Raw genomic sequence first — 112079 nt, 5'->3', positions numbered from 1 at the left:
ATGGCAGCGGCGCGTTCGAGGTCGAGGCCATCACGCGTGCCGAGCGCGGCACCAGCGTGACCCTGCACCTGCGCGAGGACGCGCTGGAGTACGCCGACGGCTGGCGCATCAAGGAGCTCATCAACAAATACTCCGACCACATCGCCCTGCCGATCCAGATGGAAGGCGAGCAGTGGGAAGAAGGCAAGGAAGAAGGCCAGCCCGGCCAGATGGTGAAGACCGGCGAGTGGGAAACCGTCAACCAGGCCACCGCGCTGTGGACGCGGCCCAAGAAGGACATCAGCGACGAGCAGTACACCCAGTTCTACGAGCAGATCGCGCACGACTGGCAGCCGCCGCTGGCCTGGACGCACAATCGCGTGGAAGGCGCCACCGAATACACGCAGCTGCTGTACCTGCCCAGCCACGCGCCGTTCGACCTGTGGGACCGCGAGAAGAAGGCGGGCGTCAAGCTGTACGTCCGGCGCGTGTTCATCATGGACGAGGCCGAGCAGCTGCTGCCGCGCTACCTGCGCTTCGTCAAGGGCGTGATCGACTCGGCCGACCTGCCGCTGAACGTCAGCCGCGAGCTGCTGCAGGAAAGCCGCGACGTGCGCGCCATCCGCGAGGGCAACACGCGCCGCGTGCTGGGCCTGCTGGAAGACCTGGCCAAGGCCCCGGCTGCCGCCACGCCCGCACCCACCGCCGACGATGCCGCGGTCACCGACGTGCAGGACAAGAACGAGGCCCAGGCCGGGGACAAGTACGCCACCTTCTGGCGCGAGTTCGGCGCCGTGCTGAAGGAGGGCCTGGGCGAGGACGCCGGCAACCGCGAGCGCATCGCCAGGCTGCTGCGCTATGCGTCAACCACCAGCGACCGCGCCAGCGTGACGCTGGACGACTACAAGGCGCGCATGAAGGAGGGCCAGAAGGCCATCTACTACATCACCGCCGACTCGCTGGCGGCGGCCAAGGGCAGCCCGCAGCTGGAGCTGTTCAAGAAAAAGGGCATCGAGGTGCTCTTGATGACCGACCGCGTGGACGAGTGGTCGCTGTCTTTCCTGCGCGAGTTCGACGGCACGCCGCTGCAATCGGTGGCCAAGGGCGCGGTCGACCTGGGTGATTTGCAGGACGCGGCCGAGAAGAAGGCCGCCGAAGAGGCCGCCGAAGCCGTCAAGCCGCTGATCGAGCACCTGAAGGAAGCGCTGAAGGACAGCGTGGAGGACGTGCGCGTCACCACGCGTCTGGTCGATTCGCCCGCCTGCCTGGTGGTCAAGGACGCCGGCATGAGCCTGCAGCTGGAGCGCCTGATGCGCCAGGCCGGCCAGGCCGTGCCCGCCACCAAGCCGGTGCTGGAGATCAACCCCGAGCACCCGCTGGTGAAAAAGCTCGAGGGCAACCCGCACTTCGACGACCTGGCGCACATCCTGTTCGACCAGGCCCTGCTGGCCGAAGGCGGCCTGCCGCAGGACCCGGCCGCCTATGTGCGGCGCGTGAACGCGCTGCTGGCATGAACCCGCTGAAGCGCACCGCCCCGAGAAGCTGGCGCGCCGTCACCCTGGGCCTGTGCGCCGCCGGCGCGCTGCTGGCCGGCTGCGCGGCGGGCGTCGGCATCGGCGTGCCCATCCTGCCCGGCGTGTCGCTGGGCGTCGGCGTGGGCTCGGGCGGCAACGTCAACCTGGGGGTCGGCACGGGCGTCGGGCCGGTCGGCGTCGGCGTGGGCGTCAACCAGAACGGCCAGGTGTCGGCCGGTGCCGGCGTCGGCGCCAGCGTGCCCGTGGGAGGCGCCCGCGTCGGTGCGGGCGTCGGCACGGGCACCGTGATCTACGACCCCAAGACCTCGGGCCGTCCGGCATCGGGCAACGCGCCTTGACGCGCAAGCATTCAGACGATTTCGGCCCTTGGCGCCCGCCCATAAAGCGCAGACAGCTATTAATTAAATAGCGTCCGCCGACGGCCACGGCCCCGCGGCCCAGGTCAATCCGTTGCGTAGATGTTCACGTCCTTGGTTTCGCGGAAGAACAGCAGGCCGATCACCAGCGTGACCGCCGCGATCACGATCGGATACCACAGGCCGTGGTACATGTTGCCGTTGGCGGCCACCATGGCAAAGGAGATGGTGGGCAGCATGCCGCCGAACCAGCCGTTGCCGGCGTGGTAGGGCAGGCTCATGGACGTGTAGCGGATGCGGGTCGGGAACAGCTCCACCAGCGCGGCGGCGATCGGCCCGTAGACCATCGTGACGTAGATCATCAGCACCACCAGGATGCCCACGATCAGCGGCTTGTTCATCTTGTCCGGGTCGGCCTGGTCGGGGTAGCCGGCGGCCTTCAGCGCGGCGCCGACCTCCTTCTTGAAGGCCGCGATGGCGGCCTTGCTCTCGTCGTCGAAGCTGTGGCCGACCACCCGGCCCGAGGGCGCGGCAATGACGGTGTCGCCGATTCGCACCGTGGCGCGCCCGCCCAGGGCCGACGCGTTGGTGTAGCTGACCGATTTTTCCGCCAGATAGCGCTTGGCGATGTCGCACGAGGTGCGGAAGTCGATCTCGCGCGCCACCGGCTTGCCGCCGAACGAGCAGTCGCGCCGCGCGGCCGTGACCACCACCTCGGCCTGGGACTGGGCCTGGGCCAGGTCGGGGTTGGCCGCCTGCGTCAGGGCGTGGAACAGCGGGAAATAGGTCAGCACCGCCAGCAGCAGGCCGGCCATGATGATGGGCTTGCGGCCCACGCGGTCGGACAGCGCGCCGAAGACGATGAAAAACGGCGTGCCGATGAGCAGCGCGATGGCCAGCAGGATGTTGGCCGTCGTCAGGTCCACCCGCAGCACGTTGGTCAGGAAAAACAGGGTATAGAACTGCCCCGTGTACCAGACCACGGCCTGGCCCGCCACCAGGCCGAACAGGGCCAGCAGCACCAGGCGCAGGTTCTTCCAGTGGGTGAACGATTCGGTCAGCGGCGCCCGGGACACCTTGCCCTGCGCCTTGATGCGCTGGAAGGCCGGCGACTCGCTGAGCGACAGCCGGATCCACACCGACACCGCCAGCAGGCCGATGGACACCAGGAAGGGAATGCGCCAGCCCCACTCGACGAACGCTTCGTCGCTCATCAGGTTGCGCACGCCCAGGATCACCAGCAGCGACAGCAGCAGGCCCACCGTGGCCGTGGTCTGGATCCAGGAGGTGTAGAAGCCGCGCTTGCCCGGCGGCGCGTGCTCGGCCACGTAGGTGGCCGCGCCACCGTACTCGCCGCCCAGCGCCAGCCCCTGCAGCATGCGCAGGGCGATCAGCACGATGGGCGCGAACACGCCCAGCGTGGCGTAGGTGGGCAGAATGCCGACGAGAAAAGTCGTCAGCCCCATGATGACGATGGTCACCAGGAAGGTGTACTTGCGCCCGATCATGTCGCCCAGGCGGCCGAACACCAGCGCGCCGAACGGCCGCACGATGAAGCCGGCGGCAAAGCTCAGCAGCGCGAAGATGAAGGCCGAGGTGGGGTCGAGCCCGGTGAAGAACTGCTTGGCGATGATCCCCGCCAGCGAGCCGTACAGGTAGAAGTCGTACCACTCGAACATCGTGCCCAGCGACGAGGCGAAGATGACCTTGCGGTCCGTGTGGTGGCCCGGCTGCGCCACCTGCGCCGATCGGCGCGCAGCCGCGGGGCCGGCGATGCGACCATCGGCCGTCAAGACCGAATCGGGTGCCTGTGCTGCCATGTTGGATGTCTCCTCGGTCGGTGCCGGGCACCGATGTGCGTCATGATGGATTGATACAGCAATACTTGCCTATTACATGATTTCACGATTGAGGCCGGCTGCGCAAGTCCATTCTGGTTCGGATCAGAGCGTCGCCCAAGGGGCTATTTTTTCGTTGTGACAAGCACTTAGCGCTCACGACGGCCTGCGTCCCACGGGCTTCAAAAAAGGGTAAACACCTAATGTCGAGCGCCACGAGGAAGCAAAAACGTTGCATCCGAGGCGACACGGGATGCGCCGGATGCGGGCATCGACACCGCGTCGTCGAGCGACAGCGGCCCAGGCGTGACACCTGGATTCACGCGAAGACACCTCCCCCGAAGACGCGATGCCCGGGCCTGTTGCAATCGCTCACGAGGCCGCTTTGCTTGTTAGGTTTGCGTCAGCCTCGGTCTCCACAATCCGCCCCGGCCGCACGGCCACCCGACCCCACCGAGGGCCCGAGGCCCACAGGAGACACAAGCATGCAAGACCCCATGGTCGAGCGGATTCAACGCAACCCCAAGTACCAGCAACTCAAGGCCACGCGCTCGCGCTTTGGCTGGTGGCTCACGATCCTGATGCTGATCGTGTATTACGGCTACATCGGCCTGATCGCCTTCGACAAGGAACTGCTGGCCACCCCCATCGGCGCCGGCGTCACCACGCTGGGCATTCCGCTGGGCCTGGCGGTGATCGTGTTCACCATCGTCATCACCGGCATTTACGTGCGTCGCGCCAACCGCGAGTTCGACGCCCTCACCCGCGACATCCTGAAGGACGCCACGAAATGACGCGCGCACGCACCTTCCTGGCGCCCGCCGCCCTGCTGGCCTGCACCGGCGCCGCCTGGGCCGCCGGCGGCGACCTGGGCGAGACCGCCAAGCAAGCCACCAACTGGATCGCCATCATCATGTTCACCGCCTTCGTGGCGCTGACGCTGTGGATCACCAAGTGGGCCGCGGGCCGCACCAAGTCGGCGGCCGACTTCTACACCGCCGGCGGCGGCATCACGGGCTTTCAGAACGGCCTGGCCATCGCGGGCGACTACATGTCGGCGGCGTCCTTCCTGGGCATCTCGGCCTCGGTCATGGCCACCGGCTACGACGGCCTGATCTATTCCATCGGCTTTCTGGTGGGCTGGCCCATCCTGACCTTCCTGCTGGCCGAGCGCCTGCGCAACCTGGGCAAGTTCACCTTTGCCGACGTCGCCGGCTACCGCTTCGCGCAGACGCCGTTTCGCGTCTTCGCGGCCTGCGGCACGCTGGTGGTGGTCGCCTTCTACCTGATCGCGCAGATGGTCGGCGCCGGCCAGCTCATCAAGCTGCTGTTCGGGCTGGACTACTGGATCGCGGTGGTGCTGGTGGGCGTGCTGATGATGATCTACGTGCTGTTCGGCGGCATGACGGCCACCACCTGGGTGCAGATCATCAAGGCCTGTCTGCTGCTGGCGGGCGTGAGCTTCATGGGCTTCATGGTGCTGGCCAAGTACGGCTTCAGCCCCGAGGCGCTGTTTGCCGACGGCGTGCGCGTGAAGACGCGGATCGCCGAAAGCGGCGGCGCGGCCAGCGACGTGGCGGCCAAGCTGGGCCTGTCCATCATGGGCCCGGGCGGCTTCATCAAGGACCCGATCTCGGCCATCAGCTTCGGCATGGCGCTGATGTTCGGCACGCTGGGGCTGCCGCACATCCTGATGCGCTTCTTCACCGTGCCCGACGCCAAGGAGGCGCGCAAGAGCGTGTTCTGGGCCACCACCTGGATCGGCTATTTCTACGTCATCATCTTCATCATCGGCTTCGGCGCCATCACCCTGGTGCTGTCCAACCCCGAGATGGCCGACACCACCAAGGGCGTGATCAAGGGCGGCGCCGGCACGGCCAACATGGCGGCGGTGCTGGTGGCCAAGAGCGTGGGCGGCGACGTGTTCTACGGCTTCATCTCGGCCGTGGCCTTCGCCACCATCCTGGCCGTGGTCGCCGGCCTGACGCTGTCGGGCGCCTCGGCCGTGTCGCACGACCTGTACGCCACCGTGTTCAAGAACGGCAAGGCCGACAGCGCCGCCGAGCTGCGCGTGTCGCGCCTGACCACGCTCACGCTGGGCGTGATCGCCGTGCTGCTGGGCATCGTGTTCGAAAAGCAGAACATCGCCTTCATGGTGTCGCTGGCCTTTGCCGTGGCCGCCTCGGCCAACCTGCCGCCGCTGATGTTGTCGGTGCTGTGGAAGGACTGCACCACCAAGGGCGCGGTGATCGGCGGCTTTCTGGGCCTGATTTCCTCGGTGGCGCTCACCGTGGTCTCGCCCGCGGTGTGGGAAGCCACGCTGGGCAACCCCAAGGGCAGCGCCTGGTTCCCCTACACCTCGCCGGCCCTGTTCTCGATGACCATCGGCTTCGTCGGCGTGTGGCTGTTCTCGGTGTTGGACCGCAGCGCGCAGGCCACCAAGGAGCGCGCGGCGTTCCCGGCGCAGCAGGTGCGCTCCGAAACGGGTCTGGGCGCGTCCAAGGCCTCGGCGCACTGAGCCATCGCGTCGACCAGAAAGAGAGGGCCTGCGGGCCCTCTTTTTTGTCACTCGCCACGCAACTCGCGCAGGCGGATGAAGGCCAGCGCCGCCATCACCGCGTCGTTCAGCGCGTCGTGCGCCTCGCGCGTCGGCAGGCCCAGCTCGGCCATGATGGTGGCGAAGCGCAGGTCGATGTCGGCCTGGTCGTGCTGCTGGTAGGGCGGCAGCTGGCGGAACTTGTAGTCGTAATACAGGCGCGAAACCTCGATCTGCGGCTGCGGCAGGCCGGTGCCCAGCAGCGGGCGCACCAGGCGATTGAGCATCGCCACGTCGAACTCCAGGTAGTAGCCCACCAGCGGGCGCGCGCCGATGAAGTGCAGCAGGCGGCGCGCCGCCTCGGGCGCGGGCAGGCCGCCGGCCACGTCCTGCGCGCGCAGGCGGTGCACGCGGATGCTGTCGGGCGAGACGCCCTTCTCGGGGCGGATCAGCAGCTCCAGCCGCTGGCTGGTGAGGATGCGCCGGCCCTGGATGCGCACCGCGCCGATGGCGATGATCTCGTCGCTGCGCGTGTTCAGGCCGGTGGTCTCGCAGTCCAGCGCCACCCATTCGTCGCGCGGCGGGGCGTCGAGCAGAAAGGCCCATTCGCCGCCCTGCAGGCGCTGGCGCGCACGGCGGGTCCTGAGCGCGTCGATCCAGCTCACAGCGCGTTCAGCCGAAAGCGCTGGCGCAGCACGGCCTTGAAGCGCTTGACCACGCCCAGGGCGTCCTTCAGCAGGTCGCGCTCCAGCGTGGACAGCGCCGCCGGATCGACCGCGCCCGTCACCGCATCGCCCCGTTCGAGCTCGTCCAGCCCGGCCTTGAGCTTGAGCGCCATCAGCAGCTGCAGCGCATCGCTCAGATCGCGCGCCAGGCCGGCGTCGAGCCCCCGCGCTTCGACCAGTCGGGCCAGGCGCTCGGTGGTGGCGGTCTCGGCCACGCGGTGCGCCAGCGCCAGGCTGCGCACGCCGTGCACGATGGGGAAGATGCCCTCCTTCTTCAAGTCCAGCCGGTCGGCGCCCTCGCCCAGCAGGCGGTGCCACCAGCGCCCGCTGCCGGCAAACAGGTCGATGGCGGCGGCAAAGCGCGCCAGCATCATGTCGTTGTCGGTGGCCAGCGACCACAGCGCGTCGCGCACGCCGGCCAGCAGCGCGGCATCGCCGGCCACGGCGTGGGCGTCCAGAAAGATCGCCAGGTTCATCAGGCTGTCGGGGCTGGGCATGAGCAGCCACTCGCGCACGGTGCGCGCGAAGTCGGCCGCCGGCAGGCGCCAGGCCGGGTTGCTGAGCATGATGCGGCCCGGGCAGGGCGGGTAGCCGAAGCGCTCGAGCGCGCCGGAAAAGCGCTCGCAGATGGTGGCCAGATCGGCCGGCGGCTCATAGCCGTCGCGCAGGATCAGCGCGTTGTCCTGGTCGGTTTTCAGCAGCTGTTCGCCACGGCCCTCGCTGCCCATCACCAGCAGGCAGCTGGACTCGACCAGCTCGCGCGGGGCGATGAGCTGCCAGGCGCGCTCGAACAGGCGCGCGTTCAGGTCCTGCACCAGGCGCGCGATCAGCATCACCTGCGTGCCGCCGCGATACTGGCGGCCGATCATGTCGGTGATCTGGCGCGCCGCGCCGGCCAGCTCGTCGATGCCGGTGGCGGCGGTGATGCGCAGGCCGATCAGCATCGAGTGATTGGACAGGAAGCTGAACACGTCCAGCGCCTCCAGCACGCCCAGCACCTGTTCGCCCTCGCGCACCACCACGCGGTGGATGTGATGGCGCACCATGGTGGCCAGCGCGTCACCCACCTGGGCCGAGGGCCGCACGGCGATGAGCGCCCAGTTGGTCAGCTCGCCCACCGCGATCTGATCGAGCGGACGCCCCGACAGGATGGCGCGCTGCAGCGCGTTGGTGGTGAACATGCCCAGCGTGGGCGGGCTCTGGCGCGCATCGCGCACCAGCACGTTGGTGGTGTGCTCGCGCTGAAACAGCCGCACCACCGAGACCACGTCGGTGTCGTGCTCGACGATGTGGGCCGCGCGCACGAAGGCCTCGTCCACGCGCGCCAGGTTCAGCGCCTGCAGCTCGTTGCGGCTGCGCCGCTGGCCGGCCGCGCTCAGCTTGGCGCCCAGGTCCGAAAACAGCAGCGCGCCGAAGTCGGCGTTGGCGGCGATCAGCTCGTTGACGGCCTGGTGCGCCAGCTCGTAGGCCAGCACCTCCTCGTCGGCCACGAAGCGGCTGCTGGACTTGCCCGCCACCAGGCCGCGGCCGTCGAAACTGTCGTCCGGCCCGTAGCGCGCCACGCGCTCGTCACCGTCGTACTGGCTGACGCGCCCCTTGATGAGCACGAACAGCTGCGTCGGCACCGAGCCCACGTCCAGGATCACCTCGCCGGCGCGGAAATAGGCGATGTCCACGCTGTCGCGCACCAGGCGCTGCTGCGACGGCGTCAGGCGGTCGAAGGGCGAGGCGGCGAAGTTGAAGGCATTGGGCATGGCGGTGCGCGCGGCCGGTCTTGGGCTATGCTGGCTGGCCCCGGGCATTGTCACCTCCATCGCCCGGGGCCCCTCGATCCATCATGAGGCGGCGCACTGACGCGGGTCTGACGCGCGACGGGTGCCCGCAACTTCGCAAGCCCATGCCATGAATACCGCCGACCCGACCACCGACTACAGCCAGGGCGCCGCCTTCGTGCGCGGCCAATACCTGCCCATCGGCCAGGCCACGCTGCCGCTGACCGACTGGGGCTTTCTGCGCTCGGACGCCACCTACGACGTGGTGACGGCCTGGGACGGCGCCTTCTTTCGGCTCGACGCGCACCTGGAGCGCTTTGCCGCCAGCTGCGCGCGCTTTCGGCTCGACCCGGGCATGGCCATGCCGCAGGTGGCGCAGGTGCTGGCCGAATGCGTGCGCCGCTCGGGCCTGCGCCGCGCCTATGTGGAGATGATCGTCACCCGCGGACAGCCGCCCTGGGGCTCGCGCGACCCGCGCCAGGCCGTCAACCAGTTCTATGCCTTTGCCGTGCCCTACGTCTGGATCGCCAACGAGGCGCAGCGCGCCCAGGGCCTGCACCTGCACGTGAGCGACGTGCAGCGCATCCCCTCGGCCAGCGTGGACGCGCGCGCCAAGAACTACCACTGGAACGACCTCACCATGGGCCTGCTGGGCGCGCTGGACGCGGGCTTCGACACCGTGGTGCTGAGCGACGGCGCGGGCCACGTGGTGGAAGGGCCGGGCTTCAACGTGTTTTGCGTTGGCGCCGACGGCGTGATCGTGACGCCCGCCAGCGGCGTGCTGGAAGGCGTGACGCGCCGCACCGTGATCGAGATGGCGCAGGCGCTGGGCCTGCCGCTGCAGCAGCGCGCGCTGCCGGCCGCCGAGCTGCGCGGCGCGCGCGAGGCCTTCCTGTCCAGCTCGGGCGGCGGCGTGCTGCCCGTCACGCGGGTGGACGGTGCCACCATCGGCGACGGGCGGGTGGGCGCCGTGACGCAGCGGCTGATCGAAACCTACTGGGCCTGGCACCGCGACCCGCGCTACAGCACGCCGATCGCCTACTGAGCGCGGGCGCCGACCCTCACGCGCGCTCCAGCAGCCAGGGCGTGCGCGGCCAGTCGGCCACCTGCCAGAGGCGGTCGAGCGCGCGCTGCAGGTCGGCCGGCGCCACGGTGCCGCTGTAGGCGGCCAGGCGCAGGGCCTTGGCGGCGATCTCGTCGCGCGTCAGCGTGTTGCCGGGGTCGCCCTTGGGTTCGTCCACGCGGCCGTGCAGGCTGCGGCCATCGGTGGTGGTCACGGTCACCTTGCCGATCCAGCGCCGCGGGTAGGCGGCATCCACCTCGGGGTCGAGCACCATCGACACCCGCTCGCGCAGCGCCTGCGTCGGCGCGCTGCGGTACTCGCGCTCGAACTCCGTCAGCCCGGCGTGGCCGAACTGCGCCACCAGCGCCAGCACCGTGCCCATGCTGAACTTGCTCTGGTGCACCGTGCGCGGATCGACGACCGGACCGAGCACGTCGAGCGCGCCCTGGTGCACGTGCGCCACCACCTGCGCGATGTCGCCCGGCTGCAGGCCGTGCTGGCGCACCACGGCCAGCAGGGCATCGGCCGCCGGGTGCGTGTGGCGGCAGCTGGCATGCCACTTGAAAGAGGTCTCGGCCGTGGCCCAGCGCTCGCCCAGGCCGTCGGTCAGGCGCGCCGGATCGGCGTCGTGGCTCATGCCGGCGGCCATGCCCTGCGCGCCGGTGAAGATGTCGGCCGCGCCGGTAAAGCCGTCCTGCGCCAAATAGGCGGCCATCAGCCCGGCACCGGCGGCGTGCGCGGTGTGCAGCTGCTTGCTGTCGGCGGCGGTGCGCAGAAACTCCCACAGGCCGGCCGACTGCGTGCCGGCCGAGCCGAAGGCGTGCCGCATGCGCGCGCCGTCCAGCCCCAGCAGGCTGCCGGTGGCCGCCGCCGCCGCCAGCGTGCCGGCCGTGCCGGTGGTGTGGAACACCTTGTAGTGCGAGCGGCCGAGGAATTCGCCCACGCGGATGCCCACCTCGTAGCCCGCCACGCAGGCGGCGATCAGTTGCCGGCCGCTGGCGCCGACGGCCTGCGCCACCGCCAGCGCGGGTGGAAACACCACCGTCGCCGGGTGGAACACCGCGCCGTTGTGCACGTCGTCCTGCTCGGCCACGTGCGAGGCCGCGGCGTTGGCCATGGCCGCCCCCCAGGGCGAGCTGCCGCGCCCGCGGGCGACGATTTCGCTGGCGCCGTCCGCCGGGCCCATGGTCTGCACGAAGCGCGCGATGCTCTGCACCGGCCGCGCACCCTGCCCGCCCACGGTGGAGCCGAACCAGTCGACCAGCAGGTTCTCGGTGAAGCGGACCACCGGCGCGGGGATGGCGTCGAAGCGCAACTCGGCGGCGAATCGCGCCAATCGTTCAGCCTGCGTGCTCATGTCGATCCTTCAATAAAATCAGCTTGCAGCCGGCGTCCATCAAGCGCAAGCAGCTATGAATTTCATATGGCCTTGGCCGCTCGCAGCGCGGCGATATCGGCCGCGGAACGGCCCAGTTCGCGCAGGATGGCCTCGGTGTGCTGGCCCACGCCCGGCACGGCGGCCATGCGCGGCTCGAAGGCGCTGCTGCGCCCGGGCGGCAGCAGCGCGGGGATCTCGCCCGCCGGCGAGCCGACGCGGCGCCAGCGCCCGCGTGCCTGCAGCTGTGGGTGCGCCCACAGGCCGGCCATGTCGTTCATGCGCGCGTTGGCGATGCCGGCGGCGTCCAGCCGCGCCTCGACCTGGGCCGTCGTCCGGGCGGCGAAGGCCTGCACGATGAGGGCCTTCAGCTCGTCGCGATGCGCGTTGCGGCGGGCGTTGGCGTCGAAGCGCGGGTCGCTGGCCAGCGCCGCGTCATCCAGCACCTGCGCGCAGAACGCGACCCACTCGCGCTCGTTCTGCAGGCCCAGCATCACGGTGCCGCCGTCGCCCACCGGGAACGGGCCGTAGGGGTAGATGCTGGCGTGGCTGGCGCCGGTGCGCGGCGGTGGCGGCGCGCCCTCGTAGGCGTAGTACATCGGGTAGCCCATCCACTCGCCCAGCGCTTCGAGCATGGACACGTCGATCGCGCTGCCCTCACCCGTGCGGCCGCGCAGCAGCAGCGCCGACAGGATGCTGGTGTAGGCGTACATGCCGGCGGCGATGTCGGCGATGGAGCAGCCGGCCTTGCTGGGCGCCTCGGGCGTGCCGGTGATGGACAGGAAGCCCGCCTCGCTCTGGATCAGCAGGTCGTAGGCCTTCTTGTCGCGGTACGGCCCGTCGTCGCCGTAGCCCGAGATGTCGCACACGATCAGGCGCGGATGCGTGGCGTGCAGGGCGTCGAAGGACAGCCCCATGCGCGCGGCGGCGCCGGGCGCCAGGTTCTGCAGCAGCACGTCGGCGCCGGCCAGCAGCTCGCGCAGCACGGCCAGCGCCGCGGGCTGCTTGAGGTCGAGCGTGAGGCTTTCCTTGCCGCGGTTGGTCCAGATGAAGTGCGAGGCCTGGCCCGCCACGCGCGTGTCGTAGGCGCGCGCGAAGTCGCCCACGCCGGGGCGCTCGACCTTGATGACGCGCGCGCCCAGATCGGCCAGCTGGCGGCTGGCGAAGGGCGCGGCAATGGCGTGCTCCAGCGAGACGACGGTGATGCCGTCGAGGGGTCTGGGTTTGGTCATGTCTTGAATGGCTTTTGACTACCGAATACCGGGTACCGAACGCAGAGGACGCAGAGAATTCGCAGAGGGCGCAGAAGGAATACCAATTTTTTGGCTGTTTTTTGCGTCCTCTGCGAGTCCTTTGCGTCCTCTGCGTTCGGCTGTTCCGGCTGTTCGGCTGTTCCGGCTGTTCTGCAGTTTCAGAACGACCGCGGCAAGCCCAGCACATGCTCGGCCACGTAGCTGAAGATCATGTTGGTGGAAATCGGCGCCACCTGGTACAGGCGCGTCTCGCGGAACTTGCGCTCCACGTCGTATTCGCAGGCAAAGCCGAAGCCGCCGTGCGTCTGCAGGCAGACGTTGGCGGCCTCCCAGCTCGCCTTGGCGGCCAGGTACTTGGCCATGTTGGCGGCGGCGCCGGCGTTCTCGTGCGCGTCGATTTTGGCGCAGGCCTGCCAGCGCATCAGGTTGGCGGCCTCCAGCTCGATGAAGGCCTCGGCGATCGGAAACTGCACGCCCTGGTTCTGCCCGATCGGGCGGTTGAACACCACGCGCTCGTTGGCATACTTGCGTGCGCGGTCGATGAACCAGTAGCCGTCGCCGATGCACTCGGCCGCGATCAGCGTGCGCTCGGCGTTCAGGCCGTCCAGCAGCGTCTTGAAGCCGCCGCCCTCGGGGCCGAGCAGGCTCTCCTCGGGGATCTCCAGCTTGTCGAAAAACAGCTCGTTGGTCTCGTGGTTGACCATGTTCAGGATCGGCCGCACCGTCAGGCCCTGGCCGATGGCGCTCTTGAGGTCGATCAGAAAGCAGCTCAGCCCTTCGGAGCGCCTTTTGACCTCGGCCAGCGGCGTGGTGCGCGCCAGCAGGATCATCATGTCGCTGTGCTGGATGCGGCTGATCCACACCTTCTGGCCATTGATGACCCAGCGCCCGTCCTTCTTCTCCGCCGTGGTCTTCAGGCGCGTGGTGTCGCTGCCGGTGCTGGGTTCGGTCACGCCCATGGACTGGATGCGCAGCGCGCCGCTGGCGATTTGCGGCAGGTAGCGCTGCTTCTGCGCCTCGGAGCCGCTGCGCACGATGGCGTTCATCACGTACATCTGGCCGTGGCAGGCGCCCGAGTTGCCGCCGCTGCGGTTGATCTCCTCCATGATGACCGAGGCCTCGGCCATGGACAGGCCCGAGCCGCCGTATTGCTGCGGGATCAGCGCCGCCATCCAGCCGGCCGCCGTCAGCGCCTGCACGAATTCCTCCGGGTAGCCGCGCGCCAGATCCACCTTGCGGTGGTACTCGTCCGGGAACTGCGCGCACAGGCTGCGCACCGCTTCGCGGATCTCTTGACAAGAATCGGATGGGGTCATGTCAACTATTCAATCAATAGCAGCTGGCTCTTGTCCAGCAAGCGTTACAAGCCTTTTTCATTCAAATTCGAGCGCGCCCTGCACGGTCAGCCAGCCCTCGTGGTCGTGCGCCCACAGCCGCACGCCGCGCCCGTCCGCCAACGGCTGGCCGTTGACGAAGAAGGGATGCAAATCAAACGTCGGCCGCACGGCGCGAAACTCGAAGCGGCGCACGAAGCGCCCGGGCGCGTGGCGCCGCGCCAAGTCCACCAACAGCGTGGCGATCAGCGGGCCGTGCACCACCAGGCCGGGGTAGCCCTCCACCTCGGTCACGTAGCGGCGGTCGTAGTGGATGCGGTGGCCGTTGAAGGTGAGCGCGCTGTAGCGAAACAGCAGCACCGGGTCGGGCACGATCTCGCGCCGCCAGGGTGCCTGCTGCTCGGCCGCCTGCGGCGCGGGCGGCGTGGCGCCCGGCAGCGGCGCGCCGCGGTAGACGATGTCGTGCTCCTCGGTGAGCGCCAGGCCGCGCGCGTTGTGCACATCGTGCTTCACCAGCACGAACACCATCTCGCCGCTGCGCCCGCTCTTGTGCGAGACCGACTCGATGCGCGAGACGCGCCGCGCCGCATCGCCCACGCGCAAGGGCGTGTCCGCCTGCCACGCCAGGCGCCCGCCCGCCCACATGCGCCGCGGCAGCGGCACCGGCGGCAAGAAGCCGCCGCGCCGGGGGTGGCCATCCGCCCCCAGTTCGCCCTGCGGCGCCTGCGGCAAAAAGTACAGCCAGTGGCCCAGCGGCGGCACCGCGTCGCCCGGCCGCGGCGGCGCATCGGTGCGGTCGAGCGTGGCCGACCAGCCGCGCAGCGGCGCGGCGGTGATGTCGTCATGTACTTCTTCGCTGCGCCCGGTCCAGGCGCGCAGGCGCTGCAGCGCGGCTGCGTCGAGCGCGGCGGGCATGGCCTGCTGTTCCATGGGATGCTGAATCATCGCTTCGACCCTTCCGATGCGTCTCAACAGAATACTCCGCGGTGGGGCCGGGAAAGCCGCAGCAGCCACGCCGGATTCAAGGCGCCATGCGATAGCGCCCATCGCCATCCAGCCGCACCACGGCCTGCGCCTGCAGCTCGGTCAGGTGCTGGGCGATGCTGCGGCGCTCGGCGCTTTCGACATAGGGCAGCTCGAAGCCCGGCGGGTACAGCAGGCGGCGCCGGACCAACTCGTCCAGCGTGTGCGGACGCTCGCGCAGGTAGCCCAGCAGGCGCTCGCTGCGCTCGTCGATCTTGGCGGCAAAGCGCGCCAGATGGTGCAGAAAGTCGGCCCGCTCGGTCAGCACGCCGCGATGGTGCGAGGTGACCCAGACGCGGGCGTCGATGTCGCGCACGCGCCGCAGGCTGCGGCGAAACTGCGTCAGATCGGATGTCGCGTCGCCGTAGTAGGGGCCGAAGCCCGTCAGATCGATGTCGCCGATGAAGGCCAGGCCCTCGCTCTCGACCACCAGCGCGCAGTGGCCGGCCGTGTGGCCCGGCAGGTGGTGCGCGCGGATGCGCACGCCGCCACCCAAGTCCCACAGCGCGCCGTCGGCGTAGGCGCTGGCGCCGGGCCGGGGTGCGTAGTCGAAGTCGCGCTCGATGGCCGCGCGCATGGTCGCCAGCACGGCGTCGGGGTAGCCGTAGTGGCGCGCCAGGCCGGCCCAGGACTGCGCGGCGGCCAGGTCGGCCTCGTGCACCTGCACGCGCGCCAGCGGCAGGCGGCCCAGCGCCACCATGTGGTCTTCGTGCACGTGGCCGAGGATGACCGCGTCCACCCCGTCCAGGTCGGCGCCGATGTGGCGCGCGACCTGCGGCGTGTCGAAGGCCACGCGCACGTCGGCCCCCTGCACGATGACCTGGTTGCCGTCGGGGTACTTGCCGGACTTCTCGCCCAGGTACACGCGCGCGGCGCCGAAGTGCAGGGCCTGCATGGCCGCCCTAGCGCTTGATGCCCACGGCCACGCCGTCGGGCGCCGTCCAGGCGGCGTCGAGCGCCGCGCCCTCCGCGCCGCCCGCCAACTGGGCGCGCAGCATGGGCAGGGCGTCGAAGCCCCAGAACACGCGCCCGTCCAGCACGAAGCTGGGCACGCCGAACACGCCGGCCGCCAGCGCCTGCTCGGTGGCCGCGCGCAGCGCCTGCTTCACCTCGTCGCCGGCGGGGTCGAGCGCGGGCGCCAGGGTGGCCGTCAAGTCCGCCAGCCGCGCCGGGGCGTCGGCCGCCTGGCCGCCGCGCCACACGTGACGAAAAATCGTCTCCACCACGTAGCGGTTGGGCGCACCGTGGCGCGCGCAGGCCCAGGCCAGGCGCAGCAGGGCCAGGGGGTTGAAGGGGTGGGCGGCGGGCACGGCCAGCTCGATGCCGTTGCGGGCCGCCAGCCAGCTCACCTGCCGATAGGTCCAGTCGCGCTTGGTGGCGATCTCGGCCGGGCCCAGTTGGCCGTGGTGCTTGAGCAGGCCGGCGAACAGCACCGGGCGGTACGTCATCTCGTAGCTCAGACCTTGCAGCGCCTGCGGCAGCTGCTCGAACGCCAGGTAGGCGTAGGGCGAGATGAAGTCGAGGTAGCAATCAACGTGCTTCATGCGTGGCCTTCTTTAGTCCAGCGAAACGGAGAAATCGACGGTGCGCTGGTGTCGCAATGGGTGCAGGCCAAGGCGCGCGCCGCAGCCAAGGCTGGTGCCTTGGCAAGGTGCGCAACGCCGGCATGCGCCCGTTGCGGCACCAGCCCTTCGGGTGAACGCCTGGCAGGGCCGCACTCTTCGTTGCCGTGCTCGCCGGGTGTCCAACCCGGCTGCGCCCGACGCCTCGATTGCAGCCCTGTCAGGCATTCACGCACCGCCGATTTCTCCGTTTCGCTGGACTAGCGCGCGGCGAGCCTGGATGCGCCGCCACACGGCGCGCTTGTCGTCTTCGCTCATGCCGCCCCAGCCGCCGATTTCCTCCAGCCGGCGCTGGCAGCCTTCGCACCAGCCCGTCACGGCGCTGATGCGGCAGACCTGGATGCAGGGCGAGGGCACGGGGCCGGTATCGAAATCGGGGTCGAATTGGGCTGCAGCGCCCATGTCACAAGCGCCAAAAGCTATATTTTTTATAGTGTTCGACATCAGGCGTCCGCCTGCACCACATCCGCCACCGGGGCATTGCCGGTCAGCTTGGCGAGGTCCTGCGGGCGCAGCCTGAACACCGCGTGCGGGTGGCCGGCCGCCGCCCAGATCTCATCGAAGCGAAACAGCTCGCGGTCGATCAGCACCACCGGCGGCGTGGCGTGCGCCACGGGCGAGACGCCGCCGATGGAAAAGCCGGTGCGCGCCTTGACGAAATCGGCATCGGCGCGGCCGGTCTTGCCCACCAGCGCATCGACCTTTTTTTCGTCCACGCGCCGATCGCCCGAGGTGATGACCAGCACCGCCACATCGTCGCTCCGGCGCCGAAAGATGATGCTCTTGGCGATCTGCCCCACCTGCACGCCCAGCGCGTCGGCCGCCTGCTGCGCGGTGCGCGCGGCATCGTCCAGCAGTTGCGGCGCGTGCGGGTGGCCGGCAGCCTGCAGGGCCGCGGCCACGCGCTGCATGCCTTCGGGTTGAGCCTTGGGGTCTTGCATCGCCCTCATCCGGCGCGGGCCGCGCGGTCCGCCATCAGCAGGCCGGCGCCCATGGCCATCAGCACGCCGCCGAACACGCGGTTTTGCGCACGCCGCGCCCGCACCGAGCGCAGCCCCGCGCTCAGGCCGGCGGCCAGCGCGGCGTAGCCGTGCATCACCACCAGGTCGGTCGCCACCGTGGTGGCCAGCAGGATCAGCAACTGCAGGGCCAGCGGCCGGTGCGGGTCGATGAACTGCGGCAGCACCGCGACCATGAACACGATGCCCTTGGGGTTGGTGGCGTTGGTGAGCATGCCCTGCACCAGGCGCTGGCGCACGCTCAGTGGCGCCGCGCGCGCGGCGTCGGCCTGACCCGCCGGCCCCGTCACCGGCGCGCGCCACTGACGCCAGCCCAGCCACAGCAGATAGCCCGCGCCCAGCGCCTTGACCACCATGAAGGCCGCCGCCGAGGTGAGCAGCAGCGCGCCCACGCCGGCACCCGCCACCAGCAGGATGATGGCGAGGCCGATCTGCAGCCCGACAATGGTGGCCGTGGTCTGGCGCACGCCGTAGGTCAGGCCGTGGCTCATGCTCAGCACCGCGCCCGAGCCGGGCGACAGGGCGATCACCCAGGCGGCCACGAGGTAGGCCAGCCAGACATGCAGGTCCATGCCGCTCACCCTGCCCGCTTGTTCAGGATGGCCGTCGCCACGCGCGAGTTGGGCTTGCGTCCCAACTGGGCGCTGATGAAGGCGCCAGCGTCGACCAGTTGGTCGAGGTCGATGCCGGTGTCGATGCCCATGCCGTGCAGCAGGTAGACCAAGTCTTCGCTGGCGACATTGCCGGTGGCGCCCTTGGCGTAGGGGCAGCCGCCCAGGCCGGCCACGGAGGACTGGAAGTTCCACACCCCCAGTTCGAGCGCCGCCAGCGTGTTGGCCAGCGCCTGGCCGTAGGTGTCGTGAAAGTGGCCGCTCACGTGGGCTATGTCGTAGTGCGTGAGCGCCGCCTCGATCGCGCCCTGGATCTTGCGCGGCGTGCCGACGCCGATGGTGTCGGCCACGTCCACGCGATCGACGCCGATGCCCTTCATCAGGCCGGCCAGGTAGGCCACGCGCTCGGGCGCGATGTCGCCCTCGTAGGGGCAGCCCACCGAGCAGCTCATCGAGCCGCGCACGGCCACGCCCTGGGCGTGCGCGGCCTGCACCACCGGGGCAAAGCGCTCGATGCTCTCGGCAATGGAGCAGTTGATGTTCTTCTGGCTGAAGGCTTCGCTGGCGGCGCCGAAGACGCAGATTTCATCGGGCCGATCGCGCAGCGCCGCCTCCAGCCCCTTCATGTTGGGCGTCAGCACCGAGTAGCGCACGCGCGCATCGCGCCGGATGCCGCTCATCACCTCGTGGTTGTCGGCCATCTGCGGCACCCACTTGGGACTGACGTAGCTGGTGACCTCGATCTCGCGCAGGCCGGCGGCCTGCAGGCGCGCCACCAGCTCGATCTTGGCGGCAGCCGGCACGGGCTGTTTCTCGTTTTGCAGCCCGTCGCGCGGGCCGACGTCGATGATGCGGACTTGAGTGGGAAGGGACATGGCGCTCGGGGCAGAGGGACTTTGGCAGTTTAATGGGCACGCGGCTTGCCTGCTGGCTCGCTGGCTCAATAGCCGCGCGCGCGGTCGACCAGTCCCGGCAAAGCCTCGCCGCGCAGCCCCGTCTGCACGGCCTGCGCAATCTGGGCCACGGCCTCGCGGCGCAAGGTCATGGCCGAGATGTGCGGCGTGAGCGTGACCTTGGGGTGCGACCACAGCCAGTGGCCGGCGGGCAGCGGCTCCTCGGCCATGACGTCGAGCACCGCAGCCGCGAGATGGCCGTCGTCCAGCACGGCGCGCAGGTCGTCCTCGACCACCAAGTCGCCGCGCGCGATGTTGATCAGGCAGCCCCCGGGCTGCAGGCACCGCAGGCGCGCGCGGTCGACGAGGCCGCGCGTGGTCGCGGTCAGTGGCAGCAGGCACACCAGCACACGGCTGGCAGCCAGGAAGGCGTCCAGCTCGCCCGCGCCAGCGAAGCAGCGCACGCCCGCGACCGCGCGCGGCGTGCGGCTCCAGCCCAGCACCGGAAAGTCGAACGCCTGCACCGCCCGCGCAACGCGCGTGCCCAGCACGCCCAGGCCGAGGATGCCGACCGGATACGCGCGGCGCTCGCGCGCGGCGTGCGGCTGCCACAGGCCCTGCCGCTGCTGCGCGCGATAGACGCCGAGCTGACGAAAAAAATCGATCAGCGCGTGGCACACGTACTCGGCCATCTGCACCGCCATGCCCGCATCCTGCAGCCGCAGCACCTGCAGCGCGGGCGGCAGGCGCAAAGACAGCAGCTTGTCGACCCCGGCGCCCAGGTTGAACGCGACCTTCAGCTGCGGCTGTTCGTCGAACAACTGCTGCGGCGGGTTCCACACCAGCGCCCAGTCGTATTCGGCGGCCATGCCCGGCTGCCAGGGGTCGATGGGCACAGCGGGCAGCGCGGCCTGCAGCTCGCGCTGCCAGGCCGAGCCGGGCCGCTCGGCGCGGTTGCACAGCAAAATTTTCACGCACCGGACTCCAGGCGCAGCAGCTCGGCGCCCTCGGGCACCTGGTCGCCCGGCGCGTACAGCACCTCGCCCACCACGCCGTCCTGCGGCGCGGCAATGGTGTGCTCCATCTTCATGGCCTCCATCACCGCCAGTGGCTGGCCCTTGCGGACGGTGTCGCCGGCCTTGACGGCGATGCTGACCACCTTGCCCGGCATGGGCGCGGTCAGGCGTCCGCCCTCGCCCGCGCCTTCGCCGGCGCTGGCCAGCGGGTCGAGCTCGGCGATCTGCGTGGCGCCGGCATCGCCGAAGATGTGCAGCACCTCGCCCAGCCGGTACACGCGCAGCACCTGGCGGCGGCCGCCGTAGCGCAGGTCGATCGGTGCGTCGGCGCCCAGGCCCTGCGGCGTGAAGTCGAGCGCCGCCGCGGGCGCATCGCCCACCTGCAGGCTCAGGCCGTCGTCCAGATAGCGCAGCTTGGCCACCACGTCCTGGCCCTGATAGTCGTAGTCGATGCGGCGCGAGGCCACGCCGTGCGAGCGAAAACCGTCGCGGCGCGAGAAGGGGTCGTGGTCTGGCTGGCGCGCTCGCCCAGCACCGAGTGCGCGGCGGCGGCGGCCACGGCCAGCTCGGCGCCCAGCGGGTCCTGGTGGAACAGCCGCGCCTGCTCGCGCTGGATCAGCGCGGTGTCGAGCTGGGCCTGGCTGAAGGCCGGCGTGGCCAGCACCCGGCGCAGAAACTGCACATTGGTCTGCACGCCGACGATGTGCGTTTGCGCCAACGCGGCGTCCAGCAGGCCCAGCGCCTGCTCGCGCGTGTCGCCGTGCACGATCAGCTTGGCGATCATCGAGTCGTAGAACGGGCTGATGGCGTCGCCCTCGCGCACGCCGTCGTCCATGCGCGTGGCGCCGATGGCGAAGGCGCTGTGCGGCGGCTTGCGGTACACATGCAGGGTGCCGGTGGCGGGCAGGAAGTCCTTGTCGGGGTTCTCGGCGCAGATGCGCGCCTCGATGGCGTGGCCGTGGATGCGCAGCTCGTCCTGCGTCAAGGGCAGTGGCTGGCCGGCGGCCACGCGCAGCTGCCATTCGACCAGGTCTTGCCCGCTGATGGCCTCGGTGACTGGATGCTCGACCTGCAGCCGCGTGTTCATCTCCATGAAGTAGAACCTGATCTGCTCGGGGTGCGCGTAGCCGCCGGGCTGCTCGGCAATGAACTCGACCGTGCCGGCGCCGACGTAGCCGACGGCGCGCGCAGCGGCCACCGCGGCCTCGCCCATCTGCTGGCGCAGCGCCGGCGTCATGCCGGGCGCGGGTGCTTCTTCCAGCACCTTCTGGTGGCGGCGCTGCACCGAGCAGTCGCGCTCGAACAGGTAGACGTAGTTGCCGTGGCGGTCGCCGAAGATCTGGATCTCGATGTGGCGCGGGCGCTGCACGTATTTTTCGACCAGCACGGCGTCGTTGCCGAAGCTGTTGGCCGCCTCGCGCTGGCAGGACGCGAGCGCGGCGGCGAAGTCCTCGCTTTGGTTCACCTCGCGCATGCCCTTGCCGCCGCCGCCCGCGCTGGCCTTGATCAGCACCGGGTAGCCGATGCGGTCGGCCTCGCGCTGCAGCAGCGCCGGGTCCTGGTCCTCGCCCTGGTAGCCGGGCACCAGCGGCACGCCGGCCTTGGCCATCAGGCGCTTGGACTCGGCCTTCAGGCCCATGGCCAGGATGGCGCCGGCGGGCGGGCCGATGAACACCAGGCCGGCGTTGGCGCAGGCCTGGGCGAAGTGCTCGTTCTCGCTCAGAAAGCCGTAGCCCGGATGGATGGCCTGCGCGCCCGTCGTCTTGGCGGCGTCGATGATGCGCTGCCACTGCAGATAGCTGTCCTTGGGCGCGCTGCCGCCGATGTGCACGGCCTCGTCGCAGGCCATGACGTGCTTGGCGTGGGCGTCGGCGTCGGAATAGACGGCGACGGTGCGCACGCCCAGGCGCCGCGCCGTGGCGGCGACGCGGCAGGCGATTTCGCCGCGGTTGGCGATCAGTATTTTTTTAAACATGGCGCCCTCCGCGGCTCATCGCCTGCCGCACGCTGCGCGTGCCAGGCAATTTGGCTAGCCCGCGCTGCGCGCGAACGCCGCGATTGGCAATCAGGATCTTGGTGAACATGGTCTCGACCTCGTGAGCGTCAGGGCACGCCTTGCGGCGCGGGCGGCGAGCGGCCCAGGAAAGCCCCGAGCTTGCGCAGCACCAACTTGAAAAACTTGAACAGCAGCACCAGCAGCAGCGCCGACAGCACCAGCATCACCGCCAGCGCCACGCCGAACAGCAGCGGGTGCTGCGTGGCCAGCCACACCACGGCCACCGACAGGCCGTCCTCGAACAGCGACGCCCCCCAGTTGCTGAACGGCTCCGGGCTGGTGTTGATGGCCGCGCGCGTGGTGGCCTTGGTGGCGAAGGCCGTGGCCGCCAGCGAGCCGCCCAGCAGGCCCGCGACCAGCCCCATGGTGCCCGAGTCGGCGCCGAACACGCCGGCCGCCAGCAGCGCGCCGGCGGGAATGCGGATGACGCTGTGCACCGTGTCCCACAGGCTGTCGACCCAGGGGATCTTGTCGGCAAAAAACTCCACCAGCATCATGAAGCCGCTGGCGGTCAGCACCGCCGGGTGCGCCAGCACGTGCAGGCCCGGCGGCAGCGCGATCCAGCCGGCCGCGCCCAGGGCGCCGGTCAAAAAGACGACGGCGTACAGCCGGAAACCGCTGGCCCAGCCCAGCGCCGCGGCCAGTGCCACCAGGCTGGGCATGTCCATCCTGGCCGTCGCCTGGCTGACGGCATCGCCCACCTGGCCGGCGGCGCTGCCGACGGCCGCGGCGGTGCCGGCGTCGGGACCGAAGCCGATGCCGTGCAACCACTGGACGAAGGTCTGGACGAGTTCCTGCATGGACGTGCCTCGTGGGGTCAATCAGTCCCGACGTACCTTGGTTCGCTCGATTACTATCATATCGATAGCTGTTCGCGCTTGATTCACCTGGGCTTGAGCAATAAAACGCTTGAAATTCATGATGACTGCAACCATGCCGGCTTGCGCTTTTGCAGAAAGCTCTGCACGCCCTCCTTGCCTTCGTCGCTGGCGCGGATGTCGGCGATGCCCTCGACCGTGCGGTCGATCAGCAGGCGGGTGATGTCGCGCCCGGCCACGTCCTGCACCAGGCGCTTAGCAGAGCGCACCGCACCCGGGCTGGCCGCGGTGAGGGCGCGCACGATCTCGCCGACCTGGTCGTCGAGCTGCTCGGCCGGCACCACCTCGTGCACGAAACCCATGCGCAGCGCCTCGGCGGCGCCGAAGCGCTCGGCCGTCAGGAACCAGCGGTGCGCCGCGCGCGGCCCCATGGCGCGAATGACGTAGGGGCTGATGGTGGCCGGGATCAGGCCCAGCTTGACCTCGCTCAGACAGTAGTGCGCCGTGTCCACGCTGACGGCCACGTCGCAAGCCGCCACCAGGCCCATGCCGCCGGCGTACACGTCGCCCTGGATGCGCGCCACCGTGGGCTTGGGGCATTCATAAAGCGTGCGCAGCATGAAGGCCAGCTGGGCGGCATCCTGCAGGTTCTCCTCGCGGCTGTAGTCGGCCATGCGGCGCATCCAGTTCAGGTCGGCGCCGGCGCAAAAGGCCGGGCCCTCGGCGGCCAGCACGATGGCGCGCACGTCGGCGCGCTCGCCGAGCTGGACAAAGGTCTCGGACAGGCGAGCGATCACGGCGTCGTTGAAGGCGTTGCGCACTTCGGGGCGACTGAGCGTGACGGTGGCGACGTGGCTGTAGACGTCGATGCGGATGTCGGTGCTCATGGCTTGGCTTGTTCCTGTTGCAGCATGTGGACCAGATCGAGTTCGGGGCAGGGCTGGCCCAGCGCGGTCAGCGCGGCGGTGATCTGCCCGCGGTGGTGGGTGCCGTGGTTGAACACGTGGGCCAGGGTGGTGGCGAACGGCAGCGACACCGCAGTGCCGCGCATGGTGGTGTAGTCCAGCGTGCCATCCCAAGCGGTGGGCGCCAGGTCGGCGATCAGGGGCGCCCAGCGCTCGGCGCCTTCGCGCAGGCGCTGCGCCAGACGGTGACGGTCCGTCTCCAACTCCGCGTCGAGCGCCACGCGTGGTGACGTCCCCTCGGCAAAGCGCACGAACCAAAGTTGATGCTCGCCCACCAGCAAATGATTCAGCGTGCCGTGGATGCTCTTGAAGAACAGGCCCATGTCGCGTCGGTAGTCTTCGTCGCTGACCTGTGCCACCGCATCCAGCAACCGCGCGGTGGCCCACGCGTTGTAGCGCGCCAGGGTGCTGAAGTGATCGGTCCAGTTCACGTCAATGGCCCCAGACGCGCAGGCCCCGGTGCGCGGCCATGGCGTCGTAATCGCGGTCGCCGTGCAACAGCAGGTAGTCGCGGTCGATGCAGAAGGCGGCAATCATCACGTCGATGCTGCTGCGCACGGTGATGCCGCGCACGCGCAGGTGACGATAGTGCTCGGCCGCGGCCAGAGCGATGTCCTCGCCGCCGCAGGGCTCGACGCTCAGCGTCAGCAGCAGCAGGCGCGCCTGGCGCATGGCGCGCTCATGGCGAAATCCGCGCAGCACTTCGTAGAGCACCAGGTCGGGCACGACCAGGCGCGTCTGGCCGTCCTGCAGCAGGCGATCGAGCTCGTCGCAGGCGGCGGTGGGCCGGTCGGCGAAGAAGTCGATCCAGACGCTGGAGTCAACGACCAGCACGGCGGCGCTTCTCCTGTGTTGACTTCGCCGACGTTCTGGCTTGCGGCTTGGTACGTTCTACGCGGTAACCGGCCCGGCGTTCGTGCAGTTCCAGCGCGGCGGGCACGGCTGCGTCGTCGGATCCAGCCTCAGGATCCGGCTGCGTCCAGTCGATGGATTCGTCGCCTTCCCACTTCAGCTTGCCGCGCCACTTCAGGATTTCACGATAGGCGGCCTGCCGCGCCAACAGGCGCAAGCCGGCTTCCACTGTGTCCTTCTTGGTGGTGTACGGGCCCGCTTGCATGGCCTTGGCCAGCAAGTCGTCGTCGATGTCAATGTTGGTTCGCATGATGTGTATAAATTATCACATGAACACACATTATGCACATCACATGCGAAAAACGCCAAACCTGACATCCGGCACCGGCGCGTTCTGCGTCGCCGACAGGCCCAGCGCCAGCATGCGGCGCGTGTCGGCCGGGTCGATGATGCCGTCGTCCCACAGGCGCGCGGTGGCGTAGTAGGGGTGGCCCTGGTGTTCGTATTGCTGGCGGATCGGGGCCTTGAATGCTTCCTCTTCCTCGGCCGACCATTGGCCGCCCTTGGCCTCGATGCCGTCGCGCCGCACGGTGGCCAGCACGCTGGCGGCCTGCTCGCCGCCCATCACGCTGATGCGCGCGTTGGGCCACATCCACAAAAACCGCGGGCTGTACGCGCGCCCGCACATGCCGTAGTTGCCGGCGCCGAAGCTGCCGCCGATGATGACGGTGAACTTGGGCACGTTGGCCGTGGCCACGGCCGTGACCAGCTTGGCGCCGTGGCGCGCGATGCCTTCGTTCTCGTACTTGCGGCCCACCATGAAGCCGGTGATGTTCTGCAAAAAAATGAGCGGAATCTTGCGCTGGCAGCACAGCTCGATGAAGTGCGCGCCCTTTTGCGCCGATTCGCTGAACAGGATGCCGTTGTTGGCGACGATGCCCACCGGCATGCCTTCGATGTGGGCAAAGCCGCACACCAGCGTGGTGCCGAAGCGCGCCTTGAACTCCTGGAACTCGCTGCCGTCGACGATGCGGGCGATGATCTCGCGCACGTCGAAGGGTTTGCGCGAATCGGTGGGAATCACGCCGTGCAGTTCCTCGGCGGCGTACTTGGGCGCGATGGGAGTTTGCAGCGCGCCGGCGCGCATCTTGGTGCGGTTCAGGTGCGCCACCACCTCGCGCGCCAGCGCCAGCGCGTGGGTGTCGTTTTGCGCCAGGTGGTCGGCCACGCCCGACAGGCGCGTGTGCACGTCGCCGCCGCCCAGGTCTTCGCTGCTCACCACCTCGCCCGTGGCCGCCTTGACCAGGGGCGGGCCACCCAGAAAGATGGTGCCCTGGTTCTTGACGATGATGGCCTCGTCGCTCATGGCGGGCACGTAGGCGCCGCCGGCCGTGCAGCTGCCCATGACGACCGCGATCTGCGCGATGCCCTGCGCGCTCAGGTTGGCCTGGTTGTAGAAGATGCGGCCGAAGTGCTCGCGGTCGGGGAAGACCTCGTCCTGGTTGGGCAGGTTGGCGCCGCCCGAGTCGACCAGGTAGATGCAGGGCAGGCGGTTCTGCTCGGCGATCTCCTGCGCGCGCAGGTGCTTCTTCACCGTCATCGGGTAATAGGTGCCGCCCTTCACCGTGGCGTCGTTGCAGACGATCATGCAGTCCACGCCCGACACCCGGCCGATGCCGGCCACCAGCCCCGCCGCCGGCGCCGCGTCCGTGCCATCGCGGTCCGGGTACATGTGCAGCGCGGCCAGCGGCGCGATTTCCAGAAAGGGCGTGCCCGGGTCCAGCAGCATCTGCACGCGCACGCGCGGCAGCAGCTTGCCGCGGTCCATGTGCTTCTTGCGCGCGGCCTCGCCGCCGCCCTGCCCGACCTTGGCGACCGTGGCATGAAGGTCGGCCACCAGCGCGCGCATCGCGTCGGCGTTGGCCTGAAAGTCGGCCGAACGGGCATTAAGCTTGGATTGAATGACGGGCATGGATGACCTTTTACTATGAATCGAATAGCTGTTCGCGCTTGTCGGACGCCGGCTCAAGCCGTTTTTTGTTCGGATATTCCAAGTTCGCGCACCATCGCCTCGCGAATCTTGAACTTCTGGATCTTGCCCGTCACCGTCATCGGAAAGGCGTCGACGAAGCGGATGTAGCGCGGCACCTTGTAGTGTGCGATCTTGCCTTGGCAGAAGGCGCGCACCTCGTCTGCGGTCAAATCCTGTCCAGGCTTGGTGATGATCCAGGCGCACAGCTCCTCGCCGAATTTGGCGTCCGGCACGCCCACCACCTGCACGTCCTGCACCTGCGGATGGCGATAGAGGAATTCCTCGATCTCGCGCGGATAGACGTTCTCGCCGCCGCGGATCACCATGTCCTTGATGCGCCCGACGATGTTGACGTAGCCCTCACTGTCCATGGTGGCCAGGTCGCCCGTGTGCATCCAGCCCTCGGCATCGATCGCCTCGGCGGTGCGCGCCGGGTCTTCCCAATAGCCCTGCATCACCGAGTAGCCCTTGGTGCAGAACTCGCCGCGTTCGCCCACCGGCACGGTCTGGCCGCTTGCGGGGTCGATGATCTTGATCTGCAGGTGCGGCTGCACCCCGCCGACGGTGGACACGCGCTTGTCCAGCGGCGTGTCGGTGGAGCTCTGGCAGCTGACGGGCGAAGTCTCGGTCATGCCGTAGGCGATGGTCACCTCGCGCATGTGCATCTCGCTTTGCACGCGCTTCATCACCTCGACCGGGCAGGGGCTGCCGGCCATGATGCCGGTGCGCAGGGTGGACAGGTCGAACTCCGCAAAGCGCGGGTGATCCAGCTCGGCGATGAACATGGTGGGCACGCCGTGCAGGCCGGTGCACTTTTCGTCCTGCACCGTCTGCAGCACCGACAGCGGCTCGAACGCGTCGTTGGGGTAGACGATGCAGCCGCCGTGCGTCAGCACCGCCAGGTTGCCCAGCACCATGCCGAAGCAGTGGTACAGCGGCACGGGGATGCACAGGCGGTCCTGCTCGGTCAGCTTCATCGCCTCGCCGATGAAAAAGCCGTTGTTCAGGATGTTGCGGTGCGTCAGCGTGGCGCCCTTGGGAAAACCGGTGGTGCCGCTGGTGAACTGGATGTTGATGGCATCCTGGTTGTGCAGCAGCCGCGCCACCTGCGCCAGGCGCGCATCCTGCGGGTCGCCGGTCTTCAGCAGCGCCGAAAAGCGGCTGAAGCCCGCTTCGTCCGCTCCTTCGCCTTCGACGTCGATCCAGAACACGTGTTGCAGATGCGGCAGGGTCTTGGACTGCAGGGCCTCGCCTGCCTTGGCGTGCGCCCACTCGGGCGCCAGCTCGCGCAGCATGCCCAGGTAGTCGCTGGTCTTGAAGCGCGGCATGGTGACCAGCGCCTTGCACGCCACCTTGTTGAGCGCGTATTCCACCTCGGCCGTGCGGTAGGCCGGGTTGATGTTGACCAGCACCAGCCCCGCCATGGCGGTGGCCAGTTGCATCAACACCCATTCGGCGTTGTTGTGCGACCAGATGCCGATGCGATCGCCGGGCTTGAGGCCCAGCGCCAGCAAGGCGCTGGCCAGGCGGCGCGACTCGGTCTGCAACTGGCGATAGGTGTAGCGGCGCTTCTGGTGCGCCGACACCAGAGCTTCGCGCTCGGGAAAGCGCGCGACCATGTCGTCGAAGAAGGCGCCGATGGTCTGCTCGATCAGGGCCGGGCGGGGGGCGCCCTGGGCGTGGCTGTGGGTCAAGGTTTGCTGGCTGCTCATGGTGCTTGTCTCCGCCGGCGTCGGCAGGCGCGGCTCATCACACGCGCAAGTTCCGCCTGTCGGCGCAGCTTACGCCGCCAAGGCCGTGAGTGAAATGACAAAATGGTTGCAAATCCAGCCATCGTTCATGATCTCACCCGATCCAACCGGGGCCGCGCCCGGCGCAGCGGCGCACACCGGCACGCCGATGGCGTTCGTCCGCGCCATCGTACAAGCCTACGCGCAGCGCGGCCTGGATGCCGATGCCGCCCTGGCCAAGGCACAAATCACGACACCCACCGGGGCGGCAGAGGCGGGGTACGTCAGCGCCCTGCAGTTCGAGCGCCTGTGCTTTGCGGCCATGCAGGAACTGGACGACGAGGCGCCCGGCTGGTTTCACCGCCGCCTGCCCTGGGGCAGCTACGGCATGCTGACGCGCGCCTCGCAGGGAGCCCCCACGCTGGGCGTGGCGCTGGCGCGCTGGTGCCGCCACCATGGCCTGTTGACGTCGGACGTTCAATTGCGACTGGCGGTGGCGGGCGAGCGCGCCAGCGTGCAACTGAGCGACCAACTGCCCGCCACGGCACCGCGCGAGTTCGCCCTGCTCTCGCTGCTGCGCAACGTGGACGGCCTGGCCTGCTGGTGGATCGACTCGCGCATCCCCCTGCAGTCGGCCGAATTTCCCTTTGCCGCGCCGCCGCATGCCGAGGTCTATGCCCGGCTGTTTCCGGGCCCGGTGGTGTTCGACGCGCCCGCCGCCGCCCTGCGCTTCGACGCCCGCTACCTCGACTTGCCCTTGCGCCGCGACAACGCCGCGCTCGACCAGATGCTGCACCGCGCCCTGCCGCTGATGGTGCGGCCCTACCGGCGCGACCGCCTGCTGGCGCTGCGGGTGCGCCAACTGCTGCAGGCCGATCTGGCGCACACGGCGCAATCGCTGGCGGCCGCGCTGGCCTTGTCACCGCGCAGCCTGCACCGGCAGCTGGCGGCCGAGGGCATGGCCTTGCAAGCCCTCAAGGACGAGCAGCGCCAGGCGCGCGCGGTCGAACTGCTGCAGCGCAGCCAGCGGCCCGTCAAGCAGATCGCGCGCGAGGTGGGTTTTGGCAGCGACAAGAGCTTCGCCCGCGCCTTTCGCCTATGGACGGGGCAAACCCCCGAGGCCTGCCGCCACGGCGGCCGCGCCGACGCTCAGTTGGGCGCGCGACCCGCGAACGCGGCGTAGAGCGCACTGGCCGCCACTTGCGGATCGGCCGCGCTGCAAATTGCCGACACCACGCACACCCCGACCACGCCGCTGCCGCGCAGCAGGGTCGCGCGCGCCACGTCGATGCCGCCGATGGCGACACAGGGCAGGCCGGCCTGCGCGGCCAGGGCGCGCACGCCGTCCAGGCCCAGGCCCGCGCCGGCGTCCGGCTTGGTGGCGGTGTCGAAGGCCGGCGAAAGCCCGATCAGATCGACGCAGCCATTGGCCCGCGCGGCAGCGCATTGCGCCACGGTGGCGGCCGACAGCCCAAGCAACGGCCGCGGACCCAGGATGCGCCGCACCTCGGCCACCGGCACATCGCCCTGACCGACGTGGATGTGCACGTCCCGGCCTTCGTCCAGCAATTGCCGCGCCACGGCCACCCGGTCGTTGACGACCACCGGCACGCGTCGCGCGGTGGCACGCGTGACGGCCTGCACGGCATCCAGCACTTGACGCGTCAGCTGCGCGAAGGCAGCGTCGTCCAGATCCTTGTCGCGCACCTGCACGATGCCCGCGCCCCCGGCCACCGCCGCCGCCACCGTCTGCGCCACCGTGCGGCCGGCGCGCGCGCACAGGTCGGTGTCGGTGACGAAATACAGGCGGGGATCGACCCCGCTCCAGCGCGCGTCCATGGCGGGGTACGGCTTTCTGCTCAGAGCGCCCGCGTTCCGACCTGCACGTCGGCCCGTGCGAGATCGGCCGATGGCAGCGCATGCAGCGCGTCGACAAACGCCACCTGAAAACTGCCGGGCCCGAGCGCCCGTGCGCCGGCTTCCGCCCCGGCCAGCGCGAAGTGCGCGTGCGCCGCCACCGTGGCCGCCCAGTCGCCCGCCAGCCGCTCGCCGCCCAAGGCGCGGCCCGCCGCCAGGTAGGCGACGACCAGCGCGCCCAGCGCGCAGCCCATGCCGACCACCTTGGGCATCAGGGCGTGGCCGCCGCCGATGCGGGCGATGCGCGCTTGCGCGCCCTCCACGGCCACCACCGCATCGCGCGCCCCCGACACGGCCACCACGCCACCCGTGGTCTGCGCCAGCCGGATGGCCGCCGGCAGCACGGCGTCGACCTCGTCGGTCGAGTCCACGCCACGGCCGCCGGCGCCAGCGCCCGCCAGCGCGGCGATCTCCGACGCGTTGCCGCGCACCACGGTGGGCCGCGCCGCCGCCGCCTGGCGAATCTTGATGGTGCGAAAGGCCACGACACCCACGCTCACCGGGTCCAGCACCCAGGGCTTGCCCGTCTCGCTGGCCACGCTGATCGCGGCATCCGCCGCCAGCAGCTGGTGGTTGCTGGCCGTGCCCAGGTTGATCAGGATGCCGTCGGCCACGCCGGCAAACTGCGCGGCGTCGGCCTCGTGGTCGATCATGGCCGGCGCGGCGCCCGCGGCCAGCAGCACGTTGGCACTGAACTGCTGCACCACGGTGTTGGTGATGGCCTGCACCAGCGGCGCCGAAGCCTGCAGGCGGGCGTGCAGGGCCGGCAGATCGGGCGTGAAAGCGGTCGTGCTCATGTCAAAAGATGGGAAAGGCGCCGGTCAAGCGCGCGGCCACAGTTGCTGCACGAACAGCACGGCAAAAAAGCCGAAGGCCGCCAGCAAGGTCCACTTCAGGATCAGCCAGCCGCGCCGGCGATGCCGCTGCTGGCCGGTGTGAGCGAACATCCCGTAGCTGACGGCGGCTGCCAGCAAAGCCAGCAGGATCAAAAGGCGAAACAGCGTCACGGCAGTTCAGGCTGGCCGATGCGCCCGCGCCCTACCAGGCCCGCGCCAGCTCGGCAAAGCCCGCCGGCGCCTGGCGCGCGTGCTCGAAGCTGACCAGCTCCCAGGCATCGGCCTGCGCCAGCAGGGCGCGCAGCAACTGGTTGTTGAGCGCGTGGCCGGAGCGAAAGGCGCTGTAGGCGGCCAGCATGGGGTGACCGATGCAATACAGGTCGCCGATGGCGTCCAGGATCTTGTGCTTGGCGAATTCCTCCGCGTAGCGCAGGCCATCGGCGTTGAGCACCTTGGTGTCGTCCATCACGATGGCGTTGTCCAGGCCGCCGCCCAGCGCCAGGCCGTTGGCGCGCATGGTTTCGACGTCGCGCGAGAAGGCGAAGGTGCGCGCGCGCGCGATGTCGCGGCTGTAACGGCCCGAGCCCATATCGAACTCGACGCGCTGCCCGGTGGCGTCCACCGCCGGGTGATGAAACTCGATCTCGAAACTGAGCGTGAAGCCGTGATGCGGCGTGAGAAGCGCCCACTTGAGCTGCTCGCCCTCGCCTTCGCTCACCTCCACGGGCTTGAGCACCCGCAGAAACTTCTTGGGCGCCTTCTGCGGCTCGATGCCGGCGCTTTGCAGCAGGTAGACGAAAGAGGAGGCCGAGCCGTCGAGAATGGGTACCTCCTCGGCGGTGATGTCGATGTACAGGTTGTCCAGCCCCAGGCCGGCGCAGGCCGACATCAGGTGCTCGATGGTGCGCACCTTGACGTCGCCACGCGAGATGGTGGAGGCCAGGCGCGTGTCGGTGACCGACTGCGCGTTGACGGGGATGTCGACCGGCTGCGGCAGGTCGATGCGGCGAAACACGATGCCGGTGTCCGGCGGCGCCGGGCGCAGCGTGAGCTCGACCCGCTCGCCGCTGTGCAGGCCGACGCCCACCGCGCGGGTCAGCGTCTTGAGGGTGCGTTGCGCAAGCATAACCGTGGATTTTAATTTTTTTGGCGCACGTCATGCTGCACGTCATGCTGCCTGGCCGCCAAAGCGAAACGCCCCCGAGCGGGGCGTTTCGCCCGCCCGGGGCGCTCGGACGGGCAGGGGCCGATGGCCGATCAATCCGCCTGTTTGCGCAGGAAGGCCGGGATCTCCACGTCGTCCATGCCACCCGAGGACAGCGCATCGACGCGCGCGGCGGCGTGGCTGCGATCCATGGTGCGCGGCGAGGTCCACACGCGCGGCACGATGGCCGGGTCGTAGCCCGCCTGGCCGCCGGCCATGCGCGTGCCGGCCGGCGCGGTGGCCATGCCGCCCATCGTGAAGGGCACGTTGTCGGTGCCGGTGCGCAGGCCGCCCTGCACCACGGTGATCGGCTGGCGCCGACCGGCGCCCTGGCGCGACAGCCCCGTGGCAACCACGGTGACGCGCAGCTCGTCGCCCAGCGCGTCGTCGTAGGCGGCGCCGTAGACCACGTGGGCCTGGTCGGAGGCGTAGGCGCGGATGGTCTCCATCGCGGCCTTGGACTCGCTCAGCTTGAAGCTGCCCTTGGCGGCCGTGATCAGCACCAGCACGCCCTTGGCGCCCGACAGGTCGATGCCCTCCAGCAGCGGGCAGGCCACGGCCTGCTCGGCGGCGATGCGCGCGCGGTCCGGGCCGCTGGCCGTGGCCGTGCCCATCATGGCCTTGCCGGGCTCGCTCATCACGGTGCGCACGTCCTCGAAGTCGACGTTGATGTGACCGTAGTCGTTGATGATCTCGGCAATGCCGCCGACGGCGTTCTTGAGCACGTCGTTGGCCTGGGCAAAGGCCTCGTCCTGCGTGATGTCGTCACCCAGCACTTCGAGCAATTTCTCGTTCAGCACCACGATCAGCGAATCGACGTTGGCCTCCAGCTCGGCCAGGCCGGTCTCGGCGTTGGTCATGCGCCGGCCTCCCTCCCAGTCGAAGGGCTTGGTGACCACGCCCACGGTCAGGATGCCCATGTCCTTGGCGACGCGCGCGATCACCGGCGCCGCGCCGGTGCCGGTGCCGCCGCCCATGCCGGCGGTGATGAACAGCATGTGCGCGCCGCGGATGGCCTGGCGGATTTCGTCCGCCGCCGCCTCGGCCGCCTCGCGCCCCTTGTCGGGCTTGCTGCCCGCGCCCAGGCCGGTGGAGCCCAGCTGGATGACCGACTGCGCCAGCACGCGCGACAGCGCCTGAGCATCGGTGTTGGCGCAGATGAACTCCACGCCCTGCACATGGCGCTCGATCATGTGGTCGACGGCGTTGCCGCCGCCGCCGCCGACGCCGATGACCTTGATCTGGGTGCCCGAGTTGAAGCTCTCGGTTTCAATCATCTCGATGCTCATGGTGTACTCCTTAACGTGCCTGCAGTTGCCTTGAATGAACGACTTTTTTGAAATGAACTGACGAATTGCCTAGCAAACCTTCGCGGCGCCGCCCCTCACGAGGGCGGCCCCGTACTCGGCCAGGGCGGGGGAATGGGCGGCACCAGGGCGCCGTGCTTGGGGCGGTGCATGCTCAGAAGTTCCCCACGATGAATTCCTTGATGCGACCGAAGGCCGACTTCACGGAACCGGCCTTTTGCGCCACCTTGAAGCCGCGCAGGCGCGCCAGCCGCGCCTCTTCGAGCAGGCCCATGACGGTGGCCGAGCGCGGCTGGGCCACCATGTCGGACAGCGCGCGCGAATACTTGGGCGCGCCACGGCGCACCGGCTTCAGGAAGATGTCCTCGCCCAGCTCGACCATGCCGGGCATCACCGAACTGCCGCCGGTGATCACCACGCCGGAGGACAGCACTTCCTCGAAGCCCGAGTCGCGGATCACCTGCTGCACGAGCTGGAAAATCTCTTCCACGCGCGGCTCGATCACGCCGGCCAGCGCCTGCTTGGACAGCAGGCGCGGCGTGCGGTCGCCCAGGCCCGGCACCTCGACCTGGGTGTCGGCCTCGGCCAGCAGCTGCTTGGCGCAGCCGTGGGCCACCTTGATGTCCTCGGCGTCCATGGTGGGCGTGCGCAGCGCCATGGCGATGTCGCTGGTGATCAGGTCGCCGGCGATCGGCACCACCGCGGTGTGGCGGATGGAGCCGCCGGTGAAGATGGCCACGTCGGTGGTGCCGGCGCCGATGTCCACGCACACCACGCCCAGCTCACGCTCGTCGTCGGTCAGCACGGCGTGGCTGGAGGCCAGCGGGTTGAGCAGCAGCTGGTCGACTTCCAGGCCGCAGCGGCGCACGCACTTGACGATGTTCTCGGCCGCGCTTTGCGCGCCGGTGACGATGTGCACCTTGGCCTCCAGGCGCATGCCGCTCATGCCCACGGGCTCGCGCACGTCCTGGCCGTCGATGATGAATTCCTGCGGCTCGACCAGCAGCAGGCGCTGGTCGCTGGAGATGTTGATGGTCTTGGCGGCGTCGACCACGTGCATCACGTCCGAGGGCGAGACCTCCTTGCTGCGCACCGCCACCATGCCGCTGGAATTGAAGCCGCGGATGTGGCTGCCCGTGATGCCGGTGTAGACGCGGCCGATCTTGCAGTCGGCCATCAGCTCGGCTTCTTTCAGGGCCTGCTGGATGCTGGCCACCGTGGCGTCGATGTTGACCACCACGCCGCGCTTGAGCCCATGGCTGGGCGCGCTGCCCAGGCCCGCCAGGCGCAGGTCGCCGCCGGGCAGCACCTCGGCCACCACCACCATGATCTTGGCGGTGCCGATGTCCAGCCCGACGATCAAATCCTTGAACTCTTTTGCCATTGTTCTACCTGTCGTTGCCCGTGTGCCGACGCCTCAGCGTTTCGCGCGCCGGTCTGCCGCCTGCACCGTGGTGACGCCGCGCAAGCGCAGCGCGTACCCTCCCACGTGGCGCAGGTCGGCCGTCTCGATGTCCGCCACCGTGCGTTGGTGGCGCGCCGCCACCTCGGCGGCGGTGCTGGCGAACTGGCTCAGCCGCTCCGCCAGCACCGGCTCGGCGCCCTGGCCCAGCTCGATCGCCGCGCCGCTGGCCAGGTTGGCGTGCCAGTGGCCGCGCGGCTCCAGCTCCAGGCTGTCGATCGTGGTGTCCAGCGGCGCCAGCAGCGGCTCGAGCGCGCGGTACATGGCCAGCACCGCCGGCGCCTGGCCCTCGGGGCCCAGCAGCGTCGGCAGCTCCGAGTCGGCGCCATCGAAGTCGGACACCTCGAACACCTTGCCCTGCCCGTCGACCAGGTGCGTGTCGCCCTCGCCCCATTGCGCCACCGGCACGTATTCGTGCAACTGCACCGCCAGGCGGTTGGGAAACTCGCGCCGCACGGTGGCCTTGCGCACCCAGGGCACCTGCTGAAACGCCGCCTGGACCGCGCCCAGATCGAGCGTGAAGAAGTTGCCCGCCAGGCGCGGCTCCACGCTGGCGCGCAGGCCGGCGCGGCTGATGTGCTGGGTGTCGCCGGTCACGGTGATCTGGCCGATGGTGAACATGGGGTTGCGCAACACCCACCACAGGCCCGCGGCCACCCCGGCCAGCAGCAGCGCCGACACCAGCACCGCGGTGGTGAAGTTCATCAGCCGCACGTCGAAGGGCAGCGCCAGGGACGAACTCATTGGTCCCCTCCCGTCGCGTAGTCCAGCCCGGCATCGGCCAGCACCTGCAGGCACAGATCTTCATAGCTGATGCCCGCCGCCTTGGCCGCCATCGGCACCAGCGAATGGCCGGTCATGCCGGGCGAGGTGTTGAGCTCCAGCAGCCAGGGCCGGCGCGTGGCGGCGTCGATCATCACGTCCAGCCGGCCCCAGCCGCGGCAGCCCAGCAGGCGGTAGGCCTTGAGCACCAGCGCCTGGATGGCGGCCTCCTCGCCGGGTGGCAGGTCGCAGGGCACGCGGTATTCGGTGACGTCGGTGAAGTACTTGTTCTGGTAGTCGTAGTTGCCCTCGGGCGCCACGATGTGGATCACCGGCAGCGCGCGCGCGCCTTCGCCCGTGCCCAGGATGGAGCAGGTCACCTCGTCGCCGGCGATGAACTGCTCGCACAGGATGTCGGCGTCCAGCCGGGCGGCGGTGGCCACGGCCGCGTCCATCTGCTCGGCGCGCGTCACCTTGGTCAGCCCGATCGACGAGCCCTCGCGCGAGGGCTTGACGATCAGCGGCAGGCCCAGCTCGGCCACCACGGCCTGCAGGCGCGCGGCGTCGTGCGGGCCGCGGTGCAGCAGCACGTGGCGCGGCGTGGGCAGGCCCTCGGCCAGCCACGCGCGCTTGGTCATGATCTTGTCGATGGCCAGGCTGGAGGCCAGCACGCCGGCGCCGGTGTAGGGAATGCCCAGCAGCTCCAGCGCGCCCTGCACCGTGCCGTCTTCGCCGTAGCGCCCGTGCAGCGCGATGAAGCAGCGCGCAAAGCCCTGGCGCTTCAACTCGTCCAGTGGCTGCTCGGCCGGATCGAAGGCGTGGGCGTCGACGCCGCGCGCGCGCAGCGCCGTCAGCACACCCCGGCCGGACATCAGCGAAATCTCGCGTTCCGCCGAGCGTCCACCCATCAGCACGGCCACTTTTCCAAGTTGAAGGTCGGGTTGCTGCATGGTCATCACGATGCGCCCGAATTATGCTCAGGTTTTTGTAGCAAATCAACGACTTTCGCCGAAATGCCGCCAATCGATCCCGCGCCCATGCACATCACCACGTCGCCGCCGCGCACCTGCGCGATCAGCTGCGCGGGCAAGTCCGCCACGTCCGCCACGAAAACCGGTTCCACCTGGCTGGCCACGCGCAGCGCGCGCGCCAGCGCGCGGCCGTCGGCCGCCACGATGGGCTCCTCGCCGGCGGCGTAGACCTCGGTCAGCAGCACGGCGTCGGCACGGCCGATCACCTTGACGAAATCGTCGAAGCAGTCGCGCGTGCGGGTGTAGCGATGCGGCTGGAAGGCCAGCACCAGGCGGCGGCCCGGAAACGCGCCGCGCGCGGCGGCCAGCGTGGCCGCCATCTCGGCCGGGTGGTGGCCGTAGTCGTCGATCAGGGCAAAGCGCCCGCCGTCGCTGGCCGGCAGCTCGCCATAGCGCTGAAAGCGCCGGCCCACGCCCTTGAACTCGGCCAGCGCCTTTAGCACCACCGCGTCGTCGATGTTCAGCTCCACCGCCACCGCGATGGCCGACAGCGCGTTGAGCACGTTGTGCTCGCCCGCCAGGTTCAGCACCACCGGCAGGTCGGGCAGCCGCACGCCGTTGCGCCGCTGCACCGTGAAATGCATTTGCCCGGCCATCGCGCGCACGTCCACCGCACGCACCTGGGCGTCCTCGCCGAAGCCGTAGGTCGTCACCGGCGTGGTGAGCTGGCCGAGGATCTCGCGCACCGCCGGGCTTTCCAGGCACAGGATGGCGGTGCCGTAGAAGGGCAGGCGGCCGAGAAAATCGACGAAGGCCTTTTCCAGCCGGCCGAAGTCGTGGCCATAGGTCTCCATGTGGTCGGCGTCGATGTTGGTGACCACCGCCAGCACGGGCGAGAGGTTGAGGAACGAGGCGTCCGACTCGTCGGCCTCGACCACGATGTAGTCGCCCGCGCCCAGCCGCGCGTTGGTGCCGGCGCTGTTCAGCCGCCCGCCGATGACGAAGGTCGGGTCCAGCCCGGCCTCGGCCAGCACGCTGGCGACCAGGCTGGTGGTGGTCGTCTTGCCGTGGGTGCCGGCAATGGCGATGCCCTGCTTGAGGCGCATCAGCTCGGCCAGCATGATGGCGCGCGGCACCACCGGGATGTGGCGCGCGCGCGCGGCCAGCACCTCGGGGTTGTCGGCCTTGACCGCGGTGGAGGTCACCACCGCGTCGGCGCCGGCCACGTGCTCGGCCGCGTGGCCGACGAAGGTCCGGATGCCCAGGCCGGCTAGGCGGCGCAGCATCGCGCCATCGGCCAGGTCGGAGCCGGAAACGACATAGCCCAGGTTGTGCAGCACCTCGGCAATGCCGCTCATGCCCGAGCCGCCGATGCCGACGAAGTGGATGTGGCGGATGGCGTGCTTCATGCGGCCAGTTCCTCGCACGCGGCCACGATCTCACGCGTGGCCGTCAGTTTTTGCATGGTTTTGGCCTTCAGCGCCCGCTGCAACAGCGTGGGACGCTCCATTTTTTGTAGTATTTCCATCAGTCTCTCGGCCGTCAGGTCGGCCTGCTGAACCAGCCAGCCCGCGTCCTGATCGACCAGAAAGCGCGCGTTGCTCGTCTGGTGGTCGTCCACCGCGTGCGGAAAGGGCACGAACAGCGCGGCGGCGCCCACGGCTGCGATCTCGCTCACGGTGGTGGCGCCGGCGCGGCAAATCACCAGGTCGGCGTCGGCATAGGCCTGGGCCATGTCGTCGATGAAGGGGCGCAGCTCGGCCTCGACGCCCGCCGCGTGGTAGTTGGCGCGCAGTGCGTCGATCTGCTTGGCGCCGCTTTGATGCAGCACCGTCGGCCGGCTGGCGGCCGGCAGGCGCGCCAGCGCCTGCGGCACCACGCTGTTGAGCGCCTGCGCGCCCAGGCTGCCGCCCACCACCAGCAGGCGCAGCGGCCCGCTGCGGCCGGCAAAGCGCGTGGCCGGGTCGGGCACCCGCGTGAACTCGGCGCGCAGCGGGTTGCCCACCCACTGCACGCGCCGCGCCTTGGCCAGCACGCCCGGAAAGGCCGTGAACACGCGGTCGGCGATGCTGGCCAGCAGCTTGTTGGCCAGGCCCGCCACCGAGTTCTGCTCGTGCAGCACCAGCGGCTTGTTCAGCGCCACGCCCATCAGCGCGCCGGGGAAGGTGATGTAGCCGCCCAGGCCCACCAGCACGTCGGGACGCACGCGGCGCAGCACCTGGATGCTTTGCCAGAACGCCCGCAGCAGGCGCAGCGGCAGCAGGGCCAGCGTCAGCGGCCCCTTGCCGCGCACGCCGCCGAAGGCGATGGGCTCGAAGGCGAAACCGCGCGGCGGCACCAGTTGCTGCTCCATGCTGCCCGGCGCGCCCAGCCAGTGCACGCGCCAGCCACCTTCGCGCAGGGCCTCGGCCACGGCCAGGCCCGGGAAGATGTGCCCCCCCGTGCCGCCAGCCATGACAAGAACGCAGAAATGGCCCCCACGCTCCCCCGCTACGCTTGGGTAGCTGCCCCCCGAGGGGGCCCTCGCGCCTTCGGGCGGCCGTGCGGCGCTCATCGTCATGCGCGGCCTCCGCGCATCAGCTGGCGATTCTCAGCATCCACCCGCATCACGATGGCGATCGCCACCAGATTGGCCATGATGGCCGAGCCGCCGTAGCTCATGAAGGGCAGCGTCAGGCCCTTGGTGGGCAGCGCGCCCAGGTTGACGCCGATGTTGATAAAGGCCTGGAAACCCAGCCACAGGCCCACGCCCTGCGCCACCAAGCCCGAGAACACGCGGTCCAGCGCGATCGCCTGCCGCCCGATGCCCATGATGCGGCGCGTGAGCCAGAAGAACAGGAAGATCACGCAGGTCAGGCCCACCAGGCCGAACTCCTCGCCGATGACCGACAGCAGGAAGTCGGTGTGCGCCTCCGGCAGCCAGTGCAACTTCTCGATGCTGCCGCCCAGGCCCACGCCGAAGACCTCGCCACGGCCGATGGCGATCAGCGCGTGCGACAGCTGGTAGCCCTTGCCCAGCGCATGGTCCTCGCTGAACGGGTCGAGGTAGGCGAAGATGCGCGCGCGCCGCCACGGCGAGGTCCAGATCATGGCGGCGAAGGCCGCCACCAGGATGGTCGCGATGACGAAGAACATGCGCGCGTTGACGCCGCCGAGGAACAGGATGCCCATGGCGATCACCGCGATCACCATGAAGGCGCCCATGTCGGGCTGCGCCAGCAGCAGCGAACCCACCACCGCTACCGCGATGGCCATCGGCAGCACGGCGCGGAAAAAGCGCTCCTTGACCTCCATCTTGCGCACCATGTAGTCGGAGGCGTAGAGCAGGATGGCGATCTTGGCCAGCTCCGAGGGCTGGAAGTTGATCGGCCCGAAGCCGATCCAGCGGCGCGCGCCGTTGACCACGCTGCCGACGTGCGGGATGAGCACCGCGATCAGCAGCGCCAGCGAGACCAGGAACAGCGGCCGCGCCATCTTCTCCCACCAGTCCATGCGCACCTGGAAGGCCACCAGCGCCGCCAGCAGCGACAGCGCGATCCACATCGCATGCCGTCCCACGAAGTGATAAGGCGAGTAGCGGGCGAAGCGCGGGTTGTCGGGCAGCGCGATGCTGGCCGAATACACCATCACGATGCCGAAGGCCAGCAGCGCCACGCAGACCCAGATCAGCGCCTGGTCGAAACCGAGCACGCGCGAGGGCGTGCTGGTGGTGCGCGCGAACTCGCTGCCGCTGATGCGCACCGGCAGCTCGCCCTCGCGCGCGGCGTCGGCGAGGCGCCGCTTGCCGCCGGCCAGGCTGGTCAGCTTTCCAACGACTGCGCTCATGACATCGCCTCCAGCTCGACGCCGGCGTCGCGCGCCAGCGCCGTCACGGCGGCGCGAAACACCTCGGCGCGCTGGGCGTAGTCGCGGAACATGTCGAAGCTGGCGCAGGCCGGCGACAGCAGCACCGCATCGCCCGGCTGCGCCTGCGCCCGCGCCTGGGCCACGGCGTCTTCCAGCGTCGCGGCGGGCGCCAGCGGCACGCCGCTTTCCTGCAGCGCCTGGCCGATGGCCGGGCCGTCGCGTCCGATCAGGATCACCGCGCGGGCAAAGCGCGCCACCGGATCGGCCAGCGGACTGAAGTCCTGCCCCTTGCCGTCGCCACCCAAAATCACGACCACGCGGCGCTCGGCGCCCAGGCCCTGCAGCGCGGCCGCGGTGGCGCCCACGTTGGTGCCCTTGCTGTCGTCGAAATATTCCACGCCGTCCAGCACGCCGATCGACTCGACGCGGTGCGGCTCGCCGCGGTACTCGCGCAGGCCATACAGCATGGGGCCCAGCGCGCAGCCGCAGCCGACGGCCAGCGCCAGCGCGGCCAGCGCATTGACCGCGTTGTGCCGGCCGCGAATGCGCAGCGCGCCCTCGGGCATCAGGCGCTGCAGGTGCAGCTCGGGCTCGGCGTCCTTGCGGCGACGCTGGGTCTCGTCGGCCTCCAGCGCGCGCACCAGCCAGGCCATGCCGCCGACCAACTCGATGCCGAAGTCGCCCGGCGCCGTCGGCATGCCGGCGCCAAAGCTGATCACGTTGCGGGCCGGCGGGCGCGGGCCCTTCGCCGCCTTGGCAGCGGGCGCCGGCCGCATGGCGGCCACCCGCGGATCGTCGCGGTTGAGCACCATGGTGGCCGCGGCGCCGAACACCTTGGCCTTGGCCGCGGCATAGGCCGCCATGTCGCCATGCCAGTCCAAATGGTCTTGCGTGATGTTGAGCACCACCGCGGCCGTCGGCTCGAAGGCGTGCGCGGCGTCCAGCTGAAAGCTCGACAGCTCCAGCACCCAGACCTCGGGCAGGGCCTGGGCGTCCAGGCCCTGCGCCAGCGTGTCGAGCAGGCTGGGGCCGATGTTGCCGGCCACCGCCACGCTTTTGCCGGCGCGCTGCACCAGCTGCCCGGTGAGCGCGGTCACCGTGGTCTTGCCGTTGGTGCCGGTCACCGCCAGCACCGCCGGCGCGTAGTGCTGCTCGGTGCGCAGCTGGGCCAGCGCCTGGCTGAACAGGTCGAGCTCGCCGCCCACGGGCAGCGCGCGCTCCTGCGCCGCCGCCATCAGGTCCGCCAGGCCGGCCGGCGCCAGGCCCGGACTGCGGTAGATCGCGCGCAGCGAGGCGTCGTCCAGCAGCGCCGCCGTCAGCGGCCCGGCGACGAAGCGGGCCTCGGGCACCGACTCGCGCAGCAGGGCCAGTTGCGGCGGCTGCTCGCGCGTGTCGGCCACCGTCACCCGCGCGCCCTGGCGGGCGCACCAGCGCGCCATCGCCAGGCCGGACTGGCCCAGGCCCAGGATGAGCACGTGCAGATCGGTGAACAGGCCGGTCATCGCGTCACCTCAGCTTGAGCGATGACAGCCCCACCAGGCACAGCAGCATGGTGATGATCCAGAAGCGCACCACGACTTGGGTCTCGGCCCAGCCGCTTTTCTCGAAGTGGTGGTGCAGCGGCGCCATCTTGAGCAGGCGCCGGCCCTCGCCGTAGCGGCGCTTGGTGAACTTGAACCAGCTCACCTGGGCCATGACCGAAATGGCCTCGACCACGAAGATGCCGCCCATGATGGCCAGCACGATCTCCTGGCGCACGATGACCGCGATCGTTCCGAGAGCGCCGCCGAGCGCCAGCGCGCCCACGTCGCCCATGAAGACCTGGGCCGGGTGGGCGTTGAACCACAGGAAGGCCAGGCCCGCGCCGGCCATGGCGGCGCAGAAGATGAGCAGCTCGCCGGTGCCGGGAATGTGCGGAAACAGCAGGTACTTGGCGTAGAACGCGTTGCCCGTGACGTAGGCGAACACGCCCAGCGCCGAGCCGACCATGATCACCGGCATGATGGCCAGGCCGTCCAGCCCGTCGGTCAGGTTGACGGCGTTGCTGGAGCCGACGATGACCAGGTAGCTCAGGATCACGAAGCCCAGCACCCCAAGCGGATAGCTGACCTCCTTGAAGAAGGGCACCAGCAGGCCGGCCGCGTGCGGCAGGTCGACCGAAAAGCCCGAGCCGACCCATTGCGTGAACAGCTCCCAGGCGCGCACGTTGGTGCCCTCGGAGATGCTGAACACCAGCGAGAACGCGGCCAGGCCGCCGATCAGCGACTGCCAGAAATACTTTTCGCGCGAGCGCATGCCCTCCGGGTCCTTGCGCACCACCTTGCGCCAGTCGTCCACCCAGCCGATGGCACCGAAGCCCAGCGTCACCAGCATCACGATCCAGATGAAGCGGTTGGACAAATCGGCCCACAGCAGCACCGACACCACGATGGCGATCAGGATCAGCACGCCACCCATGGTGGGCGTGCCGCTCTTGACCAGGTGGCTCTGCATGGCGTAGCCCCGCACCGGCTGGCCGATCTTCAGCGCGGTCAGCTTGCGGATCACCCAGGGCCCCGCCACGATGCCGATCAGCAGCGCCGTCATGGCCGCCATCACGGCGCGAAAGGTGAGGTACTGGAAGACCCGGAAGTACCCCAGCTCGGGCGACATCCGTTGCAACCAGGCGGCCAGCTCAAGCAGCATGGGCGCCCTCCGTCGTCGATTCCCTGGCCTGCGTGAGGGCCTCGACCACGCGCTCCATGCGCATGAAGCGCGAGCCCTTGACGGCCACGCTGGCGCACTGGCCGAGGTGCGTGCGCACGGCCGCCGTCAGGCGCTCGACGTCGTCGAAATGGCTGCCGCCGAAGGCCATGGCGGCGTGGATGGCCAGGTTGCCGTGCGCCAGCAGATGATCGATGCCGCGCGCGCGGGCATAGGCGCCCACCTCGGCGTGAAAGGCCGGCCCCTGCGCGCCCACCTCGCCCATGTCGCCCAGCACCAGCAGGCGCGGGCCCGGCAGCTCGGCCAGCACGTCGATCAGCGCGCGCACCGAATCCGGGTTGGCGTTGTAGGTGTCGTCGATCAGCGTCAGCGCGCGGCCGTGCCAGCGTAGCAGCACGGTGCGCGAGCGACCACGCACCGGACGAAACGCGCTCAGGCCCTGGGCCAGCGCCGCCAGCGGCGCGCCCGCCGCCTGCGCGCAGGCCAGCGCGGCCAGGGCGTTGCGCAGGTTGTGGCGGCCGGCCACGTGCAGTTCGAAGGCGAGCGGGCCGGCCGGCGTGGCGGCCTCGGCCTGCCAATGGTCGAGCTGCCAGCGCGCCTGCGTCAGGGCAACCTGCGCGCCCGCGGCCGCGTCGCCGAACAGGCATTGCCGGCGCCCACCGGCCAGCGCCTGCCACACGCCGGTGTACGCCTCGCCGGCCGGGAACACCGCCACGCCATCGGCGCCGAGCTGCGACAGCACCGCACCGTTCTCGCGCGACACCGCTTCCACCGTGGCCATGAACTCCTGGTGCTCGCGCTGCGCGTTGTTGACCAGCGCCACGGTGGGCTGGGCGATGGCCGCGAGGTGGGCGATCTCGCCCGGATGGTTCATGCCCAGCTCGACCACCGCCACCTGGGTGGCCGGCCGCAGGCGCAGCAGGGTCAGTGGCAGGCCGATGTCGTTGTTGAAGTTGCCTTCGGTGGCCAGCGCCGCCTCGCCCTGCCAGGCGCGCAGCATGGCGGCGATCATCTGCGTCACCGTGGTCTTGCCATTGCTGCCGGTGACGGCGATCAGCGGCCCGGCAAAGCGCTGGCGCCAGGCCTGCGCCAGTTCGCCCAGCGCCGCCCGCGCATCCGGCACCAAGATGCCCGGCAGGCCGCTGGCGGCCAGTTCGGCCTGGGCCGTGGCGTCGCACAGCACGGCAGCGGCGCCCTTGGCCGCCGCCTCGCCCAGAAACTGCGTGGCGTCGAAGTGCTCGCCCTTGAGGGCCACGAACAAGTCGCCCGCCTGCAGGCTGCGCGTGTCGCTGTGCACGCGCGCGATGCACACCGCGCCGTCGCCCAGCACGCGCGCCTGCGACAGGCCGCGCGCGGCGTCCTGCAGTGGCCATTGCATCGATGCACTCATGCCGCGGCCCCCTCGGTCCGGCGCGCGGCCAAGGCCTGACGCGCCTGCACCTGATCGGAGAACGGCGTCTTCACGCCGCCCGCGTCCTGATAGTCCTCGTGGCCCTTGCCGGCGATCAGCACCACGTCGCGGGCGTCGGCCTGCGCCACGGCCAGGGCAATGGCGCGGGCGCGGTCCGGCTCGATCTGCACGGCGGCGCCGCGCTGCACGCCGCGCAGGATGTCGTCGATGATGGCCTGGGGCGACTCCAGGCGCGGGTTGTCGCTGGTCACCACCACGCGATCGGCGCCGGCCTGCACGGCCGCGCCCATCAGCGGGCGCTTGCGGGCGTCGCGGTTGCCGCCGCAGCCGAACACGCCCCACAGGCGGCCGCCGCGCTCGGCGGCCAACGGGCGCAGCGCGGCCAGGGCCTTGTCCAGCGCGTCGGGCGTGTGGGCGTAGTCGACCACCACCAGCGGCGCGGCGCGCTCGCCCGCCGGGGTCACGCGCTCCATGCGGCCGGGCACCGCCGGCAGGTCGGCGCACACGCGGGCCGCGTCGGCCAGCGGCACGCCCAGCGCGCGCAGCCCGGCCAGCACGCCCAGCAGGTTGGAGACGTTGTATTCGCCCACCAGGGCGGTATCCAGCAGCTGCGCTTGCGCGCCCTCGCGCAGCGTCCAGCGCAGGCCGTGCGCGCCGTAGCCCACGTCCTGCGCCTGCAGGCGGGCCGCCTGGTGCAGCGACACCGTCCACACATCCAGCCCGCGCGCGCGGCAGTGCTCGGCCAGCGGCGCGCCGCGCGGATCGTCGAGGTTGATCACCGCCGCCTGCAGGCCGGGCCAGTCGAACAGCGCCGCCTTGGCCGCCCAGTAGGCGTCCATGCTGCCGTGGTAGTCCAGGTGATCCTGCGTCAGGTTGGTGAACAGGGCCACGCGGATGGCGGTGCCATCCAGCCGGTGCTCGACGATGCCGATGGACGAGGCCTCCATCACGCAGGAGCGCACGCCCGCGTCCACGAACTCGCGCAGGCTGCACTGCAGCAGCACCGGGTCGGGCGTGGTCAGGCCGGTGGTCTGCAGGCGATCGGGCAGACCCACGCCCAAAGTGCCCACCAGCCCGCTCGGGGAAAGCGCGGGCAGCTTCAATTTCGATAGTGCCCAGGCCAACCACCAGGCCGACGAGGTCTTGCCGTTGGTGCCCGTGACGGCGACCACGTTGAGCGCCTGCGAGGGCTGTTCATAGTAGGCGGCGGCAATCGGCCCGCTGGCCGCCTTGAGGGCCGGATAGGCCGCCACCTGGGGCTGGTCGAAGCCAAAGGCCTCGGCGCCCGCGCGCTCCACCAGGCAGGCCGTGGCGCCCTGGGCCAGCGCCGCGCCGACGAAGCGCCGGCCGTCGGTGGCCGCGCCCGGCCAGGCGATGAAGCCGTCGCCCGGCCGGATCTGGCGGCTATCGGTCTGCAGGCGCCCGCGCACATGCTGGTGCAGCCAGCGCGCGGCGTCCTGGGGCGTGTGCAGCGGCGTCATGTCAGTTGCTCCACCGCGCTTCGCGCGACCCACGACGCATGAAACGGGCGTCAAATAGCGCTGCGGCGTCCGGCACAGAGGTCGGTTTGTACTTGGTGCCTCGAACCCGTATGTCAGTTGGACCCGCGGCCTCACGAGCACCCCGCACTGTCGCCTGGGGCTTCGCGCCCCTGAGCACGCATTTCAGAGTTCGATGACGTGGGCCGCACGCCGATGTCGCCGCGCATTGGAGGCGATCATGGAAGTCATCTATCCCCGCTGCGCGGGCCTGGACGTTCACAAGCAGACCGTGGTGGCATGCGTGCGCATCGCCGGCGACGGCCCGCCGTTGCAACAGGTTCGCACCTTCGAGACCACGACTGCGGGGCTGCTGGCCCTGGCTAATTGGCTCGACTGCTTCGGCGTCGAGCACGTCGGCATGGAAGCCACCGGCGTGTACTGGAAGCCCGTGTGGCACATCCTCGAAGGCCACTTCGAGCTGGTGCTGGCCAACGCCGCGCATGTGAAGAACGTGCCCGGTCGCAAGACCGACGTGGGCGACGCGATGTGGCTGGCCGACCTGCTGGCTCACGGGCTGATCCGCGCCAGCTTCGTGCCGCCCGTTGCCGTGCAGGAGTTGCGCTCGCTCACGCGCACGCGCAAGCAGTTCGTGCGCGAGAGGGGCTCGCATGCCCAGCGTGTCGAGAAAATCCTCGAGGACGCCAACCTCAAGCTCAGCGTCGTGCTCAGCGACATCCTGGGCAAGGGTGGTCGCGCGGTCTTGCAGGCCCTCATCGATGGCCACAGCGATCCCGAACGCCTGGCTTCGTGCATCACCACCCGCGTCAAGGCCAGCCGGGCCGAACTGCTCGAAGCCCTGCGCGGCAATGTCAGCGCGCATCACCGCTTCATGCTCAAGCTGCACCTGGGGCACATCGACGCGCTGGATCAGGCCATCGCCACCATCGAGAAGGAGGTGGGCCTGGGGCTCGAACCGTTTCGAGCAGCCGCCAAGCTGTTGAGCACGATGCCCGGCCTGAGCGCCGTCAGCGCCAACGTCGTCGTCGCCGAGATCGGCATCGACATGTCGCGCTTCGCCACGCCCGGGCATTTGCTGTCCTGGGCCTGCATGTGTCCGCGCAACGACGAGAGCGCCGGCAAGCGCCGCAGCACTCGGCTGCGCCGCGGCGGCAAGTGGCTCAAGACCACGCTGGTGCAAGCCGCCTGGGCGGCCGTCAGGGTCAAGGGCAGCTACCTGCAGGCCCAGTTCCATCGCATCCGCGCTCGCCGCGGCGCCAAGAAGGCCATCATCGCCGTGGCCGCATCCATGCTCACCGCCGCTTGGCACATGCTGCGCGATGGCACCGAATGGCACGACTTGGGCGCCGCCCACTTCGACCGCGCCGACGCGGCCAAAACCGCCAACCGCCTCATCCGCCGCCTTCAGCAGATCGGCTACACCGTACAGGCCACACCGGCTTGAGTGTTGACGTTTCATTTCAGAACGACTCCTCGACCTTCTGCGTCAGGATTTCGGGCTTGACCGCCATGTCCGGCGGCACGCCCTTGATGCGCAGGGTCTGCTGCACCACGTCGCTGAACACCGGCGCCGCCACCGTGCCGCCGTAGTAGGTGCCGTTGCTGGGCTCGTCGACCATCACGCCGACGATGATGCGCGGCTGCTCGATGGGCGCGATGCCGACGAACCAGGCGCGGTACTTGTGCGCGGCATAGCCCTTGCCCTGCTGCTTGCGCGCGGTGCCGGTCTTGCCGCCCACCGAGTAGCCCACCGTCTGCGCCAGCTGGCCGGTGCCGCCGGGGCCGGTCACCAGGTGCAGCATCTTGCGCACCTCGCTCGCGGTCTTGGCCGAGAACACCCGCAGGCCCGCGGCCGTTTGGCTCTCGGGACTGCGCAGCAGGGTGGCGGGAATGACGCTGCCGTCGTGCGCCAGCGCCGTGTACGAATGCACCATCTGGAACAGCGAGCCCGACAGGCCATAGCCATAGGCCATGGTGGCCTGCTCGACCGGCTTCCAGCTCTTCCAGGGACGCAGCCGGCCGGTGGCCGCGCCCGGAAAGTCCAGCTCGGGCTTGCGCCCGTAGCCCAGCGCCGTGTAGACGTTCCACATCTCCTTGGGGCTGAGCCGCTGCGCGATCTTCAGCGCGCCGATGTTGCTGGACTTCTGGATCACGCCCGACACCGTCAGCGTGCCGTAGTTGTGCGTGTCGCGCACCGTGTAGCGGTCCAGCTGGTAGCTGCCCGGCGAGGTGTTGATCAGGGTCTGCGGCGTGACGCGGCCCAGCTCCAGCGCGGTGGCCACGGTGATGGGCTTCATCACCGAGCCGGGCTCGAAGGTGTCCGTCAGCGCGACGTTGCGCAGCTGCGCGCCCGTCAGGTGGCGGCGGTCGTCCGGTGCATAGCTGGGGTAGTTGGCCAGCGCCAGCACCTCGCCCGTCACCGAGTCCAGCACCACCACGCTGCCGGACTTGGCCTTGTTGGCCACCACCGCGTCGCGCACCTTCTGGTAGGCGAAGAACTGGATCTTGGAGTCGATCGACAGCTGGATGTCCTGACCGTCGACCGGCGGCACCTCCTCGCCCACTTCCTCGACCACGCGGCCCAGCCGGTCCTTGATCACGCGGCGCGAGCCCTCGCGGCCCGCCAGGCGCTGGTCGAACGAGCGCTCGACACCTTCCAGGCCCTTGTTCTCGATGTCGGTGAAGCCGACCACGTGCGCCGCCGCCGCGCCCTCGGGGTACACGCGCTTGTATTCCTTGCGCTGGTGAATGCCGGCGATCTTCAGCTCGGCGATCTGCTGGGCCACCGACTGGTCGACCTGGCGCTTGATCCACACGAAGCTGCGGTCTTCCTCGCCCAGCTTGTGCTGCAAGTCCTTCAGCGGCATGTTCAGCAGCTTGGCCAGCTGGCGCAGCTCGCCCTCGTCGGCCTTGACGTCTTCCGGAATGGCCCAGATGCTGGGCGCCACCACGCTGGAGGCCAGCAGCAGGCCGTTGCGGTCGAAGATGCGGCCGCGGCTGGCGGGCAGCTCGAGCGTGCGCAGCACGCGCTGGTCGCCCTGCTTCTGGAAGAACGCGTTGTCGAACACCTGCACGTAGGCCGCGCGCCCCGTCAGGCCCAGGAAGGCCACGGCCAGCCCGGCAACGATGAACTTGCTGCGCCACACCGGCGTGCGCGAGGCCAGCAGCGGGCTGGAGGTGTAGCGGATGCTCTTCATGGCCGACTCCCCGCCGGCGCCGGCCGCGCGGCGCCGGGCGTGACGTACTCGGTGATGGCCGGCGTCACCGGGCGCATGGCCAGCTTGTCCTGCGCCAGCCGCTCCACCCGCAGCGAAGTCGCCTGGGCGCGCTTTTCGACCTCCAGCTGGCGCCGCTGCGTGGCCAGGGTGCGCCCCTCGGCGCGTGCGCGCTCGATCTGCGTGACGAGCTGGCGCGACTCGTACTGCACCTTGACCAGGTACATGGCCGAGAACATCAAGGCCGCGAGCAGCACGATCGACAACCGAGTCATGGCACTGGGCCCCCACGCTTCGCCGCTGCGCGTGCTGCGCTGCCCCCCGAGGGGGCGCTCGCCGCCTTGGGGCGGCCCGGCGTCGGCTCATCTTGGCCCCCACGCTTCGCCGCTGCGCGTGCTGCGCTGCCCCCCGAGGGGGCGCTCGCCGCCTTGGGGCGGCCCGGCGTCGGGTCGGGACTCGCCTCCGCCCGCGCATCGGTGCGCTCGGCCACCCGCATGATGGCGCTGCGCGCGCGCGGGTTGGCGGCCACTTCGGCGGCGCCGGGGCGCACGCGCGCCAGCGCGCGCAGCAACGTGGGCGCGGGCTCGGCAAAGGGCGCGCGGCGGTCCACCACCGCGTGCGCATGGCGCGCGATGAACTGCTTGGCAATGCGGTCTTCCAGCGAATGGAAGCTGATCACCACCAGGCGGCCGGCCGGTTGCAGCACGTGCAGACTCGCTTCTAGCGCCTGCCGGAGCTCTTCAAGCTCGGCGTTGATGAAAATCCGAACAGCCTGGAAGGTCCGCGTCGCAGGGTGTTGGCCCGGCTCGCGAGTGCGGACCGCGCCGGCGACGAGCTCGGCGAACTCCAGGGTGCGGGCCACGGGACGACCCTTTTCCCGACGCGCGACAATCGCCTTTGCAATGGCGACAGCAAACCGTTCTTCGCCGTAGTCACGAATCACCTCCGCGATCTGCTGCTGGGATGCCACCGCCAGCCAGTCGGCCGCGCTCTGGCCCCGCGAGGGGTCCATGCGCATGTCCAGCGGGCCGTCGGCACGAAAAGAAAAACCCCGCTCGGGGTTGTCGATCTGCGGCGAGCTGATGCCCAGGTCCAGCAAGACCCCGGCCACGCTCGCCGGGGGCAGCTCGCCCAGCGCCGCAAAACCCTGGTGGCGCATCTGCAGGCGCGCATCGGCGATGCGCGCGGCCTCGGCCACCGCCTCCGGGTCCTTGTCGAAAGCAATCAGGCGCCCCGTGGGCGCCAGCTGCCGCAGGATGCGCCGCGCATGCCCGCCGCGCCCGAAGGTGGCGTCCACGTAGCAGCCCTGCGGATTCGAAACCAGCGCCTCGACGGCTTCGTTCAGCAGGACGGTGGTGTGCGACCATGTGTTCACCGCCCTGCCTTCAAAACGCGAAGTCCTCGAACGCCGCCGGCATGGGCTCTTGCATGGCCTCGGCTTCCTTGGTTTCGTAGGCCGCCTTGTCCCACAGCTCGAAGTGGTCGCCCATGCCCAGCAGCATGGTCTCGCGCACCAGGCCGGCGGCGGCGCGCAGCTCGGGCGACACCAGCACGCGGCCGGTGCCGTCCATTTCGACGTCCATCGCGTTGCCCAGGAAGATGCGCTTCCACCACTGGGCCGACATCGGCAACTGGGCGATGCGCTCGCGGAATTTCTCCCATTCGGGGCGCGGAAACACCATCAGGCAGCCGTGCGGGTGCTTGGTGATCGTCAGCTGCCCGCTGGCCGTCGCCTGCAGGACGTCACGATGCCGGGTCGGCACGGACAGCCGCCCCTTGGCATCCAGACTCAGCGATGAAGCCCCTTGAAACACGCGATTTCCCTGCCGTGACGATCCAAACACGGTGGTGACGGCACTTCTCACCACTTAATTGCACTTTTTTGCACTGTAGCAGGAATACCCCGCACGGGACAAGGGGCCAACACTTTTTTTCAATGAAATCAAGACCTTATCTGGTTTTATCTCCAGAGTTTCAAGGTAAAATTTCTTTGAAATTAAAGACTTAGGTCAAGCTGTCGAAGTGATTTCGTCAAATGGGACGCGCGCCGCCGCTCTCACGCAGTCGGCCGGAGCGTGAATTCGCGCACGGCGGACGCGGGAGCGGCGGCGCCGGGCTGCCGCCCCGGAACCTGGCGACGGGAAAACGTCGAGACAGCCGCCGGCGGTGTCAGAGGATGTAGCGCGACAGGTCCTCGTCGCGGCTGACTTCGCCCAGCCGGGCGTCGACGTAGGCGGCGTCGATGTGCACCTGCTGGCCTTCCAGGCGCGTGGCGTCGAAGCTGACCTCGTCCAGCAGGCGCTCGAGCACGGTGGACAGGCGGCGCGCGCCGATGTTCTCGGTGCTTTCGTTGACGTCGCAGGCAATCTGCGCCAGCCGGGCGATGCCGTCGTCGCTGAACTGCAGCGTCACGCCCTCGGTGGCCAGCAGGGCCTGGTATTGGCGCACCAGGCTGGCATCGGTTTGCGTGAGGATGGCCTTGAAGTCCTCGACCGACAGCGAGTCGAGCTCGACCCGAATGGGCAGGCGTCCTTGCAGCTCGGGGATCAGGTCGCTGGGTTTGGCCAGATGAAAGGCGCCCGAAGCGATGAACAAGATGTGGTCGGTCTTGACCATGCCGTACTTGGTGTTGACCGTGGTGCCCTCGACCAGCGGCAGCAAATCGCGCTGCACGCCCTGGCGCGACACGTCGGCGCTGCCGCTGCCCTCGCCCCGCGAGGCCACCTTGTCGATCTCGTCGATGAAGACGATGCCGTTCTGCTCCAGGTTGTGCAGCGCCTGCAGGCGGATCTCGTCCTCGTTGACCAGCTTGCCGGCCTCTTCGTCGACCAGCAGCTTCATCGCTTCGCCGATCCGGACGCGCCGCATCTTGCGCCGGCCGGCGTTCAGGTTGCCCAGCATGCCCTTGAGCTGCTCGGCCATGTCCTCCATGCCGGGCGGGCCCATGATTTCCATGGCGGGCGCGGCCTGTTGCAGCTCCAGCTCGATTTCCTTGTCGTCCAGCTGGTGCTCGCGCAGCTTCTTGCGAAAGGCCTGGCGCGCGGCGCCGCCCTCGCTGGGCGCGTTGCTGCCGTCGGCGTTGCGCGCCGGCGGCAACAGCACGTCGAGGATGCGGTCCTCGGCCAGGTCCTCGGCGCGCGTGCGGTGCTGGCGCATGGCCTGCTCGCGCTGCTGCTTGACGGCCATTTCGGCCAGGTCGCGGATGATCGAATCGACGTCCTTGCCGACGTAGCCGACCTCGGTGAACTTGGTCGCCTCGACCTTGATGAAGGGCGCGCCCGCCAGCCGCGCCAGGCGGCGCGCGATCTCGGTCTTGCCGACCCCGGTGGGACCGATCATCAGGATGTTCTTGGGCGTGATCTCGGCGCGCAGCTTTTCGTCGACCCGCTGGCGGCGCCAGCGGTTGCGCAGCGCAATGGCGACGGCGCGCTTGGCCGCCTGCTGGCCGACGATGTGGCGGTCGAGTTCGGAGACGATCTCCTGGGGGGTCATGGACATGGCGGGGCTCAACCGGAAAATCTCAATCAAAAATGGCTTTGGCGCAGGCGTGGCAAGCGCAAGCAGCTATCAAACATGAAGCAAAATCACAAGACCTCGATGGTGTGCGTCATGTTGGTGTAGATGCACAGCTCGCCGGCGATCTCGAGCGACTTCTTGACGATCTGCTCGGCCGACAGCTCGGTGTGGTCCAGCAGCGCCTTGGCGGCCGACTGGGCGTAGGCGCCGCCCGAGCCGATCGCCACCAGGCCGTGCTCGGGCTCCAGCACGTCGCCGTTGCCGGTGATGATGAGCGAGGCCTCGCGGTCGGCCACCGCCAGCATGGCCTCCAGCCGGCGCAGCACGCGGTCGGTGCGCCAGTCCTTGGTCAACTCGATGGCGGCGCGCGTCAGGTGGCCCTGGTGCTTGTCCAGCTTGGCCTCGAAGCGCTCGAACAAGGTGAAGGCGTCGGCCGTGGCGCCGGCAAAACCGGCCAGCACCTTGCCGTGGTAGAGCTTGCGCACCTTGCGTGCCGAGCCCTTGACGACGATGTTGCCCAGGGTGACCTGGCCGTCGCCGCCGATGGCGACCTGCCAGCCCTCGGGGGTCTGGCGGCGCACGCTGATGATGGTGGTGCCGTGAAAGGGTTCCATCGCGCCCAGATGGGGGCCGCGGCCCGCTTTGCAAGGGCGCGCGGGCGGGACCCGGATTCAATCCACGCGCCGCAGCACGCGCGCCGAGTCGGAGATGCCGATCACGCCGAAAAACGCCGCCACCAGCCGGTTGACGTGCTTGAACACCACCTGCCGCCCCTGGCCCTGCTGCTGCACGGTCCAGTTGAGCAGGTCGCCGGCGGCGCCGAAATCCACCCGCTGCAGATGGCGGCAATTGAACTCGATGCCGCGCGTGCGCGCCGACACGCCGAGCGGCTGCAGCGCATGCGCCGCGTCGCCCAGGATTTCGCCTTCCAGCGGCAGCTGGGCAATGTCGAGCCCCGCCGTACCGGCCGCCCCGAGGCCCATGGCGCCGGACAGCGGGTGATCGCCGAAGGCGCTGGCGGCCGACGCGGCGTCGTCGTCATCGGGTGGTGGCAGGGTGTGGCCGCTTTCGGACATCGGCGCGTACTCGCAGCGCGGGTCTTCCCACGCCGGCGGCGACATCTCGTAGGTGACGCAGTAGTTGAGCGCCACCAGCTCGAACTCGTCGGGCTCGTTCATCACGCGCAGCAGGGCCATGCGGGCCGTCCACCACTGCGGATCGGTGGCGCGCTGCTCGGGCGGAGTCTGCTGCGCCAGCACGTTCAGCAGCTGTTCGGCGTCGAGAAAGCGCAGGCGCACGGGCGTGCGGGCCCAGCGCTGCAGCACGTCCAGCAGCAGCGGCAGCGCCTGCGGGTCGATCGACTTGACGCGCCGCCAGTCGATGCGCCAGGGCTGCGCCTGGCGCGTCATGGAGGCGTTGAGCGCCGCGATGGACTGCGTGCCCAGCACCGAAGGCGCGCTCCAGTGCGCCGGCAGGCTCTCGCTGCGCGGCACCGGGGCGGCTCCGGCCAGCGGCGTCATCGGCATGGCGCCCGAGGCGGGGCCCGCCGCCAGCGTCCACTGGGGTGCCGAGCGGCCGAAGCGGCCGACAAAGGCGATGGCCGCGCCGTCGAACTTGTCGGGCTCGCCGGCGGCGCGGTACAGATCGAACAGGGTGAGCCAGGTTTCCAGGTCGTCGCTGTGGCTGCCGCCCTCGCCCAGCAGCTCCAGCAGGCTGACCTCGGCCCCGGCGGCGTCGCCGTTGGCAAAGCGGATGGCCACCTCCTCGACCTCGGGGCTGACGGCCACGGGCGGCGGTTCGTCGGCCAGAGGCGCGGGCGCGACCGCGTCGGCCCACGGGTCGGCGCCGGTGGGCGCGTCCAGCGGCTGGGACTGGGGTGGGGGCGCGGCCTCGCCCCGCGAAACCTCGGCCGCGGCGCCCGACAGCGGCACCTCGACCGCGGTGACGCCGAAGCCGGCGCCGGCCGCCATCTCGTCCAGCTTCACCGGGCGGGTCTTGTCGTAGGCGCGCGGGTTGTCGGGGGCGACGGCGGTCGGCTCGGCGCGGTCCAGCCAGGCGCGCGACATCTGCTCTTCGATCTGGTCGATCTTTTCGAGCGTGCGCTCGGGCTCGTGCGGGTGCGCGGACTCGACACTGGAGATGAACGAGGTGGGCGACGCCGAGCCGCCGTGGGCGCCGGCCAGCTGGCGGCGGCGCGCCTTGCGCAGCATGTCGAACTCGCGGTTGCGCACGAAGTCGTTGCGCCGCTTGCGCTCGATCATCTCCTTGAGCGCGGCGCTCGATTCGCTGGCGTCCAACGGGCCGTCGACCTTGTTCAGGTCGGCCCAGTCGGTGGTCGGGCTGGTGATGAACTTGACCACCTTGGACAAAAAACGCCCGCCCGGCTTGGGGTCTTGCTCCTCGTTCATCCTTCGATGGCCTCCCCGGACGGCGTGCGTCCGATCAATCGCCGAACATCTTCTGCTTGAGCTCGCGGCGCTGCTGCGCCTCCAGCGACAGCGTGGCGGTGGGCCGCGCCAGCAGGCGCGGCACGCCGATGGGCTCGCCGGTCTCGTCGCAATAGCCGTAGTCGCCGGCATCGATGCGGGCGATCGACTGCTCGATCTTCTTGAGCAGCTTGCGCTCGCGGTCGCGCGTGCGCAGCTCCAGCGCGTGCTCTTCCTCGATGGTGGCACGGTCGGCCGGGTCGGGCACCACCACGGTGTCCTTGCGCAGGTTGTCCGTGGTGACGTCGGCGTTGAGCAGGATGTCGTCCTTGAGCTGCGTCAATTTCAGGCGGAAGAACGCCAGCTGCTTGTCGTTCATGTACTCGTCATCGGGCATGGCGATGACTTCGGCGTCGGACAGCTCGTCGGGCTTCTTGGTCTTCCAGTTGTTGGCCAGTTTCGGATCCTTCTTGATCACGATCGGCACATGAGCTACGGCGGCAATGGGCATGGGCAATATCTTGGGCTTGACGGCCGCGGGTGCGGCCGACATGGGAGTCGGTTTGCGCGCCGCGGCCGTCCGCGGACGGGCGGGCGCGGCTTTTTTCGTGACGGCCTGGGTGGCGCGCGCACTCGCTTGGGGCGTCGCCTTGCCAGGCAGGGCCTGGGCCTGGGCGGGGGCTTTGGCCGGTGTCTTGGCAGCCGCAGGTTTCACGTTGTTCGTCTCCTGTAGAACAAGGTGCGGCACGCCGCCACCTTCAACCGCTAACACGACGGATGAATGGGGTCGTCTTCATCCGCAGAACCCTGTTATAGACCTTCTTGGGCACTTGAGCCAGCGCGGCGCCGGCCCGGCCGGCGGCGCACTCAAAGGCGGCGATTGTATCGGGCTTGTCGGCGCCGTGGCACCGATGTCCCTGCGCGCCGCTGGTGCTCACACCAGGCACTGCTCCAGCCCCTGCACCAGGATGTCGCGCGGCAGGTCGATGCCGATGAACACCATCTTGCTCACGCGCGGCTCGCCCTCGGCCCAGGCGGGCCCCAGGTCGCTGCCCATGAGCTGGTGCACGCCCTGGAACACCACCTTGCGCTCGGTGCCCTTCATCGACAGCACGCCCTTGTAGCGCAGCATGCGCGGGCCGTAGATGTTGACCATGGCGCCCAGAAAATCCTCCAGCCGCGCCGGGTCGAACGCGCGCTCGGAGCGGAACACGAAGCTCTTGACGTCGTCATCGTGGTGGTGGTGGTGCGCGTGGCCGTGCCCATGCTCATCGTGGTCGTGCTGGTGCGAGGGGTGGTCGCAGTGCTCGCCCGCGTGGTCGTGGTCGTGGTCGTGATGGTGGTGCTCGTGCTCGTCCTCCTTGAGAAATTCGGGATCGATGTCGAGCTTGGCGTTGAGGTTGAAGCCGCGCAGGTCCAGCACCTCGCCCAGCGCCACCTCGCCGAAGTGCACCACGCGCTGCGGCGCGCGCGGGTTCATGTGTTTCAGGCGGTGCTGCAGCGCCTCCAGCTCGTCTTTGCTGACCAAATCGGCCTTGCTGATGAAGATCTGGTCGGCAAAGCCCACCTGGCGCTGCGCCTCCAGCCGGTCGTCGAGCTGCTGGGCGGCGTGCTTGGCGTCCACCAGGGTGATGATGGAGTCGAGCAGGAAGCTCTCGGCGATCTCGTCGTCCATGAAAAAGGTCTGCGCCACCGGGCCGGGGTCGGCCAGGCCGGTGGTCTCGATGATGACGCGCTCGAAGTCCAGCAGGCCCTTGCGCTTCTTGGCCGCCAGCAGCTGCAGCGTGGCGCGCAGGTCTTCGCGGATGGTGCAGCACACGCAGCCGTTGCTCATCTGGATGATCTGCTCGCCGTCGTCGTGCACCAGGATTTCGTTGTCGATGTTCTCCTCGCCGAACTCGTTTTCGATCACGGCGATCTTCTGGCCGTGCGCCTCGCTCAGCACGCGCTGCAGCAGCGTCGTCTTGCCGGAGCCGAGAAAACCGGTGAGGATGGTGGCGGGAATGAGGGCCATGCTTGAATCCAGATAAGGCAGGTGCCCGACCGTCGGGCAACGGGCCAGTTTAGCCAAAGCGCGCCAACCCTGCGCGTCGTCATGCCGTTGCGGGCAATCGGGACTTGCCAGTCATGGCAGACTGTCGGGTTGACATGCCACGCGGCGGGCCGCGGCACCGCCTCTTTCCCCACCCCCTTCCCCGGAGATCTCCCCATGAAAGAGCACCTGCAGTTCTACATCGACGGCCAATGGGTCGCCCCGGCCAGCGCGCGCAGCCTGGACGTCGTCAATCCCTCCAACGAGGAGGTCGTCTCGCGCATCAGCCTGGGCTCGGCCGCCGACGTGGACAAGGCGGTGCAGGCCGCGCGTCGGGCCTTCGAGAGCTTCTCGCGCACCACGCGCGAGGAGCGCGTGGCGCTGCTGGAAAAGGTGCTGGAGGTCTACAAGCGCCGCGCCGACGAGGTGGCGCAGGCCATTTCGCTGGAGATGGGCGCGCCGCTGTGGCTGTCCAAGGCCGCGCAGGCCGCCATGGGCGTGGCGCACCTGAAGACCACGCTGGGCGTGCTCAAGGGCTTCGAGTTCGAGACCGTGCACGGCACCACCGCCACGCTGTACGAGCCGGTGGGCGTGGTGGGCATGATCACGCCCTGGAACTGGCCCATCAACCAGATCATGTGCAAGGTGGCGCCCGCGCTGGCGGCCGGTTGCACGGTGATCCTGAAACCCTCCGAGATCGCGCCGCTCAGCGGCATCCTGCTGGCCGAAATCATGCACGAGGCCGGCGTGCCGCACGGCGTGTTCAACCTGATCAACGGCGACGGCCCGGGCGTGGGCGAAGCCATGTCGGTGCACCCCGGCATCGACATGATGACCTTCACCGGCTCCACCCGCGCCGGCATCGCCGTGGCCAAGGCGGCGGCCGACACCGTCAAGCGCGTGGCGCAGGAGCTGGGCGGCAAGTCGGCCAACATCGTGCTGGACGACGCCGACATCGAAAAGGCCGTCAAGCAGGGCGTGCAGGCCTGCTTCACCAACTCGGGCCAGAGCTGCAACGCGCCCACGCGCATGTTCGTGCCGCGCGCCAAGCACGCGCAGGCCATGGGCGTGGCCAAGGCGGTGGCCGAGCGCACCCAGGTGGCCGACGCCATGAGCCCCGAGGGCATGGCCATGGGCCCGGTGGTCAGCCACGCGCAGTTCAGCAAGATCCAGGGCCTGATCCAGAAGGGCATCGACGAAGGCGCCACCCTGGTGGCCGGCGGCACCGGCCGACCCGAGGGCCTGAGCAAGGGCTATTTCGTCAAGCCCACCGTGTTTGCCGACGTCACGAACGACATGACCATCGCGCGCGAGGAGATCTTCGGCCCGGTGCTGGTGATGATCCCCTACGACACCGAGGAAGACGCCATCCGCATGGCCAACGACACGCCCTACGGCCTGTCGGGCTACGTGCAGTCGGGCAGCCTGGAGCACGCGCGCCAGGTCGCCGCGCGCCTGCGCACCGGCATGGTGCACCTGAACGGCGCCGGCCCCGACGTCGGCGCGCCCTTCGGCGGCTACAAGCAGTCGGGCAACGGCCGCGAGTGGGGCGAGCACGGCTTCCGCGAATTCCTGGAAGTCAAGGCCGTGATGGGCTACGAGCCCAAGCCGGCCAAGGCCTGACGCGGCTTCGCATTCGATTCGATAAAACTGCCGGGCGCGGGGCGGGACCCCGCCGTCGGGGTGCCCGGCTCCGTTCATGTCCCCCGCCGGCCTGCGGCCGGCTCCGCCTTGACTTCACTGCGCCGGGCGCCCCAACGGCCTGATCCGAGGCGTCGCTGACTCAGCAGGCCGCTGGGTGGATGACCATCGCTTCGCGCCAGGGGGCATGGGTGGGCAGCGCAGCGAGGTCAAGGAAGAGATGGCCGTCGCAGACGGACAGCGGGGGACACGAGCGGAGCTGCCCACCCATGCCCCTTGGCGCACCCCCGCCCATAGTCGCGCCGACCGTCGGCCATCGCGGTCAATCCTTCTTGCGATGCGCCCGCGGATGCGCCGCGTCGTAGGCCTTGGCCAGGTGCTGGAAGTCCAGCCGCGTGTAGACCTGCGTGGTGCCGATGCTGGCGTGGCCCAGCAGCTCCTGCACGGCGCGCAGGTCGCCGCTGGACTGCAGCAGGTGGCTGGCGAACGAGTGGCGCAGCATGTGCGGATGCACCGGGGTGGCCAGGCCGGCCTGCAGGCTGCGCCGGCGCAGGCGCTGCCAGATGGATTGCGCGCTCAATCGCGTGCCGTGGCGGCCGATGAACAGCGCGCCCTGCGCCCGCGCCGCCTGCGGGCACTGGCCGCGCACCGCCAGCCACTGCGCCAGCGCGGCCAGCGCGGCCTGGCCCAGCGGCACGCTGCGGCGCTTGCCGCCCTTGCCCTGCACCTGCACCTCGGCCGCGGGCAGGTCGACCCAGCCGCGGCCGGCGCGCAGGGCGGCGTCGCTGGCGACGGCGTCCAGGCCCACCACCTCGCCCACGCGCAGGCCGCTGCCGTACAGCAGCTCGACCAAGGCGGCGTCGCGCGCCTCCAGCCAGGGGTCGCTGGCCTCGCCGTCGGCGTGAAAGTCGGCCAGCCGCACCGCGTCGTCCACCCCCAGTGCCTTGGGCAGCGGGCGCGGCTGGCGGGGCGCGCGCACGTCCTGCACCGGGTTGGCGGCCACGCGGCCCTCGCGCCCCAGCCAGGCGTAAAAGCCGCGCCAGCCCGACAGCACCAGCGCGATGCCGCGCCCGCTGCGCCCGCCGGCATGCATCTGCGCCACCCAGCGGCGCACGTGGGCCGGCTGCACGGCCAGCAGGCCCATGCCCGCGGCGGCGGCAAACTCGGCCAGCTTGGCCAGGTCCAGGCTGTAGAGCGTGACGGTGCGCGCGGCCAGGCGCCGCTCGACGCGCACGTGCTCCAGGTAGCGCTCCACCAGCGCCGCGTCGGCGGGCGCGGCGCCCACAGTTGGAGCGGCGTCGTTGCTCATCGATCGATAGCTGCTCGCGCTTAATCCATGGGCGCTACAACCCGATTCGGCTTGAAAATCACAGACTGCGCAGGCGCGACAGCGAGGCGCTGGCCAGCTCGCCGATGCGCTCCAGGAAGTCGGTGGCCATGCCGGCCTCGTAGCGTGCGGCGTCGGGCGAGGCCAGCACCAGCAGGCCGAAGGCGGGCGCGCTGGCGTTGGGGCGCAGCGGCAGCAGCACCAGCGAGGCGGCGGCCTGCGGGTCTTCCAGCCACTGCACGGCCTCGAAGCCGGCGTTGACGCCGCAATACGGCGCGCTCAGCGACGAGGCCAGGCTCTTGACGTCGTCGCTGGCGCCGACGGCAAAGGACTCCTGCGCGTAGACCTCGGCCACGTCCCACAGGCGCAGCGCGGCCTGCGGCACGTTGAACTGGGCGCAGATCTCGCTCAGCAGCACCACCGGCAGATCGACCGCGCGGTGCACCAGGAACAGCTGGCGCGACCAGCGCTGCAGCTTGTCGCCGATCAGCATGTTCTCGTTGCCGTGGCGCATCAGCTCCATCAGGCGCTGCTCCAGCACCTTGATCTTCTCGCGCAGCATCTCGGCCTGGCGCTCCTGCAGGCTGACGGCGCGCCCGCCGTGCGGGCTGGTCAGCTGCACGGCCGTGAGCAGCTCGGCGTGGCGCTCGAAGAAGTCGGGCGTCTGGATCAGGAACTCGGCAATATCTTGTTCGGTGATGGGGTTCATGGCAATTCAGGCTGGGTCGCGGAGATCATCGGGCAAGTCGATGCTGCCCTCGAACACGGTCTCGGCCGGGCCGGTGAGCAAGACCGAATCGGTGGCGCCGCCGGCCCATTCGATGGTCAACCGGCCGCCGTGCGTGGCCACGTCGACGCGGCCATCCAGCAGGCCCAGGCGGATGCCCGCCACCACGGCGGCGCAGGCGCCGGTGCCGCAGGCCAGGGTTTCGCCGGCGCCGCGCTCGTACACGCGCAGGCGGATGTGGGCGCGATCGACGACCTGCATGAAGCCGGCGTTGACGCGGCGCGCAAAGGCCGGGTGGCGCTCGATCAGCGGGCCCTGGCTGAGCACCGGCGCGCGCTCCACGTCGTCGACCAGGGCGACGGCGTGCGGGTTGCCCATGGACACCAATGCTATATTTATAGTAGCTGCTTGCGCTTGATCGGCGGGGGCCAGCGCCTCATTCGGCGTCAAACGCAGCGGCCACATGCGCCACGGCCCGTCGGCCCGCGGCGCCGGCACCGGCGTCAGGCCCGTCGGGTCGAAGGGCAGCGCCGCCAGCTCGAACACGGGCGCGCCCATGTCCACCGTGACGCGGCCGTCCTCGGCCTCGGTCAGCTCGATCACGCCGCGCTGCACCTTGACGCGGATGCGGCGCTTGTCGGTCAGCCCGCGCCCGCGCACGTGGCGCACGAAGCAGCGCGCACCGTTGCCGCAATGCTCCACCTCGCCGCCGTCGGCGTTGTGGATCACGTACTCGAAGTCCACGTCGGCGCTGGGCGCCGGCCGCACGCTGAGGATCTGGTCGGCGCCGACGCCGAAGTGGCGGTCGGCCAGCCAGCGGTACTGCGCCGCGCTCAGGTTCAGCGGGCCATGCAGCTCGTCGAGCACCACGAAATCGTTGCCCGCGCCCTGCATCTTGGTAAAGCGAATGCGCATGGGGCGGAATTATCGCCTTATCCTCTGATGCTCACGCCTGCACGAGAGCCGCCATGCGCATCCCCGACTGGAGCCCCGAACGCAAACCTCAGCCCACCGAACTGGTCGACGCCATCCTGGCGCGCCGCGGCGGCCAGTTGCTCAACCTGGACCGCGCCCTGCTGTGGAGCGAGCCATTGGCGCGCGGCTGGAACGTCTACCTGAAGGCCGTGCGCACCGAACTGCCCACCAGCCGCAAGCTGCGCGAGCTGGGCATCTGCACCGTCGCGCTGCTGACCGGCGCGCACTACGAATACCAGCACCACGCGCCCGACTTTCTGGCCGCCGGCGGCACGCAGGCCGAGCTGGATGCCCTGCACCGCGTGCTCGCCGCCGATGCCCGCCGCGCCGCCGACCCGGCGCTGGGCGAAGTCGAGCAGCTGGTGCTGCGCTACGCCGCGCAGATGACGCTGGACGTGCGGGTCGAGGACGCGCTGTTCGACGCATTGAAGACGCACTTCGACACCACGCAGCTGGTCGAGCTGACCAGCGCCATCGCCACCTACAACATGGTGGCGCGCTTTCTGGTGGCGCTGGGCGTGACGCCGGAAGCATGAAGCGCACAGCACCTGCTTACTATCTGTTTAGTAGCGACTTGCGCTTGCTGCACAAGCGCCAGAGGTCGATTTGACCAAGATTCTTTGCGGCACGACCCCATGCACCGCTTTCAGGCCAGCGCCAAACTGATCGACAGCCAGCGGCACGGCGCCGGCTGCGAGCTGTTCCTGGTCGAGGGCGACTCGGCCGCCGGCGCGGTGGCCGCCGTGCGCGACGCGCGCACCCAGGCCGTGCTGCCGCTGCAAGGCAAGCCGCTGAACGCCTGGCGCGCCAGCCCGGCGCGTGTCGCGGCCTACCCGCTGTACCCGCAGCTGGCCGGCGCGCTGGGCCTGCCCTCGGCCACGCCGGGCGCGGACCTGGACCCGGCGGCGCTGCGCTTCGAGCGCCTGCTGCTGCTGCTCGACCCGGACGCCGACGGGGTGCACATCGGCGCGCTGATGCTCCTGTATTTGCAGCGCTTTGCGCCCGCCCTGCTTGCGCAGCAGCGCGTCTGGATGGTCAGGGCCCCAGCCGCCGGCCTGCGCGTGGCCGCGCGCGACAGCGGCGAAATCGAGGACGTGTGGGCCGATACGCCCGAGCAGGCGCGCGCCCTGCGCGAGCACGCGGCGGCGCAGGCCGAGCGCTGGCTGGTGCTGCGCGACTGGGGCTTTCGCGGCCTGGCCAGCCTGCCGCCGGAGGTGCTGCGCGCCACCTGCGTCGATCCGGCCACGCGCCGCGCCGACGCCGTCACGCCGGCGCAGCTGCGGGCGGTGACCGACGTCTTCGGCGGCGCCGGTTGAACGCCGGCCGGCGCGGGCACCCGGGCCTTACGCGCCGAACAGGCCGCCCGCGCCCTGCGGCGCCGCCACGCCCAGGTGCCGGTACGCCGCCAGCGTGGCCACGCGTCCGCGCGGGGTGCGCTGCAGGTAGCCCTGCTGGATCAAGTAGGGCTCGATCACGTCCTCGATGGTGCCGGCCTCCTCGCCGATGCTGGCGGCGATGTTGTCCAGCCCGACCGGGCCGCCGTCGAAACGGTGGATCACCGCCTCGAGCAGCTTGCGGTCCATCAGGTCGAAGCCCTGCGGGTCCACATCCAGCATGGACAGGGCGTCGTGCGCTATCTTTTTCGATATGCGGCCGTCGCCCTTAACGTCCGCATAGTCGCGCACGCGGCGCAGCAGGCGGTTGGCGATGCGCGGCGTGCCGCGCGAGCGGCGCGCGATCTCGAACGCGCCCTCGGCATCGGCCTCGACCTTGAGCAGGCCGGCCGAGCGGGTGACGATGCGCGCCAGCTCGTCGGGGGTGTAGAACTCCAGCCGCGCCACGATGCCGAAGCGGTCGCGCAGCGGGTTGGTCAGCATGCCGGCGCGCGTGGTGGCGCCCACCAGGGTGAAGGGCTGCACGTCGAGCTTGATCGAGCGCGCCGCCGGGCCCTCGCCGATCAGGATGTCGATCTGGTAGTCCTCCAGCGCGGGGTACAAGATTTCCTCGACCACCGGCGACAGGCGGTGGATTTCGTCGATGAACAGGACGTCGTTTTTTTCCAGGCTGGTCAGGAGCGCCGCCAGATCCTTGGGCTTTTCCAGCACCGGGCCGCTGGTCTGGCGCAGCTGCACGCCCAGCTCGTGCGCGATGATGTGACTGAGCGTGGTCTTGCCCAGCCCGGGCGGGCCGAACAGCAGCACGTGGTCCAGCGCCTCGCCACGCTTTTTGGCGGCGCCGATGAAGATCTCCAGCTGCTCGCGCGCCTTGGCCTGGCCGACGTAGTCGCGCAGCAGCTTGGGGCGCAGCGCGCGCTCCAGCGCCTCCTCGCGCGCCGAGGCGGCCGCGCCCGACACCACGCGCGGCGCCGGCTGGCCGGCCGGCGGGGCGAAGTCGTCGACGGTGATGCTCATGCGTGGGCGGTCCTCACTGCGTCAGCCAGTTGCCCAGGCCGCGGTAGAAGGCGCGGTTGAAGCGGCCGAAGAAGTCGGCGCCGCCGGGGTTCTGGCAGCTGGCGCTGCCGCCGTGCAGCGCGCCCACCACGTAGCGCGTGTTGCCCAGCTGCGTCCAGATGGCGGCGCCGCTGCTGCCGGGCTCGGTGGTGCCCTGCGTCCAGCCGATCTGCAGCAGCGAGCCGGCGTCGGCGCTGGCGCTGCTGCAGGTGCCCGTGCCGCAGTTGGCGAAGCCGGTGACGGCGCCCACGCTGTCCTTCTGCAGGTCGCCCTCGGGATGGTGGATGGACACCACGCCGGCCCCCACGCCCACGCCGTCGCCGAAGTAGGAGCCGGCAAACACCACGTTGGCCGGCGGCGCGCTGTTGAGCTGCAGCAGCGTGCTGTCCACGCCCGAATCGGTGAACAGCAGCTTGGCGCCGCTGGTCAGGCGCGTGGACGCCGGGTCGACCTTGGGCGAGCCGTTGCAGGACGCGGCGCGGAAGAACCAGTAGGTGATGAGGCTGGCGGCGCTGGCGTCGTCGGCGATGCAGTGCGCCGCCGTCAGCAGGCGGGGCGTGCGGCTGCCGCGCGTGTCGTTCAGCAGGGTGCCGGTGCACAGGTAGCTGCCGTCGGGCTTGGTGAACAGCAGTTGCGCCACCGAGCGGCTTTCGGCGTCCAGCGCGGGCGTGCACATCACGTCCAGGTTGCAGCGGCCGGCGGTGCCGATGTCGTTTTCGGTCTTGACGGCGGCCAGCGCCTGCTCCACCGTCTGGCTCAGGTGCGACAGTTGCGGCACGGCCAGCCGCAGCTGGGCCGGGCTGGCGCCGGGCGACAGTTGCAGCTCCAGCGTGCCGACGGCGCCCGGCGTGTCGGGGCCCCACAGCAGGGCGGCCGCGCCTTGCGGGGCCTGGGCCGCCGCCTGCTCGACCACCGGCGATCCGGGCGCGCCGTAAAAGCGCAGCCGGGTGCCGGCCGGCGCCTCGTCCACGCGCACGCCCAGGCGCAGGGCCTGGGCGCCGGGCGAATCGAAGGCCAGCGCCGCCACCTGGCTGCCGTCGGGCAGGGGCTGCCACTGCAGGCGCGCGGCCAGCGCGGCGGCGTCGGCGGTGGCGGCGACGGCGCGGCCGACGCCGATTTGCAGCGGTGCGCTCTTGCCGTCACCGGCGCTCAGTTTGAGCGCCGCCAGCGGCCCCAGTTCGACCCGCGGCACCACGGTGCCGGCCGGCAGGCGGCTGACCGCGACGGCGGCCGGCGCGGACAGGGCAGCCTTGTTGGGCAGGGCGGCGGTGTCCAGCGGCTCGATGCGGTCGGCGGCCGCGGGCGGCGGTGCCGGCGGCGTGGGGGTGGGCGCGGGCGGCGGCGCGGGCGGCGGGCTGTCGGAGCCGCCGCCACAGGCGCCGAGACCAAGGGCGAGGACGCAGGACAGCGCCAGGGCGATGCGATGTGAAGGGGTCATGCGAAGAGTCTCAGGTCAACCACAGTTCACGCGGACGACGCGGCCGGCGGCATCCACCACCACGTTCAGGCGTCCGGCCATGTATTCCTTGGTCACCATGCTGTCGGGCCGCAGCATGCGGGCGCGGTCGGCGCCGGCGGCGGCCAGGGCCTGCGCCAGCGTGTCGGCGCCCCAGGCGCTGCCGACCAGGAACTGCGCCGCGTCGGCCCGGCACTGGTTGCGCGGCGGCTGGCCGCTGTCGATCTGCGTCACGCCGGGCGGCGGCGCGGCGGCGGCCGGGGCCGGCGCCGTGGCGCTCAGGCCGTTGCAGGCCGACAGGGTCAACAGCGAACCCAGGGTGAGCGGTGCGGTCAAGGCAGTCCAATGCATGCGGCAGTCCTCCAGTCGATGCACCGCACTTTATCGGCTCAGCACCTTCAGGGCCAGCTTGATGCCCTCGCTGACCCCGACGTCGGCGGGCAGGTTCTTCAACGCCAGTTGCGCGTCGCGCTCGGTGTAGCCCAGGGCCATCAAGGCCTGCGCGATGTCGTTCTGGGCATCGGACGCGGGCGTCGCCGCCGCGCCGCCCGGCCCCAGGTCGGCGCCCAGCTTGCCCTTCAATTCGAGCAGCAGGCGCTCGGCGGTCTTCTTGCCGATGCCGGGCACCTTGACCAGGCGCCCCGCCTCCTGCGCCGTCACGGCCCGCGCCAGCTCGGCCACGCCCAGGCCCGACAGCACGGCCAGCGCGGTGCGCGGCCCGACGCCGGAGATCTTGATCAGCTCGCGGAAGGCCTGGCGCTCGGCCGGCGTGGCAAAGCCGTAGAGCAGCTGCGCGTCCTCGCGCACGATGAACTGGGTGAGCAGGCGCACGGCCTGGCCAACGGCGGGCAGGTTGTAGAAGGTGCTCATGGGCACCTGCACCTCGTAGCCGACGCCGTGGCAGTCCACCAGCACCTCGGGCGGGTTCTTCTCCAGCAGGGTGCCGGTCAACTGGCCGATCATTCGTTCCTGTCCTTTGCCGCATCGCCCCGGGGCGCGGCGATTGCAGCGGGCATTATCGGCGTGATCGGGGCCTCACAAATCCTGCAGCGCCGCCTGCACCTGCCGCTCGAACAGCGCCGCGTCCGCCAGCGCGTTGGCGTTCAGCAAGGCCAGCTTGACCAGGAACAGGTCGGCCTTGTCGGCTCCTGCCTGATCGATCGCCAGGGCCAGCGTGTCGTAGACCGTCTCCAGCCCCTCGATGGGCAGTGCGCTATCTGGGTTCATGGTGTTCTTCCTTTCGAAGTCATTCATTGGGGCAACGCCGTCTGCAGGGCGGCGCGCAGACGGGTGGCGTCCAGCGTGAGCCAGCGCGCGCACACATGCTGGTCGGGGCGCAGCAGATAGGCCGCACCGCCGGCGGACACGCCATAGCGCCGGCGGCAGCGGCCGTCGGCATCGGCCAGCACCTGGTCGGCGCCGGCCACCGGGCCGGCCGCGCCCACCGCCGTCACGCGCAGCGGCACGCCGCGCGCGCGCCACTCGGCCAGCACCGCCTGCAAAGGCGCGGGAATGGCATCGGCCTCGGTGAAGTAGAGCAGCTCGAAGCCGCCGCCCAGGTGATCCAGCAGGAATTCGTCGGCGCCCAGGCGCACGTTCCGGGGCGGCGCGCCATGCGCGGGGCCGTCGGTGAACAGCCCGTTGTCGTCGCCGGGGCTATTCAGCGCCGAGTGCGTGTATTCGTGCGGACGCGAGGTGCGCCAGTGGTAGAGCGGGCGCACGAACTCCTGCGTCAGCGACAGCGACAGCACCGCGTCGCGCAGCAGCCTGAAGCCCCGGCTGGGGGGAGTCATGAAGCGGGTGCTCTTGCCGCCCTCGTCGATGATCTCGCGCGCCGCGCCCACGCGTTCGGCGCTGTGGTTGGCCAGCAGGGCCTTGCCGGCCAGGCCCTTGACCACGAAGGCCAGGTGCCAGGCCAGCGACTGCGCGTCCTGGAACGCCGTGTTGGCGCCGCGCACGCCGAAGATCGGCAGCAGATGGGCGGCGTCGCCGGTGAAGAGGACGCTGCCGTGCACGTAGTCGGGCAGCGTCAGGGTACGCGCCGAATACACCGAGCACCAATCCATCTCCCAGGGCTGGCCGGCATGGCCGATCATGGCCAGCTGGGCGTCGATGCGCGCCTTCAGCGACTCGGGCCGTAGCGCGTCCTCGGGCGTCTCGCCGGGCGGCAGCTGGTAGTCCACGCGCCAGATGCCGTGCGGCTCGCGGTGCATCAGGATGGTGTTGCCGGGGTTCCACTCGGGGTCGAAGAAGGCCAGGCGCTCGGTGGGCAGCGGCAGGTCGATCTGGATGTCGGCGATGACGAAGAAGCCCTCGTAGGAGGAGCCCTCCATCTGCAGGTTCATGGCCGTGCGTATGCCCGAGCGGCCGCCGTCGGCCGCCACCAGCCAGTCGGTCTGCAGCGGGTATTCGCCCTCGGGCGTGTCCACGGTGAGCAGGGCATGACCGTCCTTTTGCTCGACGGACTGCAGCTTGTTGCCCCAGCGGAAGTCGATCAGCGGGTGGGCCGCGCAGGCGTCGTACAGGTACTCCTCCATGTACTGCTGCTGCACGTTGAGCATGGGGAAGAAGCGATCGTCCTCGTCGTGCGGCGCCTCCATGCGGAACACGCGCCGGCCGCGGTAGTAGGAGTTGCCGTAACGCCAGGGCAGGCCGCCCTCGGTCATGCGCCCGGCCACGCCCACCTGCTGCAGGATTTCCATCGAGCGGCGCGTAAACACGATGGCGCGGCTGCCCTGGGAGAGCTGCAGCTCCGCGGTCAGCACCACGCTGGCCACGCCGTGGCGCGCCAGCTCCAGCGCCGTGACCATGCCGGCCGGGCCCGAGCCGGCGATGACCACCTTCTGGCGCGCCTGCGCCGCATGGGCCGAGGGCAACCAGGGCGCGTGGACCTGGTAGCGGTAGTAGATGGAAGGGCGGGGAGTAGAGGATGGCTGGTGCATGGACGGTTCTTCCTGGGATGCCGGATCGGCGGCGTGGGGGGCGGTGCGGCAAGCCGCCCCGCGCCGATGCGAGACAATGCCACGGTGATTCTCCGCCACGCCTTCACTCCCCTGTCCAACACGCGCCTGGCGCACCTGTGCGGCCCCATGGACGAACACCTGCGCACCATCGAGGCGGGGCTGCAGGTGGCCATCTCGCACCGGCAGGAGCAGTTCAAGATCGAGGGCGCCAAGAAGCACGCCGAACGCGCGCTGGTGGTGCTGCAGGCGCTGTACGAGATCGCCGCGCGCCCGATCCGCGCCGACACCGTGCAGCTGATGCTGGCCGGCGACGAGCGCGCCGGCGCCGAGGCGGCCGACGGCAGCCGCCTGCTGAGCACGCGCCGCACCGACCTGAAGGCGCGCACGCCCAACCAGAGCGTGTACCTGGACAACATCGCCGGCCACGACATCACCTTCGGCATCGGCCCGGCCGGCACCGGCAAGACCTTTCTGGCCGTGGCCTGCGCGGTCGACGCGCTGGAGCGCCAGGCGGTGCAGCGCATCCTGCTGACGCGCCCGGCGGTGGAGGCCGGCGAGCGCCTGGGCTTTCTGCCGGGCGATTTGACGCAGAAGGTCGACCCCTACCTGCGCCCGCTGTACGACGCGCTGTACGACCTGATGGGCTTCGACCGAGTGGCCAAGGCCTTCGAGCGCGCGCAACTCGAGATCGCGCCGCTGGCCTTCATGCGCGGGCGCACGCTCAACCACGCCTTCGTCATCCTGGACGAGGCGCAGAACACCACGCCCGAGCAGATGAAGATGTTCCTCACCCGCATCGGCTTCGGCAGCAAGTGCGTGGTGACCGGCGACATCAGCCAGATCGACCTGCCCAAGGGCACCACCAGCGGCCTGATCGACGCCGAGCGGGTGCTCAAGCGCGTCAAGGGCCTGGCCTTCACCCGCTTCACCAGCCGCGACGTGGTGCGCCACCCGCTGGTGGCGCGCATCGTCGATGCCTATGACGCGCAGCGCAAGGCGAGCGCTTGAGACGCCCAAACCGCCAAACAGCCGAACGCAGAGGACGCAAAGGATTCGCAAAGGGCGCAGAAGAAGAAATCCAGAAATTCTTGATGAAAACCAAGGCGCAATGCCCGTTGTTAGCTTTCATTTTGAAAGCAATCCAATTGAATTTTTTGCGTCCTCTGCGAGTCCTTTGCGCCCTCTGCGTTCGGCTGTTTTTGCTCGCATCCGCATGACCCTGCGCCCGTGATGCCGCCCCCGCCTCTCTAGAATCTTCGGGCTTCTCCTGACTGGACCCGACATGACGCACGGCCTGATCCGCATCCGCGGCGCCCGACAGCACAACCTGAAGAACCTGGCCCTGGACCTGCGCACCGGCGAGCTGACGGTGGTGACGGGCGTCAGCGGCTCGGGCAAGTCCAGCCTGGTGTTCGACACGCTGTACGCCGAGGGCCAGCGCCGCTACGTCGAAACCTTCAGCGCCTATGCGCGCCAGTTTCTCGACCGCATGGACAAGCCGGCGGTGGACCGGATCGAGGGCGTGCCGCCGGCCATCGCCATCGACCAGACCAACCCGGTGCGCAGCTCGCGCTCGACCGTCGGCACGATGACGGAGCTGAACGATCACCTGAAGCTGCTGTTCGCCCGCGCCAGCCAGCTGTTCGACCGCCAGACCGCGCTGCCGGTGCGGCACGACACGGCGGAGACGATTTATGCCGAGCTGGTGGCGCGCAGTGCGCGCTTCGCCGCCGGGCCGCCCCAAGGCGAAGCAGCCCCCTCGGGGGGCAGCGCAGACACGCCAGTGCGGAGCGTGGGGGCCAATACCAGCGATCCCCGATTGATCGTCACTTTCGCCGTGGAACTGCCCGGCAGCGCCACCGCCGACGACGTGGCGCAGTGGCTGTCGGCGGCCGGCTTCACGCGCGTGCAGGCCGAGCGCACCGAGGGTGATCGCAAAGTCCTCGATGTCGTTGCGGATCGTTTTCGCATGGGCAGCGTCGAAAAGGCGCGCGCCGTTGAAGCCATTGAGTTGGCGCTGCTGCGCGGGGCTGGGCGCATGAGCGTCTACGCGCTGCAAGAGGAAGGCGATGCGGACCTGTGGAGGTTTTCGACCGGCCTGCACTGCCCCGAAAGCGACCTGCGCTATGGCGACCCGCTGCCCTCGATGTTCAGCTTCAACTCGGCCGTGGGCGCGTGCGAGACCTGCCGCGGTTTCGGCCGCGTGATCGGGGTGGACTGGGGCCTGGTGATTCCGGACGAACGGTTGACCCTGCGCGCCGGCGCCGTCAAGCCGATCCAGACCCCCGCCTGGAGCGAATGCCAGGACGACCTGATGCGCCACGCCGAGGCCGCCGGCATCCCGCGCGACACGGCCTGGAACAAGCTGACGCCCGAGCAGAAGCACTGGGTCATCGAAGGCACGCCCAACTACAAGGAAGGCCACTGGAACAAGCAGTGGTACGGCATCCGGCGCTTCTTTGCCTACCTGGAGACCAAGGCCTACAAGATGCACATCCGCGTGCTCTTGTCCAAGTACCGCAGCTACACGCCCTGCCCGGCCTGCGGCGGCGCGCGCTTGAAGACCGATTCGCTGCTGTGGCGTGTTGGGTCGAAAGAAGATGCCGACACCGTGCTGGAGCCCGCGCAGCGCTTCATGCCGCAGGGCGTGGCGTGGACGCGCGAGCAGCTCGAGGCGCTGCCGGGGCTGTGCCTGCACGATCTGATGCTGCTGCCGATCGAGCGCTTGCGGCGCTTTTTCATGCGCCTGGACACGCCCTCCCCCACTGGGGGAGGGTCGGGGTGGGGGCTGGCAGCGCCCGCAGTCGACGCCGCCAGCCCCTCACCCCCACCTGCACCCCACGAAGCAGAGCTTCGCGGGGGCCCCGCGCCCTCTCCCCAGAGGGGCGAGGGAGCAACAGCCCTGGCCCGCAAGCTCATCCTGGACGAAATCCAGACCCGCCTGAAGTACCTGTGCGACGTCGGCATCGGCTACCTCACGCTGGACCGGCAAAGCCGCACCCTGAGCGGCGGCGAGGTGCAACGCATCAACCTGACGACCGCGCTGGGCACGTCTCTCGTCAACACCCTGTTCGTGCTGGACGAGCCCAGCATCGGCCTGCACCCGCGCGACATGGACCGCATCACCCAGGCCATGCAGCGCCTGAAGACGGCCGGCAACACCCTGGTGGTGGTCGAGCACGACCCGGCCGTCATGCTGGCAGCCGACCGCGTGCTCGACTTCGGCCCCGGCCCGGGCGCCGCCGGCGGGCGCATCGTGTTCGACGGCACACCGGCCGAGCTGCGCGGCGCCGACACGCTGACCGGCCAGTACCTGGGCGGGCGCAAGTCCATCGGCCTGGGCTTTTCGCGCCTCGTGCAAGACAACACGCCGCGCCTGATCCTGGAAGGCGTGCGCGAGCACAACCTCAAGGGCTTCGACGTCGCCTTTCCGCTGCAGCGTCTGGTCACCGTCACCGGCGTGTCGGGCTCGGGCAAGTCCACGCTGATCCAGGACGTGCTGGCGCCGGCGCTGATGCGCCACTTCGGCCAGGCCACCGAAGCGCCCGGCGCGCATGAGCGCCTGCTGGGCGCCGAACAGCTGGCGGGCGTGGTCTTCGTCGACCAGTCGCCCATCGGCAAGACGGCGCGCTCCAACCCCGCCAGCTACGTCGGCGCCTGGGACGCCATCCGCAAGCTGTTTGCCGACGCGCCGCAGGCCCGCCAGCGCGGTTACACCGCCGCCAAGTTCAGCTTCAACTCGGGCGACGGGCGCTGCCCCACCTGCGGCGGCTCGGGCTTCGAGCACGTGGAGATGCAGTTTCTCAGCGACGTCTATCTGCGCTGCCCCGACTGCAATGGCCAGCGCTACCGCCCCGAAATCCTCGAAGTGCGCATCGACCGTCCCCAAAAATCGGGGTCAGATCAACATTTTCAACAGGCGGCCGAGGCGTTGGCCGCTCTCGGCAGCAGCCAGAAATTGTCATCTGACCCCCATTTGAAGACGCGGCACCTGAACGTGGCCGACGTGCTGGAGCTGACCGTGGCCGAGGCGGTGCAGGTGTTCGCGCGCGACCGCGAGGTGGTGCGCGCGCTGCAGCCCATCGTGGACGTGGGGCTGGACTACGTGCGGCTGGGCCAGCCGGTGCCCACGCTGAGCGGCGGCGAAGCGCAGCGGCTGAAACTGGCGGGCCACTTGGCCGAGGCGGCGAAGAACACATCGGTCAGCCGCCAACCGATGGCGCGCAAGGGCCAGCTGTTCTTGTTCGACGAGCCGACCACCGGCCTGCACTTCGACGACATCGCCAAGCTGATGCGCGCGCTGCGCAAGCTGTTGGATGCCGGCCATTCGCTGATCGTGATCGAGCACAACCTGGACGTGATGCGGGCCAGCGACTGGCTGATCGACCTGGGCCCCGAGGGCGGCGACGCCGGCGGGCGCATCGTGGCGCAGGGCACGCCGGCGGACGTGGCGCGGCATCCCAGCTCGCACACCGGCGCGGCGCTGCGCGAGTACGAGGCGGCGCTCGGCCAGGGTGCACTGGCCGCGCACGAAGCCAGTTCGCTATACAAACAGAAGCTGCTCGCGCTTGCTGCACAAGGGCCAGCGGCCGAAAACATTCAAATCCTGCGCGCACGCGAGCACAACCTGAAGAACCTCAGCGTGCAGGTGCCGCGCGGCCGCTTCAGCGTGGTCACGGGCGTGTCGGGCTCGGGCAAGTCCACGCTGGCCTTCGACATCCTGTTCAACGAAGGGCAGCGCCGCTACCTCGAATCGCTCAACGCCTACGCGCGCTCCATCGTGCAGCCGGCGGGCCGGCCCGACGTGGACGCGGTCTACGGCATTCCGCCCACGGTGGCGATCGAGCAGCGCCTGTCGCGCGGCGGGCGCAAGAGCACGGTGGGCACCGTCACCGAGGTGTGGCACTTTCTGCGCCTGCTGTACGTCAAGCTGGGCGTGCAGCACTGCGTGCACGACTTTGCTGCCGTGCAGCCGCAGACGCCCGAGCGCATTGCCGCGCAGATCATGACGCGCCACCGCGGCCAGACCATCGGCCTGCTGGCGCCGCTGGTGGTGGCGCGCAAGGGCGTCTACACCGAGCTGGCCGACTGGGCGCGCCCGCGCGGCTTCACCCACCTGCGGGTGGACGGCGAGTTTTTGCCCACCACCGGCTTTCCGCGCCTGGACCGCTTCAAGGAGCACACCATCGAGCTGCCGGTGCTGAGCCTGCCCGTCACCCCCGGCAACGAGGCGCAGCTGCGCGAATCGCTGGCGCGCGCGCTGGAGCACGGCAAGGGCGTGGTGCACGTGCTGCACGACATCGCCGGCCTGCGCAACGCCATGGAGACCGGCACATCGACCGCGCACATCGGCCGCATCGAGGTGTTCTCGACCAAGCGCGCCTGCCCGGTCTGCGCCACCAGCTACGCCGAGCTGGACCCGCGCCTGTTCTCCTACAACAGCAAGCACGGCTGGTGCCCCGACTGCGTGGGCACCGGCGTCAAGCTGACGCGCGAGCAGCGCAAGGCGCTCGACGATTCGGTGCTGGCCGCCGACGAAAAGGGCCGCGAGCAGACCTTTGCCGAGCCCGAGGTGGACGACCTGACCGAGCAGCCCTGCCCCAGCTGCCAAGGCACGCGGCTGAACCCCGTGGCGCGCGCGGTCTTGCTGGATATTTCTCCTCCCCCCGCTGGGGGGAGGCAGGGAGGGGGGCAGACCATGGTGGATGGGGACGCGCCACTGGCCCCCACCCCAACCCTCCCCCAGGGGGGGAGGGAGCTCCCTCACCCCAACCCTCTCCCCGCGGGGGAGAGGGAGTCAACCCAAGGAGCCGCCTTGCCCCCTCTCCCGCTGGCGGGAGAGGGTGGGGGTGAGGGTCAGGGCATTTCCATCACCGCCCTCGCCCGCCTGTCCGTCGAAGACCTGCACGCCTGGTTCAACACCCTGCGGCTTGAAGGCCGCAGCGCCGACATCGCCCGCGACCTGCTGCCCGAAATCCAGGGCCGCCTGCGCTTTCTGGAGCAGGTCGGCCTGGGCTACCTCACGCTCGACCGCGGCGCGCCCACGCTCAGCGGCGGCGAGGCGCAGCGCATTCGCCTGGCGGCCCAGCTGGGCAGCAACCTGCAGGGCGTGTGCTACGTGCTGGACGAGCCCACCATCGGCCTGCACCCGCGCGACAACGGCATCCTGCTGGGCGCGCTGAAGGACTTGAGCGAGCAGGGCAACACCCTGGTGGTGGTCGAGCACGACGTCGACACCATCCGCGCCGCCCAGCACCTGATCGACATCGGCCCCGGCGCCGGCCTGCGCGGCGGCCGCCTGGTGGCCGAGGGCACGGCGGCCGACCTGCAGGCCGCGCCCGACTCGGCCACCGGGCGCTATCTGTTGCACGCCATGCGCCACCCGATGCAGGCGCGGCGGGTGGTCTTGCCCCCTCGCCCGCTGGCGGGAGAGGGTGGGGGTGAGGGCATGGGCGCAACAACCATCGCCGCCGCCCATTCCACCGCTGCCGGCCCTCACCCCAACCCTCTCCCAGAGGGAGAGGGAGCAATAGGCTGGCTGAGGGTGGCGGGCGCCAGCCTGCACAACCTGCAAGACGTCGATGCCGCCGTGCCGCTGGGCCGCCTGGTGGCCGTCACCGGCGTGTCGGGCTCGGGCAAATCCACCCTGGCGCGCGACGTGCTGCTGGCCAACGTGCAGCGCTTCGTGCGCCCCGACTCCAAAGCCAAATCGACCGTTCGCGCCGATGCATCAAGCGCCAACAGCTATCAAATCAATGGTCACGGCCTGATCGGCTGCAGCGCCATCGAGGGCTTCGGCGCCATCGACCGCGTGCTCGAAGTCGACCAGACGCCCATCGGCAAGACCCCTCGCTCCTGCCCCGCCACCTACATCGGTTTCTGGGACGCCATCCGCAAGCTCTACGCCGAAACGCTGGAAGCCAAGGCGCGCGGCTACCTGCCCGGGCGCTTTTCCTTCAACACCGGCGCCGGCCGCTGCCCCGCCTGCGAAGGCCAGGGCCTGCGCACCATCGCCATGAGTTTTCTGCCCGACGTCAAGGTGCCCTGCGAGGCCTGCCACGGCGCGCGCTTCAACCCCGAGACCCTGGCCGTCACCTGGCGCGGCCAAAGCATCGGCGACGTGCTGCGCATGGAGGTCGACCAGGCGGTGGACTTCTTCGCCAGCATGCCGGCCATCGCCCACCCGCTGCAGCTGCTGCAGGACGTGGGCCTGGGCTACCTGACGCTGGGCCAGCCCTCGCCCACGCTCAGCGGCGGCGAGGCGCAGCGCATCAAGCTGGTGACCGAACTGTCGAAGGTCCGCGACGACATCGGCCGGCGCGGCCAGAAGGCGCCGCACACCCTGTACGTGCTGGACGAGCCCACCGTCGGCCTGCACATGCAGGACGTCGAGAAGCTGATCCGCGTGCTGCACCGCCTGGTCGACGGCGGCCACAGCGTGCTGGTGATCGAGCACGACCTGGACCTGATCGCCGAGGCCGATTGGATCATCGACCTGGGCCCCGAAGGCGGCGCCGGGGGCGGGCGCATCGTCGCCGCCGGCACGCCCGAAGCCGTGGTGCGCGCCGGCACGCACACCGGCGTGGCGCTGGGGCCGGTGCTGGCGCGCGCCTGAGCCGGGTCGCCGCGCGCGCATCACGGCAATACCGATACCACCCACGTGGTTACCCGCGCGGCGCCGAGTTGACGCCGGTCAAGCGCCGTACGCTGGCCCCCGCAGTGCCTCGATGCGAGGCCTCTGCCAAGGAGCACGCACATGAAGTTCGAAGTCACTTCCGATCGTCGTCGTTTCTTCCAGGTCGCGGTCGCCGCGGCCGCCCTGCTGGGTTCGCTGCCGCGCCGCGCCTGGGCCGCGCTGCCGCACCTGAGCGTCGACAAGAGCGCCACCGCCAAGGCCCTGAACTACGTCGAGGACGACACCAAGGCCCCCGCGCCGCACAAGCCCGGGCAAGACTGCATGGCCTGCGTGCACTACCAGGGCAAGGCCGGCGACGCCTACGGCCCCTGCGCCCTGTTCCCCGGCTTCGACGTCGCCGCCAAGGGCTGGTGCAGCGGCTTCCAAGCCAAGAAATAAGGGCCTGACCCCGGCGGGGCAGGTCACCCCACACCGCCGATGCATGGCGCCGGCTGGCGCGTGCACGTGAGTGTGACGCCACGGCCAGTGCCGGCGACAAGCGCATGGCGCGCGGACGCGGCCCCGTCCACACAGCGGCTTGCCAGCGCACCCACGACCGCTATCATGCCGGCGTCACCACGCGCATCGCGGCCATGAACCTGCCATCCGCCACCGTTGGAACGCCGGCGCTGCATCGGGGCTTGGCCCTGCTGGCTGCGGGCCTGCTGGGTGCCAGCCCCGCCTGGGCGGCCCCGGCCGATGTGCAGCACGGCGCGGCCATCGCGGCCCAGGGCGTGCCGCCTGCAGTCGCGGCCTGCGTCACCTGCCATGGCGCCAAGGGCGAAGGCGGCCCCGGCTTTCCGCCGCTGGCGGGCCAAGGCGCCAGCTACCTGCGCGAGCAACTGGACGCCTTTGCCGACGGCACGCGCGCCAACGCCATCATGGCGCCCATTGCCAAAGGTCTGGATGCGTCCGCGCGCGCCGACGTGGCCGCCTGGTTTGCCAGCCTGCCCTCGGGCATCGCGCCGCAGGCGGCGGGCCCGGCCGACCCCAAGGACCAGGGCGCCTGGCTGGTGGAGCGCGGCCGCTGGGCCGACGGCATCCCGGCCTGCGCCAGTTGCCACGGCCCGGGCGGCGCAGGGGTGGGCGAGCACTTTCCGGCGCTGGCGCGCCTGGGCGCGGCCTATATGCAGGCGCAGATCGACGCTTGGAAAAGCGGCCAGCGCCCGCCCGGCCCGCTGGGCCTGATGCAGGGCATCGCCAAAAAGCTGAGTCACGACGACATCAGCGCCGTCGCGCAGTACTACGCCAGCCGGCCCCCGTCGGCCGGCCAGCCGTGATCGAGGGGCCGCCATGCCAGCCGAACCCAGCCCGCACCCAGACCCATCCGCGCCTCGGCCGGCCCATGACGAGACCCAAGCCCTGGTCTGGTTTGCCGGCCTGATGGTGCTGCTGCTGCTGATTGCGCTGGCGGTGTTCGGCGTCAGGATCGTGCGGGAGATGCGCGCGGCGCCCGCCGCGGTCGCTGCGCCGCCCCCCGCAGCCGCACCGACCTTCAGCGCACCCCAGGCCGCCGCGCCTTCCAGCCCTGCGCCCACGGCGTCCAGCGCGGCGCCCATCCAGCCGGTGGCCGCCCGCGGCGCCGGCTTTCTGCCCCCGGCGGACGACGCCATCCCGCACACGCCCATGGGCGACATGATCCGCAAGGGCGAACAGATTTTTTTGCACACCGGCGTCAACGCCAAGGCCTATGTCGGCAACAACCTCAACTGCGTCAACTGCCACCTGGACGCCGGGCGGCAGGCCCATGCGGCGCCGATGTGGGGCGCCTACCTGCTGTATCCGGCCTATCGCAGCAAGACCAAGCATGTCGACACCTTTGCCGAGCGCCTGCGCGGCTGCTTCATGTACAGCATGAACGGCAAGGCGCCGCCCTTCGGCGACGAGGTGCTGGTGGCGCTGGAGGCGTACTCCTACTGGATGGCCACCGGCGCGCCGGTGGGCGAGCGACTGCCCGGCGCGGGCTTTGCCAAACTGGCCAAGGCAGCGCAGCCACCCGACATCGCGCGCGGACAGAAGGTGTTCGAGTCCCACTGCGCGCTGTGCCATGGCGACGGCGGCCAGGGCCAGCGCGCCAGCGACACGCAGGTGTTTCCGCCGCTGTGGGGCGCGCAGTCCTTCAACTGGGGCGCGGGCATGGCCAACATCGACAGTGCCGCCGCCTTCATCAAGGCCAACATGCCGCTGGGCCAGGGCGGCACGCTGACCGACCAACAGGCCTGGGACGTGGCCACCTTCATGGACAGCCACGAGCGCCCGCAAGACCCGCGCTTCACGGGCGACGTGGTGCAAACGCGCGCGCAGTTTCACGACAGCGAATACTCGCTGTACGGCACCCCGGTGGGCGGCCAGTTGCTGGGACAAGGCACGCACTGACCCAAGGGCAGTGGTCAGGGGCAAGCCGAGACAGTCGCCCCATGACCTTCGCTCCGCATCAAAACGACAGAGCTTCCCATGCAGTGCGCCACTCCGTTCTGCACGTGTCCGGCATGGGCCGCAAGGGCGGCTTTCGCCCGTTTGACTCTGGCCGGGATGTCCGTGGCGCGCGCCATACAGATGAATGATTTGCGGTCGGCGTTGTGATGGGCGGCGCCTATGAACCTTGCGCCCGTTCTTCCGGCTTCGACGTCGCCGCCAAGGGCTGGTGCAGCGGCTTCCGGGCCAAGGAGCAGGCACCGGCCCGGCGCACGCGGTCACGCGCGATCCAGCAGGCGCCGCACCAGCGGCCCCAGCGCGGCCAGCGTCCACAGCAGCATGGCGCCGAGCGGATGAACCAGCGCCAGCGGGATCGACAGCAAAAACACGGCCGTCGGCCAGACCACCACGACCAGCGCCTGCCGGCGTTCGGCGACACCGGGCGCGGGCTCGGCCAGTGCCTGCCGCTGCGCCGTGACCACGGTGAGCAGCAGCATCAGGCCGGTGGTCGCCACCACGCCCGCGTACAGCAGCACGGCCCAGGGGTCGCCGTCGCCATAGTGCGCCAGCGCCGCCGTGGGAAAGTTCAGCGAGACCAGCGCCAGCATGAAGCCGATGTTGGCCAGGTTGTAGCCCCGGCTGGTGCGGCGCACGCGGCGCGTCAGGCGGTGGTGCGCCAGCCAGAAGCCGCTGATGACGACAAAGCTCAGCAGAAAGGCCAGCACGCTGGGCAGCATGGGGCCCAGCAGCGAGCGCATCGGCCCACGCTCGCCCTCGGGGAAGCGGATTTCCAGCGCCAGCACCGTCAGCGCGATCGCCACCATGCCGTCGCACAGCGCGTGCAGGCGCTCGGGGCCGGGCTCCGGATCGCTGTCGCTCGGGATGGGGGCGGACACGGCTTCGCCCTCAGGCCGGAACAAAGATGGCATGCAGGCCCAGCGGCATCACGCGGTCCATGCGCGCCTGCAGCAGCGGCCCGTCGGCCAGGTGCTGCGCGTCGAACACCGACAGCAGCATCTGCCGCCGCGCCAGATCGAGCGCGGTGCCCATCAGCCAGCCGTCGCCTTCGTGGCCACTGCCGCCGGGGCGCGGCACGAAAATGTGCTCTTCCACCATCACGCCTGGGCCGTAGCGGTAAAGCTGCTGCGCGCCGCTCGTCACGTCCAGCCGCATGACGGCGTCGAAGCCGGGCCGGTCGCCCGCATCGACGCGCGCGGCGGTGAACACCTGCCGATAGGCCCGGCCGACGATGCGCGGATCGACGCGCGGGAACTCGGCCACATGCGGCAGCAATTGCTGGCGCGCCGCGCCGCTCGCCAGGTCGAGCTCCAGCAGCGCCACCGAGGTGTGCTCCGGGGCCTCGTACTGGCCGCGCATCAGCTCCTTGAGTCCGGTGGTGGCGGCCCAGGCGCTGGGCGAGCGGATGCAGTCGAGCCGGATCACGCCGCGCTCCTCGCAGGCGTTGCCGATGTGGAACACGAAGCCGGCCGGCAGCGTGAACCAGCGCGGCGCATCGAGCCGATCCTTGGGCAGCAGCAGCACGCGCAGGCCCAACTCGGGCTTCCACACATGGCTGTCGAGAAAGGTTTCGCCGGCCTCGGCTCGGGCGCGATCGAACACCAGGGGTGGCAGCAGGAACACCAGATGGCGTTCGGTGACGGCGAAGTCGTGCACCATGGCGATGTCCGGCACGCGGATGGTGGTGGCGGTGGCCAGTTCGCCATCGGGCTTGACGCGGTAGATCGACAGCATGCCGGCCGAGCTGCTGACGCCGAAGTTCCACAGGCTGCCGTCGGGCTCGATCTTGGGGTGCGCCGAGAACGGCATGCCGGCGTAGTCGGGCGACCAGACCCTGGGGCCGCGGGTGTCCAGCGTGCGCGCGTCCAGCTCGGTGGCCGAGCCGCCCTCCCACAGCGCCATGAAGCGCCCACCGTGGTTCAGCACGCTGGTGTTGGCGACGTTGATGGCGTCCGGCGCGATCAAGGGGTTGGCGCCGGGCGGGTTGGTGCCGAAGGCGGCACGCACGGGGTGACCGGCGGCGCTGTCGGCCAGGAATTTTTCGGTGCGCACGAAGCGCCCGCGGTGCGTGATGCCGGCCGGCGTCAGCGCGTACTGCTGCACCATGCCGTCGCCGTCGAACAGGTGGTGATAGCGCTGGCCGCCCAGCATGTGGCGCGCCGGGCCGTTGCGGTAGAAGTTGCCGACCAGCCCGTCCGGCAGGCGTCCCTGCAGGCGCATCGGCAGCGGCTCGACGTCGCGCTGCAGGCCGACGTAGCCCAGGGTCCAGGGGTGCAGCGGCTCGGCCGCGGCAAAGGCGGCGGCGGTGGCGTCGACGCTGGCCCCGGTGGCGGCGCGGACACCCAGGGCGGCGCTGCCGGCCGTGGCCAGCAGGGACTGCAGAACGTGGCGGCGTTGCATGGTGGGCTCTCCCCTCTCAGCGCAGATGGATGGTGATGCTGGCGTCGCCCTGCAGATCGACCGCGGCGGCGTCGAAGTCGGGCGCGCTGAAGTGGCCGCGCGCATCGCGGCTGAAGCCATAGCGCTCGGTCGGGACGCCGGCCACGTTGCTGTCGAGCTTGCCGTTGCCGTTCTCGTCGTGAAACACCGACAACGCGTAGCGGCCGGCCGGCAGGCCGCGGTAGACCAGCAGCACGCGCTCGGCCGCGGGCTGGCGCTCACCCGCCCGCGGCGTCTTGAGCCAGGTGGCGGCGCCGTCATACAGCGCGCCATCGACCGTGCCCTGCGCCGAGCGGGCATTCAGCACTTCGACCGTGAGGTCGTGCGCGCCGGCCGTGGCGGCGAGAGCTGCGAGCGTGGCCAGGCCGGCGGCGCGCGCCCACAGTGAAAGGCACGGGAAGCATCGGGTCAGCGACATGAAAGGGCTCCTGGACAGTGACGGGGATCGTTGGAGGATCCGCACTGTAGGCAGCGCCGCGCCCTGCGGCCATCGGCTTGCGACGGAGGGCGCCAAACGATGCGCGAAGCGCGCCGGCAGGCGACCGAAGCGCAGGCGGGGGGCGCCCGCGTGACCGAGCTACATCGGCCGAAACAGGTGCGCGAACGCGCGGCTGACCTTGACCGGCCGGCGCAGGCCGCGCACCGTCAGGCTGCAGTGGCCCAGCTCGTCGCGCGTGGCGCTGACGATGTGCCGGCTGCTGACCAGCAGGCTGCGATGCACCTGCACGAAGTCGCCGCCTTCGATGCGCGTGGCCAGCTCGCGCAGGCTCATGCGCACCAGCGCCTCGCCCTCGGCGGTGACGACGTTGACGTATTTGTCGGTGGCCTCCAGGCAGATCACGTCGGCCACCGCGATCATGCGCACCGTGTTGCCGACGCCGGCGCGGATGACGCGAATCGGCTCGGGCGCCGGGGCACCGGCGGCCAGCGCCTGCACCTGCAGCACCTGCGCCGCGGCGTCGCCCGACCCCGCCGGCGCGCGGTCGGCCAGGCGCGCGCGCAGCCGGGCCGCCGTCACCGCCAGTCGCTCGGGCGTGACGGGCTTGAGCACGTAGTCGACAGCGGCGCGCTCGAACGCGGAGACGGCGAACTCATCGTGCGCGGTGATGAACACCAGCAGCGGCGCGGGCCGGTCCTCGGGCCACTCGTCGCTCACCACCTCGGCCACCTCCAGCCCGCTGCGGCCCGGCATGCGGATGTCGAGGAACAGCACGTCGGGCAGCAGCGCCAAGGCCTGCGTGGTGGCGGCCTCGCCGTCTTCCGCCACGTCGGCCAGGCGCAGCCCGGGCCAGGCCGCCGCCAGCAGGCGCGCCAGCGTGCGGGCCAGCAGCGGCTCGTCCTCGGCAATCAGGGCCAGCGGGGCATGGTTCATGCCGCGATCCTCACGATGGCGCGCGTGCCCGACGGCTGGCCGCGCAGCAAATGCAGGCTGGCGCGCTGGCCGTAGCGCGCGCGCAGGCGTTCGCGCACATAGACCAGGCCGTAGCTGGCATCCGCCTCCGACGGCGGCAGCGGCTCGGGCGGCAGGCCCAGGCCGCTGTCGCTGACCTCGATCTCCAGTCCCTGCTCGGTCCGGCGCGCGCTCACGCACACGCTGCCGCCGCCGATCTTGGGCTCGATGCCGTGCCGCAGCGCGTTCTCCACCAGCGGCTGCAGCAGCATCGCCGGCACCGGCCAGCCCTGCAGCGCCTCGGGCAGCTCCAGCGTGTAGCGCAGGCGCGCGCCCAGGCGCAGCGCCATGATGTCGAGGTAGGCCGCCAGCTGCGTGAACTCCGCCTGCAGCGTCGCGTGCTCGCTGCGCGAGGCCGCCAGGGCGGCGCGCAGATAGGTGATCAGGCGGTCGATCATCTGCCGCGCGCTGGCGGGGTCTTCGTCGACCAGGGCGCGCAGGTTGGCCAGGGTGTTGAACAGCATGTGCGGATCGAGCTGCGCGCGCAGCATGCGCAACTCGGACTCGGCGGCCAGCTGCTGCGCGCTGGCGCGCGCCGTGGCTTCGCTGCGCAGGCGACTGCGCAACCAGCTCAGGTAGCTGACAAAGCCCGCCGCCAGCAGCGTGGCGCCAATGGCCGCCAGCCGCGCGTCGGCCGCGCCGGCGATGTGCACCGGCTCGCCCAGCACGGCGTAGGCCGTGGTGTAGCCCAGCACATAGCCCAGCGGCGCGCCGACCGCCAGCGCGATCAGCACGGCGGCGCGCGGCCCGCGCCGGCGCACCCAGGGCAGCTGGTGCACCAGCGCGCCGCAGAACGCCGCCCACAGGCCGATGCATTCGGAAAACCACAGGTTGCGCCAAAAGCTGTCGCGCTGCGGCTGCGACAGCGTCAGCACCGCCGCCACCAGCACGCAAAACAGGGCCGTGAGCGCGAACAGGCGCAGGATGCGGTTGGCGCCCGCAGAAAGTGGAGGCAGGACGGCAGGGGCAGTCATGGTGAGGCGTGCAGTTGGTGCTCCACTCTAGAGCAAGGCCTGCCTTGGGGCGCGGCCATCGGTGCGAACGGCACGCCGGCAGCGCCAACGGGCGCCCGGAGCGACCGAGCGGCGCCCGTCGCCTGAGACAATCGCCCCATGACCTTCGCCCCGCTTCAAAACGACAGCTTCCTGCGCGCCTGCCTCGGCCAAGCCACGCCGCACACCCCCGTCTGGCTGATGCGCCAGGCCGGGCGCTATCTGCCCGAGTACTGCGCCACGCGCGCCAAGGCCGGCAGCTTCATGGGCCTGGCGACCAACGTCGACTACGCCACCGAGGTGACGCTGCAGCCGCTGGCGCGCTACCCGCTGGATGCCGCCATCCTGTTTTCCGACATCCTCACGGTGCCGGACGCAATGGGCCTGGGCCTGTCGTTCCAGCAGGGCGAGGGGCCGAAGTTCGAGCAGGTGGTGCGCGACGAGGCCGCCGTGGCCCGGCTGGCGGTGCCCGACATGGACAAGCTGCGCTACGTGTTCGACGCCGTCGCCAGCATCCGCAAGGCCCTGGCCGGCCGCGTGCCGCTGATCGGCTTTTCGGGCAGCCCCTGGACGCTGGCCTGCTACATGGTGGAGGGCGGCGGCAGCCAGGATTACCGCCACGTCAAGTCCCTGCTGTATGCGCGGCCCGACCTGATGCACCGCGTGCTGGCGGTCAACGCCGACAGCGTGGCCGCGTACCTGAACGCGCAGATCGACGCCGGCGCGCAGGCGGTGATGATTTTCGACAGCTGGGGCGGCGTGCTGGCCGACGGGGCGTTCCAGCCCTTCAGTCTGGCCTACACGGCGCGCGTGCTGGGGCAGCTCAAGCGCACGGGCGCCGACGGCGCCGTGGTGCCGCGCATCGTCTTCACCAAGGGCGGCGGGCTGTGGCTGGGCGACATGCAGGCGCTGGCCTGCGACGTGCTGGGCCTGGACTGGACGATGGACCTGGGCCGCGCACGACGCGTGCTGGAAGGCGCGCCGGATACCATCGATTCAATAGCTGCTGGCGCATATTCGACGGGCGACAGGGCCGGATTTGACCCCCAATCGCCGCGTCCGACCGCGCTGCAGGGCAACATCGACCCCAACGTGCTGTTCGCGCCGCCCGAGGCGATCCGCGCCGAGGTGCGGCGCGTGCTGGATGCGTTTGGCCAGCCACACGCCGATGCGGCCAGGCGCGGCATCGGCCATGTCTTCAACCTGGGGCACGGCATCAGCCAGTTCACGCCGCCCGAGCACGTGGCGCAGCTGGTGGACGAGGTGCACCAGCATTCGCGCCGCCTGCGCGCGCTGGTCTGAGACCTGCAAGTCAGTGCGCACTTTCGATGCTGTCAAGTCACAGATTCAACACTTGGCGGCAAAAAAAGCGCTTGACAAACGGCACTTATGCACAAATCGGCCGCGCCGGGCGCGAGGTACGACGTGTGGCCTCAGTCGTTGTTCAAGTTGTTGATTTATAACAAGTTCGATTGCTGCCGCCGGAATGGGCAAGCCGTTGAAAGCCTTGTGGCACAAGGGCTGGCCGGCGCTTTCCGGGGGTTTTCAACAAAATTATCCACAGCTTCTGGGTATGACTCGGGAAGTTTTTTTTCAATCAAGCACTTAGGGCCAGAACTGCATGTTGCTGAGCGCCCCGCCGCCGCGCCGATGACGCACTGGCTGGCCATTGCCGTGCCCACGCCGGCGCACAGCCGGGTGGGCGGCCTGCTGACCTACCGCAGCGAGCAGGCCCTGCCCGCCGGCAGCCTGGTGCGCGTGCCGCTGGGCCAGCGCGAATTGCTGGGCGTGGTGTGGGACGACGCCCTGCCGCCGCCCGACGAGCCGCTGGCCAACCAGGCGCGCGCCGTCATCGCTGCGCTGGACGGCGTGCCACCGCTGGGCGCGCCCTGGCGGCGCCTGATCGAGTTCACCGCGCGCTACTACCAGCGCGCGCTGGGCGAGGTGGCGCTGTCCGCGCTGCCGCCGCAGCTGCGCAGCCTGACGGCGACGCAGATGGCGCGGCGGCTCAAGCGCGCCGGGCGGGCGTCGGCCGACACCTCGCCAAATACTACTGAACTGAGAGCACTTACCGCAGACCAGACGGGCGCTCTGGCTCAAATCGACCACAAGCCCGGGCCCTTCCTGCTGTTCGGCACCACCGGCAGCGGCAAGACCGAGGTCTACCTGCGCGCGGCGCAGGCCGCGCTGGCGCGCGACGCCCAGGCCCAGGTGCTGGTGCTGGTGCCCGAGATCAACCTCACGCCGCAGCTGCTGGCGCGCTTTGCCGAGCGCTTCGGCGACGCGGCCATTGCCTGCCTGCACAGCGGCCTGACGCCGGCGCAGCGCCTGGCGGCCTGGCTGGCGGCGCACACCGGCGCGGCGCGCATCGTGCTGGGCACGCGGGTGGCGGTGCTGGCCTCCATCCCGCAGCTGGCGCTGGTGGTGGTCGACGAGGAGCACGACGCCAGCTACAAGCAGCAGGAGGGCGCGCGCTATTCGGCGCGCGACCTGGCGCTGGTGCGCGGGCGCCACAGCGCCGCCAAGGTCATCCTCGGCTCGGCCACGCCCTCGCTGGAAAGCTGGCACGCCGCCACGCCGGTGGCCGCGGGCGGCGCCGGGCGCTATCAGCTCATCACCATGGCGCACCGCGTGGGCGCCAGCGACGCCAGCCCGGGCCTGCCGCGCGTGCTGCGCGTGGACATGGGCCGCCAGCCCAAGGGCACGCTGATCGCCCCGCCGCTCTTGGCCGCCATCGGCGAGCGCATCGCACGCGGCGAGCAGGCGCTGCTGCTGCTCAACCGCCGCGGCTGGGCGCCGGTGCTGCACTGCGCCGACTGCGGCTGGAAGAGCGAGTGCCCGCACTGCAGCGCCTACCGGGTGTTTCACAAGGTCGACCGCACCCTGCGCTGCCACCACTGCGGCCTGGCCGAGCGCGTGCCGCGCGCCTGCCCGGCCTGCGGCAACCTGGACATCGGCACCCAGGGGCGCGGCACCGAGCAGCTGGAGGCCCAGGTGAGCGCCCTGCTGGCCGGCGTGCCGCGGCCCGACGGCACGCCGGCGCGCATCGCCCGCATCGACGCCGACTCCACGCGCGGCAAGGGCCGGCTGGAAAGCGCCCTGGCCCAGGTGCACGCCGGCGACGTCGACGTGCTGGTGGGCACGCAGATGATCGCCAAGGGACACGACTTTCGGCGCGTGACGCTGGTGGCCGCCATCAACCCCGACGCCGCGTTGTTCTCCAGTGACTTTCGCGCCCCCGAGCGCCTGTTTGCCCTGCTGATGCAGGCCGCGGGCCGGGCCGGGCGCGATGCCGCCAGCGGCGCCGACAGCCAGATGTGGGTGCAAACCCAGCACCCGCAGCACCCCCTGTTCGCGGCGCTCAAGGCGCACGACTACCCCGGCTTTGCCGCCCAGCAGCTGACCGAGCGCCAGCAGGCCGGCTTTCCGCCCTTCAGCCACCTGGCGCTGCTGCGCGCCGAGGCCCGCAGCCAGGAGGCCGCGCAGGCCCTGCTGGGCGCGCTGGCGGCGCAGGCGCAGGCGGCCGGCGCCCAGGACGCCACGCTGGCCGCCGCCCTGCCCCACGTCGCCTGGTACCCCGCGGTGCCGCTGGCGGTGCAGCGTGTGGCCGGCATCGAGCGCGCGCAGATGCTGCTGGAAAGCGCCCACCGTCCGGCCCTGCAGCGCGTGCTGGCCGCCTGCGCGCCCCTGCTGCAGGCGCTGCGCGCCACGCCCGAACACCGCGGCATCGTGCGCTGGGCGATCGACGTCGATCCGCAGGATTTGTGAGCTGCAAGAGCGGCAGAATCAGCGTAGAGTGATTTGTTCTGATGGCCGGCATCGTCTCGTCCGGCACCTGAAAGGAGCAGTTCACATGAACATCAAGTACACCCTGCTGACGCTGTGCGCCCTCGGCCTGCCGGCCTTTGCGCAGATGACGCCGGCGCAGACCAACCTCGATCCCGCCGCCGCCCGCATGGAGGCGCGCAACGCCCGCGCCGACCACCAGCTGACCGCCGTCAGCCCGCAGCAGGCGCTGACCAACGAGCTGAAGCGCTGCGCGGCGCTGCCGCCCTTCTACAAGAGCGACTGCGAGGCGCGCGTGCGCGGCCAGGCCGGCACCGTCTCGGGCAGCGTGGTGGGTGGCGGCATGATCCGCGAAACCGTCACCACCATGCCCGAAGCCCAGTTGAAGGCGCTGGAAAGCAACCCGCAGGAGATGGACTTTCCCAAGCCCCTGCGGCAGCGCCGCTGAGGCGACGCTGAATCGCTCAGCGCAGCAGCGCCACCGCGGCTGAAAAGCTGAAGAAGGCCAGCGCCGTCGAATACAGGATGACGCGCGCCACGCGTCCGTTGTCGGCGCCGAAGCGCTCGGCCAGCAGCGACACGTTGCTGGCCGCCGGCAGGGCCGCCGTCAGCACCAGCGGCGCCAGCAGCGCGGCCGGCCAGGCGCCGGCGCGCACGGCCGCAAAGCCCAGCGCCCACACCAGGGCCGGGTGCACCGCCAGCTTGAGCAGCACGATCAGCCCAACGTCGTTCGGCGCGCGCACCACGTCGGCACGGGGCGCGCCGGTCTGCATCTGCGAGCGCGCCAGCACCGCGCCGATGGTGAACAGCGCCACCGGCGAGGCCGAATCGGCCAGCAGCTGGACCGTGCGCCCCAGCGGCGCCCACAGCGCGAAGCCGGTGGCGCCAGCCAGCGCGCCCAGCAAGATCGACCACGGCATGGGGTTGCGCAGCACGCCCTGCAGCGCGCGGCCCAGGGCCTTGGCCGGGCCGTGCTCGCCGGCCGCGCCCCATTGCGACAGGCCGATGCACACCGAGGTGGTCACCACCAGGTCGACCAGCAGGGTGGCCATCACCGGCCCCAGCGCGCCCTCGCTCAGCAGCGCCAGGATCAGCGGCACGCCCATGAAGCCCGAATTGGGAAACACGGCCACCAGCGCGCCCATGGCGGCGTCGGGCCAGCTGGCGCCGCGCCGGCGCGCCCAGCCGGCCGACACCGCCACCAGCAGGGCGGCCGCCCCCATCCAGATCAGCGCCACCACCGGGCTGAACAGCTGCGCCGCCGGCGTGCTGGCGCCAAAGCGGTACAGCATGCAGGGCAGCGCGAAGTACAGCACGAACATGTTCAGCCCCGCCACCGCGTCCAGCGGCAGCAGGCGCACGCGCGCGGCCAGGTAGCCGCACAGCACCAGGGCGAAGAAGGGAAAGGTAACGGCAAAGATGCCGGACAGAGCATGCATGAGGACGCAAGCGTAACAAGACTGCGGCCACCGTCCGGCGCACGGGCCGCCCGCTATGATCGACGCCCGCATGTCCGACCGCCTGAATCTCGCCCAGCAAGACGCCGTCAACCACCTGCGCGGTCCTTGCCTGGTGCTGGCCGGCGCGGGCTCGGGCAAGACGCGCGTGATCACGCACAAGATCGCGCGCCTGATCCAGACCGGGGTCGAGCCCGCGCGCATCGCCGCCATCACCTTCACCAACAAGGCCGCCGCCGAGATGCGCGAGCGCGCGCGCGGCCTGGTGGGCAAGGCCGCGGGCGAGGTGCTGATCTGCACCTTTCACGCCCTGGGCGTGCGCCTGCTGCGCGAGGACGGCGCCGCGCTGGGCCTCAAGCCGCAGTTCAGCATCCTCGACAGCGACGACGTGCTGAGCCTGCTGAAGGACTGCGGCGCGACGACGGACGCCGCCACCGCGCGCCAGTGGCAATGGGCCATCAGCGGCTGGAAGAACGCAGGCCTGGATGCCGCCGCCGCGCTGGCCCAGGCCACCGGCGAGGGCGAGCGCCAGACCGCGCTGCTCATGGCGCGCTACGAGGAGCGCCTGACGGCCTACCAAAGCGTGGACTTCGACGACCTGATCGGCCTGCCGCTGCGTTTGCTTCAAAAACATGAGCAGGTGGCGCAGAAATGGCAAGCGCGCCTGGCCCATGTGCTGGTGGACGAGTACCAGGACACCAACGCCACGCAGTACGAGTTGATGAAGCGGCTGGTGGGCACGGCCGGCCACTTCACCGCCGTGGGCGACGACGACCAGAGCATCTACGGCTGGCGCGGCGCCACGCTGGACAACCTGCGCCGCCTGCCGCAGGACTACCCGCAGCTGAAGGTCATCAAGCTGGAGCAGAACTACCGCTCCACCTCGGCCATCCTGCGTGCGGCCAACAACGTCATCGGCCCCAACCCCAAGCTGTTTCCCAAGCGGCTGTTTTCCGAGCTGGGCGAGGGCGAGCCGGTGCGCGTGGTCGACTGCGACCACGAGGCGCACGAGGCCGAGCGTGCGGTGGCGCGCATCCAGGGCCTGCGGCAGACGTCTACCGCCAAGGAGTGGCGCGACTTCGCCATCCTGTACCGCGCCAACCACCAGGCGCGGGTGTTCGAGCAGGCGCTGCGGCGGGCGCAGATTCCATACAAGGTCTCGGGCGGGCAAAGCTTTTTCGACCGTGCCGAGATCAAGGACCTGTGCGCCTGGCTGCGCCTGTGGATCAACGAGGACGACGACCCGGCCTTCTTGCGCGCCGTCACCACGCCCAAGCGCGGCATCGGCCACCAGACCCTGGCCGCGCTGGGCGAATTCGCTGGCAAGGCGCACCTGTCGCTGTTCGGCGCGCTGTTTGCGCACAGCCTGCCCGCGGCGCTGCCGGCGCGCGCCATTGCCGGCCTGCACGAATTCGGCCGCCAGTTGAACGAACTGCGCCACCGCGCCGGCCACACGCAGGGGCACGAGGCGGCACGCGCCTTTCTGGCCGACTGGCTGAAGGACATCGCCTACGAGCAGCACCTGATGGATGCCGCCGACAGCCCCGCGCAGGCCGCCGCGCGCTGGGCCAACGTGCTGGACTTTTGCGACTGGATGGCCGGGCGCTGCGGCGGCCAGGTCGAAGACGCGGCGGGCGTCAGCCTGCGGCAAGAGCCCAAGACCCTGCTGGAGGTGGCGCAGACCATCTCGCTCATCTCCACCCTGAACGAGCGCGAGCAGGACCCGAACGTGCTCACCCTCTCGACCCTGCACGCCGCCAAGGGCCTGGAGTGGCCGCATGTGATCCTGGCCGGGGTGAACGAAGGCCTGCTGCCCTTTCGCCCCGACGAGGACGCCGGCGCCGCCGCCCAGGCCGCGCGCATCGAGGAGGAGCGCCGCCTCATGTACGTGGGCATCACCCGCGCACGCCAGACCCTGGCCGTCAGCTGGACGCGCCGGCGCAAGCGCGGCCGCGAGGTGGTGGCCGCGCAGCCCAGCCGCTTTATCGCGGAGATGGCGCTGGACCAAGCCACCGTGCGCGAAGACCCGCGCGAAAAACTCAAGGCCCTGCGCGCCGAATTCGCCCGCCGCGCGGCGGCGGCGCCCACCGCCGCGGGATGAACCGATGACCCGATCGACTCTTGTTTTGATAGCTGCTTGCGCTTTGTCCGCCTGCGCTACAGGCCAATTCAACTCAAAACCCGGCGCCCCGGCCACGGCACCCGCCAGCACGGTCAACCCGGCCTGCCCCGACCTGGCCCGCTGGGGCGCGCCGCAGTTGTACGGCAGCTGGAGCTTCGAGCTGAGCGCGCTGGGTCAGCGCGGCCGCATGCAGCTGCGCCAGCACCCCGACTTTGCCGCCAGCCTGCGCGGCGAGCTGGACTACGGCGGCGGCCAGCGCTCCATCGCCTCGGGCGACCTGGAAGCCGGCGAATTCAACCTGGACGAATCGCGCGACGGCAAGAGCCTGTACGCCTTCTGGACCGGGAACCTGGTGCTGGCCAGTTGCGGCCGCGAAATCACCGGCACCTGGGAGCAGGTGCCCCATGCCGGCCAGCCGGCGCTGAAGAGTCCCTTCGTGCTGCGCCGCGTGGGCGGCGAGGGCAGCCGCTGGTAGGCCGGATCAGACGCGCCCGTACACCGGCACCAGCGCGCCATGAATGGCGCGCGCCGCATCCGAGGCCAGAAACGCGATCACCTCGGCCAGGGCGGCCGGCGCGACCCAGCGCGCAGGGTCGGCGTCGGGCATGGCCGCGCGGTTGGCCGGCGTGTCGAGGGTGGACGGCAGCACGCAGTTGACGTTGATGCCCGTATCGCGCAGCTCGGCCGACATGGCTTCGACCAGGCGCATCAGCGCGCTCTTGGATGCGCTGTAGGCGCCCATCTGCGCGCCGCCCTTCAGGCCGGCGCCGGCGCCCACGGCGACGATGCGGCCGGCGCGCTGCGCCTGCATGCGCGGCACCACGGCGGCCGCCACGTTGATGAAACTCGCGGCGTTGAGGTTCATCATGAAGTCCCAGGCGCTGGCCGGCGTGGCGTGCACCGGCTCGCCCATGTGAAAGCCGCCCGCCAGGTGGCACAGCACGTCGACGCGACCGGCCGGGCCCAGCACCGCGTGCACGCGCTGGCCCAGCGCCTCGCGCGCCAGCAGGTCCGCTTCCAGCAGCTCGGTACGCGCCAGGCCGCCGAAGTGCTTTTTCAGCTGCTCGGCGTCGCGGTCGAGCAGCACCAGTTGCGCGCCCTGGTCGTGAAAGCGCTGCACCACGGCGGCGCCCAGTTGGCCGGCGGCGCCGGTGATCATGACGACGGGGGCGCTCATGTTTTCTCCTGCGCGCGCTTGGCCGCGTGGTAGCGCCCGCTGCCGCGCGTGAGCACGCGGTCCGTCGGCAGCACGTCGCCGGGGACCAGCGTGGGCTCGCGCTGGACGCGCGCATACACCGGGTCGAAGTCGGTGTGCGCCAGCGCCAGCAGCTGCTCCAGGTTGTCGAGCACGAAGTAGCTTTCCTGAAAATCGTCGATGCGATAGCGCGTGCGCATCACGCGCTCCAGCACGAAGCCGATGCGGTTGGGCGAGGCGTCTTCCAGCGAGAACACCGACTCGGTGGCCGAGGACACGATGCCCGCGCCGTAGATGCGCAGGCCGTCGCGCTGCTGCACCAGGCCGAACTCCACCGTGTACCAGTACACCCGCGCCAGCAGGTCGAGCACGCCTTCCTGCCTGGCGCGCAGGCCGCCCTGGCCATAGGCCTGGATGAACTCGGCCATCACCGGATGCATCAGCATGGGCACGTGGCCGAACACGTCGTGGAACACGTCGGGCTCTTCCAGGTAGTCCAGCTGGTCGGGCCGGCGAATGAACTGCCCGGCCGGAAAGCGCCGGTGCGCCAGGTGGTCGAAAAACACCTCGTCGGGCACCAGGCCCGGCACCGCCACCACGCGCCAGCCGCTGCGCTTTTCCAGCACGTCCGACAACTGCTCGAAGTTGGGAATCTCGTCGTGGCGCAGCGGCAATTCCTTCATGCCGCTCACGAACTCGTCGCAGGCGCGGCCCGGCAACAGGCGGCTCTGGCGCTCAAACAGCGTCTTCCACGTCGCGTGCTCGGCGGCGCTGTAGTTCGACCAGCCCTGGTCGATCGTCCAGTCGGCCGAGGGCGGCTGGGCATTGCCGGCGGCCAGGCCGTGCTTGTCGGCGGTGGCGGATGCGTTCATGGTGTCGGCTCCTGGGCTTGCTGCGCCAGCGCGGCGGCCACGCGGTCCATGGCGCGCGCCAGCTCGACGTCCTTCATCGTGAGGCCGCCCGCGTCGTGCGTGGTCAGCGTCACCTGCACGCGGTTGTAGACGTTGAACCACTCGGGGTGGTGGTTGCGGCTTTCGGCGATCACGGCAATCTGGGCCATGAAGCCGAAGGCCTGGGCGAAGTTTTGAAATTTGAACTCGCGCGCGATCAAGCCGCCGCGCTCGGCGTCGAAGCGCCAGTCGGGCAGCGTTTGCAGCAAGGGGGTGAGTTGGGTGGATGTCAGCTTCATGGATGGCGTCTCCTCATGCGGCGATTGTCCCGCGCTCTGAACCGGATTGCAGGCACCCTGTTTTCATGGGTGGCCGATGCCGGCACCCCGACGTTCATGGAATCGGCAAATACAGGCTCAAGGTCGCACTGGCCGTGGGCCGGAAGCCGTAGCTCTCGTAGAACGCCGCCGCCCGGTCGTCCTTCGCATCGACCACGAGCACCCGGACACCCATCGTCTGTCGCACCGTCAAGGCCAGGTTCACCGCATGCCCCAGCAGCAATGCGCCATGGCCCTTGCCCTGTTCGGACACTGACACGGCCAAGCGGCCCATGCGCATGGCCGGAACCGGATACGCCGGCAAACGCTTGCGGTCGTCCGGGTTCAGTTCGTGCAGGTGCAGCTGTGCCGCCGACAACGCACAGTAGCCCAGGATCCGCGTGGGCTGCGCTTCATCGATCAAAACGTGCGTGCTGGCAATGCCGTCGCGCTGGTGCTGCCCTGCCATGCGGCGCAGGTAGTCGTCCAGCGCCGCAAGGCCACAAGAAAAGCCAGCGCGATCATGATGCCGACCATCCAGCAACGCAAAAGCCAGCGCCATGGCGAAGCCGACGAACGCTCAGCTGCGCGGCATCCGGGCAGCGCCCTGCATCGCCTTCTTCAAGCGATCGTTGGGGTGAAACGGCTCATCCAGCGCGGCCAGGAAGCGCCGAGACTCGTCGGCCGACAAGGTGACCACACTCTCGGCCGCAATGGCCGAGTCCACCTCGCGCAGCACGGCATCGCGCACAAACGCGGACACGGCCATGCCCCGCAACGCCGCAGCCCGGGCGATGCGGCTCTTGTCGCGGGCGTCCAGACGAAGATCGAGGCGAGCGGTGGTGGCAGTCATGGCAATCCCCTTTTTGTACGGAATTTTACCGTACAAAAATCGCACACTCACACTGAGCGGACGTGTCATCGACGTGCGCCTCGCAAACGCGTCGGCTACGGCGCGTATGGCCATGAGTCTTCACTGCAAACCCAGACCCCGCGCGCCTCGGCGCGGGGCGCCGTATGCCCCAAGAGTGCGACGGTCACTCCACCGTCACGCTCTTCGCCAGATTGCGCGGCTTGTCCACGTCGGTGCCGCGCGCCACCGCCGTGTGATAGGCCAGCAACTGCAGCGGCACCACGTGCAGGATGGGCGAGAGCAGGCCGACGCTTTCGGGCATGCGGATGACGTGCAGGCCCTCGCTGCTGTCGATGCGGCTGTCGGCGTCGGCCAGCGCGTACAGCACGCCGCCGCGCGCGCGCACCTCCTGCATGTTGCTCTTGAGCTTTTCCAGCAGCGCGTCGTTGGGCGCCACCACCACCACCGGCATGGCGCTGGTGACCAGGGCCAACGGGCCGTGCTTGAGCTCGCCGGCGGCGTAGGCCTCGGCGTGGATGTAGGTGATCTCCTTCAGCTTGAGCGCGCCCTCCTGTGCGATGGGGTAGTGCAGGCCGCGGCCCAGGAACAGCGCGTTTTCCTTGGCCGCGAACTGCTCGGCCCAGCCGATGACCTGCGGCTCCAGCGCCAGCACGGCCTGCAGGGCCACCGGCAGGTGGCGCAGGGCCTTGAGGTGCGCGGCTTCCTGCTCATCGGTCAGGCGCCCATGCGACTTGGCCAGCGCCAGCGTGAGCAGGAACAGGCCCACCAGTTGCGTGGTGAAGGCCTTGGTGCTGGCCACGCCGATCTCGACCCCGGCGCGGGTGAGAAAGGCCAGCTTGCATTCGCGCACCATGGCGCTGGTGGCCACGTTGCACACCGTCAGTGTGTGGCGCATGCCCAGGCCCTGCGCGTGGCGCAGGGCGGCCAGGGTGTCGGCGGTCTCGCCCGACTGCGAGATGGTCACGACCAGCGTGTCGGGGTCGGGCACCGAAGTGCGGTAACGGTATTCGCTGGCGATCTCGACCTGGCAAGGCATGCCGGCCACGCTCTCCAGCCAGTACTTGGCCACGCTGCCCGCGTAGTAGCTGGTGCCGCAGGCCAGGATCAGCACCTGGCGCACGCGCGCGAAGGTGTGGTAGGCGCCGTCGCCCGGCGCGTGCTGCGCGGCGGCCTCGAACAGCTCGGGCACCACCGCCTTCACGCCCTCCAGCGTGTCGGCCACGGCACGCGGCTGCTCGAAGATTTCCTTTTGCATGTAGTGGCGATACGGTCCCAGCTCGGCCGCGCCGCTCATGGCCTGCACGGTGCGCACGGCGCGCTCGGCGGGCCGGCCGTCGCCGTCCACGATCCAGTGCTTGCCCAGTTGCACGTCGACCACGTCACCCTCGTCCAGATAGACGATCTGGTCGGTCACGCCGGCCAGGGCCATGGCGTCGCTGGCCAGGAAGTTTTCCTTGCCGTCGGCGCCCAGGCCCAGCACCAGGGGCGAGCCCTGGCGCGCGCCCACCAGGCGCTGCGGCTCGTCGCGGTGCAGCACGGCGATCGAATAGCTGCCGCGCAGGCGCTTGACGGCCGCCCGCACGGCTTCGGCCAAGTCGCCGGCGTACAGGCTGTCGATCAGGTGCACGATGACCTCGGTGTCGGTCTGGCTGGCAAAGTCGTAGCCGCGCGCGGCCAGCTCGGCGTGCAGGGCCTCGTGGTTCTCGATGATGCCGTTGTGCACCAGCGTCACGCGCGGCGCACGCTCGTCCGCCTCGCGCGCCTCGGGCCCGAAGCTGACGTGCGGGTGCGCGTTGGCCACCGCGGGCGCGCCGTGGGTGGCCCAGCGCGTGTGGGCGATGCCGGTGCTGCCCTGCAGCCCTTCGCGTTCGCACTGCGCCGCCAGGTCGGCCACGCGGGCGATGCCGCGCACGCGCCGCAAGTGGCCCGCCGCCACGTGCACGGCCACGCCGCACGAATCGTAGCCGCGGTATTCCAGCCGCTGCAGGCCCTGCACCAGGATGGGCACGATGTTGCGCGTGGAGACCGCGCCGACGATTCCGCACATGTGAACGCTCCCTTGGATTGAACGGGTTCGATCGTAATGAGACCGATCAGAAATATGGGTTTGATTTCAATCCAATGTTGAAATAATATTTCTACAATTGCTTATAAAGAAATTTTCTGTTGATTTTTAATTATTTATGGAATTCGACGTCATCGATTGGCATCTGCTGAGCCTGCTGCAGCACGATGCCGCCGCCAGCAACCAGGCCCTGGCCGAGCGCGCGGGCGTTTCACCGCCCACCGCCCTGCGGCGCGTGCGCCGCCTGCACCAGGCGGGCCTCATCACCCGCACCGTGGCGCTGCTGGACGAGGACCGTCTGGCGGCCCTGCAGGGCCACGGCCTGAGCGCCATCGCCGAGGTGACGCTCGACCGCCAGGGCGCCGAGCACCTGGCCGCGTTCGAGCGCCGGGCGGTGGCCGAGCCCGCCGTGCAGCAGTGCTGGCGCGTGGCGCCCGGGCCCGACTTCATGCTGGTGCTGCGCGTGGGCGACATGCCGGCCTATCAGGTGCTGGCCGAGCGCCTGTTCACGCAGGACGCCAACGTGCGCAACGTGCGCACCTTCTTCGCCACGCGGCGCGCCAAGTTCAGCACCGAAGTGCCGCTGGGCGCCGCGCCGCGCGACACCTGACGCCGGGCACGGCGCGCCTCGATCTCATGACGAAGGTCACGCGCCACAAGGTGACCGCCGGCACTGTGCCCACGCGTTCGGCCGACCTAGCATGAGCGGCACGAAATCACTTGCATTTCGCCCTCGGCCGCCAGCGTGTCGCCGGCGCCGCAACCAGGAGCACGAACCATGACTTTCCGCCTGCACACCCCCTTGATCGCCGTTGCCGCCCTGCTGGCGCTGGGGCCCGGCTTGGCGATGGCCGCGACCCAGACCCTGCCGCAACGGGAAGACCAGGCGCAGTTGAACGCCGACCTGGCCTCGTTGGCCCTGGAGCGCGCGCAGCTCAGCACCGACAGCCACACGCTCAAGGCCGATCGGGCCGACGGCAAGATGGCTGCCGAGTCGCCCGACGCCATGCGCGTCTACCACGACCGCCAGGACATCCGCGGCGACAACAGCGACCTGCGTGCCGACCCGGCCCGATCGCTGCAAGCCCGGGACGACCGCATGCAACGCCGCGACGACGAAGCGCAGCTGAAGACCGACGAGCATCGCCTGCGGCACGACCGCCAGCATGGCCTGATGGCCGCCACCTCGCCCGACGCCGACGCGGTGTACCAGGACCGGCAGGCCATCGCCGGCCAGGAGCAGGCCATTGCCACCGACACGGCGCACGTGAAGGCCGACAACAGCGGCACGTAAGCCCACCTGCGTGGCGGCCGCCGTCGCCGCCATCGCTGTCCCGCGCCTCCGTTTTCGGGTGAAAACCCTGAGCGGAAAGCGCCTTTCTCATGCGCATAATCGGCCCGTTTTGACCGGCGCCTCCTGGTGCCGGTGCTATCAGCTTGATGACGACAGGGGCGCATGAGTTCAGACATCATTTTGGAAACCCGCGGTCTCGTAAAAGAGTTCAAGGGCTTTGTCGCGGTCAACGGTGTCAACCTCAAGGTCCAGCGCGGCACCATCCACGCGCTGATCGGCCCCAATGGCGCCGGCAAGACCACTTGCTTCAACCTGCTGACCAAATTCCTGGAGCCCACGCGCGGCACCATCCTGCTGGAAGGCAGCGACATCACGCATGAAAAGCCCGCCCAGGTGGCACGCCGGGGCATGGTGCGCTCGTTCCAGATCTCGTCCACCTTCCCGCACATGAGCGTTCTGGAGAACGTGCGCGTGGCGCTGCAGCCCACCCTGGGCACGGCCTTCAACTTCTGGCAGTCCTCGCGCACGCTCGACCAGCTCAACGGGCGCTGCATGGAACTGCTCGACCATGTGGGCCTGGCCTCGTTCGCCCACCTGCAGGCCAGCGAGCTGCCCTACGGTCGCAAGCGCGCGCTCGAGATCGCCACCACGCTGGCAATGGACCCCAAGCTGCTGCTGCTGGACGAGCCCACCCAGGGCATGGGCCACGAGGACGTGGAGCTGGTCACCCAGCTGATCCAGAAGGTGGCGGCCGACCGCACCGTGCTGATGGTCGAGCACAACATGAGCGTGGTCGGCCAGATCGCCGACACCATCACCGTGCTGCAGTTCGGCGAAGTCATCGCCGAGGGGGCCTACGCCGAGGTGTCGCGCAACCCGAAGGTGCTCGAGGCCTACATGGGCAGCACCGACGAAGCGCTCGAAGGCATCGGCGAATGAAGGGGCCGCAACGCATGACCGCATCCACCACCGCCATCCGCTTCAAGGACGTGCACGCCTGGTATGGCGAATCGCACATCCTGCACGGCGTCAATTTCGAGGTCAAGACCGGCGAGGTGGTGAGCCTGCTGGGCCGCAACGGCGCCGGCCGCACCACCAGCCTGCGCGCCCTGATGGGCCTGGTCGGCAAGCGCACCGGCGCCATCGAGATCAACGGCCAGGACACCGTGCGCCTGGCGCCGCACCACATCGCCAAGCTGGGCGTCGGCTACTGCCCCGAGGAGCGCGGCATCCTGACCTCGCTCAGCTGTGAAGAAAACCTGATGCTGCCGCCCAAGGTGGCCGAGGGCGGCATGAGCGTGGACGAGATCTACGACATGTTCCCCAACCTGAAGACCCGCCGCAACAGCCCCGGCGGGCGCCTGTCGGGTGGCGAGCAGCAGATGCTGGCGGTCGGGCGCATCCTGCGCACCGGCGCCAAGATCCTGCTGCTGGACGAGATCTCCGAAGGCCTGGCGCCGGTCATCGTGCAGGCGCTGGCGCGCATGATCCGCGAGCTGCGCGCGCGCGGCTTCACGGTGCTGATGGTCGAGCAGAACTTCCGCTTTGCCGCGCCGCTGGCCGACCGCTTCTACATCATGGAGCGCGGCCTGATCCTGCGCGAGTTCACCGCCGCCGAGTTGCATGACAACATGGACATGCTGCACCAGTACCTCGGCGTCTGATTTTTCCGTTTTTCATCCCCAACTCAAGGAGCAACCCCCCAATGAAACGCAAACTGCTTTGCGCGCTGATCGCCGGCATGGGACTGGCGCTGTCGGGCGCGGCCCAGGCCGCCATTTCGGGGGGTGTGGTCAAGATCGGTGTTTTGAACGACATGTCCGGCCCGTACGCCGACCTGACCGGCACCGGCTCGGTGCTGGCGGCCAAGATGGCCGCCGAGGACTACGTCAAGGCCACTGGCTCCAAGCTGAAGGTCGAGATCATCTCGGCCGACCACCAGAACAAGCCGGACGTGGGTTCCAGCATCGCGCGCAAGTGGTACGACACCGAAGGCGTGGACATGATCACCGACGTGCCCACCTCGTCGGTCGCGCTGGCCGTCAGCCAGGTCACGACCGAAAAGAACAAGGTCAACGTCAACACCGGCGGCGGCTCGTCCGACCTGACCGGCAAGTCCTGCTCGCCCAACTTCGTGCACTGGCTGTACGACACCTGGATGCTGGCGCACGGCACCGGCAGCGCGGTGGTCAAGAGCGGTGGCGACAGCTGGTTCTTCCTGACCGCCGACTACGCCTTTGGCCACGCGCTGGAGCGCGACACGAGCGACGTCGTCAAGGCGTCCGGCGGCAAGGTGCTGGGCAGCGTCAAGGTGCCGCTGGGCACCAGCGACTTCTCGTCCTATCTGCTGCAGGCGCAGTCGTCCAAGGCCAAGGTGGTCGGCCTGGCCAACGCGGGCGCGGACTTCACCAACTCGGTCAAGCAGGCGGCCGAGTTCGGCATCGTCAAGGGCGGCCAGAAGATGGCCGGCCTGCTGGTGTTCATCACCGACGTGCATGGCCTCGGCCTGCAGACCGCGCAGGGTCTGCAACTGACCGAGACCTTCTATTGGGACCACGACGACAACACCCGTGCCTGGAGCAAGCGCTTTGCCGCCGCCAACAGCGGCAAGTACCCGTCGGCCGACCATGCCGGCGTGTACGCCAGCGTGCTGCACTACCTGAAGGCGGTCGACGCGCTGCAGGACGACACCGACGGCAAGGCGATCGTGGCCAAGATGAAGGCCATGCCGACCGACGACATCCTGTTCGGCAAGGGGACGATCCGCGAGGACGGACGCAAGCTCCACCCGGCCTACCTGTTCGAGGTGAAGAAGCCCAGCGAGTCCAAGTACCCCTACGACTACTACAAGCTGCTGCAGACCATTCCCGCCGACAAGGCGTTCCGCCCGCTCGACGAGGGTGGCTGCCCGCTGGTCGCCAAGAAATAAGCTGACTCGGACATCGAAGTCAGGAACCGGGGCAGGCAGCTTGCGCCCACGCCGGTTCCTCCCACCCGCCGTCACCCCGCAAGCACCACAATGACAGGCGACGGTTTTCAAACAGGCATGCCGCACTGATCGGTATTTTGGAGAGGAAGCAACCATGAAACGCAAACTGTTGTGCTCGTTGATCGCCGGACTGGGACTCGTGGCCGGAGGGGGCGCGCAGGCCGCGATTTCCGGTGGCGTGGTCAAGATCGGCGTCATGACCGACATGTCCGGCCCCTACGCCGACCTGGCGGGCCCGGGCGCTGTCGTCGCCGCCAAGATGGCGGCCGAGGACTACGTCAAGGCCACCGGCTCCAAGCTGAAGATCGAGATCGTCTCGGCCGACCACCAGAACAAGCCCGACGTGGGCTCCAGCATCGCGCGCAAGTGGATCGACTCCGAAGGCGTCGACATGATCCTCGACGTCGCGACGTCGTCGGTGATGCTGGCCGTGGCCCAGGTGGTCAAGGACAAGAACAGCGTCATGGTCAACTCCACCGGCGGCTCGTCGGACATGACCGGCAAGTTCTGCAACGCCAACACCGTGCACTGGACCTACGACACCTGGATGCTGGCGCACGGCACCGGCAGCGCGGTGGTCAAGAACGGCGGCGACAGCTGGTTCTTCATCACGGCCGACTACGCCTTCGGCCACTCGCTGGAGAAGGACACCTCCGAGGCCGTCAAGGCCGCTGGCGGCAAGGTGCTGGGCGCCGTCCGGGCGCCGCTGGGCACCACCGACTTCTCGTCCTTCCTGCTGCAGGCGCAGGGCTCCAAGGCCAAGATCATCGGCCTGGCCAATGCCGGCTCGGACGCCACCAACACCATCAAGCAGGCGGCCGAGTTCGGCATCGTCAAGGGTGGCCAGAACCTGGCTGGCCTGCTGCTGTTCCTGTCCGACGTCTACAGCCTGGGCCTGCAAACGGCACAGGGCCTGCAGCTGACCGAAAGCTTCTACTGGGACATGAACGACGGCACCCGGGCCTGGTCCAAGCGCTTCGGCGCCCTGCACGGCGGCCGCATGCCGACCATGGCGCAGGCGGGCGACTACGCCGGCATGCTGCACTACCTGAAGGCGGTCGACGCCATCCAGGAAGACAAGGACGGCGCCAAGGTGGTGGCCGAGATGAAGAAGCTGCCCACGGACGATCCGCTGTTCGGCAAGGGCATGATCCGCATCGACGGACGCAAGATCCATCCGGCCTACCTGTTCGAGGTCAAGAAACCCAGCGAGTCCAAGGGCCCGTGGGACCTGTACAAGCTGCTGCAGACCATTCCGGCCGACAAGGCCTTCCGCCCGCTGAACGAAGGCGGCTGCCCGCTGGTCAAGTCCTGATCGGCCCCCCTGACGGCCGGCCCGCACCGCACGACATGAAGGTTTTCGCGCATGTTTGACATCCCGATCCAGGCCCTGATGGGTCAGCTGCTCATCGGCCTGATCAATGGCTCCTTCTACGCCTTGCTGTCGCTGGGCCTGGCCGTCATCTTCGGCCTGCTCAACATCATCAACTTCGCGCACGGCGCGTTCTACATGATGGGCGCCTTCGGCGCCTATCTGCTACTTTCCAAGCTGGGGCTCAACTACTGGTGGTCGCTTATCGTGGCGCCGGTGGTGGTCGGCGCCATCGGCGTGGTGCTGGAGCGCACCATGCTCAAGCGCCTGTACCAGCTCGACCACCTCTACGGCCTGCTGCTGACCTTCGGCCTGGCCTTGGTCATCCAGGGGCTGTTCCGCAACGAATACGGCTCCTCCGGCCTGCCCTACGCCATTCCGGCGCAGCTGCAGGGCGGCACCAACCTGGGCTTCATGTTCCTGCCCAACTACCGCGCCTGGGTCATCGTGGCCTCGGCGGTGGTGTGCCTGGCGACCTGGTTCGTCATCGAGCACACGCGGCTGGGCGGCTACCTGCGTGCGGCCACCGAAAACCCTCAGCTGGTGCAGGCCTTCGGCATCAACGTGCCGCGCATGGTCACGCTGACCTTCGGCTTCGGCGTGGCGCTGGCGGCGCTGGCCGGCGTGATGGCCGCGCCCATCTACCAGGTCAGCCCGCTGATGGGCGAGCAGATCATCATCGTCGTGTTTGCCGTGGTGGTGATCGGCGGCATGGGCTCGATCATGGGCGCCATCGTCACCGGTTTCGGCCTGGGCCTGGTCGAGGGCCTGACCAAGGTGTTCTATCCCGAGGCTTCGACCACCGCCATCTTCATCATCATGACCATCGTGCTGCTGGTTCGCCCGGCCGGCCTGTTTGGCGCCCAGAAGTAAGCCCATGAACACTGCTGCCAGCTCCTCCTCCGGCGCGCCGACCACCGCCGCATCCGCGGCCCCGGCGCCGAGCAACCCGCGGCGCACGCACATGCTGGTGTTCGCCATCATGGTGATCATCCTGGTCGGTGCCCCGCTGCTGGGCGTGTACCCGGTGTTCATGATGAAGGTGATGTGCTTTGCCCTGTTCGCCTGTGCCTTCAACCTGCTGCTGGGCTTTGGCGGACTGCTGTCCTTCGGTCACGCCATGTTCCTGGGCGGCGCCGGCTACGCGGCCGCGCATGCCGCCAAGGTCTGGGGCTGGACGCCCGAGCTGGCCATCGGCTTCGCCACCCTGTGCACGGCCGCCCTGGGCTGGGTGACGGGTCTGCTGGCCATCCGCCGCCAGGGCATCTACTTCGCCATGATCACGCTGGCGCTGGCGCAGATGGTGTTCTTCTTCTCGCTGCAGGCGCCGTTCACCCATGGCGAGGACGGCATCCAGGCCGTGCCGCGCGGCCACCTGTTCGGCCTGATCGACCTGTCGCAGACCTTCGCCATGTACTGCTTCGTGCTGGTGATCTTCCTGGGCGGCTTCCTGCTGATCTACCGCATCGTCCACTCGCCCTTCGGTCAGGTGCTGCAGGCCATCCGCGAGAACGAGCCGCGCGCCATCTCGCTCGGCTACGACGCCGACAAGTTCAAGCACCGCGCCTTCGTGCTGTCGGCCACGCTGGCCGGCCTGGCCGGCGCCACCAAGGCCATCCTGTTCCAGCTGGCCTCGCTCACCGACGTGCACTGGAGCATGTCGGGCGAGGTGGTGCTGATGACGCTGCTGGGCGGCATGGGCACCATCTTCGGCCCCGTGGTGGGCGCCGCCACCATCGTCACCATGCAGAACTACCTGGCCGAGCTGGGCTCCTGGGTGACGGTGGTGCAGGGCGCGATCTTCGTGGTCTGCGTGCTGCTGTTTCGCCGCGGCATCGTGGGCGAGATCGGCAACCTGATCAAGAAGTCGCTCTGATTCGCAACGCGGGGGCGGCCGGCAGGCGCCCCCCACCTGCGGCGCCCGGCCAGCGATCACCGGCACCGTCAATTACTATCAATTCAATAGCTTGCCGCGCTTGTTCACCGGGCGCCAGCGAGCTATTTCGCTCTTGATCGCCGCAGCATGACGCTTTCCGCGCCGTCCCCGCGCCAGCGGGTCACCGGGCTGTCGGTGGCGCAGCTGATCAGCTGAGGCTGCGTGTTCTACGGCTTCGCGCTGTTCATGGAGCCGGTGGAGCGCAGCCTGGGGCTGGAGCGGGCGCAGTCCTCGCTGGCCTTCAGCCTGGCGCTGCTGTGACGGACGCAGGCGCTGCAAGCCACAACGCCCAGCCTTGAGCGCCGGGCGCCGCGACCTGCGCTCAGATCTTTTCTGGCGGCGTGGGCAGTGGCCAGCCGAGCAGGCTGCGCGGCTTGGGCGCGGGCGCCTTGGCGGCGGCCTTTCGGGCGGGCGTTTTGCGCGCGACCTTCTTGCGCTTGGTCGCAGCGGCCTTCCTGGCGGGCGCCGCGGGTTTCGGCGCGGCGGCGGGGGCATCGGCCGGTGCCAGGTCGGCCGGCTCGGCGGCCGGCATGGCGCGCGCTGCCTCGCGCAGGGTCTGGGTGGCGATCTGCTGAAACTGCTGGGTCAGGGCGCCCCACCACTGGATCGGGTCGGTCACGCCGGCGCCGGCCGGCGCGGCAGTGGCCGGGGCCTTGGCGGCGGCCGGGCGGCGCGGCGCCTTGGCGGGCGCGGCCGCCTTCGGCTCATCGGGTTCGGCGGGCTCGGCTTCTGGCGCTGGCGCGGCGGCGCTCTTGTCCGCATAAGGCCAGCCGCTGCCGCCCTCGGAGGCCGGCGCCGGCGCCGCCGTGGACGGCGCGGCGGGCGGCATGGTGAAGGCCTGCGCCACCTCGGCCATGCTCAGGTTCATGCCCCGCAGCGTGAGCAGGGTCATCTTCTGCACCTCCAGCGCCTGCACGGTGGCCTTGAGCGCCAGCAGGTTCTGCTCCAGCCAGAACTGCACGGTCTTCAACTCGGAAATGCGCTGCTCCAGCTCCTCGACGTTGACCGTGGGCGCCACCCAGTGGCTCAAGCCCGTGGCCGCCGCACCGCCCGCGTTGCCGGCGGTCAGCTGCTGCAAAAACTCGAACCCCGGAATCAGCTTGCCGAAGGCAAACGGTGTCTGCTCGCTCATGCTCTCGCTCCTCGCGCGGACCAAGCCTCGCCTGGGCGCAGCTTAGCGCAGGCACGGCGCAAGTCAACGCCCGTGCATGGCGCCGTGTCCCATGCCCTGCCCCATGGCACTGCCGCCCAGCGCGCGCACCGGCACCTGCACCTCGAGCTGCGAGCTCGCGCCCTGGGCGTCGCGCAACTGCAGCGTCAGCGGCAGCGTGGCGCCGGCCGTCAGCGGCGCCTTCAAGTCCAGCAGCATGACGTGCACGCCGCCCGGCTTGAGCGTCACCGCCTGGCCCGGCGGCAGGGCCAGCGTGGCCAGCGGGCGCATGCGCATCACGTTGCCGTCCATCGCCATCTCGTGCAGCTCGGCCGTGGCCGCGGGCGAGGACACGCCCACCAGCGTGGCGCCCTGCGGCGCGGTCAGGGTCATGAAGGCCCCGCTGGCGCCCTGGCCGGGCACGGTGGCGCGCGCCCAGGCGTCCTGCACCTGCACCACCGGCGGCTGGGCCTGGACGGCGCCGGCCGCCAGGGTGCTCGCCAGCGCCCACAGCGCCGCGCGTCGAGAAAGCTTGCCGAACATGGTCACCTCGCTGCGAATCATCGGCCGATGATACGGCGCGTCCGGTCGGCGACCGGCGTGGCGGCCCGCAGGCGTTAGGCTTGACGCCCTGTCCAACCCCCACCCGTCCGGAGGATGTCCCGTGCTCGAACTCGTCGGCTTCGCGGCCAGCAACTACTACAACGTCGTCAAACTCGCGCTGCTTGAAAAAGGCGTGCCGTTCGAGGAAAAACTGGCCTGGATCGGCGAAACCGACCCGGCCGCCAGCCCGCTGGGCAAGGTGCCCTACCTGCTGACCGAGCAGGGCCCGATCAGCGAATCGACCGTGATGCTCGAATACATCGAGGCGCGCTACCCCGGGCACCCGCTGCTGCCGGCCGACCCCTATGCAGCCGCCAAGGCGCGCGAGCTGCTGCGCCATCTGGAGTTGCACCTGGAGCTGGTAGCGCGCAACCTCTACCCCGCGGCCTTCTTCGGCGGCCAGGTCAGCGACACGCTCAAGCAAAAGATCAAGCCGCAGCTGCAAAAGAACATCGCTGCCTTCGGCCGGCTGGCGCGCTTCGCGCCCTTCGTCGGCGGCACCACGTTCACGCTGGCCGACTGCGCCGCCGCCGTGCACCTGCCGCTGGTCGCCAGCTGCAGCAAGATCGTCTACGGCGAAGACCTGCTGGCCGCGCTGCCGGTGAAGGACTACCTCCAGCGCATGGGCGAGCGCCCCAGCGTGCAACAGGTCAACGCCGACCGCAAGACCAACACCGCGGCCATGCTGGCACGGATGAAGGCGACGGCCTGATTCGTTTTATATCAAATCGGGCTGCAGCGCCCGCTGACCAAGCGCTGACAGCTATTATTTTGATAGTTCACTGTAGCGCGGCGCACGGCGCTCGCGCAGGCTGGCGATGCCCTCGTGCACCTCGCTGCCGCCGAAGCCCATGAATTCGAGCGCCAGCGAGGTGTCGAACGTCGGCCCGGCCTGGCGGTACCAGTTGTTGAGCGAGTATTTGGTCCAGCGGATCGCGCTCTGGGCGCCGGCAGCCAGCTTGTCGGCCACCTCGTAGGCCTTGGCCAGCAGCTGATCGTCATCGACGGCCAGCGACACCAGGCCGATGCGCTCGGCCTCCTCGCCACTCACGGCCTCGCACAGCAGCAGGTGGTACTTGGCCTTGGCCATGCCGCACAGCAGTGGCCAGCAGATGGCGGCGTGGTCGCCCGCGGCCACGCCCAGGCGCGTGTGGCCGTCGACGATCTTGGCCGACCTGGCGGCGATCGACACGTCGGCCAGCAGGCCCGCCACCAGCCCCGCGCCGACGGCCGGGCCGTGCATGGCGCTGACGACGGGCTTGTCGCAGTTGATGATGTTGTAGACCAGGTCGCGCGCCTCCTTCCATACGCGCGAGCGCACGGCGAAGTCGCTGGCCATGTCCTGCACCAGGGCCAGGTCGCCGCCGCCCGAAAAGCCCATGCCCTCGCCGCGCAGCACGGCCACGCGCACGCTGTCGTCGCGGTCGATGTCGCGCCAGATTTCACTCAGCTCCCAGTGGCCTTCATGGCCGGCGGTGGGCAGCTTGCCGTTCTTGGCCTTCATCTGCAGGTCGAGCACGCAGCCGCCGTCGCCGCGGCGCGTGATGTTGAGAGTCTGGTAGCGGCTGTAGTCGATGGCGGGAGCGGTCATGGCATGGTCCTTTCTCTGGGTGGGGTTGACGGGAATGAGCCGCCCCGATCGTAGCGGCGCCGCCCGCCCGCGCATTGCACAATGCCGGCCAGCGCCACCCTTGCCGGCGCCCCGCCATGAGCTACACCTTCGTCTCGGCCACCATCTTGCTGCTGCTGATCACCGACCCGCTGGGCAACATCCCCATCTTCGCCAGCGCGCTGAAGGCGGTGCCGGCGGCGCGCCGCCCGCGCGTGATCCTGCGCGAGGTGCTGATCGCCTTCGGCCTGCTGCTGGCCTTCATGTTCGTGGGCGACGCCTTCCTGCGTGTGATGAACCTGTCGCAGCTGGCGCTGCAGCTGGCCGGCGCGGTGGTGCTGTTCCTGATCGCGCTGCGCATGGTGTTTCCGCCGCCGCCGGTGCCGGACGAGGAGGCCGCCGCCGAGCCCCTGATCGTGCCGCTGGCGGTGCCCGCGCTGGCCGGGCCGTCGGCGCTGGCCACCGTGCTGCTGCTGGTCAGCCAGGCGCCCGAGCGGCGCTGGGAATGGGTGGCCGCGCTCAGCGTGACCATGGCCGTGTGCGCGCTGGTGCTGGTGCTGTCCGAGCGCATCCAGCGCTGGGTCGGCGCGCGCGTGCTGCAGGCCTTCGAGCGGCTGATGGGCCTGATCCTGGTGGCGGTGGCGGTCGAGATGCTGCTGCGCGGCCTCAAGTCGCTCGCGCCGCAGCTCTGACCGTCGGCGTCAATCCAGCTTGACGCCCGCCGACTTGATGACCGGCCCCCAGCGCCTGGCCTCGGCGCGCGACATGTCGAAGAACTGCTGCGGCGTGCCGGGTTGGGCCTCCATGCCATAGTCGTGCATGCGCTGCACGACCACCGGCGCCTTCAGCGCGGCGTTGAGGGCGCCGTTGAGCTTGGCCACCACGTCGGCCGGCATGCCGGCCGGGCCCAGCAGGCCCTGGAAGGCGTAGACCTCGCTGTCCTTCACGCCGCTTTCGGTCAGCGTCGGCAAATTGGGCAGCTGCGGCACGCGCTGGGCCGAGCCGATGGCGAGCGCGCGCACCTTGCCGCTTTCGATGGTGGGCAGGCCCGCGGGCAGATCGAGGAACATGCAGTCCACCTGCCCGCTCATCACGTCCTGCATGGCCGGCGCCGCGCCGCGGTAGGGGATGTGGGTGACGAAGGTGCCGGTGCGGTTCTTGAACAGCTCCATCGCCAGGTGGTGCGGCGAGCCATTGCCCGGCGAGGCGTAGTTGACCTTGCCCGGATGCGCGCGCACGTAGGCCAAGAACTCTTTCAGCGTCTGGGCCGGAAACTTCGGCGTGACCACCAGCGCCAGCGGAAAGCGGCCGAACGCGCCGATGTAGGTGAAGCTCTTGGCGGGGTCGAAGCGCAGCTTGGAAAACAGGTGCTCGTTGTAGGCCAGGATGGCGTTGTCGGCCGACATGACGGTGTAGCCGTCGGGCTTGGCCGTGGCCACCAGCTCGCCGGCAATGTTGGTCGAGGCGCCCGGGCGGTTGTCGACCACGATCACCTGCTGGTTCAACCCCGGTCGCATGGCTTCGGAGATCACGCGCGCCAGCGCGTCGGTGCCGCCGCCGGCCGGATAGGGCACCACCCAGCGAATCTGCTGCGTGGGCCAGCCGCCTTGCGCGTGCGCCCAGGGCGCCGCCAGCGCGGCGGGGGCCAGTGAAATGAAGTGTCGGCGGTGCATCAGCTTGTCTCCTTGCTTGTGGTTTGTGGTGGTGAACGAAAAATCGAAGGAGCCATCAGGGCGCCAGCGGGCTGACCTGCTGGTCGATGGCGCCGAACAGCGACTGGCCACCCTTGCCCTTCATCTCGATGCGCACGCGGTCGCCAAAGCGCATGTACTCGGTCTTGGGCGCGCCATCCTGCAGGGTTTCCATGGCGCGCTTTTCGGCGATACAGCCATAGCCCCGGGGCCATTCGCGGCGACCGTTTTGCTCCACCCCCGGGTTGCTGACGGTGCCGCTGCCGACGATGCTGCCGGCACGCAGGCGGCGCGTGCGCGCGGCATGCTGGATGAGCTGGCCGAAGTGAAAGCGCATGTCGGGCCCGGCCTCGCACAGGCCCACCTTGCGGCCGTTCCAGCTGGTCTGCAGGGCCAGGTGCACGCGCCCGCCCTGCCAGGCTTCGCCCAGTTCGTCGGGCGTGACGGCCACCGGGCTGAAGGCGGTGGCCGGCTTGCCCTGCACCAGGCCCAGGCGGGTCTCGACCTCGCCGGCGATCAGGTGGCGCAGGCTGACGTCGTTGGCCAGCATGACGAGGCGAATGGCGTCCAGCCCCTGCTCGGGCGTGGCGGCCATGGGCACATCGGCGGTGATGACGGCCAGCTCGGCCTCGAAGTCGATGCCCATGGCCTCGTCGGGCACGATGATGGGGTCGCAAGGGCCCAGAAAGTCGTCGCTGCCGCCCTGGTACATCAGCGGCTCGGTGTAAAAGCGCTCGGGCACGTCGCTGCGGCCGGCGGCGCGCACCAGCTCGACGTGGTTGAGGTAGGCCGAGCCGTCCAGCCACTGGTAGGCGCGCGGCAGCGGCGCCATGCACTGGGCCGGGTCGAACGCGAAGGGGTGGCGCGCGCGGCCGTGGTTGAGCGCGTCGGACAAGTCCTGCAGCTGCGGCGCGATGAAGTTCCAGTCGTCCAGCGCCTGCTGCAGCCGGCTGGCGATGCCGGTGGCGTAATGCGCCGTGCCCAGGTCGCGCGAGACCACCACCAGCTGCCCGTCGCGCGAGCCGTCCTTGTACGTTGCCAATTTCATGGGCTGCGAGTGTAGGCTCTGGTGAACGGGGATAAACCCTGCCAAACCCTGTCGGCCTTGAAAACCGCTGGTTCGTTCTTATCTGCATGGGGCACACTGGTGCATCCACTTCCTGAAAGGCCCACGCAAAATCCATGAACACGCTCTACGACTCCGACGGCTTCGTGGTGGTGCACCTGCTGCCCGACGAGCCCGCGCGCGCCGACGACGACGCGGGCGAGCCCACGCTGGCGCGCCACGGCTTCGAGATCGTGGACAAGCGCTCGGGCAAGGAGGTGTACCTGGACGGCTTGTGGGCCGAGCTGTTTCAGCGCCGCATCACCGAGTGGCAGCAAAACACCCCCACGCAGGAAGAGGTGGAAGACACGCTGGAAGGCTACGCCGAACTGGCGCAAAACCCGGTCGTGCTGCACTGAGGGGCTGACGCCCACCCAGGCTGGGCACAACCAAAGAAGGGGCCGCGTCAGGCCCCTTTTTCATGCACGGGCGCCGCCCGTCGCCGCTCCAGCCAGCCGAACAGGGGCTCGGCCAGCAGCAGCACGGCCACCAGCCGGCACACCTGAAAGGCGGTGACCACCGCCACGCCCAGTTGCAGCACCTGCGCGGTGATCGCCATCTCGGCGATGCCGCCGGGCGCGGTGGCCAGCATCAGCGTCACCGGGTGCAGGCCGGTCAGCCCCGCCAGCAGCGCGGCAAAGCCGGCGCACAGCGCGATCATGCCCAGCGTGCCGAGGGCGGCGGCCGCCAGCCAGCGCGGCGCGGTGCGCAGGAACGGGCGCGAAAAGCGCACGCCCAGGCTGACGCCGATCACCAGCTGCGCCGCATTGGTCAGCGCCTTGGGCACGGCCGAGGCATGCACGTCGGCCATGGTCAGGGCCATGGTCACCAGCAGCGGGCCGATGAACCAGGGGTTGGCGCGGCGCGTGCGGCCCATCAACCAGGCGCCGGCGCCGGTGGCCAGGCCCAGCCACAGCAGGCCCGGCCATTCGGCGGCGGCGCGGCCGGGCGGCGTGGCGTCCAGCGCCGGCAGTTGCCAGTGCTGGCGCGCCCACTGCATGGCAAAGGGCAGCACCAGCACCACCACCGTCATGCGCACGCTGTGCGCGGCGGCCACCAGGTCGGCGCGGGCGCCGGCGCGCTCGGCCAGCAGCGTCATCTCCGACGCGCCGCCGACCGAGCTGGCGAACCAGGCCGTGGCGCGCCGCTGCGCGGGCGTCAGCTCGGCGCCGGCCGCGCCCAGCGCCCGGTCCATCCAGCCGCCGAACAGCACCCCCAGCCCCAGCGCGAACAGCACCGCCAGCGCCACCGCCCACCACAGGCCCAGCACCAGCGCCGTCACCTGCGGCGTGAAGTACAGGCCCAGCGCCGCGCCGATGACCCATTGCCCGGCGTTGCGCAGCCGGGTGCTGCTGACCGCGGGCAGCCCGGCCATGCGCGCCGCCGCCGTGACCAGCAGCGGGCCGATCATCCACGGCACCGGCACGCGGGCGCGCACCGCCAGCAGAGCGGCCCCGCTGGCCAGCGCCAGCGTCAGGCCGACGCGCAGCCAGCGCCTCACCGCCTCGTGATGCATCTCCGCCATCGGCTTAGTATGGCGTGATGCGCCGCTTCACCCTGCTCGCCACCGCTGCCCTGGCCGCCCT

The 112079-nt window shown here is 69.9% G+C and carries 103 protein-coding genes and 2 pseudogenes (2 of these 105 cut by a window edge); 32 read left to right on the top strand and 73 right to left on the bottom strand.

Annotation, left to right across the window (positions count from 1 at the left end):
• Positions 1-1493: the 3' portion of a molecular chaperone HtpG gene (gene htpG / locus ACWHMB_RS02950; protein ID WP_377481656.1), read on the top strand. 466 nt of this gene lie to the left of the window's left edge; only the last 1493 of its 1959 coding nucleotides appear in the window; its start codon lies beyond the left edge, outside the window; the stop codon is at positions 1491-1493.
• Positions 1490-1852 (top strand): hypothetical protein, encoded by a 363-nt coding sequence (locus tag ACWHMB_RS02945; protein WP_377481659.1) that lies wholly within the window; start codon positions 1490-1492, stop codon positions 1850-1852. The genes htpG and ACWHMB_RS02945 overlap by 4 nt, the downstream gene beginning before the upstream one ends.
• A gap of 104 nt (positions 1853-1956) precedes the next feature.
• On the opposite strand, the gene ACWHMB_RS02940 is transcribed toward ACWHMB_RS02945, so the two are convergent.
• Positions 1957-3690, bottom strand: a complete 1734-nt coding sequence (locus ACWHMB_RS02940; RefSeq protein WP_377481662.1) for an MFS transporter — start codon at positions 3688-3690, stop codon at positions 1957-1959.
• A gap of 503 nt (positions 3691-4193) precedes the next feature.
• On the opposite strand from ACWHMB_RS02940, the gene ACWHMB_RS02935 reads away from it, so the two are divergent.
• Complete coding sequence (locus ACWHMB_RS02935) at positions 4194-4502, top strand: DUF485 domain-containing protein (protein ID WP_377481665.1); 309 nt, start codon at positions 4194-4196, stop codon at positions 4500-4502.
• On the top strand, positions 4499-6226 hold the full coding sequence (locus tag ACWHMB_RS02930; RefSeq protein WP_377481668.1) for a cation acetate symporter: 1728 nt from the start codon (positions 4499-4501) through the stop codon (positions 6224-6226). The genes ACWHMB_RS02935 and ACWHMB_RS02930 overlap by 4 nt, the downstream gene beginning before the upstream one ends.
• Positions 6227-6273: 47 nt before the next feature.
• Here ACWHMB_RS02930 and ACWHMB_RS02925 read toward each other — a convergent pair whose 3' ends face one another.
• Together ACWHMB_RS02925 and ACWHMB_RS02920 are read right to left on the bottom strand one after the other, a co-directional pair.
• On the bottom strand, positions 6274-6909 hold the full coding sequence (locus ACWHMB_RS02925) for a 3'-5' exonuclease (RefSeq protein ID WP_377481670.1): 636 nt from the start codon (positions 6907-6909) through the stop codon (positions 6274-6276).
• Entirely contained in the window at positions 6906-8723 is a 1818-nt protein-coding gene (locus ACWHMB_RS02920) for a DUF294 nucleotidyltransferase-like domain-containing protein (RefSeq protein ID WP_377481673.1), read from the bottom strand. The genes ACWHMB_RS02925 and ACWHMB_RS02920 overlap by 4 nt, the downstream gene beginning before the upstream one ends.
• Positions 8724-8871: 148 nt before the next feature.
• Here ACWHMB_RS02920 and ACWHMB_RS02915 point away from each other — a divergent pair, with 148 nt between their 5' ends.
• Complete coding sequence (locus ACWHMB_RS02915; protein ID WP_377481676.1) at positions 8872-9786, top strand: aminotransferase class IV; 915 nt, start codon at positions 8872-8874, stop codon at positions 9784-9786.
• A 16-nt stretch (positions 9787-9802) separates the two neighbouring features.
• Here ACWHMB_RS02915 and ACWHMB_RS02910 read toward each other — a convergent pair whose 3' ends face one another.
• The 19 genes and pseudogenes from ACWHMB_RS02910 to ACWHMB_RS02820 all read right to left on the bottom strand — a co-directional run bounded on the left by ACWHMB_RS02910 (position 9803) and on the right by ACWHMB_RS02820 (position 28385).
• Positions 9803-11161: an MmgE/PrpD family protein gene (locus tag ACWHMB_RS02910; protein WP_377481678.1), complete on the bottom strand. Its 1359-nt coding sequence runs from the start codon at positions 11159-11161 to the stop codon at positions 9803-9805.
• A 62-nt stretch (positions 11162-11223) separates the two neighbouring features.
• The gene (locus ACWHMB_RS02905) at positions 11224-12411 is read right to left on the bottom strand and encodes a CaiB/BaiF CoA transferase family protein (protein WP_377481681.1); all 1188 of its coding nucleotides are present in this window, start codon (positions 12409-12411) and stop codon (positions 11224-11226) included.
• Positions 12412-12590: 179 nt separating this feature from the next.
• Positions 12591-13748, bottom strand: a complete 1158-nt coding sequence (locus ACWHMB_RS02900; RefSeq protein ID WP_377481684.1) for an acyl-CoA dehydrogenase family protein — start codon at positions 13746-13748, stop codon at positions 12591-12593.
• Between the two features lie 57 nt (positions 13749-13805).
• Entirely contained in the window at positions 13806-14711 is a 906-nt protein-coding gene (locus ACWHMB_RS02895; RefSeq protein ID WP_377481686.1) for an FAS1-like dehydratase domain-containing protein, read from the bottom strand.
• A gap of 76 nt (positions 14712-14787) precedes the next feature.
• On the bottom strand, positions 14788-15684 hold the full coding sequence (locus tag ACWHMB_RS02890) for an MBL fold metallo-hydrolase (protein WP_293224478.1): 897 nt from the start codon (positions 15682-15684) through the stop codon (positions 14788-14790).
• 7 nt (positions 15685-15691) lie between these two features.
• Entirely contained in the window at positions 15692-16333 is a 642-nt protein-coding gene (locus ACWHMB_RS02885; RefSeq protein ID WP_293224476.1) for a 2-hydroxychromene-2-carboxylate isomerase, read from the bottom strand.
• A gap of 246 nt (positions 16334-16579) precedes the next feature.
• Entirely contained in the window at positions 16580-16813 is a 234-nt protein-coding gene (locus ACWHMB_RS02880; RefSeq protein ID WP_293224474.1) for a DUF1289 domain-containing protein, read from the bottom strand.
• Positions 16814-16854: 41 nt separating this feature from the next.
• Entirely contained in the window at positions 16855-17352 is a 498-nt protein-coding gene (locus ACWHMB_RS02875) for a YbaK/EbsC family protein (protein WP_293224472.1), read from the bottom strand.
• 5 nt (positions 17353-17357) lie between these two features.
• Positions 17358-18002 (bottom strand): LysE family transporter, encoded by a 645-nt coding sequence (locus tag ACWHMB_RS02870; RefSeq protein WP_293224470.1) that lies wholly within the window; start codon positions 18000-18002, stop codon positions 17358-17360.
• Positions 18003-18007: 5 nt separating this feature from the next.
• Positions 18008-18916 carry a hydroxymethylglutaryl-CoA lyase gene (locus tag ACWHMB_RS02865; protein WP_293224468.1) on the bottom strand — a complete coding sequence of 303 codons (909 nt, stop codon included), beginning with the start codon at positions 18914-18916 and terminating at the stop codon, positions 18008-18010.
• 65 nt (positions 18917-18981) lie between these two features.
• Positions 18982-19908 (bottom strand): 2-hydroxyacid dehydrogenase, encoded by a 927-nt coding sequence (locus tag ACWHMB_RS02860; protein ID WP_377481690.1) that lies wholly within the window; start codon positions 19906-19908, stop codon positions 18982-18984.
• Positions 19908-21884: pseudogene (locus tag ACWHMB_RS02855) on the bottom strand (acetyl-CoA carboxylase biotin carboxylase subunit); the annotation flags it as partial. The pseudogene ACWHMB_RS02855 and the gene ACWHMB_RS02860, both read right to left, overlap by 1 nt.
• Before the next feature lie 169 nt (positions 21885-22053).
• Complete coding sequence (locus tag ACWHMB_RS02850) at positions 22054-22806, bottom strand: DUF4126 domain-containing protein (protein ID WP_293224464.1); 753 nt, start codon at positions 22804-22806, stop codon at positions 22054-22056.
• Positions 22807-22922: 116 nt separating this feature from the next.
• Positions 22923-23711, bottom strand: coding sequence for an enoyl-CoA hydratase/isomerase family protein (locus tag ACWHMB_RS02845; RefSeq protein WP_293224462.1), 789 nt, complete (start codon positions 23709-23711; stop codon positions 22923-22925).
• Positions 23708-24220, bottom strand: a complete 513-nt coding sequence (locus ACWHMB_RS02840; protein ID WP_377481694.1) for a DinB family protein — start codon at positions 24218-24220, stop codon at positions 23708-23710. The genes ACWHMB_RS02845 and ACWHMB_RS02840 overlap by 4 nt, the downstream gene beginning before the upstream one ends.
• 1 nt (position 24221) lies before the next feature.
• Positions 24222-24623 (bottom strand): type II toxin-antitoxin system VapC family toxin, encoded by a 402-nt coding sequence (gene vapC, locus ACWHMB_RS02835; RefSeq protein WP_377481697.1) that lies wholly within the window; start codon positions 24621-24623, stop codon positions 24222-24224.
• Entirely contained in the window at positions 24610-24951 is a 342-nt protein-coding gene (locus tag ACWHMB_RS02830) for a type II toxin-antitoxin system VapB family antitoxin (RefSeq protein ID WP_377481700.1), read from the bottom strand. Before ACWHMB_RS02830 ends, vapC begins: the two co-directional genes overlap by 14 nt.
• A gap of 39 nt (positions 24952-24990) precedes the next feature.
• Positions 24991-26613: a carboxyl transferase domain-containing protein gene (locus ACWHMB_RS02825; RefSeq protein ID WP_377481703.1), complete on the bottom strand. Its 1623-nt coding sequence runs from the start codon at positions 26611-26613 to the stop codon at positions 24991-24993.
• Positions 26614-26666: 53 nt separating this feature from the next.
• On the bottom strand, positions 26667-28385 hold the full coding sequence (locus tag ACWHMB_RS02820) for an AMP-binding protein (protein WP_377481706.1): 1719 nt from the start codon (positions 28383-28385) through the stop codon (positions 26667-26669).
• 127 nt (positions 28386-28512) lie between these two features.
• On the opposite strand from ACWHMB_RS02820, the gene ACWHMB_RS02815 reads away from it, so the two are divergent.
• Complete coding sequence (locus ACWHMB_RS02815) at positions 28513-29586, top strand: AraC family transcriptional regulator (protein WP_377481708.1); 1074 nt, start codon at positions 28513-28515, stop codon at positions 29584-29586.
• On the opposite strand, the gene thiE is transcribed toward ACWHMB_RS02815, so the two are convergent.
• The 15 genes from thiE to ACWHMB_RS02740 form a co-directional block, all read right to left on the bottom strand.
• Entirely contained in the window at positions 29553-30242 is a 690-nt protein-coding gene (thiE, locus tag ACWHMB_RS02810) for a thiamine phosphate synthase (RefSeq protein ID WP_377481711.1), read from the bottom strand. The genes ACWHMB_RS02815 and thiE overlap by 34 nt on opposite strands.
• A gap of 20 nt (positions 30243-30262) precedes the next feature.
• Positions 30263-31117 carry a hydroxyethylthiazole kinase gene (gene thiM / locus ACWHMB_RS02805; protein ID WP_377481714.1) on the bottom strand — a complete coding sequence of 285 codons (855 nt, stop codon included), beginning with the start codon at positions 31115-31117 and terminating at the stop codon, positions 30263-30265.
• Positions 31118-31141: 24 nt separating this feature from the next.
• On the bottom strand, positions 31142-31327 hold the full coding sequence (locus tag ACWHMB_RS02800; protein WP_377481718.1) for a hypothetical protein: 186 nt from the start codon (positions 31325-31327) through the stop codon (positions 31142-31144).
• 31 nt (positions 31328-31358) lie between these two features.
• Positions 31359-32282 carry a UDP-3-O-acyl-N-acetylglucosamine deacetylase gene (gene lpxC / locus ACWHMB_RS02795; protein WP_377481721.1) on the bottom strand — a complete coding sequence of 308 codons (924 nt, stop codon included), beginning with the start codon at positions 32280-32282 and terminating at the stop codon, positions 31359-31361.
• Positions 32283-32413: 131 nt separating this feature from the next.
• The gene (gene ftsZ / locus ACWHMB_RS02790) at positions 32414-33649 is read right to left on the bottom strand and encodes a cell division protein FtsZ (RefSeq protein ID WP_377481723.1); all 1236 of its coding nucleotides are present in this window, start codon (positions 33647-33649) and stop codon (positions 32414-32416) included.
• A 172-nt stretch (positions 33650-33821) separates the two neighbouring features.
• On the bottom strand, positions 33822-35051 hold the full coding sequence (gene ftsA / locus ACWHMB_RS02785; protein WP_377481726.1) for a cell division protein FtsA: 1230 nt from the start codon (positions 35049-35051) through the stop codon (positions 33822-33824).
• Positions 35052-35084: 33 nt separating this feature from the next.
• Entirely contained in the window at positions 35085-35873 is a 789-nt protein-coding gene (locus ACWHMB_RS02780) for a cell division protein FtsQ/DivIB (protein WP_377481729.1), read from the bottom strand.
• A complete protein-coding gene (locus ACWHMB_RS02775) occupies positions 35870-36847 on the bottom strand; it encodes a D-alanine--D-alanine ligase (RefSeq protein ID WP_377481732.1) in 978 nt (325 codons plus the stop codon). The genes ACWHMB_RS02780 and ACWHMB_RS02775 overlap by 4 nt, the downstream gene beginning before the upstream one ends.
• Entirely contained in the window at positions 36847-38271 is a 1425-nt protein-coding gene (gene murC / locus ACWHMB_RS02770; protein ID WP_377481735.1) for a UDP-N-acetylmuramate--L-alanine ligase, read from the bottom strand. Before murC ends, ACWHMB_RS02775 begins: the two co-directional genes overlap by 1 nt.
• Positions 38268-39422 (bottom strand): undecaprenyldiphospho-muramoylpentapeptide beta-N-acetylglucosaminyltransferase, encoded by a 1155-nt coding sequence (gene murG, locus ACWHMB_RS02765; protein WP_377481738.1) that lies wholly within the window; start codon positions 39420-39422, stop codon positions 38268-38270. Before murG ends, murC begins: the two co-directional genes overlap by 4 nt.
• Positions 39419-40687 carry a putative lipid II flippase FtsW gene (gene ftsW, locus ACWHMB_RS02760; RefSeq protein WP_377481740.1) on the bottom strand — a complete coding sequence of 423 codons (1269 nt, stop codon included), beginning with the start codon at positions 40685-40687 and terminating at the stop codon, positions 39419-39421. The genes murG and ftsW overlap by 4 nt, the downstream gene beginning before the upstream one ends.
• Positions 40684-42210 carry a UDP-N-acetylmuramoyl-L-alanine--D-glutamate ligase gene (gene murD / locus ACWHMB_RS02755; RefSeq protein WP_377481743.1) on the bottom strand — a complete coding sequence of 509 codons (1527 nt, stop codon included), beginning with the start codon at positions 42208-42210 and terminating at the stop codon, positions 40684-40686. The genes ftsW and murD overlap by 4 nt, the downstream gene beginning before the upstream one ends.
• A 4-nt stretch (positions 42211-42214) precedes the next feature.
• Complete coding sequence (gene mraY / locus ACWHMB_RS02750; protein WP_293221533.1) at positions 42215-43393, bottom strand: phospho-N-acetylmuramoyl-pentapeptide-transferase; 1179 nt, start codon at positions 43391-43393, stop codon at positions 42215-42217.
• Positions 43383-44789 (bottom strand): UDP-N-acetylmuramoyl-tripeptide--D-alanyl-D-alanine ligase, encoded by a 1407-nt coding sequence (locus ACWHMB_RS02745; RefSeq protein ID WP_377481745.1) that lies wholly within the window; start codon positions 44787-44789, stop codon positions 43383-43385. Before ACWHMB_RS02745 ends, mraY begins: the two co-directional genes overlap by 11 nt.
• Positions 44790-44797: 8 nt before the next feature.
• Positions 44798-46303 carry a UDP-N-acetylmuramoyl-L-alanyl-D-glutamate--2,6-diaminopimelate ligase gene (locus tag ACWHMB_RS02740; RefSeq protein ID WP_377481747.1) on the bottom strand — a complete coding sequence of 502 codons (1506 nt, stop codon included), beginning with the start codon at positions 46301-46303 and terminating at the stop codon, positions 44798-44800.
• 238 nt (positions 46304-46541) lie between these two features.
• Here ACWHMB_RS02740 and ACWHMB_RS02735 point away from each other — a divergent pair, with 238 nt between their 5' ends.
• The gene (locus tag ACWHMB_RS02735) at positions 46542-47765 is read left to right on the top strand and encodes an IS110 family transposase (protein ID WP_377481749.1); all 1224 of its coding nucleotides are present in this window, start codon (positions 46542-46544) and stop codon (positions 47763-47765) included.
• Positions 47766-47781: 16 nt separating this feature from the next.
• On the opposite strand, the gene ACWHMB_RS02730 is transcribed toward ACWHMB_RS02735, so the two are convergent.
• The 9 genes and pseudogenes from ACWHMB_RS02730 to ACWHMB_RS02690 form a co-directional block, all read right to left on the bottom strand.
• Positions 47782-49518, bottom strand: a complete 1737-nt coding sequence (locus ACWHMB_RS02730; protein ID WP_377481752.1) for a peptidoglycan D,D-transpeptidase FtsI family protein — start codon at positions 49516-49518, stop codon at positions 47782-47784.
• The gene (ftsL, locus tag ACWHMB_RS02725; RefSeq protein ID WP_377481755.1) at positions 49515-49811 is read right to left on the bottom strand and encodes a cell division protein FtsL; all 297 of its coding nucleotides are present in this window, start codon (positions 49809-49811) and stop codon (positions 49515-49517) included. The genes ACWHMB_RS02730 and ftsL overlap by 4 nt, the downstream gene beginning before the upstream one ends.
• 188 nt (positions 49812-49999) lie before the next feature.
• Positions 50000-50911, bottom strand: a pseudogene (gene rsmH / locus ACWHMB_RS02720) (16S rRNA (cytosine(1402)-N(4))-methyltransferase RsmH); the annotation flags it as partial.
• 10 nt (positions 50912-50921) lie between these two features.
• Entirely contained in the window at positions 50922-51350 is a 429-nt protein-coding gene (mraZ, locus tag ACWHMB_RS02715; protein ID WP_293221543.1) for a division/cell wall cluster transcriptional repressor MraZ, read from the bottom strand.
• 355 nt (positions 51351-51705) lie between these two features.
• Positions 51706-53034, bottom strand: coding sequence for an ATP-dependent protease ATPase subunit HslU (gene hslU, locus ACWHMB_RS02710; RefSeq protein ID WP_377481758.1), 1329 nt, complete (start codon positions 53032-53034; stop codon positions 51706-51708).
• Between the two features lie 86 nt (positions 53035-53120).
• Positions 53121-53666, bottom strand: a complete 546-nt coding sequence (gene hslV, locus ACWHMB_RS02705) for an ATP-dependent protease subunit HslV (RefSeq protein WP_377481760.1) — start codon at positions 53664-53666, stop codon at positions 53121-53123.
• A gap of 57 nt (positions 53667-53723) precedes the next feature.
• On the bottom strand, positions 53724-55460 hold the full coding sequence (locus tag ACWHMB_RS02700; RefSeq protein WP_377481764.1) for an STAS domain-containing protein: 1737 nt from the start codon (positions 55458-55460) through the stop codon (positions 53724-53726).
• 34 nt (positions 55461-55494) lie between these two features.
• Positions 55495-56226: an RNA polymerase-binding protein DksA gene (gene dksA / locus ACWHMB_RS02695; protein WP_377481768.1), complete on the bottom strand. Its 732-nt coding sequence runs from the start codon at positions 56224-56226 to the stop codon at positions 55495-55497.
• Between the two features lie 186 nt (positions 56227-56412).
• Positions 56413-57492 (bottom strand): CobW family GTP-binding protein, encoded by a 1080-nt coding sequence (locus tag ACWHMB_RS02690; protein ID WP_377481771.1) that lies wholly within the window; start codon positions 57490-57492, stop codon positions 56413-56415.
• A gap of 195 nt (positions 57493-57687) precedes the next feature.
• Here ACWHMB_RS02690 and ACWHMB_RS02685 point away from each other — a divergent pair, with 195 nt between their 5' ends.
• A complete protein-coding gene (locus tag ACWHMB_RS02685) occupies positions 57688-59133 on the top strand; it encodes an aldehyde dehydrogenase family protein (protein WP_377481774.1) in 1446 nt (481 codons plus the stop codon).
• A 340-nt stretch (positions 59134-59473) separates the two neighbouring features.
• On the opposite strand, the gene ACWHMB_RS02680 is transcribed toward ACWHMB_RS02685, so the two are convergent.
• Genes ACWHMB_RS02680 through dapF form a run of 3 tightly spaced genes read right to left on the bottom strand, consistent with a single transcriptional unit; the run spans position 59474 to position 62120 of the window.
• Positions 59474-60460 carry a tyrosine recombinase XerC gene (locus ACWHMB_RS02680; RefSeq protein WP_377481777.1) on the bottom strand — a complete coding sequence of 329 codons (987 nt, stop codon included), beginning with the start codon at positions 60458-60460 and terminating at the stop codon, positions 59474-59476.
• Positions 60461-60518: 58 nt separating this feature from the next.
• Complete coding sequence (locus ACWHMB_RS02675; RefSeq protein WP_377481780.1) at positions 60519-61187, bottom strand: DUF484 family protein; 669 nt, start codon at positions 61185-61187, stop codon at positions 60519-60521.
• 6 nt (positions 61188-61193) lie between these two features.
• Positions 61194-62120, bottom strand: a complete 927-nt coding sequence (gene dapF / locus ACWHMB_RS02670; RefSeq protein ID WP_377481783.1) for a diaminopimelate epimerase — start codon at positions 62118-62120, stop codon at positions 61194-61196.
• Between the two features lie 53 nt (positions 62121-62173).
• On the opposite strand from dapF, the gene ACWHMB_RS02665 reads away from it, so the two are divergent.
• Positions 62174-62716: a carboxymuconolactone decarboxylase family protein gene (locus ACWHMB_RS02665; protein ID WP_293220483.1), complete on the top strand. Its 543-nt coding sequence runs from the start codon at positions 62174-62176 to the stop codon at positions 62714-62716.
• 99 nt (positions 62717-62815) lie between these two features.
• Positions 62816-63496: a toprim domain-containing protein gene (locus ACWHMB_RS02660; protein ID WP_293220480.1), complete on the top strand. Its 681-nt coding sequence runs from the start codon at positions 62816-62818 to the stop codon at positions 63494-63496.
• Positions 63497-63523: 27 nt separating this feature from the next.
• Here ACWHMB_RS02660 and ruvB read toward each other — a convergent pair whose 3' ends face one another.
• From ruvB to ACWHMB_RS02630, 6 genes are all read right to left on the bottom strand, one after another.
• Positions 63524-64591: a Holliday junction branch migration DNA helicase RuvB gene (gene ruvB / locus ACWHMB_RS02655; RefSeq protein WP_377481788.1), complete on the bottom strand. Its 1068-nt coding sequence runs from the start codon at positions 64589-64591 to the stop codon at positions 63524-63526.
• Positions 64592-64604: 13 nt separating this feature from the next.
• Positions 64605-66068, bottom strand: a complete 1464-nt coding sequence (locus ACWHMB_RS02650) for a trypsin-like serine peptidase (RefSeq protein ID WP_377481790.1) — start codon at positions 66066-66068, stop codon at positions 64605-64607.
• Between the two features lie 15 nt (positions 66069-66083).
• Complete coding sequence (locus tag ACWHMB_RS02645) at positions 66084-66437, bottom strand: I78 family peptidase inhibitor (protein ID WP_293222482.1); 354 nt, start codon at positions 66435-66437, stop codon at positions 66084-66086.
• 30 nt (positions 66438-66467) lie between these two features.
• Entirely contained in the window at positions 66468-67049 is a 582-nt protein-coding gene (gene ruvA, locus ACWHMB_RS02640) for a Holliday junction branch migration protein RuvA (RefSeq protein WP_293222484.1), read from the bottom strand.
• A gap of 72 nt (positions 67050-67121) precedes the next feature.
• Positions 67122-67313: a DUF2783 domain-containing protein gene (locus tag ACWHMB_RS02635; RefSeq protein WP_293222486.1), complete on the bottom strand. Its 192-nt coding sequence runs from the start codon at positions 67311-67313 to the stop codon at positions 67122-67124.
• 23 nt (positions 67314-67336) lie between these two features.
• Positions 67337-69028, bottom strand: a complete 1692-nt coding sequence (locus tag ACWHMB_RS02630) for an FAD-dependent monooxygenase (protein ID WP_377481795.1) — start codon at positions 69026-69028, stop codon at positions 67337-67339.
• An 84-nt stretch (positions 69029-69112) separates the two neighbouring features.
• Here ACWHMB_RS02630 and ACWHMB_RS02625 point away from each other — a divergent pair, with 84 nt between their 5' ends.
• The 5 genes from ACWHMB_RS02625 to ACWHMB_RS02605 all read left to right on the top strand — a co-directional run bounded on the left by ACWHMB_RS02625 (position 69113) and on the right by ACWHMB_RS02605 (position 79100).
• Positions 69113-70057 (top strand): PhoH family protein, encoded by a 945-nt coding sequence (locus ACWHMB_RS02625; RefSeq protein WP_377481797.1) that lies wholly within the window; start codon positions 69113-69115, stop codon positions 70055-70057.
• A gap of 274 nt (positions 70058-70331) precedes the next feature.
• Positions 70332-76664 (top strand): excinuclease ABC subunit UvrA, encoded by a 6333-nt coding sequence (locus tag ACWHMB_RS02620; protein ID WP_447648429.1) that lies wholly within the window; start codon positions 70332-70334, stop codon positions 76662-76664.
• 141 nt (positions 76665-76805) lie between these two features.
• Positions 76806-77123 (top strand): high-potential iron-sulfur protein, encoded by a 318-nt coding sequence (locus ACWHMB_RS02615; RefSeq protein WP_377481799.1) that lies wholly within the window; start codon positions 76806-76808, stop codon positions 77121-77123.
• 194 nt (positions 77124-77317) lie between these two features.
• Positions 77318-78004, top strand: coding sequence for a c-type cytochrome (locus ACWHMB_RS02610; RefSeq protein ID WP_377481801.1), 687 nt, complete (start codon positions 77318-77320; stop codon positions 78002-78004).
• 103 nt (positions 78005-78107) lie between these two features.
• Positions 78108-79100, top strand: coding sequence for a c-type cytochrome (locus ACWHMB_RS02605; RefSeq protein WP_377481990.1), 993 nt, complete (start codon positions 78108-78110; stop codon positions 79098-79100).
• A 317-nt stretch (positions 79101-79417) separates the two neighbouring features.
• Here the strand turns inward: ACWHMB_RS02605 and ACWHMB_RS02600 are convergent, their stop codons facing one another.
• From ACWHMB_RS02600 to ACWHMB_RS02580, 5 genes are all read right to left on the bottom strand, one after another.
• Entirely contained in the window at positions 79418-80035 is a 618-nt protein-coding gene (locus ACWHMB_RS02600; protein WP_377481803.1) for a TMEM175 family protein, read from the bottom strand.
• A 10-nt stretch (positions 80036-80045) separates the two neighbouring features.
• The gene (locus ACWHMB_RS02595) at positions 80046-81557 is read right to left on the bottom strand and encodes a carotenoid oxygenase family protein (protein WP_447648428.1); all 1512 of its coding nucleotides are present in this window, start codon (positions 81555-81557) and stop codon (positions 80046-80048) included.
• Positions 81558-81573: 16 nt separating this feature from the next.
• The gene (locus ACWHMB_RS02590) at positions 81574-82014 is read right to left on the bottom strand and encodes a DUF2141 domain-containing protein (RefSeq protein WP_293222227.1); all 441 of its coding nucleotides are present in this window, start codon (positions 82012-82014) and stop codon (positions 81574-81576) included.
• A gap of 159 nt (positions 82015-82173) precedes the next feature.
• Positions 82174-82968 (bottom strand): LytR/AlgR family response regulator transcription factor, encoded by a 795-nt coding sequence (locus ACWHMB_RS02585; RefSeq protein WP_377481808.1) that lies wholly within the window; start codon positions 82966-82968, stop codon positions 82174-82176.
• Positions 82965-84020 (bottom strand): sensor histidine kinase, encoded by a 1056-nt coding sequence (locus tag ACWHMB_RS02580; protein ID WP_447648427.1) that lies wholly within the window; start codon positions 84018-84020, stop codon positions 82965-82967. The genes ACWHMB_RS02585 and ACWHMB_RS02580 overlap by 4 nt, the downstream gene beginning before the upstream one ends.
• 138 nt (positions 84021-84158) lie before the next feature.
• On the opposite strand from ACWHMB_RS02580, the gene hemE reads away from it, so the two are divergent.
• The 3 genes from hemE (at position 84159) to ACWHMB_RS02565 (ending at position 88272) form a co-directional block, all read left to right on the top strand.
• The gene (gene hemE, locus ACWHMB_RS02575) at positions 84159-85340 is read left to right on the top strand and encodes a uroporphyrinogen decarboxylase (protein WP_377481810.1); all 1182 of its coding nucleotides are present in this window, start codon (positions 84159-84161) and stop codon (positions 85338-85340) included.
• Between the two features lie 348 nt (positions 85341-85688).
• The gene (gene priA, locus ACWHMB_RS02570; RefSeq protein WP_377481812.1) at positions 85689-87806 is read left to right on the top strand and encodes a replication restart helicase PriA; all 2118 of its coding nucleotides are present in this window, start codon (positions 85689-85691) and stop codon (positions 87804-87806) included.
• Positions 87807-87891: 85 nt separating this feature from the next.
• Positions 87892-88272 (top strand): hypothetical protein, encoded by a 381-nt coding sequence (locus tag ACWHMB_RS02565; RefSeq protein ID WP_377481814.1) that lies wholly within the window; start codon positions 87892-87894, stop codon positions 88270-88272.
• Between the two features lie 16 nt (positions 88273-88288).
• Here ACWHMB_RS02565 and ACWHMB_RS02560 read toward each other — a convergent pair whose 3' ends face one another.
• Positions 88289-89263, bottom strand: coding sequence for an AEC family transporter (locus ACWHMB_RS02560; protein WP_377481816.1), 975 nt, complete (start codon positions 89261-89263; stop codon positions 88289-88291).
• Positions 89264-89333: 70 nt separating this feature from the next.
• Here ACWHMB_RS02560 and ACWHMB_RS02555 point away from each other — a divergent pair, with 70 nt between their 5' ends.
• On the top strand, positions 89334-91382 hold the full coding sequence (locus ACWHMB_RS02555; RefSeq protein ID WP_377481818.1) for an ATP-dependent helicase: 2049 nt from the start codon (positions 89334-89336) through the stop codon (positions 91380-91382).
• A 4-nt stretch (positions 91383-91386) separates the two neighbouring features.
• Positions 91387-91878 carry a hypothetical protein gene (locus tag ACWHMB_RS02550; protein ID WP_447648426.1) on the top strand — a complete coding sequence of 164 codons (492 nt, stop codon included), beginning with the start codon at positions 91387-91389 and terminating at the stop codon, positions 91876-91878.
• Positions 91879-91884: 6 nt separating this feature from the next.
• Here ACWHMB_RS02550 and ACWHMB_RS02545 read toward each other — a convergent pair whose 3' ends face one another.
• From ACWHMB_RS02545 to glmS, 6 genes are all read right to left on the bottom strand, one after another.
• Positions 91885-92580: an SDR family NAD(P)-dependent oxidoreductase gene (locus tag ACWHMB_RS02545; protein ID WP_377481823.1), complete on the bottom strand. Its 696-nt coding sequence runs from the start codon at positions 92578-92580 to the stop codon at positions 91885-91887.
• Positions 92577-93470 carry a phenylalanine 4-monooxygenase gene (gene phhA, locus ACWHMB_RS02540; RefSeq protein ID WP_293223767.1) on the bottom strand — a complete coding sequence of 298 codons (894 nt, stop codon included), beginning with the start codon at positions 93468-93470 and terminating at the stop codon, positions 92577-92579. The genes ACWHMB_RS02545 and phhA overlap by 4 nt, the downstream gene beginning before the upstream one ends.
• The gene (locus tag ACWHMB_RS02535; RefSeq protein ID WP_377481827.1) at positions 93467-93787 is read right to left on the bottom strand and encodes a 4a-hydroxytetrahydrobiopterin dehydratase; all 321 of its coding nucleotides are present in this window, start codon (positions 93785-93787) and stop codon (positions 93467-93469) included. The genes phhA and ACWHMB_RS02535 overlap by 4 nt, the downstream gene beginning before the upstream one ends.
• A gap of 94 nt (positions 93788-93881) precedes the next feature.
• Positions 93882-94367, bottom strand: coding sequence for a GNAT family N-acetyltransferase (locus tag ACWHMB_RS02530; protein WP_377481830.1), 486 nt, complete (start codon positions 94365-94367; stop codon positions 93882-93884).
• An 18-nt stretch (positions 94368-94385) separates the two neighbouring features.
• Positions 94386-94658 (bottom strand): type II toxin-antitoxin system TacA family antitoxin, encoded by a 273-nt coding sequence (locus ACWHMB_RS02525; RefSeq protein ID WP_377481834.1) that lies wholly within the window; start codon positions 94656-94658, stop codon positions 94386-94388.
• 184 nt (positions 94659-94842) lie between these two features.
• Positions 94843-96726 (bottom strand): glutamine--fructose-6-phosphate transaminase (isomerizing), encoded by a 1884-nt coding sequence (gene glmS, locus ACWHMB_RS02520; RefSeq protein ID WP_377481837.1) that lies wholly within the window; start codon positions 96724-96726, stop codon positions 94843-94845.
• 136 nt (positions 96727-96862) lie between these two features.
• Between glmS and ACWHMB_RS02515 the strand changes: the two genes are divergently transcribed.
• The 8 genes from ACWHMB_RS02515 to ACWHMB_RS02480 all read left to right on the top strand — a co-directional run bounded on the left by ACWHMB_RS02515 (position 96863) and on the right by ACWHMB_RS02480 (position 104275).
• Positions 96863-97354 carry an Lrp/AsnC family transcriptional regulator gene (locus ACWHMB_RS02515; RefSeq protein WP_377481840.1) on the top strand — a complete coding sequence of 164 codons (492 nt, stop codon included), beginning with the start codon at positions 96863-96865 and terminating at the stop codon, positions 97352-97354.
• 168 nt (positions 97355-97522) lie between these two features.
• Positions 97523-98038 carry a hypothetical protein gene (locus ACWHMB_RS02510; RefSeq protein WP_377481843.1) on the top strand — a complete coding sequence of 172 codons (516 nt, stop codon included), beginning with the start codon at positions 97523-97525 and terminating at the stop codon, positions 98036-98038.
• Positions 98039-98200: 162 nt separating this feature from the next.
• Positions 98201-98977: an ABC transporter ATP-binding protein gene (locus tag ACWHMB_RS02505; protein ID WP_293223780.1), complete on the top strand. Its 777-nt coding sequence runs from the start codon at positions 98201-98203 to the stop codon at positions 98975-98977.
• Positions 98978-98991: 14 nt separating this feature from the next.
• Positions 98992-99702: an ABC transporter ATP-binding protein gene (locus ACWHMB_RS02500; RefSeq protein WP_377481847.1), complete on the top strand. Its 711-nt coding sequence runs from the start codon at positions 98992-98994 to the stop codon at positions 99700-99702.
• A gap of 41 nt (positions 99703-99743) precedes the next feature.
• Positions 99744-100967, top strand: coding sequence for an ABC transporter substrate-binding protein (locus ACWHMB_RS02495; protein ID WP_293223784.1), 1224 nt, complete (start codon positions 99744-99746; stop codon positions 100965-100967).
• A 154-nt stretch (positions 100968-101121) separates the two neighbouring features.
• A complete protein-coding gene (locus ACWHMB_RS02490) occupies positions 101122-102342 on the top strand; it encodes an ABC transporter substrate-binding protein (RefSeq protein ID WP_293223786.1) in 1221 nt (406 codons plus the stop codon).
• Positions 102343-102393: 51 nt separating this feature from the next.
• Entirely contained in the window at positions 102394-103272 is an 879-nt protein-coding gene (locus ACWHMB_RS02485; RefSeq protein WP_377481851.1) for a branched-chain amino acid ABC transporter permease, read from the top strand.
• 4 nt (positions 103273-103276) lie between these two features.
• On the top strand, positions 103277-104275 hold the full coding sequence (locus ACWHMB_RS02480) for a branched-chain amino acid ABC transporter permease (protein ID WP_377481855.1): 999 nt from the start codon (positions 103277-103279) through the stop codon (positions 104273-104275).
• Between the two features lie 382 nt (positions 104276-104657).
• Here ACWHMB_RS02480 and ACWHMB_RS02475 read toward each other — a convergent pair whose 3' ends face one another.
• Together ACWHMB_RS02475 and ACWHMB_RS02470 are read right to left on the bottom strand one after the other, a co-directional pair.
• Entirely contained in the window at positions 104658-105467 is an 810-nt protein-coding gene (locus ACWHMB_RS02475) for a PhaM family polyhydroxyalkanoate granule multifunctional regulatory protein (RefSeq protein WP_377481858.1), read from the bottom strand.
• A gap of 63 nt (positions 105468-105530) precedes the next feature.
• Positions 105531-106049, bottom strand: a complete 519-nt coding sequence (locus ACWHMB_RS02470) for a copper chaperone PCu(A)C (protein ID WP_377481861.1) — start codon at positions 106047-106049, stop codon at positions 105531-105533.
• Positions 106050-106149: 100 nt separating this feature from the next.
• Between ACWHMB_RS02470 and ACWHMB_RS02465 the strand changes: the two genes are divergently transcribed.
• Positions 106150-106800 (top strand): glutathione S-transferase family protein, encoded by a 651-nt coding sequence (locus tag ACWHMB_RS02465; RefSeq protein ID WP_377481864.1) that lies wholly within the window; start codon positions 106150-106152, stop codon positions 106798-106800.
• Positions 106801-106854: 54 nt separating this feature from the next.
• Here the strand turns inward: ACWHMB_RS02465 and ACWHMB_RS02460 are convergent, their stop codons facing one another.
• Positions 106855-107679, bottom strand: coding sequence for an enoyl-CoA hydratase/isomerase family protein (locus ACWHMB_RS02460; protein WP_293221342.1), 825 nt, complete (start codon positions 107677-107679; stop codon positions 106855-106857).
• Between the two features lie 116 nt (positions 107680-107795).
• Between ACWHMB_RS02460 and ACWHMB_RS02455 the strand changes: the two genes are divergently transcribed.
• Complete coding sequence (locus ACWHMB_RS02455; RefSeq protein WP_293221340.1) at positions 107796-108389, top strand: MarC family protein; 594 nt, start codon at positions 107796-107798, stop codon at positions 108387-108389.
• A gap of 9 nt (positions 108390-108398) precedes the next feature.
• Here the strand turns inward: ACWHMB_RS02455 and ACWHMB_RS02450 are convergent, their stop codons facing one another.
• Positions 108399-109370 carry a Bug family tripartite tricarboxylate transporter substrate binding protein gene (locus ACWHMB_RS02450; RefSeq protein ID WP_377481870.1) on the bottom strand — a complete coding sequence of 324 codons (972 nt, stop codon included), beginning with the start codon at positions 109368-109370 and terminating at the stop codon, positions 108399-108401.
• Between the two features lie 55 nt (positions 109371-109425).
• Entirely contained in the window at positions 109426-110436 is a 1011-nt protein-coding gene (locus tag ACWHMB_RS02445; protein WP_377481872.1) for a fumarylacetoacetate hydrolase family protein, read from the bottom strand.
• Between the two features lie 134 nt (positions 110437-110570).
• Here ACWHMB_RS02445 and ACWHMB_RS02440 point away from each other — a divergent pair, with 134 nt between their 5' ends.
• On the top strand, positions 110571-110852 hold the full coding sequence (locus ACWHMB_RS02440) for a BTH_I0359 family protein (protein ID WP_377481875.1): 282 nt from the start codon (positions 110571-110573) through the stop codon (positions 110850-110852).
• A 47-nt stretch (positions 110853-110899) separates the two neighbouring features.
• Here ACWHMB_RS02440 and ACWHMB_RS02435 read toward each other — a convergent pair whose 3' ends face one another.
• A complete protein-coding gene (locus tag ACWHMB_RS02435) occupies positions 110900-112018 on the bottom strand; it encodes an AbrB family transcriptional regulator (protein WP_377481878.1) in 1119 nt (372 codons plus the stop codon).
• A gap of 17 nt (positions 112019-112035) precedes the next feature.
• On the opposite strand from ACWHMB_RS02435, the gene ACWHMB_RS02430 reads away from it, so the two are divergent.
• A protein-coding gene (locus ACWHMB_RS02430) for a ChaN family lipoprotein (RefSeq protein WP_377481881.1) crosses the window boundary here: on the top strand, positions 112036-112079 show its start. 823 nt of this gene lie beyond the right edge of the window; only the first 44 of its 867 coding nucleotides appear in the window; it begins with the start codon at positions 112036-112038; the stop codon falls past the right edge of the window.

This window comes from Ottowia pentelensis, assembly GCF_964341695.1.
This window is presented reverse-complemented; position numbering and strand designations above follow the sequence as displayed.

Coding starts and splice junctions, on each gene's coding strand:
- ACWHMB_RS02885 (WP_293224476.1), bottom strand. CDS start 16,333: ATGAAGCACGTTGATTGCTACCTCGACTTCATCTCGCCCTACGCCTAC.
- murC (WP_377481735.1), bottom strand. CDS start 38,271: ATGAAGCACGCCATCCGCCACATCCACTTCGTCGGCATCGGCGGCTCG.
- ACWHMB_RS02645 (WP_293222482.1), bottom strand. CDS start 66,437: ATGCATTGGACTGCCTTGACCGCACCGCTCACCCTGGGTTCGCTGTTG.
- ACWHMB_RS02730 (WP_377481752.1), bottom strand. CDS start 49,518: ATGAAGAGCATCCGCTACACCTCCAGCCCGCTGCTGGCCTCGCGCACG.
- ACWHMB_RS02900 (WP_377481684.1), bottom strand. CDS start 13,748: ATGACCCCATCCGATTCTTGTCAAGAGATCCGCGAAGCGGTGCGCAGC.
- ACWHMB_RS02830 (WP_377481700.1), bottom strand. CDS start 24,951: ATGCGAACCAACATTGACATCGACGACGACTTGCTGGCCAAGGCCATG.
- ACWHMB_RS02930 (WP_377481668.1), top strand. CDS start 4,499: ATGACGCGCGCACGCACCTTCCTGGCGCCCGCCGCCCTGCTGGCCTGC.
- ACWHMB_RS02510 (WP_377481843.1), top strand. CDS start 97,523: ATGACTTTCCGCCTGCACACCCCCTTGATCGCCGTTGCCGCCCTGCTG.
- ACWHMB_RS02740 (WP_377481747.1), bottom strand. CDS start 46,303: ATGACGCCGCTGCACACGCCCCAGGACGCCGCGCGCTGGCTGCACCAG.
- ACWHMB_RS02690 (WP_377481771.1), bottom strand. CDS start 57,492: ATGGCCCTCATTCCCGCCACCATCCTCACCGGTTTTCTCGGCTCCGGC.
- ACWHMB_RS02550 (WP_447648426.1), top strand. CDS start 91,387: ATGACCCGATCGACTCTTGTTTTGATAGCTGCTTGCGCTTTGTCCGCC.
- ACWHMB_RS02435 (WP_377481878.1), bottom strand. CDS start 112,018: ATGGCGGAGATGCATCACGAGGCGGTGAGGCGCTGGCTGCGCGTCGGC.
- ACWHMB_RS02515 (WP_377481840.1), top strand. CDS start 96,863: ATGGAATTCGACGTCATCGATTGGCATCTGCTGAGCCTGCTGCAGCAC.
- ACWHMB_RS02440 (WP_377481875.1), top strand. CDS start 110,571: ATGAACACGCTCTACGACTCCGACGGCTTCGTGGTGGTGCACCTGCTG.
- ACWHMB_RS02650 (WP_377481790.1), bottom strand. CDS start 66,068: ATGACCCCTTCACATCGCATCGCCCTGGCGCTGTCCTGCGTCCTCGCC.
- ACWHMB_RS02920 (WP_377481673.1), bottom strand. CDS start 8,723: ATGCCCAATGCCTTCAACTTCGCCGCCTCGCCCTTCGACCGCCTGACG.
- ACWHMB_RS02940 (WP_377481662.1), bottom strand. CDS start 3,690: ATGGCAGCACAGGCACCCGATTCGGTCTTGACGGCCGATGGTCGCATC.
- ACWHMB_RS02880 (WP_293224474.1), bottom strand. CDS start 16,813: ATGGGCGCTGCAGCCCAATTCGACCCCGATTTCGATACCGGCCCCGTG.
- ACWHMB_RS02475 (WP_377481858.1), bottom strand. CDS start 105,467: ATGAGCGAGCAGACACCGTTTGCCTTCGGCAAGCTGATTCCGGGGTTC.
- ACWHMB_RS02945 (WP_377481659.1), top strand. CDS start 1,490: ATGAACCCGCTGAAGCGCACCGCCCCGAGAAGCTGGCGCGCCGTCACC.
- ruvB (WP_377481788.1), bottom strand. CDS start 64,591: ATGAGCATCACCGTCGACGACTTCGCCCCGCCGGCCGGCCAGCCGGCG.
- priA (WP_377481812.1), top strand. CDS start 85,689: ATGACGCACTGGCTGGCCATTGCCGTGCCCACGCCGGCGCACAGCCGG.
- ACWHMB_RS02445 (WP_377481872.1), bottom strand. CDS start 110,436: ATGAAATTGGCAACGTACAAGGACGGCTCGCGCGACGGGCAGCTGGTG.
- ACWHMB_RS02915 (WP_377481676.1), top strand. CDS start 8,872: ATGAATACCGCCGACCCGACCACCGACTACAGCCAGGGCGCCGCCTTC.
- ACWHMB_RS02505 (WP_293223780.1), top strand. CDS start 98,201: ATGAGTTCAGACATCATTTTGGAAACCCGCGGTCTCGTAAAAGAGTTC.
- ACWHMB_RS02555 (WP_377481818.1), top strand. CDS start 89,334: ATGTCCGACCGCCTGAATCTCGCCCAGCAAGACGCCGTCAACCACCTG.
- hslU (WP_377481758.1), bottom strand. CDS start 53,034: ATGTCCATGACCCCCCAGGAGATCGTCTCCGAACTCGACCGCCACATC.
- ACWHMB_RS02700 (WP_377481764.1), bottom strand. CDS start 55,460: ATGAACGAGGAGCAAGACCCCAAGCCGGGCGGGCGTTTTTTGTCCAAG.
- ACWHMB_RS02495 (WP_293223784.1), top strand. CDS start 99,744: ATGAAACGCAAACTGCTTTGCGCGCTGATCGCCGGCATGGGACTGGCG.
- ftsL (WP_377481755.1), bottom strand. CDS start 49,811: ATGACTCGGTTGTCGATCGTGCTGCTCGCGGCCTTGATGTTCTCGGCC.
- ACWHMB_RS02605 (WP_377481990.1), top strand. CDS start 78,108: ATGGTGCTGCTGCTGCTGATTGCGCTGGCGGTGTTCGGCGTCAGGATC.
- ACWHMB_RS02560 (WP_377481816.1), bottom strand. CDS start 89,263: ATGCATGCTCTGTCCGGCATCTTTGCCGTTACCTTTCCCTTCTTCGCC.
- ACWHMB_RS02525 (WP_377481834.1), bottom strand. CDS start 94,658: ATGACTGCCACCACCGCTCGCCTCGATCTTCGTCTGGACGCCCGCGAC.
- ACWHMB_RS02905 (WP_377481681.1), bottom strand. CDS start 12,411: ATGACCAAACCCAGACCCCTCGACGGCATCACCGTCGTCTCGCTGGAG.
- dapF (WP_377481783.1), bottom strand. CDS start 62,120: ATGCGCATTCGCTTTACCAAGATGCAGGGCGCGGGCAACGATTTCGTG.
- ftsA (WP_377481726.1), bottom strand. CDS start 35,051: ATGGCAAAAGAGTTCAAGGATTTGATCGTCGGGCTGGACATCGGCACC.
- ACWHMB_RS02775 (WP_377481732.1), bottom strand. CDS start 36,847: ATGACCATGCAGCAACCCGACCTTCAACTTGGAAAAGTGGCCGTGCTG.
- ACWHMB_RS02660 (WP_293220480.1), top strand. CDS start 62,816: ATGCACCGCTTTCAGGCCAGCGCCAAACTGATCGACAGCCAGCGGCAC.
- ACWHMB_RS02745 (WP_377481745.1), bottom strand. CDS start 44,789: ATGCAATGGCCACTGCAGGACGCCGCGCGCGGCCTGTCGCAGGCGCGC.
- ACWHMB_RS02875 (WP_293224472.1), bottom strand. CDS start 17,352: ATGCAAGACCCCAAGGCTCAACCCGAAGGCATGCAGCGCGTGGCCGCG.
- ACWHMB_RS02780 (WP_377481729.1), bottom strand. CDS start 35,873: ATGAGTTCGTCCCTGGCGCTGCCCTTCGACGTGCGGCTGATGAACTTC.
- murG (WP_377481738.1), bottom strand. CDS start 39,422: ATGACGATGAGCGCCGCACGGCCGCCCGAAGGCGCGAGGGCCCCCTCG.
- ftsW (WP_377481740.1), bottom strand. CDS start 40,687: ATGAGCGCAGTCGTTGGAAAGCTGACCAGCCTGGCCGGCGGCAAGCGG.
- glmS (WP_377481837.1), bottom strand. CDS start 96,726: ATGTGCGGAATCGTCGGCGCGGTCTCCACGCGCAACATCGTGCCCATC.
- ACWHMB_RS02545 (WP_377481823.1), bottom strand. CDS start 92,580: ATGAGCGCCCCCGTCGTCATGATCACCGGCGCCGCCGGCCAACTGGGC.
- ACWHMB_RS02825 (WP_377481703.1), bottom strand. CDS start 26,613: ATGCCCGTCATTCAATCCAAGCTTAATGCCCGTTCGGCCGACTTTCAG.
- thiE (WP_377481711.1), bottom strand. CDS start 30,242: ATGGACGCGCGCTGGAGCGGGGTCGATCCCCGCCTGTATTTCGTCACC.
- ACWHMB_RS02630 (WP_377481795.1), bottom strand. CDS start 69,028: ATGCACCAGCCATCCTCTACTCCCCGCCCTTCCATCTACTACCGCTAC.
- ACWHMB_RS02675 (WP_377481780.1), bottom strand. CDS start 61,187: ATGAACCCCATCACCGAACAAGATATTGCCGAGTTCCTGATCCAGACG.
- thiM (WP_377481714.1), bottom strand. CDS start 31,117: ATGAGCACGACCGCTTTCACGCCCGATCTGCCGGCCCTGCACGCCCGC.
- ACWHMB_RS02890 (WP_293224478.1), bottom strand. CDS start 15,684: ATGCAGGCCCTGCACTTCGGCGCCGCGCGCGTGTACCTGGGCGAGAAG.
- ACWHMB_RS02895 (WP_377481686.1), bottom strand. CDS start 14,711: ATGATTCAGCATCCCATGGAACAGCAGGCCATGCCCGCCGCGCTCGAC.
- ACWHMB_RS02490 (WP_293223786.1), top strand. CDS start 101,122: ATGAAACGCAAACTGTTGTGCTCGTTGATCGCCGGACTGGGACTCGTG.
- ACWHMB_RS02680 (WP_377481777.1), bottom strand. CDS start 60,460: ATGAGCAACGACGCCGCTCCAACTGTGGGCGCCGCGCCCGCCGACGCG.
- ACWHMB_RS02585 (WP_377481808.1), bottom strand. CDS start 82,968: ATGAACCATGCCCCGCTGGCCCTGATTGCCGAGGACGAGCCGCTGCTG.
- ACWHMB_RS02820 (WP_377481706.1), bottom strand. CDS start 28,385: ATGAGCAGCCAGCAAACCTTGACCCACAGCCACGCCCAGGGCGCCCCC.
- ACWHMB_RS02850 (WP_293224464.1), bottom strand. CDS start 22,806: ATGCAGGAACTCGTCCAGACCTTCGTCCAGTGGTTGCACGGCATCGGC.
- ACWHMB_RS02595 (WP_447648428.1), bottom strand. CDS start 81,557: ATGCAACGCCGCCACGTTCTGCAGTCCCTGCTGGCCACGGCCGGCAGC.
- ACWHMB_RS02610 (WP_377481801.1), top strand. CDS start 77,318: ATGAACCTGCCATCCGCCACCGTTGGAACGCCGGCGCTGCATCGGGGC.
- ACWHMB_RS02870 (WP_293224470.1), bottom strand. CDS start 18,002: ATGGACCTGCATGTCTGGCTGGCCTACCTCGTGGCCGCCTGGGTGATC.
- ACWHMB_RS02470 (WP_377481861.1), bottom strand. CDS start 106,049: ATGATTCGCAGCGAGGTGACCATGTTCGGCAAGCTTTCTCGACGCGCG.
- ACWHMB_RS02530 (WP_377481830.1), bottom strand. CDS start 94,367: ATGGCGCTGGCTTTTGCGTTGCTGGATGGTCGGCATCATGATCGCGCT.
- ACWHMB_RS02500 (WP_377481847.1), top strand. CDS start 98,992: ATGACCGCATCCACCACCGCCATCCGCTTCAAGGACGTGCACGCCTGG.
- ACWHMB_RS02685 (WP_377481774.1), top strand. CDS start 57,688: ATGAAAGAGCACCTGCAGTTCTACATCGACGGCCAATGGGTCGCCCCG.
- hslV (WP_377481760.1), bottom strand. CDS start 53,666: ATGGAACCCTTTCACGGCACCACCATCATCAGCGTGCGCCGCCAGACC.
- ACWHMB_RS02620 (WP_447648429.1), top strand. CDS start 70,332: ATGACGCACGGCCTGATCCGCATCCGCGGCGCCCGACAGCACAACCTG.
- ACWHMB_RS02485 (WP_377481851.1), top strand. CDS start 102,394: ATGTTTGACATCCCGATCCAGGCCCTGATGGGTCAGCTGCTCATCGGC.
- ACWHMB_RS02935 (WP_377481665.1), top strand. CDS start 4,194: ATGCAAGACCCCATGGTCGAGCGGATTCAACGCAACCCCAAGTACCAG.
- phhA (WP_293223767.1), bottom strand. CDS start 93,470: ATGAACGCATCCGCCACCGCCGACAAGCACGGCCTGGCCGCCGGCAAT.
- ACWHMB_RS02455 (WP_293221340.1), top strand. CDS start 107,796: ATGAGCTACACCTTCGTCTCGGCCACCATCTTGCTGCTGCTGATCACC.
- ACWHMB_RS02535 (WP_377481827.1), bottom strand. CDS start 93,787: ATGAAGCTGACATCCACCCAACTCACCCCCTTGCTGCAAACGCTGCCC.
- ACWHMB_RS02865 (WP_293224468.1), bottom strand. CDS start 18,916: ATGTCCCTTCCCACTCAAGTCCGCATCATCGACGTCGGCCCGCGCGAC.
- ftsZ (WP_377481723.1), bottom strand. CDS start 33,649: ATGAGCATCGAGATGATTGAAACCGAGAGCTTCAACTCGGGCACCCAG.
- ACWHMB_RS02565 (WP_377481814.1), top strand. CDS start 87,892: ATGAACATCAAGTACACCCTGCTGACGCTGTGCGCCCTCGGCCTGCCG.
- ACWHMB_RS02845 (WP_293224462.1), bottom strand. CDS start 23,711: ATGAGCACCGACATCCGCATCGACGTCTACAGCCACGTCGCCACCGTC.
- ACWHMB_RS02665 (WP_293220483.1), top strand. CDS start 62,174: ATGCGCATCCCCGACTGGAGCCCCGAACGCAAACCTCAGCCCACCGAA.
- ACWHMB_RS02910 (WP_377481678.1), bottom strand. CDS start 11,161: ATGAGCACGCAGGCTGAACGATTGGCGCGATTCGCCGCCGAGTTGCGC.
- ACWHMB_RS02580 (WP_447648427.1), bottom strand. CDS start 84,020: ATGACTGCCCCTGCCGTCCTGCCTCCACTTTCTGCGGGCGCCAACCGC.
- ACWHMB_RS02735 (WP_377481749.1), top strand. CDS start 46,542: ATGGAAGTCATCTATCCCCGCTGCGCGGGCCTGGACGTTCACAAGCAG.
- ruvA (WP_293222484.1), bottom strand. CDS start 67,049: ATGATCGGCCAGTTGACCGGCACCCTGCTGGAGAAGAACCCGCCCGAG.
- ACWHMB_RS02615 (WP_377481799.1), top strand. CDS start 76,806: ATGAAGTTCGAAGTCACTTCCGATCGTCGTCGTTTCTTCCAGGTCGCG.
- murD (WP_377481743.1), bottom strand. CDS start 42,210: ATGACCGGCCTGTTCACCGATCTGCACGTGCTCATCCTGGGCCTGGGC.
- ACWHMB_RS02480 (WP_377481855.1), top strand. CDS start 103,277: ATGAACACTGCTGCCAGCTCCTCCTCCGGCGCGCCGACCACCGCCGCA.
- ACWHMB_RS02815 (WP_377481708.1), top strand. CDS start 28,513: ATGATCTCACCCGATCCAACCGGGGCCGCGCCCGGCGCAGCGGCGCAC.
- ACWHMB_RS02460 (WP_293221342.1), bottom strand. CDS start 107,679: ATGACCGCTCCCGCCATCGACTACAGCCGCTACCAGACTCTCAACATC.
- ACWHMB_RS02590 (WP_293222227.1), bottom strand. CDS start 82,014: ATGTCGCTGACCCGATGCTTCCCGTGCCTTTCACTGTGGGCGCGCGCC.
- hemE (WP_377481810.1), top strand. CDS start 84,159: ATGACCTTCGCCCCGCTTCAAAACGACAGCTTCCTGCGCGCCTGCCTC.
- ACWHMB_RS02635 (WP_293222486.1), bottom strand. CDS start 67,313: ATGAACCCAGATAGCGCACTGCCCATCGAGGGGCTGGAGACGGTCTAC.
- ACWHMB_RS02450 (WP_377481870.1), bottom strand. CDS start 109,370: ATGCACCGCCGACACTTCATTTCACTGGCCCCCGCCGCGCTGGCGGCG.
- lpxC (WP_377481721.1), bottom strand. CDS start 32,282: ATGCTTGCGCAACGCACCCTCAAGACGCTGACCCGCGCGGTGGGCGTC.
- mraY (WP_293221533.1), bottom strand. CDS start 43,393: ATGCTGCTTGAGCTGGCCGCCTGGTTGCAACGGATGTCGCCCGAGCTG.